Annotated in this window: 84 protein-coding genes and 1 pseudogene (1 of these 85 running past the window's edge); 36 read left to right on the top strand and 49 right to left on the bottom strand. The window is 70.6% G+C overall.

The features are described from left to right. A protein-coding gene (locus ABT006_RS25090) for a DNRLRE domain-containing protein (RefSeq protein WP_350710174.1) crosses the window boundary here: on the bottom strand, window positions 1-1,238 show its start. It extends 5,065 nt beyond the left edge of the window; 1,238 of the gene's 6,303 nt are visible here — the first part of the coding sequence; the start codon lies at window positions 1,236-1,238; its stop codon lies beyond the left edge, outside the window. Between the two features lie 253 nt (window positions 1,239-1,491). On the opposite strand from ABT006_RS25090, the pseudogene ABT006_RS25085 reads away from it, so the two are divergent. From ABT006_RS25085 to ABT006_RS25070, 4 genes and pseudogenes are all read left to right on the top strand, one after another. Further along, a pseudogene (locus ABT006_RS25085) lies at window positions 1,492-1,771 on the top strand (DUF427 domain-containing protein). 233 nt (window positions 1,772-2,004) lie between these two features. Beyond that, window positions 2,005-2,142 (top strand): hypothetical protein, encoded by a 138-nt coding sequence (locus ABT006_RS25080; protein ID WP_350710173.1) that lies wholly within the window; start codon window positions 2,005-2,007, stop codon window positions 2,140-2,142. Between the two features lie 58 nt (window positions 2,143-2,200). Next, entirely contained in the window at window positions 2,201-2,914 is a 714-nt protein-coding gene (locus ABT006_RS25075) for a hypothetical protein (protein ID WP_350710171.1), read from the top strand. A gap of 474 nt (window positions 2,915-3,388) precedes the next feature. Then, entirely contained in the window at window positions 3,389-4,120 is a 732-nt protein-coding gene (locus tag ABT006_RS25070; protein WP_350710169.1) for a transposase, read from the top strand. A gap of 63 nt (window positions 4,121-4,183) precedes the next feature. Here ABT006_RS25070 and ABT006_RS25065 read toward each other — a convergent pair whose 3' ends face one another. Further along, window positions 4,184-4,813 carry a phosphotransferase gene (locus ABT006_RS25065; protein ID WP_350710188.1) on the bottom strand — a complete coding sequence of 210 codons (630 nt, stop codon included), beginning with the start codon at window positions 4,811-4,813 and terminating at the stop codon, window positions 4,184-4,186. Window positions 4,814-5,208: 395 nt separating this feature from the next. On the opposite strand from ABT006_RS25065, the gene ABT006_RS25060 reads away from it, so the two are divergent. Further along, on the top strand, window positions 5,209-6,975 hold the full coding sequence (locus ABT006_RS25060; RefSeq protein ID WP_350710167.1) for a bifunctional metallophosphatase/5'-nucleotidase: 1,767 nt from the start codon (window positions 5,209-5,211) through the stop codon (window positions 6,973-6,975). Between the two features lie 375 nt (window positions 6,976-7,350). Here ABT006_RS25060 and ABT006_RS25055 read toward each other — a convergent pair whose 3' ends face one another. Beyond that, complete coding sequence (locus ABT006_RS25055) at window positions 7,351-7,884, bottom strand: hypothetical protein (RefSeq protein ID WP_350710166.1); 534 nt, start codon at window positions 7,882-7,884, stop codon at window positions 7,351-7,353. Between the two features lie 455 nt (window positions 7,885-8,339). Beyond that, window positions 8,340-8,681 (bottom strand): NADAR domain-containing protein, encoded by a 342-nt coding sequence (locus ABT006_RS25050; protein WP_350710164.1) that lies wholly within the window; start codon window positions 8,679-8,681, stop codon window positions 8,340-8,342. A 242-nt stretch (window positions 8,682-8,923) separates the two neighbouring features. Here ABT006_RS25050 and ABT006_RS25045 point away from each other — a divergent pair, with 242 nt between their 5' ends. Both ABT006_RS25045 and ABT006_RS25040 read left to right on the top strand, forming a co-directional pair. After that, the gene (locus ABT006_RS25045) at window positions 8,924-10,933 is read left to right on the top strand and encodes a DUF8224 domain-containing phage-derived protein (protein ID WP_350710187.1); all 2,010 of its coding nucleotides are present in this window, start codon (window positions 8,924-8,926) and stop codon (window positions 10,931-10,933) included. A 31-nt stretch (window positions 10,934-10,964) separates the two neighbouring features. Next, a complete protein-coding gene (locus tag ABT006_RS25040) occupies window positions 10,965-11,360 on the top strand; it encodes a hypothetical protein (RefSeq protein ID WP_350710162.1) in 396 nt (131 codons plus the stop codon). A 185-nt stretch (window positions 11,361-11,545) separates the two neighbouring features. Here the strand turns inward: ABT006_RS25040 and ABT006_RS25035 are convergent, their stop codons facing one another. The 4 genes from ABT006_RS25035 to ABT006_RS25020 all read right to left on the bottom strand — a co-directional run bounded on the left by ABT006_RS25035 (window position 11,546) and on the right by ABT006_RS25020 (window position 14,500). Beyond that, window positions 11,546-12,079 carry a DUF4240 domain-containing protein gene (locus ABT006_RS25035; protein ID WP_350710161.1) on the bottom strand — a complete coding sequence of 178 codons (534 nt, stop codon included), beginning with the start codon at window positions 12,077-12,079 and terminating at the stop codon, window positions 11,546-11,548. A gap of 129 nt (window positions 12,080-12,208) precedes the next feature. Further along, window positions 12,209-12,832, bottom strand: a complete 624-nt coding sequence (locus tag ABT006_RS25030; RefSeq protein WP_350710159.1) for a DNA topoisomerase IV subunit B family protein — start codon at window positions 12,830-12,832, stop codon at window positions 12,209-12,211. A 391-nt stretch (window positions 12,833-13,223) separates the two neighbouring features. Further along, the gene (locus tag ABT006_RS25025) at window positions 13,224-13,751 is read right to left on the bottom strand and encodes an MMPL family transporter (protein WP_350710157.1); all 528 of its coding nucleotides are present in this window, start codon (window positions 13,749-13,751) and stop codon (window positions 13,224-13,226) included. A gap of 272 nt (window positions 13,752-14,023) precedes the next feature. Further along, window positions 14,024-14,500, bottom strand: coding sequence for a DUF6326 family protein (locus tag ABT006_RS25020; RefSeq protein ID WP_350710155.1), 477 nt, complete (start codon window positions 14,498-14,500; stop codon window positions 14,024-14,026). Between the two features lie 186 nt (window positions 14,501-14,686). Here ABT006_RS25020 and ABT006_RS25015 point away from each other — a divergent pair, with 186 nt between their 5' ends. The 4 genes from ABT006_RS25015 to ABT006_RS25000 all read left to right on the top strand — a co-directional run bounded on the left by ABT006_RS25015 (window position 14,687) and on the right by ABT006_RS25000 (window position 18,534). Next, on the top strand, window positions 14,687-15,820 hold the full coding sequence (locus tag ABT006_RS25015; RefSeq protein ID WP_350710154.1) for a sensor histidine kinase: 1,134 nt from the start codon (window positions 14,687-14,689) through the stop codon (window positions 15,818-15,820). Further along, on the top strand, window positions 15,817-16,473 hold the full coding sequence (locus ABT006_RS25010) for a response regulator (RefSeq protein WP_350710152.1): 657 nt from the start codon (window positions 15,817-15,819) through the stop codon (window positions 16,471-16,473). The genes ABT006_RS25015 and ABT006_RS25010 overlap by 4 nt, the downstream gene beginning before the upstream one ends. Before the next feature lie 517 nt (window positions 16,474-16,990). Continuing rightward, the gene (locus ABT006_RS25005) at window positions 16,991-17,983 is read left to right on the top strand and encodes a hypothetical protein (protein WP_350710151.1); all 993 of its coding nucleotides are present in this window, start codon (window positions 16,991-16,993) and stop codon (window positions 17,981-17,983) included. Between the two features lie 158 nt (window positions 17,984-18,141). After that, complete coding sequence (locus tag ABT006_RS25000) at window positions 18,142-18,534, top strand: hypothetical protein (RefSeq protein WP_350710149.1); 393 nt, start codon at window positions 18,142-18,144, stop codon at window positions 18,532-18,534. Between the two features lie 186 nt (window positions 18,535-18,720). On the opposite strand, the gene ABT006_RS24995 is transcribed toward ABT006_RS25000, so the two are convergent. Beyond that, on the bottom strand, window positions 18,721-19,299 hold the full coding sequence (locus tag ABT006_RS24995) for a DinB family protein (protein WP_350710147.1): 579 nt from the start codon (window positions 19,297-19,299) through the stop codon (window positions 18,721-18,723). Window positions 19,300-19,477: 178 nt separating this feature from the next. Beyond that, complete coding sequence (locus ABT006_RS24990; protein ID WP_350710145.1) at window positions 19,478-20,209, bottom strand: class I SAM-dependent methyltransferase; 732 nt, start codon at window positions 20,207-20,209, stop codon at window positions 19,478-19,480. A gap of 808 nt (window positions 20,210-21,017) precedes the next feature. Here ABT006_RS24990 and ABT006_RS24985 point away from each other — a divergent pair. Both ABT006_RS24985 and ABT006_RS24980 read left to right on the top strand, forming a co-directional pair. Further along, window positions 21,018-21,278, top strand: coding sequence for a hypothetical protein (locus ABT006_RS24985; protein ID WP_350710143.1), 261 nt, complete (start codon window positions 21,018-21,020; stop codon window positions 21,276-21,278). Window positions 21,279-21,502: 224 nt separating this feature from the next. Next, window positions 21,503-21,886: a hypothetical protein gene (locus ABT006_RS24980; RefSeq protein ID WP_350710141.1), complete on the top strand. Its 384-nt coding sequence runs from the start codon at window positions 21,503-21,505 to the stop codon at window positions 21,884-21,886. 151 nt (window positions 21,887-22,037) lie between these two features. Here ABT006_RS24980 and ABT006_RS24975 read toward each other — a convergent pair whose 3' ends face one another. Beyond that, window positions 22,038-22,718: a HEAT repeat domain-containing protein gene (locus ABT006_RS24975; RefSeq protein WP_350710139.1), complete on the bottom strand. Its 681-nt coding sequence runs from the start codon at window positions 22,716-22,718 to the stop codon at window positions 22,038-22,040. Window positions 22,719-22,813: 95 nt separating this feature from the next. After that, window positions 22,814-23,686, bottom strand: a complete 873-nt coding sequence (locus ABT006_RS24970) for a hypothetical protein (RefSeq protein WP_350710137.1) — start codon at window positions 23,684-23,686, stop codon at window positions 22,814-22,816. A gap of 238 nt (window positions 23,687-23,924) precedes the next feature. On the opposite strand from ABT006_RS24970, the gene ABT006_RS24965 reads away from it, so the two are divergent. Next, window positions 23,925-24,494, top strand: coding sequence for a hypothetical protein (locus tag ABT006_RS24965; protein ID WP_350710135.1), 570 nt, complete (start codon window positions 23,925-23,927; stop codon window positions 24,492-24,494). 229 nt (window positions 24,495-24,723) lie between these two features. Here the strand turns inward: ABT006_RS24965 and ABT006_RS24960 are convergent, their stop codons facing one another. The 3 genes from ABT006_RS24960 to ABT006_RS24950 form a co-directional block, all read right to left on the bottom strand. Continuing rightward, the gene (locus tag ABT006_RS24960; protein ID WP_350710133.1) at window positions 24,724-25,131 is read right to left on the bottom strand and encodes a hypothetical protein; all 408 of its coding nucleotides are present in this window, start codon (window positions 25,129-25,131) and stop codon (window positions 24,724-24,726) included. A 596-nt stretch (window positions 25,132-25,727) separates the two neighbouring features. Next, on the bottom strand, window positions 25,728-26,714 hold the full coding sequence (locus tag ABT006_RS24955; RefSeq protein ID WP_350710131.1) for a transcriptional regulator TrmB: 987 nt from the start codon (window positions 26,712-26,714) through the stop codon (window positions 25,728-25,730). 137 nt (window positions 26,715-26,851) lie between these two features. Next, window positions 26,852-30,559, bottom strand: a complete 3,708-nt coding sequence (locus ABT006_RS24950) for a S8 family peptidase (protein WP_350710129.1) — start codon at window positions 30,557-30,559, stop codon at window positions 26,852-26,854. Between the two features lie 313 nt (window positions 30,560-30,872). Here ABT006_RS24950 and ABT006_RS24945 point away from each other — a divergent pair, with 313 nt between their 5' ends. Together ABT006_RS24945 and ABT006_RS24940 are read left to right on the top strand one after the other, a co-directional pair. Next, the gene (locus ABT006_RS24945) at window positions 30,873-31,259 is read left to right on the top strand and encodes a hypothetical protein (protein WP_350710127.1); all 387 of its coding nucleotides are present in this window, start codon (window positions 30,873-30,875) and stop codon (window positions 31,257-31,259) included. 347 nt (window positions 31,260-31,606) lie between these two features. Beyond that, window positions 31,607-33,067, top strand: coding sequence for an SDR family NAD(P)-dependent oxidoreductase (locus ABT006_RS24940; protein WP_350710125.1), 1,461 nt, complete (start codon window positions 31,607-31,609; stop codon window positions 33,065-33,067). Between the two features lie 33 nt (window positions 33,068-33,100). On the opposite strand, the gene ABT006_RS24935 is transcribed toward ABT006_RS24940, so the two are convergent. Then, the gene (locus tag ABT006_RS24935) at window positions 33,101-33,247 is read right to left on the bottom strand and encodes a hypothetical protein (RefSeq protein ID WP_350710123.1); all 147 of its coding nucleotides are present in this window, start codon (window positions 33,245-33,247) and stop codon (window positions 33,101-33,103) included. Between the two features lie 175 nt (window positions 33,248-33,422). Between ABT006_RS24935 and ABT006_RS24930 the strand changes: the two genes are divergently transcribed. Next, window positions 33,423-34,772, top strand: a complete 1,350-nt coding sequence (locus tag ABT006_RS24930; protein ID WP_350710121.1) for a GH25 family lysozyme — start codon at window positions 33,423-33,425, stop codon at window positions 34,770-34,772. A 353-nt stretch (window positions 34,773-35,125) separates the two neighbouring features. Here ABT006_RS24930 and ABT006_RS24925 read toward each other — a convergent pair whose 3' ends face one another. The 5 genes from ABT006_RS24925 to ABT006_RS24905 all read right to left on the bottom strand — a co-directional run bounded on the left by ABT006_RS24925 (window position 35,126) and on the right by ABT006_RS24905 (window position 41,637). Beyond that, entirely contained in the window at window positions 35,126-37,015 is a 1,890-nt protein-coding gene (locus ABT006_RS24925; protein WP_350710119.1) for a glycerophosphodiester phosphodiesterase family protein, read from the bottom strand. 242 nt (window positions 37,016-37,257) lie between these two features. Further along, window positions 37,258-39,423: a 2-oxo acid dehydrogenase subunit E2 gene (locus ABT006_RS24920; protein WP_350710117.1), complete on the bottom strand. Its 2,166-nt coding sequence runs from the start codon at window positions 39,421-39,423 to the stop codon at window positions 37,258-37,260. After that, window positions 39,420-40,325 (bottom strand): thiamine pyrophosphate-dependent dehydrogenase E1 component subunit alpha, encoded by a 906-nt coding sequence (locus ABT006_RS24915; RefSeq protein ID WP_350710115.1) that lies wholly within the window; start codon window positions 40,323-40,325, stop codon window positions 39,420-39,422. Before ABT006_RS24915 ends, ABT006_RS24920 begins: the two co-directional genes overlap by 4 nt. Continuing rightward, entirely contained in the window at window positions 40,322-40,555 is a 234-nt protein-coding gene (locus ABT006_RS24910; RefSeq protein ID WP_350710113.1) for an acyl carrier protein, read from the bottom strand. The genes ABT006_RS24915 and ABT006_RS24910 overlap by 4 nt, the downstream gene beginning before the upstream one ends. A 71-nt stretch (window positions 40,556-40,626) precedes the next feature. Then, entirely contained in the window at window positions 40,627-41,637 is a 1,011-nt protein-coding gene (locus tag ABT006_RS24905; RefSeq protein WP_350710111.1) for a 3-oxoacyl-ACP synthase III family protein, read from the bottom strand. 139 nt (window positions 41,638-41,776) lie between these two features. Between ABT006_RS24905 and ABT006_RS24900 the strand changes: the two genes are divergently transcribed. Further along, complete coding sequence (locus ABT006_RS24900) at window positions 41,777-44,005, top strand: lantibiotic dehydratase (protein ID WP_350710186.1); 2,229 nt, start codon at window positions 41,777-41,779, stop codon at window positions 44,003-44,005. Here ABT006_RS24900 and ABT006_RS24895 read toward each other — a convergent pair. From ABT006_RS24895 to ABT006_RS24835, 13 genes are all read right to left on the bottom strand, one after another. After that, on the bottom strand, window positions 43,967-49,303 hold the full coding sequence (locus tag ABT006_RS24895) for a non-ribosomal peptide synthetase/MFS transporter (protein ID WP_350710109.1): 5,337 nt from the start codon (window positions 49,301-49,303) through the stop codon (window positions 43,967-43,969). The two genes, ABT006_RS24900 and ABT006_RS24895, sit on opposite strands and share 39 nt — an antisense overlap. Before the next feature lie 55 nt (window positions 49,304-49,358). Continuing rightward, a complete protein-coding gene (locus tag ABT006_RS24890; protein WP_350710107.1) occupies window positions 49,359-53,720 on the bottom strand; it encodes a type I polyketide synthase in 4,362 nt (1,453 codons plus the stop codon). Then, entirely contained in the window at window positions 53,717-56,035 is a 2,319-nt protein-coding gene (locus ABT006_RS24885; protein ID WP_350710105.1) for a lantibiotic dehydratase, read from the bottom strand. The genes ABT006_RS24890 and ABT006_RS24885 overlap by 4 nt, the downstream gene beginning before the upstream one ends. Before the next feature lie 6 nt (window positions 56,036-56,041). After that, entirely contained in the window at window positions 56,042-59,536 is a 3,495-nt protein-coding gene (locus ABT006_RS24880) for a non-ribosomal peptide synthetase (protein ID WP_350710103.1), read from the bottom strand. Further along, window positions 59,533-61,206 carry a beta-ketoacyl synthase N-terminal-like domain-containing protein gene (locus ABT006_RS24875; protein ID WP_350710101.1) on the bottom strand — a complete coding sequence of 558 codons (1,674 nt, stop codon included), beginning with the start codon at window positions 61,204-61,206 and terminating at the stop codon, window positions 59,533-59,535. Before ABT006_RS24875 ends, ABT006_RS24880 begins: the two co-directional genes overlap by 4 nt. After that, window positions 61,203-63,578, bottom strand: coding sequence for a non-ribosomal peptide synthetase (locus ABT006_RS24870; protein ID WP_350710099.1), 2,376 nt, complete (start codon window positions 63,576-63,578; stop codon window positions 61,203-61,205). Before ABT006_RS24870 ends, ABT006_RS24875 begins: the two co-directional genes overlap by 4 nt. Continuing rightward, window positions 63,572-64,933 (bottom strand): DUF6002 family protein, encoded by a 1,362-nt coding sequence (locus ABT006_RS24865; protein ID WP_350710097.1) that lies wholly within the window; start codon window positions 64,931-64,933, stop codon window positions 63,572-63,574. Before ABT006_RS24865 ends, ABT006_RS24870 begins: the two co-directional genes overlap by 7 nt. Further along, window positions 64,924-66,093 (bottom strand): potassium transporter TrkA, encoded by a 1,170-nt coding sequence (locus tag ABT006_RS24860; protein WP_350710095.1) that lies wholly within the window; start codon window positions 66,091-66,093, stop codon window positions 64,924-64,926. Before ABT006_RS24860 ends, ABT006_RS24865 begins: the two co-directional genes overlap by 10 nt. Further along, complete coding sequence (locus ABT006_RS24855; protein ID WP_350710093.1) at window positions 66,074-68,707, bottom strand: amino acid adenylation domain-containing protein; 2,634 nt, start codon at window positions 68,705-68,707, stop codon at window positions 66,074-66,076. The genes ABT006_RS24860 and ABT006_RS24855 overlap by 20 nt, the downstream gene beginning before the upstream one ends. Next, window positions 68,704-69,711 (bottom strand): class I SAM-dependent methyltransferase, encoded by a 1,008-nt coding sequence (locus tag ABT006_RS24850; RefSeq protein WP_350710091.1) that lies wholly within the window; start codon window positions 69,709-69,711, stop codon window positions 68,704-68,706. Before ABT006_RS24850 ends, ABT006_RS24855 begins: the two co-directional genes overlap by 4 nt. A gap of 144 nt (window positions 69,712-69,855) precedes the next feature. Further along, window positions 69,856-70,647, bottom strand: a complete 792-nt coding sequence (locus tag ABT006_RS24845; RefSeq protein WP_350710089.1) for a thioesterase II family protein — start codon at window positions 70,645-70,647, stop codon at window positions 69,856-69,858. 627 nt (window positions 70,648-71,274) lie between these two features. Continuing rightward, window positions 71,275-72,411 (bottom strand): hypothetical protein, encoded by a 1,137-nt coding sequence (locus ABT006_RS24840; RefSeq protein WP_350710087.1) that lies wholly within the window; start codon window positions 72,409-72,411, stop codon window positions 71,275-71,277. Between the two features lie 24 nt (window positions 72,412-72,435). Then, window positions 72,436-72,651 (bottom strand): hypothetical protein, encoded by a 216-nt coding sequence (locus ABT006_RS24835; protein ID WP_350710085.1) that lies wholly within the window; start codon window positions 72,649-72,651, stop codon window positions 72,436-72,438. 397 nt (window positions 72,652-73,048) lie between these two features. Here ABT006_RS24835 and ABT006_RS24830 point away from each other — a divergent pair, with 397 nt between their 5' ends. Further along, window positions 73,049-73,543: a DUF6933 domain-containing protein gene (locus ABT006_RS24830; protein ID WP_350710083.1), complete on the top strand. Its 495-nt coding sequence runs from the start codon at window positions 73,049-73,051 to the stop codon at window positions 73,541-73,543. Window positions 73,544-74,077: 534 nt separating this feature from the next. Next, window positions 74,078-74,407: a helix-turn-helix domain-containing protein gene (locus ABT006_RS35160; protein WP_502891020.1), complete on the top strand. Its 330-nt coding sequence runs from the start codon at window positions 74,078-74,080 to the stop codon at window positions 74,405-74,407. Between the two features lie 326 nt (window positions 74,408-74,733). On the opposite strand, the gene ABT006_RS24820 is transcribed toward ABT006_RS35160, so the two are convergent. The 3 genes from ABT006_RS24820 to ABT006_RS24810 all read right to left on the bottom strand — a co-directional run bounded on the left by ABT006_RS24820 (window position 74,734) and on the right by ABT006_RS24810 (window position 77,346). Further along, the gene (locus ABT006_RS24820) at window positions 74,734-75,003 is read right to left on the bottom strand and encodes a hypothetical protein (protein ID WP_350710081.1); all 270 of its coding nucleotides are present in this window, start codon (window positions 75,001-75,003) and stop codon (window positions 74,734-74,736) included. A gap of 319 nt (window positions 75,004-75,322) precedes the next feature. Next, window positions 75,323-77,011 carry a SulP family inorganic anion transporter gene (locus ABT006_RS24815; protein WP_350710079.1) on the bottom strand — a complete coding sequence of 563 codons (1,689 nt, stop codon included), beginning with the start codon at window positions 77,009-77,011 and terminating at the stop codon, window positions 75,323-75,325. Then, window positions 77,008-77,346, bottom strand: coding sequence for an ArsR/SmtB family transcription factor (locus ABT006_RS24810; protein WP_350710077.1), 339 nt, complete (start codon window positions 77,344-77,346; stop codon window positions 77,008-77,010). Before ABT006_RS24810 ends, ABT006_RS24815 begins: the two co-directional genes overlap by 4 nt. Window positions 77,347-77,553: 207 nt before the next feature. Between ABT006_RS24810 and ABT006_RS24805 the strand changes: the two genes are divergently transcribed. The 3 genes from ABT006_RS24805 to ABT006_RS24795 all read left to right on the top strand — a co-directional run bounded on the left by ABT006_RS24805 (window position 77,554) and on the right by ABT006_RS24795 (window position 79,605). Continuing rightward, window positions 77,554-77,736: a hypothetical protein gene (locus tag ABT006_RS24805; RefSeq protein WP_350710075.1), complete on the top strand. Its 183-nt coding sequence runs from the start codon at window positions 77,554-77,556 to the stop codon at window positions 77,734-77,736. A gap of 606 nt (window positions 77,737-78,342) precedes the next feature. Further along, complete coding sequence (locus tag ABT006_RS24800; RefSeq protein ID WP_350710073.1) at window positions 78,343-78,516, top strand: hypothetical protein; 174 nt, start codon at window positions 78,343-78,345, stop codon at window positions 78,514-78,516. 318 nt (window positions 78,517-78,834) lie between these two features. Beyond that, window positions 78,835-79,605 carry a DUF4352 domain-containing protein gene (locus ABT006_RS24795; RefSeq protein ID WP_350710071.1) on the top strand — a complete coding sequence of 257 codons (771 nt, stop codon included), beginning with the start codon at window positions 78,835-78,837 and terminating at the stop codon, window positions 79,603-79,605. A gap of 106 nt (window positions 79,606-79,711) precedes the next feature. Here the strand turns inward: ABT006_RS24795 and ABT006_RS24790 are convergent, their stop codons facing one another. The 7 genes from ABT006_RS24790 to ABT006_RS24760 all read right to left on the bottom strand — a co-directional run bounded on the left by ABT006_RS24790 (window position 79,712) and on the right by ABT006_RS24760 (window position 91,179). Further along, on the bottom strand, window positions 79,712-80,416 hold the full coding sequence (locus ABT006_RS24790) for a DUF6308 family protein (RefSeq protein ID WP_350710069.1): 705 nt from the start codon (window positions 80,414-80,416) through the stop codon (window positions 79,712-79,714). Then, window positions 80,413-82,005 carry a serine/threonine-protein kinase gene (locus tag ABT006_RS24785; protein WP_350710067.1) on the bottom strand — a complete coding sequence of 531 codons (1,593 nt, stop codon included), beginning with the start codon at window positions 82,003-82,005 and terminating at the stop codon, window positions 80,413-80,415. The genes ABT006_RS24790 and ABT006_RS24785 overlap by 4 nt, the downstream gene beginning before the upstream one ends. A gap of 47 nt (window positions 82,006-82,052) precedes the next feature. Then, the gene (locus tag ABT006_RS24780; RefSeq protein ID WP_350710065.1) at window positions 82,053-82,760 is read right to left on the bottom strand and encodes a hypothetical protein; all 708 of its coding nucleotides are present in this window, start codon (window positions 82,758-82,760) and stop codon (window positions 82,053-82,055) included. 109 nt (window positions 82,761-82,869) lie between these two features. Beyond that, window positions 82,870-85,917 (bottom strand): type I restriction endonuclease subunit R, encoded by a 3,048-nt coding sequence (locus tag ABT006_RS24775; RefSeq protein ID WP_350710063.1) that lies wholly within the window; start codon window positions 85,915-85,917, stop codon window positions 82,870-82,872. Continuing rightward, window positions 85,914-87,161, bottom strand: a complete 1,248-nt coding sequence (locus tag ABT006_RS24770; protein ID WP_350710061.1) for a restriction endonuclease subunit S — start codon at window positions 87,159-87,161, stop codon at window positions 85,914-85,916. The genes ABT006_RS24775 and ABT006_RS24770 overlap by 4 nt, the downstream gene beginning before the upstream one ends. Next, window positions 87,158-89,119 carry a type I restriction-modification system subunit M gene (locus ABT006_RS24765; protein WP_350710059.1) on the bottom strand — a complete coding sequence of 654 codons (1,962 nt, stop codon included), beginning with the start codon at window positions 89,117-89,119 and terminating at the stop codon, window positions 87,158-87,160. The genes ABT006_RS24770 and ABT006_RS24765 overlap by 4 nt, the downstream gene beginning before the upstream one ends. Before the next feature lie 116 nt (window positions 89,120-89,235). Beyond that, entirely contained in the window at window positions 89,236-91,179 is a 1,944-nt protein-coding gene (locus tag ABT006_RS24760) for an N-6 DNA methylase (protein WP_350710057.1), read from the bottom strand. Window positions 91,180-91,279: 100 nt separating this feature from the next. Between ABT006_RS24760 and ABT006_RS24755 the strand changes: the two genes are divergently transcribed. The 12 genes from ABT006_RS24755 to ABT006_RS24700 all read left to right on the top strand — a co-directional run bounded on the left by ABT006_RS24755 (window position 91,280) and on the right by ABT006_RS24700 (window position 107,313). After that, window positions 91,280-91,810, top strand: coding sequence for a DUF4352 domain-containing protein (locus ABT006_RS24755; RefSeq protein ID WP_350710055.1), 531 nt, complete (start codon window positions 91,280-91,282; stop codon window positions 91,808-91,810). A gap of 96 nt (window positions 91,811-91,906) precedes the next feature. Then, complete coding sequence (locus ABT006_RS24750; RefSeq protein ID WP_350710053.1) at window positions 91,907-93,667, top strand: DUF6119 family protein; 1,761 nt, start codon at window positions 91,907-91,909, stop codon at window positions 93,665-93,667. 74 nt (window positions 93,668-93,741) lie between these two features. Next, on the top strand, window positions 93,742-94,344 hold the full coding sequence (locus ABT006_RS24745) for a hypothetical protein (protein ID WP_350710051.1): 603 nt from the start codon (window positions 93,742-93,744) through the stop codon (window positions 94,342-94,344). A 9-nt stretch (window positions 94,345-94,353) separates the two neighbouring features. Next, a complete protein-coding gene (locus ABT006_RS24740) occupies window positions 94,354-95,169 on the top strand; it encodes a ribonuclease HI (RefSeq protein ID WP_350710049.1) in 816 nt (271 codons plus the stop codon). Between the two features lie 201 nt (window positions 95,170-95,370). After that, a complete protein-coding gene (locus ABT006_RS24735; protein WP_350710047.1) occupies window positions 95,371-97,854 on the top strand; it encodes an AAA family ATPase in 2,484 nt (827 codons plus the stop codon). Between the two features lie 69 nt (window positions 97,855-97,923). Continuing rightward, window positions 97,924-98,253, top strand: coding sequence for a hypothetical protein (locus ABT006_RS24730; RefSeq protein WP_350710046.1), 330 nt, complete (start codon window positions 97,924-97,926; stop codon window positions 98,251-98,253). Window positions 98,254-98,369: 116 nt separating this feature from the next. After that, window positions 98,370-98,657, top strand: coding sequence for a DUF4190 domain-containing protein (locus ABT006_RS24725; protein WP_350710044.1), 288 nt, complete (start codon window positions 98,370-98,372; stop codon window positions 98,655-98,657). Between the two features lie 17 nt (window positions 98,658-98,674). Beyond that, window positions 98,675-98,962 carry a hypothetical protein gene (locus ABT006_RS24720; protein ID WP_350710043.1) on the top strand — a complete coding sequence of 96 codons (288 nt, stop codon included), beginning with the start codon at window positions 98,675-98,677 and terminating at the stop codon, window positions 98,960-98,962. 107 nt (window positions 98,963-99,069) lie between these two features. After that, complete coding sequence (locus ABT006_RS24715) at window positions 99,070-100,674, top strand: TIGR02677 family protein (protein WP_350710041.1); 1,605 nt, start codon at window positions 99,070-99,072, stop codon at window positions 100,672-100,674. Beyond that, window positions 100,671-101,918, top strand: coding sequence for a TIGR02678 family protein (locus ABT006_RS24710; RefSeq protein ID WP_350710039.1), 1,248 nt, complete (start codon window positions 100,671-100,673; stop codon window positions 101,916-101,918). The genes ABT006_RS24715 and ABT006_RS24710 overlap by 4 nt, the downstream gene beginning before the upstream one ends. Continuing rightward, complete coding sequence (locus ABT006_RS24705; RefSeq protein WP_350710037.1) at window positions 101,915-106,048, top strand: TIGR02680 family protein; 4,134 nt, start codon at window positions 101,915-101,917, stop codon at window positions 106,046-106,048. The genes ABT006_RS24710 and ABT006_RS24705 overlap by 4 nt, the downstream gene beginning before the upstream one ends. After that, a complete protein-coding gene (locus ABT006_RS24700) occupies window positions 106,045-107,313 on the top strand; it encodes a TIGR02679 family protein (RefSeq protein WP_350710035.1) in 1,269 nt (422 codons plus the stop codon). Before ABT006_RS24705 ends, ABT006_RS24700 begins: the two co-directional genes overlap by 4 nt. 446 nt (window positions 107,314-107,759) lie before the next feature. On the opposite strand, the gene ABT006_RS24695 is transcribed toward ABT006_RS24700, so the two are convergent. From ABT006_RS24695 to ABT006_RS24675, 5 genes are all read right to left on the bottom strand, one after another. Continuing rightward, entirely contained in the window at window positions 107,760-108,587 is an 828-nt protein-coding gene (locus ABT006_RS24695; RefSeq protein WP_350710033.1) for an SdrD B-like domain-containing protein, read from the bottom strand. A gap of 274 nt (window positions 108,588-108,861) precedes the next feature. After that, the gene (locus ABT006_RS24690; protein WP_350710031.1) at window positions 108,862-109,626 is read right to left on the bottom strand and encodes a site-specific integrase; all 765 of its coding nucleotides are present in this window, start codon (window positions 109,624-109,626) and stop codon (window positions 108,862-108,864) included. Window positions 109,627-109,943: 317 nt separating this feature from the next. After that, window positions 109,944-110,339, bottom strand: a complete 396-nt coding sequence (locus ABT006_RS24685) for a GIY-YIG nuclease family protein (RefSeq protein WP_350710029.1) — start codon at window positions 110,337-110,339, stop codon at window positions 109,944-109,946. After that, window positions 110,336-112,195: a hypothetical protein gene (locus ABT006_RS24680; RefSeq protein WP_350710027.1), complete on the bottom strand. Its 1,860-nt coding sequence runs from the start codon at window positions 112,193-112,195 to the stop codon at window positions 110,336-110,338. Before ABT006_RS24680 ends, ABT006_RS24685 begins: the two co-directional genes overlap by 4 nt. 567 nt (window positions 112,196-112,762) lie before the next feature. Next, on the bottom strand, window positions 112,763-114,370 hold the full coding sequence (locus ABT006_RS24675) for a hypothetical protein (protein ID WP_350710023.1): 1,608 nt from the start codon (window positions 114,368-114,370) through the stop codon (window positions 112,763-112,765). A 251-nt stretch (window positions 114,371-114,621) separates the two neighbouring features. Between ABT006_RS24675 and ABT006_RS24670 the strand changes: the two genes are divergently transcribed. Continuing rightward, window positions 114,622-115,343 (top strand): IS701 family transposase (locus tag ABT006_RS24670; protein ID WP_350710184.1); only part of this gene is annotated, 722 nt, incomplete at its 3' end.

Here is a 115,343-nt window from a genome sequence, read left to right as displayed (position 1 = left end):
CCGACCTTGGCGTCCCACGTCGGCTGGGCGGTCCAGCGGGTCGCCGTGCTGACCGCGCCGACCCGCCACGCCTCCCAGGACCTGGCAGTGCACGAGTACGAGTGGAACTCCCACAGGCTCAGCGTCGCCGACTGCACCTGCTTGTCCCAGAGCCAGGTGTTGACGCTGTCGAAGCGGAGAAAGGACCGGGCCTTCGTGGTGCCGCCGTCGTACGTGCCGAGCTTCAGCTCGGTCGCAGCGGACTGGTCGGAGGTGAAGCTGGACTGCACGAACGCGTCGAAGTTGGCACCGATGCTCTGGGACGGGTCGATGGTCACCGGGTAGCTGGTGGCCGGGTCGGCGAGGAAGTCCCGGTCCGGCTCCAGCACCAGCCCGGTCCGGTCGCCCTGGCCGTCGAGGCTGAGCCCGACCGGCGCACGCCGGCGGTGCTCTCCGGAGGCGGGGTCGACCGCGGCGTCCCACATCAACGGGGCGCCGACGCTGCCGATGCGCTTGCCCGAGCGGTTGCGGATCTCGAGCCCGCCGGCGCCGTCGGTCCGCGCCGTCGCACCCTCGGTACGCCAGGGCAGCCGGATCCGGCGTACCTGGGCCGCCGCCGCCCGGTCCTTCACGATGAGCAGCTGCTGGTAGCCGGTGCGGGTGGCGGTGACCTCCAGGTCCACCCCGGGACGGACCTCCGGGTAGGTGGCCCGGTTGCCGTCGAGCACGGGCTCGGGCAGCGCGCCGCTCCAGCCGAGCGTGGCGCGGTTCCCGGTCGCACCCAGCGTGACCAGGGCGTGCTCACCGGCTCCGGCGGCGCCCGAGAACGTCAACCCGTACGGGTGGGCAACCGGTGCGACCGATCCGTCCTCGCGCCGGTGCAGCGTCAGGTCCACGTCGGCCCAGCCGCCGGTCCCGTTCCGCATCCGGACCGGGCCGGCCGCGATCTCCGCGGTCACGGCGCCGGACGGCAGCGCCCAGAACTGGGAGGTCTCCGAGGTGAGACCGGTGATCAGTACCCGCTTGCCGGTCATCCGGGCGGTGATCAACGCTGCCGTCTCGTCCGGCCGCTCCAGCACGGTCGGGGTGGCCTGCGTGGCCGACGGGGGTGCCGCGACGGCGGGTCGCCGCGCTCCCCACTCGGCCAGCGTCGCCGCGAGCACGACCGTGAGGAACACGATCAGCGCCTGGCCGTACCGCCCGCGCACCAGATCGCCGATCCGTCGCATGACGACGGACGACTCCGGACCAGCGTGCACCGCTGCCTCCCTGTGTGATCAACAAAAGTGAAGGCAACGTACTGATCGGAGCCGAAGAACGGCACGACATCGTTGATCTTCAAACCGGTCAGACGGATCGGGGTGGCCGATAAGACGATCTACAAATGTATGCAAATCCGGAGGATCACGGGAACTTTTCCCGTTCAGGCGTCGATCAGACGGACGAGTTCCGGTGCCATCAAAGGGCGCCGGGCCGCGCAGCTGACGGGTGGCCGGCCGAGCGCCGACGGGCATGCCGAGAGCCGGCTGGAACGACCTGGTGATCGCCGAGAGCGACGAGACGGTGGTGGTCGAAGGCAACCACTACTTGCCCGCTCCGCGCTGCGCGACGACCTGATCCGGGGACTCTCGACCCACACCGTCTCCCCACGGAGAGGCACCGCGTCCTACCACGCTGGAGCACGCGGGCCGCACCAGCGCCAACGTCGTGGTGCTACACGGAGCCGAAGCCGGAGGCGGAGATGGTCCGCGGTCGGGTCGCCTTCGGGAAGGACGTCACGGTCGTCGACTGAGTCACCTCCGGCCGGGCCGATTGGCCGTCGCCGATCGGGGTGGACCAGGATGCCGGTGTGACGGTCGGAGATGGGGGCAACGACCCGTCCGGGATGGTCTAGGGTGGCCGTCGCGCGCCCCGTCCGGGCCGCCCAGGGACCCGATGATGCGGGTGGCGCTGGCCGTCTGACTGGTCGGCATACTCCTCGGGACGTTCTTCGCCACCGGGGTGCTCGGCGGCGACGAGCCGGTGGTGCCGGCTGCGGCACCCGAGCCCACGCCGGCGGCGAGCGAGGGCGGCCAGCACCCCCGCCGCGCCGTCCCCGACGGCCGCCTGCTCGACGGGTTCCTCGCTCTCACCGGCCTGATCCTCGAACCCGACACAACCTGACCATTCAAGATCTGTAGCATTGCCGCGGTCCGGGACGGCTCTGCTGAAACGAGGCGAAATGCATTGGCTCCGGCGGTTACTGGGTGGCGGGCGGGTCCAGCTCGATACGGGGCGGCAGCAGGCGCTGCTACGGGACCTCCAGTACCGGTACGGCGGCCACGCGCAGATCCGGTTTTCCGAGCAGGTCGAGGCGATCACCGCGATGCTGAACGGCGACGACGGCTTGGTGGTGGCGGCCCGGATCGTAAGCCAGGTCGCCGACGAGGCCCACGCGGACCTACAGGCCCAGGCCCACGAGATACACCGACGGACGGGACGGCGGCTCCTGGTGCACCGCCGGAACTACCGACCGCTGTGGATGGAGGCCGGCCCAGCCCTGCGGTGGCCACTGTTCACGCTGCCGTGCGGCTTCCACCCGTACGCGCAGGTGGCCGCCGCCGTCGCGGTAGTCGGCAGCCAGGCGCCCCGGCTCGACCGGGTGACCGATCCGAACCCGCTCGTGGCCCGCGTGTTCGAGGTGCTCGACCTCACCACCGCCGGCTGGGAGTACGGCCGCGTGCAGATAGACACCGACGCCGCCGCCCTGGCGGACCGACTGATCTCGACCGCCGGGCAGGTTCTCGCAGCCATGGACAACCCGCCCCGGCTGCCACCTCCGGTTCGTGCGCTGATGCGCCGCAACAACACCTTCGACGTGCACGATCCGACCGATCCTCGGACGGTAGGTGCGATCAATTTAGGTGCGAAGATGCGGGAGCGTCTCCTGGTCTGAAAACGCCGCAGCGAGACCCAACGAGTAACGCGCTCGGCCTCGGAACCGAGCTTGACCTGGCGCCCCAGCGTTGGAAGCGGCGAAGCAGTGCGCTGGCACGCTACTGGTGTCTGGTGGTCCCTGAAGACTGAAGGGTGGCGGCGATGAGGCGGAGTTGTTCCAGCGAGAGTTCACCTCCGTAGCGACGGTAGGCATGCGATCCAAGGCTGACGAGGACGTCGTCAACGTCTGCCCATCGGCACGGCGTCCAGTACCGGCTGTGGAGCAATTCCTTCGCTGACCTGACGCACGTCGGACCGGGCGCCGAGAGCGGTCAAGGCTTCCGCGACCATGTCGACGGCCTCCCGCGGACGGTCGCCGTCGGCGCAGGCCGGGACGAGCAGAGGCAGCCGCTCGGCCGAGGTGCGATCCTGATCCGGATGGTGCGCTGAGGCGACGACTTCCGGCCACGCGAACGCCGGCCCTCGGAAGGAGTTGGCGGCCGCCCGCGGCTCCACCCTGACGGAGCTGCACGGCATCGGCCCCTCAGGCGCGGCCCGCCTACTGTCAGACGTCGGAGACATCAGCCGGTTCGCCGACCGCGACCGGTTCGCGTCCTGGAACGGCGCCGCACGCCTGGACGCCTCCTCCGGCGACCAGAAGCGTCACCGGCTCTCCCGCGCCCCTTGGTGTCAGCGGCGCCTCGATCTCGCGCTCGTCTCGGTGGAGTACGCCGAGGCGGCCGCGAGAAGGATCATTCTGGAGGGCCTCTGGTGGAACCAGGCACGACTGCCAGCGGTCCAACCTGACATGCGCGCGGTCGTCTCCCTCAGCTCTGTCCTGTTGGGCCTGTTCCTCGGCGCTTTCATGCTGCGTTCCGGCTGGGAGCTGCCGGTGCGAACCTCCTGCTCAGGCGACACGTGCACGTCGCAGTCGTGGATCGACGTCGACTGGGACCGCGTCAACTGGGAACTGAAGCCGACCAGAATCGCCTGCTTCGAGGCCAACCCGGCCAACCACGACGTCCTGATCGGGCCCGGCGACGAATGCGTACGGTCCCGCGGCGACGTCATCGAACACCAGGCCACCTACGAAGAACTACGTGAAGAAATCCAGCAACGGCGCACCCGAGCACTTGCGTTCGCCGCCGCCGCGATCGCGCTGCCACCGATCCTCGTCCACCTGTGGTGGCGGGTTCCCCGCAGGCCGGCACCGACGGCACACTGACTCCACGCTCCCCCACCCTGATCGCGGCATGTGCGTGCGCGTGCCGGCCGTCGTCTCGCGGCTTTATCGGTGGCCGGTAATGAGGACGGCAGCGGCGTCGAGCCGCTCCCGCTCGCTGCCAGTGAGTGCCGGATCGTTGCGCCGTATCGCTAGGGCGCGGTCCAGCATGGTCAGCGGGCCGCCGACGCAGTCGAGAAAGGCATCCAACAGCGTTGCGGCCGGCAAAGCCAGGGGATGCTCCTCCTCGACAGCCACTTGGGCGAGGATGACCGCGGAGAGCGCGACATCGAGGTCTGCCGGCCCCTCGGTAGCGTTGCGCCAGTCGATGACGACAGGCCCTCGTGACGTCACCATGACGTTCTCCGGGTGCAGGTCAAGGTGCAAGATCCGGGCGTCGTCGCGGAGCCGGGGTGGCAACGCGTGGAGTCGGTGATGCAGATCTGCCAGACAGGTGGCCGCTTCCACGGCATCGAGCTCACCGGCGAGGAGGGCCGACAGCATGGTGCGCCCGTCCAGTCGTTCCATCACGAGATCGGCCCCGCGCGCCTGATACACAGTGGGTGCAGGGAAACCAAGACTAGCAACGTACGCCATGATTGCGGCCTCAGCGGCCACGTCTCCACCTTCGCGGTAGCGGCGAAGGACACGCCGATCGTCGATGGCGAAGACGTCAGCGTCTCGGCCCGATGCCACAGGGGCCGCATCCACCACGCCCCGACAGTAACCGAATCAGCCATCCGTGTAGGGCTTGTCGCCGACGCTTTTGGTCCTTTGCCACATCCCGCGCATCGGCATGAGCGCGCGCAGTGCGGCAGATGCGGACACCGCGGAGGCAGAAGGGTCTGCCCGCGCTGGGAGGAGACGGCTGTGCCCGCCCGCCCTTGGTCTGGGCCGACGGGCACAGCATGAGGGGTCGAGACCAGGGAGGGCGTTACCTCTTCGGCTCCCTGTTACCGCTTCTACCTTGCGGCCGGTCGAGTTTCAGCGTGCCTTCACGTCGTCTTTGAGCGATCGCAATCGGCGGGCCACGCCTGCACAGCAGATTGCCCTGTCGTTGCACTGCTCTCTTCCCGGAAAAGGGTCCTTGCATGTCCAAACGCCTCGCAGGCGTAGTCCTGACCGCCTTCCTCTCAGCGACATTCGTCGCTCCGACCGCTACAGCAGCGGCCAGCGACCCAACTTATGACCCCACGAATCAGGCCAACCCGATCGATGTCCAGGTCCTGGCCATCACCGATCTCCACGGCTACCTCGCGCCGACAACCGGTGCTGATGCAACCTTGCCAACGGCTGACGGGCAGACCCTGACCGTCGGTGGCGGCGCCTTCCTGTCCGCGCACCTTGACCGCGCGGCAAGTGGCCAGGCCAACTCAATCCGAGTGTCGAACGGCGACAACTTCAGTGGATGGCCCTGGCAGGTCATGTTCAGCCGGGACGAGGCGACGATCGAGTACCTCAACCACATTGGCCTCGACGTGAGCTCGGTCGGCAATCATGAGGTCGACGTGTCGCTCGACTTCCTGACTCCGCACATGACCGACGGTGAGTGCCTTGGCGAGCCAGGTGTCGACAGCTGCTTCCCGACGTCGACCGGCGAGCCATTCACGGGAGCTCGGTTCCCCTTCCTGGCGGCGAACCTGCGCACCGCTCCGACCGGGCAGCGGCCGCTGGCGTCCTCATGGGTGGACACCGTCCGCGGGGCCGACGGGTCCGAGGCTCGAGTCGGCTTCATCGGTGTGATGCCGCCGGACACAGAGCGGGTGTTTTCCTCCTATCAGGTCGGAGGGCTCGTCACAACCGATTTGGCGGCCGCGGTCGACAGATCGGCGGCCGAACTGCAGGCGGACGGCGCGGAGGCGATCGTCCTCCTCGCACACGAGGGCGCGACGAACCGCGCGACGTACGAAGCCTGCGACACGGCCGGTGGACCGATCATGAGGCTCGCCGAGCAGGTCACCCCAGCAGTTGACGTCGTCATTGGCGGACACTGGCACTCCGCGGCGACCTGTACCGTGACCGACCCAGCTGGACAGCAGCGCCCGGTGCTCACCCCGGGCCACCACGGCCGAACGTTCGGGGACATCCGGTTCCAGATCGACCCTTCCACGGGTGACGTCCTCCGTTCGTCGCTGAGCGCGCGCAACGTGCCGGTAACGCGGGACATCGCGCCCGATCCCGAGGTGGTTTCAATGGTGCAACACTGGGAAGCGTGGGCGGCCCGACGCTGGGCCGAGCCCATCGGGACGGTAACCGAGGACATCACGCGGGCCCGCGACGAATCGGGCGAGAGCGCCATGGGAAACTTGGTGGCGGACGCCTATAGGGACATCGGGACGTGGTCGTCGCCAGGCGGCGCGGATCTGGCCTTGACCGATCCTTCTCATGTCCGCAACCCGCTGACGTATGCCGCCGGGGCGAACCCCGCAGACAGCAACGGTACCGTCCTGTTCGGCGAGAGTTGGTCGGCGACGGGGCGCGCGGGCTCCATCGTTACCGTGTCGGTCTCCGGGCACGACCTGCGCGAGGCCTTCGAGCAGCAGTGGCAGGGCTCGACCTTTGTGCCGCTGTCGGTCTCCGACAACGTCGAAGTCAGCATCGATCCCTGGCTGCTAGCCGGTGAGAGGGTCGTGCAAGTGACTGTCGACGGCAAACCCATCAAGCCCAACCGCAACTACCGCGTGGCTATGCCCTCCCGGCTCGCCCTCGGACTCGACGGCTTCCCCGCCCTCAAGAGCGAGGTCAACCCGACACGCAGCGACATGGATTACTGGGCGTTCCAGCAGTGGATGGAGCGTCAGGACACACTCAGCGCCCCAGCAACCGATCGAGTGCACACCACCACACCCGTCGGCTGACCCGTCGCGGAGCGGGCCCGACCTGCCGAACTCGGGCTCGCTCCATCGACCGTCCTGCCGAATCAGCGCGCGGCGCACCGCCAAGTAGAGGAGCAAAGGCAGCTGGGAGGAGCGGATCAGCGTCGGCGCTAGGAGTTCGCGTTCGTGGGTGGTCGCGTCGGTGCGGTCGCACCAAAAGACCCATACATCGGTCCTCCCGATCTCACCAACCGTTCCCCGTCAGCCTGACACCGCCGGTGGACAACATCGGTGAGGACATCGGTGAGGACAAGCCGGCTGCCGGCGGCTGCCGGCGATGTCGGATCTCAGGACCTCCGTGACAGATCAGTTTCAGGACGTGGGTGACACGTCAGTCTAAACGATCTAACGGTGGGGTCACCCGACGGTGATGCCGCCGTGGCTGACGGTCTGCCTCAGCCAGTTGAGCCAGGTCACCCACAGGTCGTCCCCCTCCATCTCTGCATGCAGGCTGGGTGATGAAGCATGGTAGAGGATCAGCGCTTGCTCGATCTCCCTCGCACCTACGAGCCAGGGGCCGTTCCTCGTCAGCTTGAACTCCGGGATGCCAACCATTCCAGTGACCGTCTGGGCCGACGCCGCCCGTTCGGCCTCGAAGTAGGCGTTACGCCGGCTCTGATCGGCAGACCGCCAGTCGTCGGTGTCATCGAACGGCCAGTCGGGGAAGGGCTGCGGGGTTGCCTGGTAGGTCATGCCCGTGCGGCGCATACCGTCACGGCAGAAGGCCATGCCGGCGGTGTTCAGCAGATGGAAGTGATAGGCAGCCGCAAGCGAGTGGTACTTGTCCGTGCATCCTTGGCACAGCTCCCCGAGCTCGATGTGCGCTTGGTGGCGCGAGCGAGCGGTCGTAGCAGGTTCGCGCAGATCAGCCCACTCGAAGCTGTAGCCCATGGGACGTCCTTCGTTGTCGGCCACAGCAGCCAAGCGCTCAGCGCGATGACATCTTGCCGGGCAGCGCAGGCGGGCGGAACGTGGGCATCGACGACTTGGCGAGCCCAGGTCAGCATCACCCTCGGTCACGCTCATCTCCACCAGCACTCGGCGGAGCTCACGCAGGTCCTGATACCGATCTGTCATGCAGGTCCCGAGACCGGACAGCCGGCGGCCGGCGATGACGGGTCCCACTTGATCTGTTACACATCGACTTCACTTGAAGGGTGACAGTTGGCCGGCTTTCTCCGGGCTCGGCTGTCACGGTGCGTAACTGGCGTGCCGCCTATCGCTGGGGCATGCGATCCTCGAGACCGGTCGAGACGCGCCATCAGCGGCATGTGCGCGCGTCGCTCAGTCCTGCCGGGTCTAACGAGCGCCGACGTCAGCGGCCGATACGGAAACGCGCTCACCCTCTACGGGAGGAAGCCGGCCCGTTGAGCCACAATCTCTGACCGCACAAGCTCCAGGAGACGACCCAGCCAGTTGCGGCCTTTCGTACCACCGCTCCAGTAGGCCGAGCTGATGTTGTAGTCGATGCGGCCGTCGCCGGTCCCAAGGAGCACGTCTGCGAGTTCTTGGTATTGATTGAACTTGGCGCGCAGGATCGTGTGCATCGCGGTGAGACGAAGGTGGGGCCAGTCCTGCCTAATCGGCGCACCTCCGACGGCGCGCTCGACGCTAAGGGCTGTCGTGGTGCGGCGGATCGCCGCGCGAGCGGTCTCGTCGGTGGTGGCCAGCGCCCAGTAGGCGTGCACGGCGCTGGCCTGTCGGTGCCCGGGAAGGCAACCACAGCGTGAGTCAAGATTTACTCAACGGCGCCACCGGCCAACTGGCGGAAACTGCTGACCGCCGGCCCGGCACCCCACCGCCGTACGCGCTCCGGTCGGCTGACCGCCGGCCACCGGCGCCCGTCTGTGACCGTGCGGACAGCCGGAAACGCGTTTCTCCGATTGGCGTTCGCTGCGTAGGATCTCCGGCGATCAAGGGGGATGAAACGGTGGGCGATTTCCAGCAGTTCGTGACGGATGTGACTTCGCGCCTGTCCACGATGTCCAGGGGTGAGTTGTACGCCGTCGGCGACGGTCTCGACCGGGACTCACTCTGGCTCACCTTTCTCGATTCCTTCCCCGCCGGCACCAATCTGCGGTTCCGTGAGCGATCCGAGTACGACTGCTCGACCTGCCGCGGTTTCATCAAGCATTTCGGCAACGTCGTCGAGATCCACGACGGGCGGGTCCGTACCGTCTGGTCCGGGGTGTCGGCATCCGACCCGGTCTTCTCCGTCGTCGCCGCCGCTCTGGACGAGTTCGTTCTTTCGCTGCCGTTGTCCACCATCTTCCGGTCCAGTCAGGCGCAGTACGGGACGAAGACCACCCGAACGCTGCGCGACGGCCAGGTCGAGGTGTGGCACCACCTGCACGGCCGGGTGGAGAAGCGGCATCGCACCGAGGACGTCGGCGCGGCACAGGGCAACTTTGACGCCGCGGTGCAGGTCTTCCAGCGTGGCCTGGCCGAGCTGACCCGGCACGCTCTGGACACCGTCGTCGACCTCGTCGACGACAACGCCCTCTACCGCGGCGCGGAGCATCGCCGGGCGGTGACCGAGTTCCGCTCGCTGCAGAACCGGTGGACCCAGGCGACCGACCGGCGTGCCTTCGTCTTCGCCAACGCCATGAACCCGGCGGCCCGGTTCCGCAACACGGTGATCGGCACCCTCGTCCAGGATCTCTCCGCGGGCGTCGACCTGGAGCAGGCGGTCCGGTCGTTCGAGGCGAAGGTGGCGCCGCAGAATTACCAGCGCCCCACGGCGTTGATCACCCCGGGCATGGTCAAGGCCGCCATGAGGACCATTGCCGAGCTGGGTATCGAGGAGTCGTTGCAGCGACGGTTCGCCCGGCTGTCCGACGTGTCGGTCACCAACGTGCTGTGGGTCGACAACGACACCCAGGCACGGATGAAGGACGGCATCGAAGGGCTGCTCATGCAGGCGGCCACCACCCGGTCGTCAGGTGCGCTCCTACGCGACGCCAAGCCGGAGGAGATTCCCGTGGTCTCCTTCATGAAGGACATCCTGCCCGGCGCCGCCACCATCGACCTGTGGGTCGCCAACACCTACGAGCCGCACCTCGTCAGCCTCACCACTGGCCGGCGCCCGACTGCTCCGCGGTTGTTCAAGTGGGACAACGATTTCGGCTGGTCGTACGGCGGCAACGTCACCGACTCGATCAGGGAGAAGGTCAAGCGGGCCGGCGGCAACGTCACCGGCAAGCTGCGGGTGAGCCTGTCCTGGTTCAACCACGACGACCTAGACCTGCACGTGTTCGAACCCAACGGCGACCACATCTGGTACCAGGAGAAGCGCAACAAGCTGGACGTCGACATGAACGCGGGCGGGACGCTCTCCCGCGAGCCGGTGGAGAACGTCACCTGGACCGACCGTGTCCCCGACGGTGAGTACCGAATCGAGGTAAACCAGTACCGCAAGCGGGACAGCACCCAGGTCGGCTTCGTGATCGAGACCGAGAGCAACGGGAAGATTGAGCATTACAGCCACGAGCGCGCAGTCGGCCACAAGGAGACCGTCGAGGTGGGCCGGATGACGGTTGCCGGCGGGGTGATCACCGCTTTCCGGCCGGGTAAGGACGTGCAGCGGGGCAGTGCGGGCAAGGAGTTGTGGGGCGTCACCACGGAACAGTTCGTACCGGTGTCCACCATCATGTACTCGCCGAACTACTTCGACGACAACGAGGTCGGCAACCGGCACTACTTCTTCATCCTGAAGGGGTGCGTGAACGACCAGCCGACGCGGGGGATCTACAACGAGTTTCTCCGCAGCGACCTGCAACCTCACCGCAAGGTGTTCGAGGTTCTCGGCGACCGCACCAAGTGCGAGCCGTCTCCGGATCAGCTTTCCGGCCTCGGCTTCAGCTCCACGGTCCGCAGCTCTGTGGTCGCCAAGGTGACCATGACCGGCGGCCGGCGCCGCCTCATCAGCATCCAGTTCTGATTCCCTACCCAGATATTTCAGAGAGGCTACCGTGACCATTTTCGAGAAGGCCACACGGGAGAAGTTCCGCTATCCGTCGGTCAAGGGACTGCTGACCACGGAACAGCTGTGGGAGCTTCCGCTGACCGCCAAGTCCGGCTTCAGCCTCGATGATGTGGCCAAGGCGGTCAACGCCGAGCTCAAGGCCGTGGACACCGAGTCGTTCGTGGCCACCGAGGCCAATCCAGCCAAGGCAACCTTGGAGACCAAGCTGGAGGTCGTCAAGCACGTCATCGCCGTCCGTCTCACGGAGGACCAGGCGGCGAAGGCGGCGGCGGCCAAGAAGCTGGAGAAGGAGAAGCTGCTGGCGGTCCTGGCCCGCAAGCAGGACGCGGCCCTGGAAAACCTGACCGAGGCAGACCTACTGGCCCGTATCAACAACCTGTAGCCCGCCGACAATCAGCGTCTGCCAGCGGACCCGCGCATCGCCGAGAAGTACGGTCGCCATGCAAGACCTGTGCGGCCAGGCCGGCGCTCACGGCCACTTCTCGGCGAACTCACATCGGTACAACAGCGACCGCGACGCCCTCTCATCGGCATGACGGCGCTCCGTGGCAGATCCGCTTGACGCGACTAATCCATGAAGAGCGCGGCGAGCCTCGGCAGACGCCGACGGACCTCGCCGTCGTCCTCGAAGTCCCAGCCCTGGCCGAGCTCCGGGTATCTGCCAGTGACCGCACTGGGCAGCTCCATGCTCCCTGATACGACCGCGTATGCGTCCCATACGACGCCATACATGGATTCGCATTCAAGATCGAACCAGCCGTCGGCGGCAACGCGTTGGACCACCGGCAGGTCGGCGAGCGTATCCGGGTCTGCCACAGCGCGTTCGAACGTCTCACGCCCCTGTGTGAGCAGCCAGCCGCGGAAGTACTCGAAGCCGTCGTCGGAGCAACCGCCGTTGATCAGATAGGCCGCCTGCCACAGGTCCCACCCGTACGACTGCGCACGCAGATCCCACAGCGGCTGCGCCAGTTCCGCGATCCTGTCGGCCGGCAGGGCAGCCAGCAGCCGCAGTGTCTGCTCGGCGACGTCCTCGGCGTCCGAGGGGTCGGCCGCAGACTCCCGTGCCTTCGCCACCACGTTCCAGAACTCGTCAACACTCATGACGCGGGAGTATGGCAGCGGTCTCCGACTTCGCCGCCCACCATTCGCCGTCGTGCCCGTTCCTGACCGCCCGTCTAGCGCTCGGAGCCCTGGAATATGAGCTGGTCGCGGCAGATCCGGATGCCCGAGTCAGGCACACCGGTATTCGTTCGGGTGGCTCCGCTCTCTGCGGTCTCGGATGACGACCTTGCCGGGCCCCGTGGTGTTGGTGCAGTGCGGGCCGTGCACGTCGAGGCTGGCGAGATCGGTTGTGATCGCGGCTGAGCCGAAGTAGGCGGGATCGAGGATGTAGGCCACACGGGTGCCGGCTCCGGCGGGAGCGGAGAACTCCGCAGGTGGCTCGACCGGCCGTAGGCCGACGAGGCTCTGCCGAAAACCGCGCCCATGTCGCCAGACTTCGACGAAGGTCTGCGAACTCACGGCCGCCGCTGCGGCGCTCGACCACCGATCGCAGGTGAGTAGCGAGTCGTAGTAGCCGAACTTCGGCATGCCCCGGCCGGTCAGGATGTCCGCCTGGTCGTCGGTCACCGAGAAGGTGAGATCAGCGGTGATCTCCGCTACGACGTCGGGCGTGTGGCTCGCGGCGACCCTGGTTGCCGGATGAAACGCGTGCCCCACAACCGCGCAAAGCACCCGAGTCGCCAGACGAGGATCTTCCCTGCCTACCCCGAAATACATACCGGGCAGCTTGCGTACGGAGTCGTCGAACTCCAGGAGCGTGATCTTCGCGAGGCTGTAGTCAGGCTCCGTCACGCCACCAACGCTATCCCGGCAAGGCACGCGCGCCCATCGGCATGTCCGAACGTTGTCGCACCGGTACATGCATGGGTCGACGGATACCGGTAGTGACGGACGCGTCAGCGCCGCCGCGCGCTGCTTGCGGCCTGAGCGGATGTTCAGAGGACCAGAAGCGACGGCCGATGTAATTGAACCCTGGCGGGTGCAATCAACTCGGCTCGGGCGAGCGCGCCGTTTTGATCCCGTCTTCTCGTCGTGTGCACTGCGGCCACTGGCGACCGCGCAGGCAAGGCGTACCGCCGGCTCATCCGACGGGCGATCCCACCGGCACCGGCACCGGCACCGGCGGCACCGGCGCCAGCGCGGGGGCCGTTGCCTCCTGCCCCTCCACACGCATCTGCGGGAGCTAGCGGTCGAGCCACCCCGGCAGCCACCAGTTCGCACGGCCGAGCAGCGCCATCGTCGCCGGGACGAGGATCATCCGCACCACGGTTGCGTCGAGCGCGATCGCGACCGCCAGCCCGATCCCGATCATCTTGACGAACGGGTTCGGGTTGACCACGAAGGACAGGAAGACGGCCATCATGATCAGCGCGCCGCAGGTGATGACGTGTCCCGAGGCAGCCAGCCCGCGGGCGACGGACTCGACGTAGTCGCCGGTAGCCGCGTACGCCTCTCGGATGCGCGACAGGAGGAAGCCTCGTAGTCCATCGACAGTCCGAACAGCACGGCGAAGAAGATGGCCGGCAGCGGCGAGGCGATGAGGTAAGTGTCCTGCAGGCCGATCAGCCCGCCGAGCCAGCCCCACTGGACCACCGCGACGACGACGCCGTAGGCCGCGCCTGATGGACAGCAGGTTCCCGACCGTCGACTTGAGCGCCACAGTGACCGAATGGAACACAACCATCAGCAGCAGGAACGAGGCCGCCAACACCGCGCTGAGCAGCAGCGGCAGCGTGTCGGCTAGCTGCGGCAGCCCCGGACGCGCCTACGTTGATCCAGTGCACCGAGGCCCGTTCACGCGCTGGCCGACGCCGTCCTCGCCGCCGTGCTGTTCGTGCTCACGCTGCTGCTCACCGACGGGGCGGGCGACTCCGTGGTGCTGCGCGACGTCGGCGCCATCCCGCTCTGGATCGTGCTGCTGCTCGCGGTCGCTGTTGCCGGAGCCGCTGTCAGCGATCCCGCACACCGGGCCTGCCTCGAGCGTCACACCCGGGCCTGGGCGGGGTCGCGGCCGGCGGTGGCTCGAATGGTCCGGGGCCAGGTCCATGCGGCGCGCAGGATGAAGGCCAGGAGCAGCAGCTCGAGTCCGATGGAGAGGCCGTAGAAGTAGAAGTAGGTCCAGGACTCGCCCTCCGCGTTGTACACCGAGACGGGAATGTAGAGCGTTGCCACGACGAGGTTGGTGGCGCGGTTGACACGGGCGGGGAGTGTCGTGGAGAGCAGGATCATGAGGATCGGGATGGCCACGAGCGTGAGCGCAAGGGCGACAAAGGTTGGGCCGGTGTCGAACTCATGAACGACGCCGGCCAGGATGTCGTTGATGAAGCCGGGCTTGTATAGGGCGAGGTAGTCGACGTAGATGTAGAGGAACATGAAGCTGGCCCAGGCTGCGGCGAGCTTCGCCTGGACCGGGATGTGCGCTTCCTGGAGCGCACCGGCTGGTCTGTCGGTTCTGGTCATCACGTCTCCTGTGTGCTGGCGTCAGCCGGGTCGGCTCACTCGATGTCTTAACCATGACCAGCGTTGACGGGCGCTACATCCGCTTGCGGGCTCGAGCGGTCCTGGCCGCAGGCGCGGGACATGCGCAGTACTTTCGGCTGATCCGCCCGAGCGGCGGCCCCCTTACGTTGTCCGGGAGGGGGAAGCATGCGTGCTGGGATCTTGGCTGAGCCTCGCCCCGCACGCCCGCCGGTGCGGGTCTGGCGGGACTGGGCGCTGTCCTCGGCTCTTGTCGCGATCTCGCTTGTCGAGGTACTGCTGCGCGACGACAGGGCGTGGGCGCCGCTGCTGGTCGGTGTCAGCGTCGTGGTCGCGGCGTGCCTGCTGTGGCGACGCACGCGGCCGCTGGCCGCAGTCACCGTTGCCTTCGGAGCCGTTCTCGCGTTCGACATCGCGAGGATCGCGGTCATTGATGTCACCGGTCTGCTGGGCATCGCAGGGCTGCTTGTGTTGCCCTACGCCCTGCTGCGCTGGGGAGCAGCTCGCGAGGCTGCCCTCGGACTCGGCATCATCCTCATCTGGCTACCCGTCACCCTCGTCGCGGACCCGACCTCACCCGCGGAGAAGGTCGCCGGTTACGGCTTCTTCCTGTTCTCGGCCGCGCTCGGCGCGGCAGTGCGCTACCGCACCAGTAGCCACGACCGTGACATCGAGCAGGTGCGGCTTCACCAGCGCAACGAACTCGCCCGCGAGCTGCACGACACGGTCGGCCACCGCGTCTTGGCCATCGCCGTCCAGGCACAGGCAGGTCGCGCGCTGTCCGCCGCAGATCCGAAGCGCGCGCTGGCTACCCTGGTCACCATTGAGGAAGAGGCGTCCCGGACGCTCAAGGAGATGCGAGCCCTCGTAGGCGTGCTGCGCGACGGAACGGACGCCGATCTCGCCCCCCGGCGAGGGGTGGTGGACGTCGAACGACTCGCTCGTCCCGGCGGCGAGGTGCTGGGCGTCCGCGTGCAGGTCTCCGGTGACGTCGAGGCCGTTGAGCCAGCAGTCAGCACCGCCCTCTACCTGATCGCCGCCGAGGCGGTCACCAACGCGACCCGCCACGCCTCCGGCGCCACCCACGTCACCGTCGACGTCACCGCATCCCGCAGCCAGGTGCACCTGCGAGTGCGCGATGACGGCGAGGCGAGTACGACCAGCTCCTCGCACGCCGGCTACGGGCTGCGCGGCATGGCCGAGCGGGCGAGCCTGCTCGGCGGCACCCTCCGGGCGGGACCTGGCCCGGACGGCGGCTGGAGCGTCGACGCCTCGCTGCCTCGGACAGCGCGCGTGTCATGACCATCCGCGTGCTGGTCGCTGACGACCAGGACATCGTCAGGGCAGGGCTCTGCATGATCTTGGACGCCCAACCGGGCATCGCCGTCGTCGGCGAGGCCGCCGACGGCCGCCGGGCGATCGCCATGGCCCGTTCGCTGCGTCCCGATGTGTGCCTGCTGGACATCCGCATGCCCGAGGTCGACGGGATCGAAGCCACCCGCCAGCTCGCCGGGGCCGACGTCGCCGATCCTCTGGCCGTCGTCGTCATCACCACTTTCGACCTCGACGAGTACGTCTACGGCGCGCTGAAGGCAGGCGCCCGAGGCTTCCTCCTCAAGGACGCCGGCGCCGAGATGCTCGCCCAGGCCATCCATGCCGCCGCCCGCGGCGACGCCCTGATCGCACCGAACATCACCGCGAGGCTCCTGTCCTCCTTCGCGAGCAGCCGCTCGCGCTCGGTGCCAGCTGAGCCTGTCGAGCCGCTGACCGCTCGCGAGGAACAGGTCCTGCTGGCTGCCGCTCGCGGCCGGACCAACAGCGAGATCGGCGATGAGCTGTCTATCAGCCTCAGCACCGTCAAGACCCACATCGCCGCCCTGATGCGCAAGCTCAACGCCCGCAACCGCGTCGAGATCGTCATGTGGGCCTACGAGACACGCCGCGTCGGCACCTGATCGGCGCCCGCATACTCGAATCGCGGAAGCAGGAGCGCCGGGGGGCCGGATAAGGCGAGGAACTCACCTCGGGCGGGTTGAGTGGGCATGCCGCTGGCTTCGGGCGCACCGTCGGACGTCCGGCGGCTGTCCCTTCCTACACAGGTTGCGCCCTGCGGTGTCCCGGTCGTGTGTCACGGTGCTCGGTGCCCCGAAGGATCGACCGCCGTGTCGGCGGCGGCCGACCCGTTACGGCTCCGACATCCCGCAGGCGCGCTAGTCGTACCGATCGCCGTCGTGCACGACGACGGCAGGAACGCGGGCCCGGCGAGCCGATGGCATCGAGCGCGACGTCCGCTTCTCGGCACGTCCGGACGTCGGCGACCGGCACCGACGTCACCTCGGTGACGAGCGCTTCGCGGCAAATCCGGTTAGCGGATCCGGAACTCCGCCAGTTGCAAGTCGCCGTCCTTGCATCCGGGCCTCCCTCTGGACATGATCAAAGCATGGTTGAAAGAACGGACACCACTACCGCCTGATGAGCGGGCCAACTGCACGGCTGCGCATCTGGCGCGCCCTACCCGACCGCTACGCGGACAGGAATGTGGCAGCTTCCACGGTCGACGCCGCCGGACGCGTCATCGCGCTCCTGGTCGCTCCGGATGCGACCTGTACCGAGCGGGGAGCCGCGCTCCAGCCGTACGCCGCGACCGCGGTCGTCATCGACGGCAGCGATATCACCGAGGTCGCCATACCAGAAATCGACCTGCGGTTCCCCAAAATCGACGTCCTCGGTGACGGCTTCGTCCTGGCGGCAGCACGATGCCGGATGCCCACCGGGCCGGCGGCCACCACGGTCGCCGAACTCGAGGCACAGATCCCCCACAACGCGCGCATCGTCAACGCCGACGGCTCGATCCGGACTACCTTCCACGCCGGCGACGGCATCGAGCAACTGATGGTCGACCGGGCAGGCAACATCTGGATCAGTTACTTTGACGAGGCTTCCATCTGCGCGCCGCATCCGGTCAGGCAGAACCGCACGCAACCGCCCCACCGCACGAGTATGTCCATGCCCGGCCTCATTCGCTGGACCGCGACCGGCGACGCCGCCTGGTATGCGCCCCAAGATCGGAACGGCCCAGCAAGCTGGGTCGACTGCTACGCGCTCAACGTCGGCGCCCACCGCACCTGGGCATATCCGTACCCGGGCTTCCCACTTGTGGAGATCGACCAGGACGGGGTGCGCTGCGTACGTCGAACGCCCGTCCGCTCCGCGGGTGGCGTCATCGTTGCCGGCCAGCGTGTGGCGTTCGTGGCCGGCCAGGGACACGGCCCGCAAGCCGCCGGCCGCTACTTGGTCACCTACTCCCGAATCATCGATGGCCCGGTCGAAGCCACCACGACAGCGCCACTCCTCCTTCCCGCCGGCCACCGCCCAACCACCTGGGCACGGCGAACAGTGTGCCGGGACAACCGAATGTGGATGCAGTTCGGCGACGAACGGACCTGGTACGTCCTCACCATGTGAGCGAGTCGCCATCGGCTCGGGTGGTTTACCGAACCCCCCGACACGCACCCTTCTCGGCACGTCCGGACGGCAACCAGGTCAGCTCGGCGTGACGCTGCATAGCGCCCGCTCCGCGGCATGTGCGAATGGTGGCGTGGGCGCCGTGAGACGATCTAGGCGTGACAGAGTCCCTGCTCGACGCGTTGGTCGAGGAGCAGCTTGAATCGGTCGTCTTCGTCAGGGACTACCTGCAGCTCGACTTTGGTGACGCACGATTTACCGCCTACGTCTGGCCAGCTGTGACCGCCGGCAACACCGTCCTCGAGTTTGGTGAGCCAGGCTATCGGGATGCGCTCTGTGCGTTCATCTCGCAGGAAGTCACCGCCGTATCGGAGTCACCAGAATGTGGTCTGGTGATCAGCTTCGCCTCGGGTGAAATTGTCACCAATCCCAAGCCATCCGACCTAGATGGACCGGAGATCGCGCAGTTTGAGGTATATGACTCCATATGCCCGCTGATCGGGGTTTGGCGGCCCGGCGAGGACACCTTCGCTGGCCTCGATTGGTCGTAACTACGACGCGCTGCCCTCGGCACAAGCGGATGCCTAAACGGTCACCAGCCGTGACTCTGCGGAGCGCGGATCGCGGCAGATCCGTGCATGTGACCTTGGCTTCGGGCTGCGCCGGCCGCTGGCAGAATGCAAACGTTTCTCGGATGAATTGGACGGCATCCGCCGGGTTACGCGGGGATCGCGTCCTCAGGCGAACTCGCGTGCGGTGGATTCCAGCCTCTCGCGATAGGCGGCCCACCACGCCTCGTCGCCCTCGGCCACGTTGTCGCCGGGCCGCCGCCAGCCGACCCGGCCGTCGACCAGTTCGCGCACGATGTCGGCGTGCCCGGCGTGCCGGTTCAACTCGGCGAGCACGTGCACGAGGATGAGGTGCAGCGTCACAGGCGTGTGTCGCCACCACCGAACCGAGCCGGGCGCGTCGATCGGGAGCGTCTCGATCGTGGCGTCCGCGTGTGCCCAGACTCGGTGCCACAGGCCGATGATGTCGTCGCGGGACTCGTCGGCCGCGGCCCACATGTCCGTGTTCGGCTCGGCGTCTTCGTCCAGGCCCGCGACGGGTTCGGGAAAGGGGCGGTCGAACACCTCGCCGAAATATCCGGCGGTCACCGAGGCCACGTGCTTGACCAGCCCGAGCAGGTTCGTCCCGGTCGGCACGAGCGGGCGCCGTACGTCGTACTCAGACAGCCCGTCGAGCTTCCCGAGCAGCGCCTCGCGCGCCTCCCGCAGGTACCGATGGAGATTCGCCTTGGCGTCGAGGTCTGTCATGCCGCCCAGGATCTCACCGCCGCGCCCGCCGCGATGCCCTGTACGCCCGCGTTCCGAACCGCAGCTCTGTGGCGGTCACGCGATTGCAATTTCGGATTGCGCCATGCCCGTGTGTCGACGTCCGTCGTATCGCTGGCTGGCGTGCTACCCGCGGCACGTGCGGACGTCGCCGGTGCGGTCAGTGGTCTTCGGCGTAGTGGGAATGCACGGCGGGTTGTCCGGTGTAGTTGGCGCCAGCGCGATCGTCGGCGCCGAGGTAGCTGTACGGGAGGCGGACCTCACGGCGGCCGGTGCGGCTGATCCGGCGGCGACGGGGGTCGTAGGAGAACCCGGCGGCACGGAGTCGGGCGGTGAGGCGCTGCCCAGCGGGCCGCCCGTCAGGAAGCCGGATGCTGGACAGGTCCAGGTCGGCCACGAGCCGGCCGGTGGGAGTTAGCCAGCCGGCCGCCCGGGTCAGGACGGCGAGCTTGTCCCCGACGTAGTGCAGTCCGTGCAGACAGGTGATCAAGTCGAACGTCCGCGTTGGTGCCCAGTTGGCGACGGAGGCGCAGATCAGCTCCAGGTTCAGGGGTGGTGCCGCTACGGGATCGAAGGCGTCGACCAGGTCGACCCCGACGAGGAGTGTCCGCTCGGTCAGCCCTGCCAGACGCAGTTCCCCGGCAGCCTGGATCAGCGCCCGACCAGTGCCACAGCACAAATCCAACCAGCCAGCGGCTGCCGAAGGTTCGGCCCGACCGGCGCCGACAAGGCCGGCGGTGAGAACGTCGAGAGGGTTGAACCCCAGCTCCCGGGTGTAGCTGTTGACCCCGGACAGCTGCCGCTCGCGGTTCATGGTGCAGTTGGCCACCACCGCCGACTGTTCCAAGGCGTCGTTGCCAAGCAGTTCGAGACTGGCGCGCTGGCCGAACACGGCAACATCATCCCAGAGACAGCTCCTCAGACCGAACCCCGACCAGCGGCATGTCCTTCGTCTGATTGTGGTGCGGCTCGACCACGTCAGGTCGAGCCCTGGTATCTGGAGTCGTCCGTACCGTCGGGATCGTAGCCTTCAGCGAGGGCCCGTCGGCCTTCCGCCTGCGGGAGGTGGCGGTGCGGGCGCAGGCCGTAGCGGTGGAGCCGATGCCAGCACCCACTACCGGCGGCAGAACAACGCGCCTGCCGGGGGAGGTTGCAACCACCGCCAGTCTACCGCTGGCGACGACGTGGATCACTCGGTCGTGCGGCCCTGTCGAGCTGGGCGTCCTTCTTCTACGGTGGCATCTCGCCGGTTCTTGACGACCGATCCGGGTGGTCTCGCTGTACGCCAACGACGCCTTCCTCGCTCACTACAACAAACCCGCCCGGGCCCGGCTGCGCGGCCTGGCCCGCAACCCCGCCGTCCCCGCTGGCCTGTTGCGGCGGCTTGTCGACGAGCAATTGAAGGAGACGGAATTCGTCCTAACGTTCCGCGAGGAGTGGACCGACGAGCAGTTCGAGGCGTTGGCGACGCACCCCGACCGCAAGGTGCGCCAACTGCTGGCGCAAGCGGTGCATGTCACGCTGGACCAGCGGGCCCGGCTGGTCGAGGACCCAGAGCCCGGCGTGCTGCGGGCGCTCGCCGAAGGGCCGGACCCATTCCTCGCGTGGACGTGGACGCCGCAGCCGGCGCTGCCCACCTGGGCATACGAGCGGCTACTCGAGCGGAACCCGAGACTGGAGTTGTTCCTGGTCGACTGCCCGTGGCTGCCGCAGGTCTACACGCCTGGCTGCGGCCGACCGGATCGCCATCGACGCCGTCCGACGAGCCGCCGCTGGACCGCTGGGAGGCCGAGGCAAAGGCCCGCGACGACAACGAATGGACGCGCGCTGCCGCTGCCGCCGATCCCAGTCTGCCCACCGACCTCGTCGCCGAGCTGGCGGTGGACCCGTCGCCCGCGGTCCGGCTCGCCGTGTCGATGCGCCCCGAGCTCAGCGAGGAGCAACGTGCGGCGATCAACTAACACGTCGGACGCGACGACCGGATCCGGCCCGCCCGCTGGGCAACCGACACCCGCGATCCAGAAGTCCAGGGTCGCTGCGTTTCTCGGCGCACATCGGTCTGCGCCGCAGCATCGCTTGCAATCCCCACCTGACGCCCGACCTCATCGCCGCGCTCACCACCGATGACGACTTCGCCGTCCGGCTCCTGTTGTGCGAGCGCCATCCGGGTGTCCCCTCCGAGATCGTGCTCAACACGTACCTGGAAGCCACAACGATGACGCGATGCCGGCTGCTCACCCACCCCAGCTTCCCGCGCATCGGGCTGGCCCGGCTAGCGGACTCGCCCGACCCGCAGGCACGAGCCCTGGTGGTACTCGATCCCGAGGCAGCGCCGGAACTCATCGAGCGGCTCAGCAACGACCCGCATCCGGCGGTGCGGGGGTGGACGTCCAAAGATCCACGACTGTCACCACATCGGGTGCTCGAGCTCTTCGAAGATCCGTCAACGGCCGGCGCAGCCGCCGCAAACCCACACCTGCCGGTGTCGGTCATGTACCGCATCCTGGCCGACGCGGTCACCCTCGCCGACGAGGTCCTCGAGGGCAAACCGGCCGTGCACCTGGGCTGATGGTCACCCGACCAACTACCGGACGAGGACTGAGATGGCAGAAGGCTGCATGCATCTGCGATCCGACTGGCCGGCGGCCGGGCCCTCACTCATGCCCGGGCCGCGCACTCGATTTCGGCATGACCGCGCGTCGAGCATCACCGTACGTCCGTCATACGCTGCGAAGCCGGTCGGCGGCCAGATGCGATGCCCGTAGACGCCACCGGCTCGATGCATCGTCGATGCCGTACCACACCATGACGTGCAAGTCCTCGGCGAGTAGATCCCTCGCGAGGCCACGATCCACGAACGCTGCTAACGATCGGCCGATCTCGTCTCCCGCCACATCGACCAAGTCCTCATCGTGTGCGGCGCGCCGCAACGCGTCCAACGCACGCGGGTCGTTCCAATTCGCGAGGTCGACCGCGGCCTGGCACCGGAAATCCGGGTCCTCCGACTGGTCCAGCAGCACCGCGCACAAGCGCTCGGCGCGCCAGTCCCACCGCGGTTGCCCGGCCGCCCGCAAGCCGTCGCGCAGTTCCACGGGCGGCCGGTATCCGTGTTCTTCAACGTAATGCAGGATCATCATCGGCGCAGCGTAGATCTCCCCGCCGGGCAGGTAGTAGCGATACTCGCCATTACCCTCAAAGGCCCCGCAGAAGTCACAGTCATGCCAGCCGAGCGTGACGCTGCCGAGCCGCCGAGAGGCGGCCCTGAGCCGTTCCAACTCGGCACCAGTCATCGGCGCCCCGCCAGCGCCCTGCACCCCGTAACGGCGCCCCAGCCACCCGACAGCCCGCATCGGCAGCGGAAAGCCGAGGTAGTCGTACGGCGACAGGTCAAAGTACTCCACGCCACGATCATCCGGCATGTCTGACGTCTTCGATTGCCTTCGGTGCCGAGCGCTTCGCGGCAGATCCAGATGTGCGATCGGGCAGTCGGTCCTCCTCACACCTCTGGGAGCAACGGGGGTCCCTGGCAGTCAACGATGAGGAGTGCGGTTAGCAATGGCGCGGCCACCCCGTCCCCTTGATCACCGATGAACCGCTCAAGCGAGTCTCGGGATACGACTTCAAGCAGTTCACGAAGCCGGTACATGACATCGGTATCACGATGCACGGCCCACCACCGAGCCGCATCCATCAGGTCGATGACGGCCGACGCGTCATTGTTCAGGCATTCCCGCGCAGCGGCAAGCAATTGCTCCTCAGCCACGAGCGACGCCTGACTCACGACCGACAGATCGCGGTCCTCCCGTGCCACCAAGGCATGCACGAACAGGTCCCACTGTCGGCGGCCGATCGCCTCAGCGAACGACTTCCCGGCGAGAAAGGCCGAGGCGGCCGCCGCAGCCCGCCCGATACGTCCGCCGGACTGCGTCAATCGCCGTAGCATCGGCGGACCGACCCGCAGGAGCGCCTGTTCGAGACACGCTCCCGGGTCGACACCGACCTCGAGCCACACCCACTCTGCCACCGCAATCAGGTCGTATACGACCTCGTCACCTGCTGCGGCGTCCCCGGCAAGGAGTTGTAGCCCGCCGAACGAGCCGGCGTGCATCGACAGCCCGACCAAAGCCCACCGGGCTGTCTCGTCCAACGGATTCCGGTCCACGCATCTGTGGGCGAAGTCCTCAACCTTGTACCAGGTGGTGCGATGGTTGGTGCGGGACCAGAACTCGTCACTCCGGGGCAGCGACTCCAAACGTGACCACATGCTACGCAGTGCCCGATTCACCCGGTCGATGAGCGCGTCGTCCTCGAACACGCCACCCGCCCGCGCCAAGCCACCGCCGAGTGGACCACGATCACCGCTGCTCACTCGACGATTGTCGCAGTAGCCGGATCTCGCCATGTCCGCAAGGGAGCAGCACTGAGGCTGACCAACGCAGCGTGATCGGTACGCCGAGGCCCAGGCCCCAGCACGCACGATCGGCGGCAGATCCGTGCACAGCGAGCAAGCTCAAACGTAGGCGGGGCAACTCGGGAAGCCGATTCCGTCCATTATCATCTTCGCTCCGCTGGCGGCTGGGGCGCGGCAGTTTCACCGGGAGGGGAACGTGGCGACGGACGTTTGGGGCGTTCTGGTGGAGGCGCAGCGGCTCCCGTGGTCGTTCACGCCTTTCGAGCGTGTCGGCCCGTTGGAATTCGGCATGACGCACGACCAGGTTCAGGCTGCGGTGCAGGGTGCCCTCGGAGTCGCCGCCTGGCAGGGCACGTCGGGCGGTGACGGGTGGGCGGATTTCTGGCTTGAGCGGCGCGCTGGTGCGGAGTTCTCTGGGCCGGCGGTTACCGCCTATTACGACGCGTCGATCGGCCTCGCGGGTATCGCGGTCAATGCGCTGCGTGGCCCGCAGGTGACCCTAGAGGGGATGCGGTTGGTGGGGCAGACGCCCTCACGCGTGGAGGATGAGTTCACTGCCTATCTCGTGGCCCACAGCATGGAGTTGCGGTACTCGCAGAGCGTCGATCCGTGCTCGCCACAACTCGGGTTGGTGCTGCGGGCACAGCGAGCTGGCGACGTTGTGCTGAGCCGCCCGGTGATGGTGGCAAAGGCATGGGCTGATCCCTGCTGGGATACCAGCGAAGGCCGCATTCCGCAACGGGAGTGGAAGACCTTCGAGTGGTGACCATGCCCAGCCGCTCGCCGGCGGGCGTCCTCGTCAGCCAACTTGGGCCGTCACCACCACCACTGTTGTCAGCGCGTCGAGCGCACCAAGATCGGGTACCCGCTTCTCGGCTACGTCCGGATGCATGCGCCGCGAGCTGGTTACCTTGCGTGACGCGCGCTTCGCGGCATGAGCGTGCGCATGCCGCTGTGCTCGTTCAGTTATCTGTGGCGCCTGACAAGCGTTGCTGCTAACCGCCCCGGATAGGGGGCACCGCAAAGGGATCCGCGGGAAGGAAGCAGCCATAGTCCTGCAGTGGCTGCGGATCGTCGAGTACCACCTGTTGCAGCCAACCGGCGGGTGACAGACCGTCCGGCCGGTCGCTGACCCGAGTGCCAGGCAGGAGTCCACCGATGCCGACTGCCTCGCCGTCCACGGCGTCGGCGGCGAGGGCTCCGTCCCGATCTAGCAAGGCATATACAGCGTCGTGAACGTCGGCCACCGCCTCGGCTGCCTCGGCGCCGGTCAGACCCGGGTGACGGTCGCGCAGCGCCTGCCGCGCTGCGGCCAAGAACCGGTCCGGGTCCACCACGACGACATCGCTTCGTGTCCGGATGCTGATCGTCATGCCCGCCTTCGGTGCCACGGCGCCCGTCATACCGGGAGGGTAGGCCCAAGGGGCCGGCCGGCGGCCGAAGGCAGTGACACCACCTCGATCGATGCCCGCTCATCGACAGATCCGTGCACCGCCGGGGCAAGCGACCTTCATCAGCGTTCACGCAGAGTGACTTGGCGCTGTGTTGATATCGCGGCCTCAGCCACGGACTGGCCAGCCGTCGCTTGAGAACCGGCGTCGACCGGTCGTTTGCTCGACTGTCACGTAGCGCGCCATGGGCGGTTGAAGCTGCTCTCGCAGCTCGGCGACCTGCCGGGTGAGTTCTTTGGTTGCGGCGGTGCGCCGTTTCAAGGCGGCGGACCAGGCTGGCCTCGGTGGTGCGCTGGTGGGTGGGAACGGCGACCTGGTGGAGCGGTTGTTGATGTGAGCCCAGAGGGCTCCTGACCGTGAATCGCATGGAGCCAGTTCTCGCGGGACACGTAGTCCAGCGGCGCACTGCCCCTGGGCGCCCCGGTCAGCGGCAGAGTCGGAACAACTCGCCCTGCTGCGGATTTGGTCGACCGGCGCCGCTCCCTCGGCGAAGACCACACCCGGATGGTCTCAGAAGGTAACGTGTCCCTCCCGGGGCTGCTGTCCCGTCACGTCCAGTCGTGACGTACGGCGTACCAAGCGAGCTGCATCCGGCTCTGAGCTCCGGCCAGATCCATCAGGTGGCGCAGGCGGCGTTGCAGGGTTCGCAGGGAGAGGTCGAGCTGGGTGGCGACCGCCTGGTCGGTGAGTCCGGCCAACAGCAGAGCCAGGATTCTCCGGTCCAGCGCTGTGGGGAGGTTGGCGCGTTCGCCATGGGCATCCTCAGTGGTCAGATCACCGGATGTGGAGACGCTGAGCGGATAGGCGTGGCACCACACCAACTCGAACAGCGCGTCCATCGCCGTGAGCAGCCCGGCACGATGCAGCAGCACCGCTCCGGGCTCGTCCCCCGGCGAGACGGTCAACGGCACCAGGCCCAGTTCGGCGTCGGCCAGCACGAGCTTGATCGGCAGAGACTCGGCCACCCGCACCTCGACGCCCATACGCACTGACTCGATGGCCTGGGCAACCGCGCCAGGTTCGCCGAGCACCGCCCGGTCGACCACAACCCGGTAGCGCACGCCTTGGGCCACCATTTCCGACTCCGCCGAATTGGCGCCCATCGGTACGGCAACGGAAGGTGTGGTGACGAAGCTGCGGACCTCGGTTCGGGCGGCGTGCTGCACCTGTGCGAACCGGTGCCGGACCGCCTCGATGCCCGTGACCACCTCGATCAGCTCGCTGATGGTGCGGCCCGCGGTCGCCTTGCGATGCTCCTCGGCGAGCTCGACGAGTGCCAGTTCGGCGGTGCGCAGGGCCGCCTGCCGTTCGCTGATCAACGACCCGAGGGCGACCGCGGGTGGCGCCGCAGCGATACCGCCGTCGGGAGTGGTCTTCACCAGACCGCACGCCATCAGGTGCGCCAGCGCCGCCTCGACGGCCGGCACGGGCAGCTGCAGGACGTTACTCAGCTCGGCCGGGTTGGCCTGGGCGCGTCCGGCGAGCACGCCGTAGACCAGCTCGTCCTCGGGGCTCAGACCCAACGCACCCAGCATCGGCGGTCGCCTCCTCTCCACCGTTTGCTGTGGGGAGAGTATGCGCCACGGTGACGGTCCTTCTACCTCCCGCGCTGGCGGGGGGAAAGGGGGGACGGGCCCCGGGACGTCGTCGCCCCGGGGCCCGTAGAACGGTCTCACCGCAGGCCGTACGCCCGGATGATTTCCTGCTTGATGCTGAAGCCGGCGTCGGTCGTGCCGGTGGCCCGCAGCGACACGAAGCCGCCTGGTTGCTTCGCCAGCTTGAGTGCGCCGTTCCACCAGTTGTCGGCATCCTTACTGAGCGTCACCTGCTGCCAGGTGGCGCCGTCGTCGTACGACACCTCCAGGGTGACCGAGGTGACGTTGCCCGTGCTGGGGCCGCCCCCCGCCTGGGGAGTCGGCTTGAGGCGGATCTGCTCGGTGCTGCCCGCCTTCACGTCGCCGTGCAGGTCGGTGTCGAGACGGTACTCCATCTGCAGCAGCGCGAACGGCTCGAATCTGTCCGAGTCGTTAGAGCTGGAGATGAAGTCCCACTCGGTGTGCGTACGCGTCGACAGGCGCCACTGTTCGGCCGGGCGGGACGCGTCCAGCACCAGGCGGTACGGCAGAGCCCCAGCCGGCACCGCCTTCCATTGCAGGTCGGACGAGCGCTTGTTCTCGTACAGCAGCTGGTCACCTTGGTAGAGCTTCATGTTGACCGGCACCGATCCCCAGTCCAGGTATCCGCCGTGTTCCAGCACGTCAGCCGACGGGCTCCAGGTCTGCACGTTGATGGTCATGAAGTCGCGGTAGCGGCTGTTCTGCACCGCGAATGCCCGGTTGAACGCCGGCCGGATCGCCGGGGCGAACCAGTCCAGCCGGGTGGTGCTGCCCTTGGCGTACGCGTAGCGGTTGGCCACGTCCGTCCAGGTGCCCTGAATGTGCGACTCGGCCCAGACCTGGTCCGGGGTGACCCACTCGGTCCGGGTACCAGGGTGCCACTCCCGCTCGGGGAAGCCGAGGGACGGGGTGAAGGTCAGGTCGTACCGGTATCCGCCGCCCTGCTTCGCCTCCGTGACATTGTGGTAGCGCGCGTCGATCCGGGCGAGATCCTGCTGGCTCGGGTGGTACGTGAGCGGCCGGTCCGGCACCTGGCCGGAGTAGTTGCGGATCAGGTCGTAGACGTAGCTCGCGTACGGCACCTGGTTGGTGATCAGCTGCAGCGTGCCGTTCTTGGTCAGACCGATCAGTTGCGCCCCGGCGTCGCGGTGCACGGTGGCGACCGGGATCGGCGACGGGCCCACAGACTCGTTGAGCACGCCGACGTCGTCGTTGACGACCAGCAGCAGCTTCGCCCCGGCGGCCACGGCGGCGGCGGCACGATCCGTGGCGCTGACCGCGTCGCTGCGGGTCACCACCACGGCCTTGCCCTTCACGTCGAGCGTGGCGTACTCGGCTGCCGAACCGGTGCCCGCGTAGACCGTGGGCAGGGTTTCCCTGCCGGCGGTGAGCGTGCTGCCCGGCTGGACCGTGACGTCCATTGGCGGCAGACCAGGGACGTCCAGACTCAGCATCGGCTCGCCCTTGCGCCACCGGGTGACCATCGTGAACGACCCCTGGGTGACCTGGTCGGTCGGCGTGACGTACAGGTCGTCGTACTTGATTGGCACCAGAAAGCCGGAACGGAAGCTGTCGCCGTTGGCGTACGTGACGGTGTAGTCGAGCTTGCGCTGGCGGTCCTGGCTGCGCTGCGGCGTGGTGGTGTCCAGCAGGCGCGCCTTGCTCGCGTCCAGCACCACCTCGGCGTCGGACCCGTCGAGCACGGTCTCCGGGTCCATCAGCAGGGCGAGGCCGAGCGAGTCGGCTCGCTCACCCGGGACGTCGAACTGGGTCGAGACGGTGTAGGTGCCCGGCGGCATCCGCAGCACCAACTCACCGGTGACGGTGTACACCCAGGGGTAGACCTCGCCAGCCTTCTTGACTACGACCGTGGACCTGGCGGGCTTGCCGTCCCGGCCGATCAGCTTGACCTTCAGGTCGTAGCGCGCGTCCTCCTTGAGTAGGCCGAGCGAGGTACGCGTGACCGCGGCGCCCGTGGCGGCGTCGGTGCCGACGAGGTAGCCGGTGAATTCGCCGGTTCCGGGCTTGGTCGGGTCGCCGGTGACCGGGACGGCCACGCTGCCGCCTGCGGGCACCGTCACCGAGGAGGCACCCAGCGAGAAGGGACCCGAACCGGCGATGGCGAGGTTCAGGGTCACGCCGGTGCTGCCCACGTTGGTGAACGTCACCGACTTGGTCACCGGGGCGTCGGTGGGCTCGTGCGGCCAGTCGAAGTTGCCGAAGAAGACCGACCCGGTCGCCCGGACGCCCGTGCGTACGGCGGCGGCGACGTCAACCCGGCCGGCGCCCACCTGGTACGGGTTGTACTCCGCGGCCAGGCCCTTCGCGCTGCTCATCAGCGCCTCCTTGAGCTGCGTGCCGGACCAGTCGGGGCGGCGCTGGGCCAGGATCGCTGCGGCGCCCGACACGTGCGGGGTGGCCATCGAGGTGCCGCTGATCGTCCGGTAGGGGCCGGTGCCCGTCGTCATCTGCTGCGAGCGGGCGGCGGTGATGCTGACCCCGGGGGCGGTGATGTCCGGCTTGAGAGCGCCGCTGCGCACCAGCGGACCGGTGCTGGAGAAGGACGCCAGGCGGTCTTGCTTGTCGACCGCGCCGACCGTCAGGGCGCTGGGCGCCGAGCTGGGTGTGCCGATGCTCTGCGGCCCGTTGTTGCCGGCAGCGATGACGAAGAGTGTGCCGTACTGCGCGGACAGCGTGTCGACCGCGACCGCCATCGGGTCGGTGCCGTCGGAGAGCGTCGGGTCGCTCAGGCTCATACTGACGATGTCCGCCCCGGACTCGGCCGCCCATTGCATGCCGGCGAGCACCCAGGAGTCCAGGCCGGAACCGGCGTTGTTGAGCACCTTGCCGACGATGAGATCCGCGCCGGGTGCGACACCCTGGTACGAGCCGCCGGAGGCCGCACCGGTGCCCACGATCGTCGAGGCGACGTGGGTGCCGTGGCCGTTGACGTCGGAGGTGTCCTCGTCCGGCACGAAGCTGACCTTGTCGTCGATCTGGTTGACGAGGTCGGGGTGGCTGGCGTCCACTCCGGTGTCCAGCACCGCGACCTTGACCCCGCGGCCGTCGTACCCGGCGGCCCACGCCTCGGGAGCGCCGATCTGCGGCACGCTCTCCTTGAGGTTGGCGGTGACCCGGCCGTCCAGCCAGAGCTTCGCCATCCCAGCCCCGAGCGCAGGGTTGGACCCGGAGGCTGCCGGTGCGACGGCGGTCCAGAAGGAGCGGGTCTGCTTTTTGTTCACCGCCAGCGCTGCGGCACCGACGCGCCGCATGTCGCGAACCAGCTTCGCGCCCTGCGGCGCGATGAGCTTCGCCGTACGCGTCTTGGCCGGCGCGTAGGTGCTGATCACCGGCATGTTCGCGGTCTTCGCGTCGTCGTAGCCCATCTCGATGAGATCGGTGACGTTGAACAGCCGGCGGTCCAGTTTGTTGCTGGTCAGCAGGGGCAGCGCTTCGTCAGGTAGGACGTACAGGTCATCGCCGCTCTCCTGGAGATGGACGCCGCCGGTGGCACTGTCGGGCCGGTCGACATCGACCGTTTCCTTCCCGTCAGCGGAGGTGGTCACCGTGACGACGTCGCCGGTGATCAGGGTAACGGTGTGCGTGGACCTCGTCGCGGCTGCGGGGGCCGTGCCGGGGCTTGCCGCGGTCACGGGCGCCGGGATCGCGGCGATCCCGCCAGCGATCAGTCCGGCCGCCGCAGCAGCGGCGACCAACCGGCGTCGCGCCCGGCCAGGCTCAGAGAACTGCAAGGGGAATGACATGCGAAACGTTCTACCGCCGCCAATAGAGCCAGGTGAATAGCTGGCGCTGGCGGAGTCGCGCCAGGGCACTATTCCGCCACGAGCAGACGCCGGTGCGGGGGTTGCTGGCGACTTCTGGTCCCATCGGGCGTCAGGTCGGGCGCTGACCGCCGAACTCGGCTTCGAAGCGGCCGCCAGCGCGGGCCGGCAACCGGAGCCCCATCCGGTACCGGACCGCCTTCACCTGACAGGCCTATCGGTCGGGCTCTGCGGTGAGACGGGCGGCCGGCGTCGGAGTGTTGGGCTGGCTCGTCTCGCATGGGACACTCGCGCGGTGAGCTCAGGTGTTCCGCGTACGGTCAAGGCGGTCGGCACGTCGGAGTTGATCCGGCTCGACGCGGAGGCGATCGATTGCGGGCTGAACCGCAATCACGGTGCCGGATGGCTGGTGGAGTTCGCCGATCCCGAAGCGGTGCACTATCTGCGGCCGGTGCTGGTGCACCGGGCCGGGCACCGGCCTCGGTTTTCGCCGCACTGGCGGTGCATGCTGTTGTTGGCGCTGCGAGACGGCCAGCAGGTCTTTTCCCTGCTGGATGTCCTGCCCGCCTCTTTCGAGGCCCTGCCCGAGACGCTGGACGCGGCGACGAAGACCGAGATCACCCACCGGCTTGAGCATGGGGGCTTGTTGACGCAGGCGCAGTGGGCCGACCTCAATTCCTGACCCGGGTACCGGTTCGCGGTGACGTGCCGAATCGGCCGATACTCAAGGGGCGATCCATGCGGCAGCGGGCGACTCGGCACTGGAGGGCGACGACGTCGAGCCCGTCGACCTTGGCTGTCATCCGGGAATCGACTCCGGTGGTGGCGGCGCGGCTGGCCTGCCCATGGTCGCCCCGACCTCGGCATGGCTGGATTCGGTAGGCCTGGGGCGAGGTTGGCCTCGACGGTCTTTGGGCTGATGAGCAGACGCGGGATGCGTCGGAGGCCGGGCGGTGCGTACAGTTTCGGGTCGGACTTGGGGTGGGCCGGGTAGATCCGGCGCGGGGAACGGGATGAGACAGCGACGGCATGACGGCGGACAAAATTACGGAAACCGGTCAATACGGCATTGACCGCGACCGGCTGGAGACCTGCCTCAGCGTCTTCGAGGCGCTGGAGGACCTGCCTGCCGACCACCCCGACGTGGTGCGGGTGCAACGGGCTACCGCGAGGCTCTACAAGGTGATCAAGCAGCGGCGACGCCAGGAACGGCGGGATGCCATCGTGGCGGCCGACCGCGCGGTGACGGCGGCCACCGCCACCGGTGCCCCGGGCCGGATCGACGACGAGACCCAGGGCATCCCGCTCACCTCCGCCACCGTAGGTGCCACGGCCGGCATCCTGCACAATCCGCGCGGCTGCTACGTCTGCAAGCAGCGCTACCGCGAGGTGGACGCCTTCTACCACCAGCTCTGCCCGCCCTGTGCTGCACTCAACCGGGAGCGCCGCAACGCCCGCACCGACCTGACCGGCCGGCGCGCGCTGCTCACCGGCGGCCGGGCGAAGATCGGCATGTACATCGCGTTGCGGCTGCTGCGCGACGGCGCGCACACCACGGTGACCACGCGGTTTCCCCACGACGCGGTCCGCCGATTCGCCGCGATGCCCGACAGCGGGGACTGGCTGCACCGCCTGCGGATCGTCGGGATCGACCTGCGCGACCCCGCCCAGGTGATCGCCCTCGCTGACTCGGTCAGCAGCCAGGGACCACTCGACATCCTGATCAACAACGCGGCGCAGACCGTCCGCCGCACGCCCGGGGCGTACGCGCAACTCGTCGCCGCGGAGGCGGCGGCCCTGCCGGACGGCCCGCTGCCGGAGATGATCACGTTCGCCAAACCGGCCGGCCGGGGCGACCCGGCGAGCAGCCTGACCGCCCCACCGCAGTCGGCCGCGATCCCCCCACAGGCGCTGACCGCACTGGCGCTGGCCAGCGGCTCCGCCTCGCCGGAACGGATCGCGGCCGCCACCGCCATCGACGCCGGCGGTCTGGTGCCGGACCTCGACCCGGTCAACAGCTGGGTGCAGCGGGTGCACGAGGTGGACCCGATCGAGCTGCTCGAAGTGCAGCTGTGCAACGTGACCGCGCCGTTCGTTCTGGTCAGCCGGCTGCGACCGGCGATGGCCGCAGCGACCGCCCGCCGCAAGTACGTGGTGAACGTGTCGGCGATGGAGGGCCAGTTCAGCCGCGGCTACAAGGGGCCGGGGCACCCGCACACCAACATGGCCAAGGCCGCGCTGAACATGCTGACCCGGACCAGCGCCCAGGAGATGCTGGCCGACGGTATCCTCATGACCAGCGTCGACACCGGCTGGATCACCGACGAGCGGCCCCACCCGACGAAGATGCGGCTGGCGGACGCCGGCTTCCACGCCCCGCTGGACTTGGTCGACGGCGCGGCCCGGGTCTACGACCCGATCGTCCGCGGCGAACAGGGCGAAGACCTGTACGGCTGCTTCCTGAAGGACTACGCGCCCTGCGCCTGGTGATCAGCGCGCCCACCCCGCCGTCAGCCCCCAGGCTCAGGCCGACCCGGTCAGCACCGTCGCCCCCGTCCACCACAGGTCCAAGCTGTGGTGGCTGGCGCGGTGGAGTCGCATGGCCAACACGAGGCGCTTGACCGCCTCCATGTCCCGGTAGGCGCCGATGCCGGCCATGGCGGCCGACACCAGCAGAGCCTCGCCGTCGCAGCCGGCGGCTCACGTCGGATCGTCCGATCGAGGTCGGCGCGAAAGGGTTCGATTCGACACCGTGGCGTCTCCGGTCGGGCTTAGCCTGGAAGCAGAGCCGGTCGACGCGATGTCCGACCGGCGTTTTCTTGACGTACGCCCGAAGGAGCGGGGAATGAAGGTTTACCCGGATGTGACCATCGGTCCGGTCGGACGGAAGATTCTGGCGGTCGCGGAAAAGTACCCAAAAGCCAATGAGTTGTACGTGACAAGCGGTTTTCGCGATGAGCCCGGTTCTCACCACAGCGGGCTGTCCTGGGACGGGTCGCCGACGGCGGCGCTCGACTTCGGCGCGTACGACGATCCGGAGCCGAACTCGAAGGACCAAGCCGACATGCGAGACTTCGCGAAGTGGCTCTTCGACAAGTTCCAGGGCGACCTCGCCGAACTGATCCACACCACGCCATTCACGGACGACAACGGCTTTTACATTCAGAACGGCGTGTGGCACAACTTCGACCAGGCCACCATGGCCGCGCACCTGAACCACGTACACGTGGCGATGTCGGAGGCGAGCGCTGATCGCATCCTGGCCAAGCTCGGGGTTTCCGGCCCGCCGGCCCCCGTGGTCGCCGCCGGCGCCGCGGGCCCGCCGGCCCAGCCGGTCGCCCCCGCGGCCGCCGTCGGCACCGAGGTGTGGGGCTGGGACGCCAGCAACCACGACTGGGGCCGCGGCCCGATGGACCTGCAGGCGGCCCGGGCGGCCGGAATCAGCTTCTTCACGCACAAGGCGTCAGAGGGAGTGGACTTCAAGGACAGCCACTTCAAGGAGGCCATGGATCGCGCCCGGACAGCCCGGATCCCGGTCCTTGGCGCCTATCACGTCCTGTACCCCGGCGACCCCGAGCGCGAGGCGAAAGTCTTCTTCGACTATGTGAAGGCGAATGCGCCGTGGCACGATCAGGTGCCTTTCATGTGGCAGTGCGACGCGGAGAAGTTCGAAAACATGGACCGGGCGCCCAACAGGACCGAGATAATCGCCTTCCTGGATGAGTTGAAACGTCTTGCCGGCGGCAAGGGGTATTTCATCGCGTATGCGCCGCGCTGGCTGTACGACGATTCCCTCAAGCCGTTCCCATACGACCTGTGGGCGAGCGACTACACCGGCAGCGGCGCCCCACGCCCGTTCAAGGAGCAGTACCAAGGCGTGCCGGAGAAGTCCTGGCAGGCATACAGCGGCAGGAAGCCCACCATCCTCCAGTTCGCCAGCGACGCGGTGACGGGCATCCAGCCGACGACGGACGCGAACAGGTTCGCCGGTACGCTCGCCGACCTGATCAACCTGACCGGGAGCCGGGAGGCGTCGCAGCCGGCACAGCCGATGCCGGTCGTGGCGCCGGCGATGGGCGTCGTACCCGGTGAAGACGGGTTGGCCGGCGCGCTGCGCGGGCTCAGTGAGCTACGGAGCTCCGGTGCACTCACCGCCGAAGAGTTCGCCATGGCGAAGCAGAAGATCCTCCATTAGTAGCGCCCGGCCCCGCTCGTCGCGCTCGTGCGCCAGCTCCGCCAAGTAGGCGTCGAACTCCGCCTCCAACGCCGCGGCCAGCGTCCGCGAGCCCCTCACGAACAAAATCATCCAGCAGCGAGACGCCCTCAGGTCGCTGCCCGTCCTCGGCGGCTACAGCCAGCTCGTCCACGTGGGCGGCGACGGTGCCGCCTGGGTGAGGTCGCCGTGGGCGGCGAGGAGTTCGCCGGCCAGTTCGCGGTGCCGCTCGCCGAGGGCGGGATCCTTCACGACCGCAGCGGGTTCGGCGTGGGCGAGCGCCCGCTCGCGGCGGCGAGCGGGGAACATTCCCGCCCGCCGCCGTCGTCGTACGGTCAGTCTGCGGCGAGGGCCCGCGCGTCGGCCGCGACGACACGCGCCAGCTCCACCGGGAGCCGCTGGCCGGCCTGCTGGTCGGCGTAGCGGGCCAGCTCGGCGTAGCGGCCCTGGACGAGCAGCGTGCTCAGCGCGGTGCGGGCGCCGTGCTCGACGTCGGAGGTCAGGATCACGTACGCGAGCCCGGCCGGGGTGGCCGCGACGGTGAAGGTGCTGGTCGCCGTCGCCCGGCCGGCCGGTCCGACGGCCTCGGCGCGCAGCGTGTGCCGGCCGGCGGGCAGGGTGGTCAGGTCCAGCGCCACGCCGGGCTCGACCCGCTCGCCGTCGAGGGTGACCGTGACCGTCTCGGCGTGCGTGGTGGTGACGGTGACGGTCGGCGCCTGCGCCCGGTCCAGGGTGGCGCCGTCGGCCGGCGCGCCGATCGCGACGGTCGGCGTGGCGGGCGGACGCTGCGAGTACGCGGCGTTCCAGCCGGCCAGCTCGGCCGGGCGGTTGGTGATGATCCCGTCGACGTCGGCCTGCTCCAGAGCCTGCCACTGGTTCGCCGAGTCGATGGTCCATACCAGGACGGCCACGCCCGCGTCGTGCAGCTCGCGTACCACGCCCGGTCGGGTCAGCAGCGCCGTCCCGCTCGGGTTGTACGCGGTCAGGCCCAGCTCACGGGCGACCGCCACCGGGTCGGCGTCGAGGCTGCTGCGCAGCAGTCCGAGGGGCAGCTCCGGGGCCAGCTCGCGGGTGTGGCGCAGCGCGTCGGTCTCGAAGCTCTGGACGAACACCCGGCCGGTCATCCGCTCCGCGCGGATCACCTCGACGATCCGGGCGACCTCGTCGCGGGTGTGCGCCCCCTTGATTTCCAGCAGCAGGTTGCCGCCCCGGACGCGCAGGTCGGCGAGCTGCTCGGCGAGCGTGGGCAGCCTCTCCCCCGCGTACGACGGCGCGAACCAGGAGCCGGCGTCGAGCGCCTTGAGCTGGGCGGCGGTGAGGTCGCGGATCCGGCCGGCGCCGTCGGTGGTCCGGTCCACCGTGGTGTCGTGCAGCACGAACGGCACGCCGTCGCGGGACGGCTGCACGTCGTTCTCGATCCAGTCGGCGTTGGCCCGCCGCGCGGTTTCCTGGGCGGCCAGGGTGTTCTCCGGGGCGGCCGACGAGGCGCCGCGGTGGGCGATCACGGTGAGCGGGCTGCCGTCCGGGCGGAGGTAGCCGTTGGGGGCCAGCTCGGTGATTCGCACGTCGTCGAAGGAGACGGTGGCGCCGTTGACCAGGAGTGCCTGCCCGCCGTCGGCGGAGCGTTGCAGGCTGCTGGTCTTCAGCGCCTCCCGCCCGTCGACGAACCAGCGCGCCTGGCTGCCGTGCACCTCCACGGCGACCCGCACGTCCCGGCCGGTGCCGGCGGCGTACGGGCCGGCGCCGGTGTTGGTGACATTCCAGGTGTCGGCGGTGGTGCGCTGGGCGAACTCGAGCCCGTTGCTCGCGGTGGTGCCGCTGCGCATCGTGGCGATCCACCACGGGTTCGCGCCGTCGGCGGGCACGTCGAGGCCCAGCGCCGTCCAGCGGGTGGCGGACGCGACGGACTCGAACCGGACGGTCGCCTCGAACCGGAAGTCGTTCAGGTGCCGCCCGAAGGTGATCTTGTTGTTCTGGCTGGAACTGGCGGACGTGCCGTACAGCCGGCCGTTTTCCACCTTCCAGGTGCCGTCTACGGCCCGCCAGCCGGTGGGCAGCCGGCCGGCGGAGAAGTCCTCCGCGACGACCACCGCGCCGGGTTCGGCGGCGGCCGGCGGCGACGGTGGCAGCACGGCGAGCACGCCGGTCGACAGCGTCAGAACGGCGAGCGCGGCGACCGTGCGGCTCGGGTTCCCGGGTGGGAGGTGGGCAGGGCGAGGTGTCATGACCCGGACCGTAGGAACGCCACCGGAACGTCCGACCAACCCGGCGTGGCGGCAGCGCCAACGTCACCTCTCCAACGTGCGACGTATGACGGGCTCCTCCTTGACCTGGTCGACCTCTGATTCGAACGGCGGGGACTTGCACGTCGCGTCGGGCGAGATCGCCGGCGCATGGCGCGCACCTGCGGGAGCCCGTCGCCGGACAGCCGCGTATCCGGTGATGATGCTCGTGTGGGGCTCCACGGTCACCGTTGCAGGGCGACGCTCAGCGCGGCCAGGTACGCCCCGGCCTGCGCCCCGTTGACCAGCCGGTGGTCGTAGGCCAGCCCGAGGTCCGCCATCATCCGCTCGCGCACCTCACCTCCGACGTCCAGCACGACCTCGCGGTGCACGTCGGGCACCGACAGGGCACAGGTGACACCGGGCGGGATGATCGGCTGGGCGTAGATCACGCCGGGGGTGTTGTTGAGCGCGACGAGGAAGTTCATCCCGGCCATGTCGTCCTCGCGTAGCCGGTTGCGCAGCGCCTTCATCCGCAGCTCGACCACGGCGTCGGCGAGGTCGCCCAGGTCCAGCTTCGCCGCGTCGCGGATCACCGGCAGGAACAGCCCGGTGCCGACGTCCACGGTGAGCCCGACCGCCGGCTGTGCCGCGTCGATGACCCGGCCGTTCCCCGTGAGCTGGGCGTAGAGGGCAGGGAACTGCTCGTGCAACCTGGCCACGGCAGCGATGACGATCTCGGTCAGGCTGACATCGGCGCCGGTCTCGTCGGCGGCCCGGCGCGCGTACGCGAGGGCGGCGGTCACGTCGACCCGCACGGCGGTGAAGGCGACCGGGATCTCCCGGTGTGAGGTCGCCACCACGTCGGCGATGCGGCGTTGCGGCGGTGGCAGCGGCCGCCCCGGCAGCGCCGGTTGCGTCACCACGGACGGCTCGGCGACCGGGGGCGTCGCAGCAGGGACGGCACCGCCGGACAGGAGGTAGCCGATGGTCGAGCCCGGGACGCAGTCGGCCCCGGCGGCGAGGTCCTGGCGCAGCACGCCCGGGTGCGTCGCTGCCAGCTCCTCGACCGCCTTGGAGGTTTCGACCGCGGCGATCGACTGTCCGGTCTCGACGGTGGCGCCGGCCGGGACCAGCCACTCCAGCAGCACATAGCTGTCGTCGTTGTTGTTGAGCTTGGGTACGCTCACCGCGACGCCCTGCTCCGCCGCCCGCGCCTGGCGCAGCCTGGTCAGCGGCGAACCGCTGCGGGGAGCCGGAGCTGCACCAGCGCGTGGCGGCTCCGCGGCCGCCTCGTCAGCGAGCACGACAGCCGGCGCCACCTGCGCCACCACCGTGCCGGGCGTTTCCCAGGGCGGCGCAGCCCGATCGCGACTCGCCGCTCCCGACGCGGCAGACTCGCCAGTGGAGTGGTGCATGATCCGTTCCAGGATCGTGTCCGCGCTGAGCAGGACCGCCCGTTCCAGGTGCGGTGCCGACGGGATGATGCTGGCGGCCGAGCTGACAAGCTCGATCGGCCGACGCAGCAGCGGCCACGCGGCGGCGTAGAGCCGGGTGGCGACCTCGCTCCCCCAGGTGCCGCCAGCCGTGCTCTCCTCGGCGATGATCACGCCGTCCGCGCCGTCGAGCCGGCCGAGCACGCCGTCGACATCGAAGGGGTAGAGCCGGGCTGGGACCAGCACCTCGACGTTGCGCCCCTGCTCCCACGCCTTCCGGGCGGCGGCGATCGCCCGGTTGGCGACCCCGCCGGGCGCGATGACCAGCGTCGGCGCGGCGGCGGCAGCCGGGTCGTAGACGCGGGCCCAGTTGCGGTCCGCGCCCAGCAGCTCGAAGGCGAGGCGGTCGTCGACGCGGTTGTCCACGTACCTCGGCTGGGTGTAAAGGATCTTGTCCTCGAACAGCATGGACGGTTCGCCGCGGCGCAGCGCGGCGGCGAGCACGTCGGCCGCGTCGTGCAGCGGCGACAGCTCGAAGAGCGCGAGGTGTGGGATGCCGATGAAGTGCTTCTGCACGCTCTGGCTGTGCGTCGGGCCGTAGCCCCGCCCACCGCCGACGGGGCAGCGGATCACGACCCGCATCGGGGTGTGCTCGCCGTACATGGCGACGGATTTCGTGAGGAAGTTGATGATCTGGTCGAAGGCGAGGCCGACGAAGTCGCCGAACATGATCTCGACGATGACCGTGTCACCGCAGAGCGCCAGGCCACCCGCCACACCGGTGATGCCGTTCTCGCTCAGCGGTGTCGACAGCACCCGGTCCGGGTAGGCCGTCGACAGGCCCTGGGTGACCTTGAAGGCGCCGCCGTATGGGTCGACGACATCCTCGCCCAGCAGCCAGGCCCGCTCGTCGGCGGCGAACAGCTCGTGCAGGGCACGGTTGAGGTTCTGGCTCATTCGTTCGGCGCGCGTCACCCCACGCCTCCGCCCACCAGGGGCCGGGCCAGCGCCGCGGCCGAGATCTCCGCGACCCGCTGCCGGGCCTGCGCGTCGGCGGCCGAAAACTGCGGCGGGTACGCGGCCGCGTACCGCTTCAGCCAGTCGAGGTGGCGCAGCCGGCGAATCTCGTCGGCCGGGCGGGAGTCGTCGCCCTTGCTGTGCGGGCCGAGCCGGACCGTGTGCTGCACCAGCACGTGCGGCTGCCGGGTGGCGCGGACCCGCTCGATGTGCGGCGCGGCGGCGGCACGTACCTCGTTGAGGTCCAGCGAATCCGACTCGCTGAAGGTGATCCCGAACCCGGCGACCCGGCCGCCGATGGTCCCGGCCAGCTGCTCGGTGGTCGGGGTGGACTGGGCGATCCGGTTGTGCTCGACCACGACCAGCAGCGGCACCCGCCACAGCTGCGCCATGTTGAGCGCCTCGTAGACCGCGCCTTCGCCCCAGGTGCCGTCACCGATGTAGGTCACCACGATCGCGTCCTGCCCGGTGCGGTTGAGGTGCAGCCCCACGCCGACGGCGGCGGGCAGGCCCTCCCCCTGCACGCCGGTGGACAGGAACCGTTCCCGGCGTAGGTGCTGGCTGCCACCGCGTCCATGGCACACCCCGCCCTCCCGGCCGAGCAGTTCCGCCAGCAGGCCGTCCGGGTCAGCGCAGTGGGCCAGGTAGTGCCCGTGCCCCCGGTGGTTGCTGAACACGAAGTCCCGGGTCAGCAGCGGGGCCAGCGCGACCGGGATGTATTCCTGGCCGAGGCAGGTGTGCGTGGTGCCGCTGAGGTGGCCGTCCGCGTACAGGCGGAGCAGTTCCTCCTCGAAGTGACGGATGAACAGCCCGGTGCCGAGGTCGGCGTCGCTGAGCGGAGACGGCGCGGCGGACGTCATTCGTCGACGCCCCGCTGCGCGAGCAGTTCGCGCAGGTCCGCCACCGACCGAACGGCCCGGATCTCCCGTGGCGTGATGGCGATCCCGTACGCGTCCTCGACCGCTGCGACGATTTGGAGGTGGCGCAGGCTCACCCAGGCCGCTGTGGTCGCGGGACCGGTCTGCGCGTCGACCTGCTCGACCGGCAACGCCAGCACGTCGGCGACGACCCGCACCAGGCGACTGGACATCCCGTGTCCCTCCAGAGTGGATACCAGGCGGCAGCGGTGGCGCGCTGTCAGACCGATCGGGCGATCGATGCTTATACCTCGACGATGGTACAGGCCCAGTGCATGCCCCGGCCCAGTGAAGTCAGCGCGACCCGGTCGCCCTCGCGGAGTTCGCCGGCGGCGAGCAGGCGGCTCAGCCCGAACAACTGGTCCGCCGCACCGAGATGCCCGTGCTCGGCCGCCAGTTCCCGGTTGGTACGCGCCAGCGGGACCCCGTGCGCCTGCGCCAGAGACGCCATGGACCGCTCGTTGTCGCTGACGAGGATCAGGCGCGCCAGGTCGGCGACCTTGACGTCCGCCCGCTCGCAGGCCCGCTCGGTGACCCGCACGGCCCGCTCGTCGAGGTCCCGGGCGAACTGCTCGAACTGCTCGGCGTCGTAGTCGAAGAACTCCATCACGTTCCACACGTCGCGTACGGCGGGCGGCTCGGCACCAGGGCCGAAGGGTGCCGCCGCGCCGCCCACGTCGAGCCGGTGGAACGCGGCGTAGCGGCCGTCGGTGGCGGCCTCCGTGGCGAGCCAGCGCAGCCGGGAATGCCCGCGCCGGGCCACCGTGGCGACGGCCCCGTCGGAGAAGACCATCGGCTGCGTGTCCATCCGGTTCCAGTACGCCTCACAGGTCCGGTTCGCGGCCACCACCAGGGCGTTGGCGTACTGCGGGTGGGTGGCGAACTTGCCCGCGACGGCGTCGAAGCTGAGCACTCCCGTCGTGCACGCCTGAGTGAGCAGTACCGCTTCGGCGTTGACCGCGCCGAGCCGGTGCGCCAGGTCGGCGGCGGCGTCCCAGTAGAGGTATTCGGTGAGGTCGGTGATGGCCAGCACCAGCAGGTCCACCTCCGCGGCGGGAAGCGTGGCGGCGTCGAGGGCCTGGCGGGCGGCCTGCTCGGCGAGGTCGGTCAGGCCAACCTCCGGCGCGCTGCGGTGCACCTGGCGGTAGCCGTACCCGAGGACCCGGTTCACGTCGTCGGTGTACTGCCCCACCACGTCCGCCACCGGTACCGCATCGCCGAGCGCCTCACCGAACGACACCAGCCCGAAGCTCACGATTCACCCGTCCCACCGCAGGTCCATGGATGCATACCATTGCCGGATGCCCCAGGAGCATCTCACGCCCCTCGCCGGAACCCCATGGCACGTATGGCGTTCAGCGCTGCTACGGTCGGCCGGATTCCCCGTGGCCGGGATGCAGCGGTTCGCCGCGCCCGCGCTCGCGGCGGCCGCCGACAGCTATCTCACCGGCACCTCCGACGTGGCCGCCTTCGAGGCCGCGTTCGACGCCGCCGCGACGGATCTCGGCCGGGCCGTCCACGACATCGCCTGCGACGATACGTTCCGCACCGCGTTGGTCTGGCAGAATCCGGCCGTCCTGCTCGCGGTCGACGCGATCCGGCGCGACGGCCCGCACGCCCCGCGCAATCTGCGCCGACGGCACCGCGAGGAGGTCATCGCGAAATACTGGCAGCGTTACTGCCTCAAGAACGACACCGTCGGTTTCTTCGGGCCCATTTGCTGGACAGAACTGGGCGGCCCCGGTCCCGTCGCCACGGTGCGCCCGGGTGCGGCTTTGACGCGTACCCGCCGGGTCTTTCTGGAGCGGTGGGCGCTGGACGCGCTCGGCGAGGCCTTCGCCCGCGCGGAGGACGTGCGGGACTGGCTGCCGGTGCGGCTGGCACCCCAGCTGACGCTGCGGGACGGGGTGCTGCTGCATCCGCACCGCGCGCCGCAGGCGCTGACGGCGGCGACGGCTGCGCTGCTCGCTCTGGCGCAGCGGCGATCGCGCGTCGCGGACCTCGCCGCCGCGCTGGTCGCGGACCCGGCGAGCGGGTTCCGCCGCGCCGCCGACGTGTACGCGCAGCTCGACGAACTCGCCGAGCGCGGCGTGCTACGGATCGGGTTCGACCTGCCGATCGACCTCACCGCGGAGGATGTGCTGCGCGAACAGCTCGCCGCGATCGGCGACGACCTGGTCCGCGAACGGCTGCTCGGTGAGCTGGCCACCGTCAGCGCGCTGCGCGACGCGGTGGCCGCCGCCGACGGCGCGGACGCCCTGGCCGCAGCCATGTCCGCACTGGAGCGTAAGTTCGTCGAGCTGACCGGTCAGGCCGCGCAGCAACGCCCCGGCGAGGTGTACGCCGGGCGCACTCTGTGCCACCTGGAAACCGTGCGCGACCTGGACATCAGCTTCGGTGACACGCTGCTGGAACGGCTTGCTCCGCTGGAGCCGCTGCTGCTGTCGGCCCGGTGGCTGACGGCGGCGATCGGCGCCGCGTACGCCGAGGCGTTGGCCGCCCTCTACCGCGATCTGTCGGCCGATTCGGCCAGTGCGGACGTCCCGCTGCCCGACCTGTGGTTCCTGGCTCAGGCGGTCGTGTTCGGGGAAAACCCGCCCAGCGCCGCCGTCACCGCCGATTTCCTGGCCCGGTGGGCGAAGGTGCTCGGCCTGGCCGATGCCGATGCCGACGTCCGGGAGCTGCGGTTCGGCGCCGCCGAGCTGACCGAGCGGGTCGCCGCGGCGTTCGAAGCCACCGCGCCCGGCTGGGCCGCCGCCCGGATTCACAGCCCCGACCTGCATCTGTGCGCCCCGGACGAGGCGGCCCTGCTGCGGGGAGACTTCACCGTCGTGCTCGGCGAACTGCACGTGGCCCTGGCCGCGTTCGACACGCACTTTTTCGCGTACGGGCACCCGGAGCCGCAGCGGTTGCGGGACGGCATGCGGGCCGACCTGCCCGAGGGCCGGGTGCGGCTGCTGGCCCCGGTGGACTGGCCCCGGCACACGGCCCGCATCGCGGAATGGCTGCACGGGCCCGCCGACGTGCAGCTCGGCTTCGTCAGCGCCCCCGGCGCCGGCCCGGACCGCGTCGTGCCGATCACCGGCCTCACCGTGCGACCCGAAGCCGACGGCAGCCTGCGGGTGCACGCGGGCGACGGACGGCAGTGGCCGCTGCTGGAGGTGTTCGCGCAGCTCTTCGACTACCAGGTGTTCGACACGTGGAAGCTGGCCGGCAACGTCGGGCACACCCCGCGTATCACCGTCGACGACCTCGTGCTGGTCCGCGAGACCTGGCGCACCACGGTCGGCGACACCGGGCTGCACAAGGTGAAGGGCGAGCGGGAACGCTACCTCGCGGTGCGGCGCTGGAGGCTCGCCCTCGGCCTGCCCGAGCAGATCTTCGTCCGGGTCGACACTGAGCTCAAACCGAGCTTCGTCGACCTGACCAGCGGCGTCTACACCCGGTTGCTGTGCACCCTGCTGCGCGGCGCGCACTCCAAGGGCGGCGACGGGGTCGGGCTGACCATCACCGAGTTGCTGCCCGGCCCGGGCGACGCCTGGCTGACCGACGCGGACGGCCAGGCGTACGCCTCGGAACTGCGGCTACAGATCGTCGACCCGGCGGCGGCGCTGATGCGGTAGCCACTCGGTCGCGTCCGCCGGAGCGTCGGGGGTCTCGGTGTCGAACAGGCGCAACCGGCGCTGGCCGTAGGCGACCAGCGACACCGCGGCCAGGGCCAGCCCGGACACGACGAACGCGAACCCGAGCCCTCGGCCAGGGCCGGTCCCGATCAGGGCACCGACGCTGTCGGCCAGGGCGCCGCCCGGGGCGAACATCGGCTCCAGCACCGACCCGCTCAGCGGCACCAGTACGGCGAAGCCCAGCGGCAGCGTCGCCCAGGTCAGTGTCTGGATGATCGCCAGCACCCGGCCGTGGAAGCGCTGCGGCACCTTCACCTGGATGATCGACAGGTAGATGCCGTTGTGCAGGCCCAGGCCCAGTCCCACGCCGAAGCTGCCGAGCGCGACCAGCACCAGGTTCGGGCGTACGCCGCTGAGCACCAGGCTGATCGCGACCCCGAACGCGATCGCGATCAGGGCGGGCATCCGGCGCCTGGTCGGGCCGCCCCATGCCGCGATCACGAGTCCGCCCAGGACAGCGCCCAGCGCCTCGGCGAACGCGACCGTGCCGACCTGGCCCATCGTGCCGAACGCGAGCACCATCGGCGGCACCAGCATCAGGCTGGCCAGGCAGAGGTTGTAGAGCGAGAAGAAGCCCAGCATGGCCCGGAACCCCGGCTCCGCCCACGTCATCCGTGCCCCGCCGATCAGCTCGGCCAGGAACGGCTCCTTGCGGCGGCGGCCGAGCAGCTTGGGAAACTTCACCACCGCGAGGACGCTCATCGCGACCGCGTAGCTCACGATGTCGATCAGCAGGATGCCGGTCAGGTCGATCGCCGCGAGCAGGCCCGCCGCCAGCAGCGGTACCGCCAGCGAGCTGAGCCCCACGGCCAGTTGGGCGATGCCGTTGGCGTGCCCCAGGTAGCGCTTCGGCATGACCTGCGGGATCGCGGCCAGGTAGGTGATGCGTTGGAACACCGACGCGGCGCCGAGCACACAGACCAGGGTGTAGACGGCGGCCAGCCCCAGCTGATCGGTCCACAGCAGCGTGGCCAGCAGCGCCGCCGCCGTCACCGCGGTCGCGCACGCGGCGAGTAGCACCTTGCGCCGGTCGAAGCGGTCCGCGACGGCACCCGCGACCGGCAGCGCCAGCAGTGCGGGGAGGTAGGCGATCACCCCGGACAGGCCGAACCACAGCATCGACCCGGTGGTCAGGTAGACCCAGACGGGTACGGCCCACTGGGTCAGCGCCGAGCCGGTGGCCGAGATCAGTTGGCTGGCGGTGAGCGCCAGGAACCGGCCGACGCCGGGCTGCACGCCGGCGCCGGCGGTGACGGGGTCGGCGCTGGTGGCGGCTAGTTCCCAGGCGTCACCGGCGAGCCGGTCCGCGGTGGCCTGCGCGGCGGAGGGCTCGGCGAGCCGGAGATGGGTCTGGGTGACCACCTCGGCGAGCGCCTTGGCCCGCTGCTTGACGAAGTAGTGTCCGGCCTGGTCGAGGACCACCAGCGCGGTGGTTTCGCCGAGGAAGCTCCACTCGCGGTAGCGCTCCTCGTAGTACTCGGTGAGCATGTCGTGGGTGCCCACGACGGAGATCACCGGCGCGGCCACCTGGACCGGCTCGGCCTCCAGCCACTCGGTGAACTTCTCCTGCGCCTCGGCGGCCTCCCGCCGCACGTGGTAGACGAACCGGTCGACCTGCGCCTGGTCCAGGTCGGCCAGTTCAGCGCCGATCGAGCGGAGGAACGTCTCGTAACGCCGGTCCGCGCCACGGGAGTCGACCCAGTCGACCAGGCGGCCGAGCATGTTGTCCGGCCGGGCCGTCGGGAACACGCCGCCCGCGTAGATCGCTTCGATCGGGCGGCCCTGCTCGTGCAGGCGCCGGGCGATACCGGTCAGCAGGGCGCCGCCGACGCAGTGGCCGTACAGGACCAGCGGGCCGTCCACCCGGTCCTGGATCTCGGCCACGCACCGGTCGACCAGCTCGTCGAAGGGCAGCTCCGTGTCGCTGACCCCGACGTCATGTCCCGGGACCGCCACTGAGAACAGCGTGTGTCCGGGCGGCAACTCGTCCGCGAGCGGCTGGTAGATGCTGGCCAGTCCGCCGCCGTAGGGTACGCACACGTAGGACCGCACCCGCTGTCCCGCCGGGACCGGCTTGGTCAGCTCGTAGAGCAGCGGTCGCCGGCGTTCCTGGTCCGCGGGGCCGTCGATCAGCGCGGCCAGCCCCTGCACGGTGGAGTGCTGGAACACGTCCATCACGCCGACGTCGATGTGCCCGTACGCGTCGCGCAGCGTGGCCAGCATCCGGATCGCCAGCAGCGAATGCCCGCCCAGTTCGAAGAAGTCGTCGTCGAGCCCGACGTCGGTGACCCCCAGCACGTCCTGCCAGGCGGCGGCGATGGCCTGCTCGACCGGGGTGACCGGTGGCCGGCGCCCGGCGGCGGGGCTGCCGTCGTGCGCGGGCGCGGGCAGCGCGGCGGTGTCCAGCTTTCCGTTGGGAGACAGGGGCAGCGCGTCCAGCGGCACGAACGCCGACGGCACCATGTATTCCGGCAGCCGCCGCTTCAGCGCCTCCCGCAGCGCCGCCTGGTCCAGGGCCTCGGTTCCCGCTGCCAGCGTCACGTACGCCACCAGGCGTTGTTCGGCGGGCGTGGCACCGCGTACGGTGACGGCGGCGGAGCTGATGCCCGGCTGCTCGCGCAGCACGGCGGCGATCTCCCCCAGCTCGATCCGCAGGCCACGCAGTTTCACCTGGTCGTCGATGCGGCCGAGGAACTCCAGCGTGCCGTCGGTCCGCCAGCGGGCCAGGTCACCCGTGGCGTAGAGCCGCCCGCCGGTGTCGTCGAACGGGTCGGGGACGAACGTGCGGGCGGTGAGTGCGGGGCGGTGCAGGTAGCCCCGGGCCACCTGCACCCCGCCGAGGTGGAGTTGCCCGGCGATGCCGACCGATACCGGCTGCAGAGCCTGGTCGAGCACATAGGTGCGGACGTTGCGGATGGGCCCGCCGATCGGCACCCGGGTGACCCCGGCCAGCGCGACGGGCGTCACCGCCCAGGCGGTGACGTCGATCGCGGCCTCGGTGGGCCCGTAGAGGTTGTGCAGCGCGGCGGCGGGGAGGGCGGCCACGGTCCGGCGGGCGAGTTCGAGCGGCAGTTCCTCGCCGCTGCACACGATCCGCCGCAGCGACCCGCACCGGGTGAGGTCGGCGGGACCGGCCGTGGCCAGGAAGGCGTCCAGCATCGACGGGACGAAGTGGACGGTGGTGATCCGCTCCCGCTCGATCAGATCCCGCAGGTACGTCGGGTCGCGGTGTCCGCCCGGCTGGGCCAGCACCAGCCGGGCGCCCACGATGAGCGGCCAGAACACCTCCCACACCGACACGTCGAAACCGATCGGCGTCTTGTGCAGCACGGCGTCGTCCGGTCCGAGCCCGAAGGTGTCCTGCATCCAGTCGAGCCGGTTGACGATGCCGGCGTGCTCGTTGATCACGCCCTTCGGTCGCCCGGTGGATCCCGACGTGTAGATGAGGTACGCCGCGTTGCCCGGCCCGGCGGCGGTGCCCGCGGCGGTCTCGGGCTGGTCCGGGCCGGTCAGCGGCAGCACCACGCCCGGTACCGCGAGCCCCTCCGGCACCTCGTCGGCCAGCAGCACCTCGGCGCCGGCGTCTGCGAGCATGTAGGCCAGCCGCTGCGCCGGATAGTCCGGGTCCAACGGCAGGTACGCCGCACCGGCCCGGTGAATGCCGAGCAGCCCGACGACCAGGCGGCTGGAGCGGGGCTCGTGGATGGCGACGATCGACTCGGGCCCCACGCCGTACGCGGTCAGCCGCCGCGCCACCTGCTCGGCGGCGGCGGACAACTCGGCGTACGTCAGCCGGGTGCCGCCGTCGACCAGCGCGACCGCGTCCGGCGTACGCCGGGCCTGGGCGTCGAACAGCTCCGCCAGGGTGGTCTGGCGCACCGGGGCGTCGGTGGCGTTCCAGCCGGTCACGACCTGGGCGCGCTCGGCGTCCGACATGATCGGCAGCGCGCCCACCCTGGTCCGCGGCGCTGCGGCAGCGGTCGCGAGCAGCAGCAGGTAGCGGTCCGCGAACGCCTCCATGGTGGAGGTGGTGAACAGTGCGGTGTTGTATTCCAGCCGCAGTTCGTCGCCGGCGATCTCCAGCGACAGGTCGTCCATGGCGCCGCCGAACGCCTCACCGCGGCCGGTCGGCAGGTGGTGGAACGTGACCTGGTACAGCGGCGGTACGCCGGGGTCGCGCCGCACCGCCAGGTCCTCGACGAGCTTCTGGAACGGCATGTCCTGGTGGTCCCACGCGTCGAGCACGACGCGGCGCACCCGGCGGAGCAGGGTCAGGAACGGCGGATCACCGGAGACGTCGACCCGCAGCACCAGCATGTTCATGAACATGCCCAGCAGCGGCTCCAACTCGGTGCGGTCGCGGCCCACCACCGGCATGCCGACCACGATGTCGTCGCTGCCGGACAGCCGGTGCAGCAGCGCGACGTAGGCCGCCAGCTGCACCATGAACGGGGTCGCGGCGGCCTGCTGGGACAACCCGGGTAGCGCCTGCGCCACACTGTCGGGCAGGGTGCGGCGTACGTCGCTGCCGCTGAACGTGCGAGTCGACGGGCGCGGATGGTCGGTGGTCAGCGCGTGCACGGCGGGCAGGCCGGTCAGCGTCTCCCGCCAGAAGTCGCGCAGCTGACCCCACCGGGGGCCGTCGAGGCGATCGCGTTCCCAGGCGGCGTAGTCGGCGTATTGGATGGGCAGGTCGGGCAGGTCCGGCGCCCGACCCGCGACGGCGGCGGCGCACAGCTCGGTCAGCTCGGCGCGCAGGTTGAGCAGTGAGGTGCCGTCAAGGATGACGTGGTGCCCGGCGAACAGCAGCCACCAGGTGTCCGTGCCGAGCCGCAGCAGCCGTGCCCGCCACAGCGGTGCGCTGTCCATCGGCAGGTCGAGGCGGGCGTACTCGGCGACGATCTCCGCGCGGGCGCGTTCCCGGTCCGGCTCGGTCAGCCCGGCCAGGTCGGTCACCGGCAGCTCGATCGGCACGGTGGGGTGGATGTCCTGGTGGAGCTCGCCGTCGGTCAGGCGCAGGGTGGTGCGCATGGCCTCGTGGCGTTCGGTGACGGCCCGCAGCGCGGCGAGCGCCTGCTCCGGCCCCGCGCCCGGTGGCAGGGTGACCGCATCGGTCATCGTGAACAGCGGCTGCCCGGGGCTGAGCTGGGCGGTGAACCAGACCCGTTCCTGGGCGTAGGAGGCGGGGACGGTGTAGACGTCGCCCACCGCCGTGAGGTCCTGCCGCGACTCGGTCATGCCGGGCCCTCCTCGGCATGCCCTCCTGGCCCTTGCTGCGCTGCGGTGCGGTCGGTCATGCCGGTTGTCCCGGTCTGCGGAGGCGCGGGATGGGTGCCTCCGCGTGGGCGGCCGGTGGGGCGCCGCGCAGCGACTCGATCCGGGCGGCCATCGCGGCGACGGTCGGCGCGTCGAACAGCACCCGCATGGACAGCCGGGCGCCGACGGCCTGGCGGATGCGCAGCACCAGCTGCGCCGCCACCAGCGATGTGCCGCCCAGCCGGAAGAAGTTGTCGTGCGGGCTGACCTCGGCGACACCGAGGACGTCGCCCCAGATCCGGGCGATGGTGGCGGTCAGGTCGCCGTCGGCGGCGGCCACGGTGGAGGTAACCGTGGCGGCGGCCGAGCCGAGTCGCCGCTCGTGGCCGGCGACCGCGGCCACCGTGTAGGCGCCGATCGCCACCGTGCCGGTGCGGCCCTCGGCGAGGACCCGCTGCCCCGCGGCGACCGCCGCCGCGGGGGGCAGGCCGTCGTGTTCGGGCACGCCCTCCTCCTGCCACGCGCCCCAGGCCAGCGACACGAGGCGGGCCGGCCAGCCGTGCGGGCTGCGCGCGTACGCGTCGAGGAATGCGTTGGCGGCCGTGTCGTCGGCGCGGCCCAGGCCACCTGCGAGCGCGGTCACCGACGAGGTCAGCGCCACGAAGTCGAGCGGCAGGTCACCGAAGACCTCGCGCAGCACCAGCGTACCGGTGACCTTCGGCCGCAGTTCCGCCGCCGCCTCGGTCAGCCGCGACCCGGCGGACAGGCCGGTGTCGGGCAGCTTCGCGGCGTGGATGATGCCGTCGAGGCCGCCGAGGTCACGCAGGACTTCGGCGCGTACCGCCCGCATGGCGTCCGCGTCGGCCACGTCGGCGGTGAGGTGACGCACCCGGGCGCCCGCCTGCTCCAGGGCCTCGATCGTGGCCGGCGGCGGCTGCGCGGTGCGGCTCACGAGCACCAGCTGCGCGCCGCGCCGGGCCAGTTCGGCGGCGAACGCGCCGCCGACACGGCCCAGGCCGCCCGTGATCAGGTAACGGCCGCCGTCGCGGATGCCCCACCCGGAGGAGGTACGCCCACCCGGTCGGACCGGAACGAACTCGCGGGTCCAGCGGCGCCCGCCCAGCCGCAGCGCGACCGTCTCGGCCCGCTCGGTGCCGAGCAGTTCGTCCACCACCGCGTCCACGCCGAGGTCGCCCGGGTCGGCGTCGATCCAGTGGCAGCGCACCTGCGGGCGTTCCAGCGGCAGCGAGCGCACCACCCCGGCCGCCGTGGCGTGCTCCGGGCGTACCAGGTCGGCCCCGGTCACGTCGGCCACTCCGGCGGTGACCACATCCAGCTCCACGTCGGCGGCCAGCAGCGCGTCCAGCAGCGTCAGCAGCGCGTAGTACCCGTGTTCCTGGGCCGCCGCCACGGCATCCACGTCGTTGCCGGCCGGGTCGCCGTCCAGCGCCCACGCGTGCACGATCCGGGCGGCCCGACCGTCGTCGGCGCACTCGTCGAGCAGCCGCTGGTAGTCGGCGGCGTTGGTAGCGCGCAGCTGGTAGCCGCCCGGGCGGACGGCGAAGGCAGCCCCGGGGCGGACCACGGTGACGTCGGTGCCGCGCTCACGCAGGCGGGCCGCGAGGGCCGTGCCACGCTCACCGGCCGCGAAGAGCAGCAGCTGACCGGGCGCCTCGGCGGGTGCCGTGGCGGGCAGTTGGTGCCAGACCGGTACCTCGACGACCCCGTCGTCGTAGCGGCGGTCGGCGGCCGGTTCGGCAGGTGCGGCCACCGGCGCCGGGTCGATCCAGTGCCTGGTCCGCTGGTACGGGTAACCGGGCAGGGGCACCAGGCGTGGCTTGTCGGGCGTGGGCAGGCGTACGGGGACCCCGGCCGTCCACAACCGGCCCGCCGCCTCGTAGGCGGTCTGCCGGTCGGTCAGCTTCTCCCCGGGCGCGGGCAGCGTACGCAGCGGCGCCCTGGCTCCCTGCGGCAGGCTGAGCCGGGCGAGCCCGGCGAGCTGGCGGCCGGGACCACACTCCAGCAGCAGCCACTCGTCGGCGGCACCGGTCGCGGCGAGCCCTGCCACCGTGGTCCCGAACCGCACCGGCCGGCACAGCTGTTCCCCCCAGTACGCCGGGTCGGTGACCTGCTCGTCGGTGAACGGTGCGGCGGTCGCGGCCGACCACACCGGCAGGTTCGGCGCCCGGCGCGGCACCGCCGCCACCAGCGCCGCGAACTCGTCGCGCACCGGGTCCAGCAGCGGCACGTGCATCGCGTACGGCGTCCGCAGCAGCGTGCAGTTGACGCCGCGTTCGCGCAGGGTGTCGGCGAAGGCGGTGACCGGCTCTGGTGCGCCGGCCAGCACGCAGGTGTTGGGCGCGTTGCTGATCGCCACGGCGACGCCGGCGGGCAGCAGGGGCGAGATCTCGTCGGCGCCGCGCTGCACGGCGAGCATGCGGCCCTGCGGCGCGGCCTGGACCAGGCGGCCCCGGGCGGCCGCGAGCCGCAGCGCGTCGGGCAGGTCGAAGACCCCGGCCACGGTCGCCGCCACCAGTTCACCGATGGAGTGGCCGATCATCGCGGCGGGCGTGACGCCCCAGTGCCGCCACAGCGTCGCGGTGGCGTATTCGACGGTGAACAGGGCGGGTTGCAGCACCGCGGGTTCGGCCAGCCGCTCGTCAGCGCCGGGCTGCGTGCTGAAGAGCAGCTCGTGGGGGTCCCAGCCGAGGATCCGGGCGCATTCGTCGACGGTGGCCGCGAACAGCGGCTCCGTCGCGGCGAGGTGCGCGCCCATGCCGGGGTGCTGCGAGCCCTGGCCGGAGAAGAGCAGGCCCACGCGGGGCACCGTCGCGGCGTCCCCGCTGGCCCGGCGCTTCGGGTCGGCCAGCGCTGCGGCCGCCTGGGTCCGGTCCACCGCGACGACGGCGGCCCGGTGCTGATAGACCGGTCGTCCCTCCCGCAACGTGTACGCCACATCGTGCAGCTCCAGCTCGGGCCGGTCGGTGAGCCGGGTGGCCACCTGGGCGCACGCCGCCGCCAGCGCGGCCGGGGTCGCGGCGGACACCTGGATCAGCTCGCCACCGCCGTGACCCGGCGCCGCAGCGGGTGCGGGAGGCGGTGCTTCCTGGAGCAGCAGGTGCGCGTTGGTGCCGCCGAGGCCGAGGGAGCTCACCCCGGCCCGCAGCGGCCGCTGCTCCTCGGGCTCCCACTTGGTCAGCGTCGACACCACGTAGAACGGGCTCGCCTCGAAGTCGATCTCCGGATGCGGCCGGTCGTAGTTGATGCTGGGCGGGATGAGCCGGTGCTGCATCGACAGGACGGTCTTGATCAGGCCGATCACGCCACCGGCCGCACTGAGGTGGCCGATGTTGGCTTTGGTCGAGCCGACCCCACACCAGCCCCGCTCGGTGGCGCGCCGCCCGTAGGCCGCCGTCAGCGCCGCGATCTCGATCGAGTCGCCGAGGACCGTGCCGGTGCCGTGGGCCTCCACGTAGCTGACCGAGCGGGGGGCGACGCCGGCGACCGCGAGGGCCTGCACGACGACCTCCAGTTGCCCGCTGACGCTGGGCGCGGTGAAGCTCGCCTTGGTCGTGCCGTCGTTGTTGACCGCGTTTCCGATGATCAGCGCCCGGATGTCGTCTCCGTCGGCCAGCGCGTCGGCGAGCCGTTTGAGCACGACGACCCCGACGCCGCTGCCGTAGACGGTGCCGTTGGCCTGCGCGTCGAACGGCCGGCAGTGCCCGTCGACGGATGTGTAGCCGTCGTCGGCGACGTACCCGACGGCGTGCGGCAGCTCCACGCACACCCCGCCCGCGAGCGCCGTGTCGCACTCGCCGTTGCGCAGCGCCTCGCTGGCCAGGTGTACCGCAACCAGCGACGACGAGCAGGCGGTCTGCACGGTCATCGCGGGGCCGCGCAGGTTGAGCCGGAACGACACGGTGCTGGCCAGGTAGTCGGGCTTGTTGCCCAGCGACACCCGCAGCTCGCCCGCGCCCGCCAGCGCCTGCGGGTTGCGCCGGACGTTGAGCCACTGGTAGAGGTCGGCGTTGCTGCCCGCGTAGACGCCGATCTCGCCGTCGTAGCGGGTCGGGTCGCAGCCCGCGTCGATCAGGGCGGCGTGCGCGTGCTCCAGGAACAGCCGCTGCTGCGGGTCGGCCAGCTCCGCGTCGCGCGGGCTCATTCCGAACAGGCCCGCGTCGAAGTGGTCGAACTGGTCGAGCACGGCGGCCACCGGCACGTACGCCGGATCGTCGAGTTCGTCCTCGCTGACGCCGCGCGCCAGCAGCTCGGCCCGGCTGAACCGGGTGAACGACTCGGTGCCGTCGACCAGGTTGCGCCAGAACTCCTCCGCCGACGACGCCCCCGGTACGCGCAGGCTGAGCCCGACGATGGCGATCGGCTCCACTGTCTCGTTCATGACGGCGTCCCCTTCGGCTCGGCCGAGTCGCTGATGTGCAGGCGCAGCTCGCTGACGTAGTGGCGGCCCTGGCCGTCGGGCAGCCACGCCTGCGGCGACCCGGGCAGCAGCTCCGACACCGTCACCGGCACGTCGTCGCCGCCCGCCCGGTGGGCCGCCCGCAGCAGCAGGCAGAGCCGGTTGGCGTAGAGCGGGCTGGTCAGGTCGGCGTACGTGGGTTTGAGTTCGGTGGCCACCCGGATGAAGACCCGCTCCGGCAGGCCCAGCGCGGCCCGCCACCGGCGTACGGCGAGGTAGCGCTGTGCCTGGTCGATGACGCTGGTCAGGCCGGTCTGCCCGACCGTGGTGCGCCATGTCTCCCGGGCCAGCACCAGTGTGTCCACGGTGACCCGGGGGCTGTGCGGGCGCTCGGTCATCAGCTTGAACGCGTCGGCGGCGTGCACCGCGATCAGGTCGGAGAACACGTCGACCAGCGGCCAGCGGGTGCCGTCGGGCACGGTCGCCACCATGGTGCCGTCCGCTTCGGACACCAGGGCGGCGTTGGCCGGCACGAGCCGGTCCCGCCGGGCGCCCGGCGCGTCGGCGAACGCGAGCTGGTAGTCGTCCGGCCCGGACAGCGACGCCGACAACCGGCCGCCGACCCGGGGGAAGTCGACCGGGTAGATCGGGCGCAGCCGTCCCGAGCCCAGGTCCGCCGCGTACGCGCGCCGCAGCCGGTTCAGGTCGGGATGGCAGTGCGTGAACAGCTCGGCGTTGAACGTCGCGTAGGCCGCGTGCAGCTCACCGAGCACGGCTGCGAACTTGCCGTCGGCCAGCGCCTGCGGCGATTCCGCGAAGATTTGCAGGTCCGGGCTGTGCACCCGGCCCGCGCTCCAGCCGGGACGGGTCGCCGGGAACTGCGCGGCCACCCGGGGCGCCAGCTCGGCCGAGCTGACCTGCAGCCGTGCGGCGTCGGCGGGCAGGTCGGCGAGGCCGAGCACCCGTTCCCAGCGGGAGGCGAATTCGTGTGCGACCCGGTCGACGGGCCGGTCGCCGGGCCCGAACAGCGGGCCCTGGGCGAGGAACCACAGGTCGCCGAGCCGGACCGGTCCGTCGCCGCTCAACTCGGCGTACAGGTCGCGCAGTGCGTCGCCGTACGCCGTGGCCAGTTCGGCGGTAAGCCAGCGCGCCGCCTGCAACGCACACGCCAGTGCCGGGGCCAGGGCGTCGAGCAGGCCGGTGCCGACCGTGAACTCCACGTCGCGGGCGGTCTCCTCGTGGCACAGCGCCCGCCCGGCGTAGTTCTGCCCGGCCCGGCGGCGCGGCGGCAACCCCGTCAGCTCGGTGAACTTGGCGTCCAGCGCGGACAGTGCGTCGGCCAGTGCGGTGGGGTCGCCGGCGGCGTCGGCGACCCGGGTCCGGGCTTCGGCGAGCCGGTTCAGCCCGGCCAGGGTGTTCTCCCGCAGCGCCGGGTCGCCGATGGCGGCGATTCGCTCGCGCAGGCGTGCCTCCGCGGTGAAGCCCTGCGGCAGGTCGAAGTCCCAGCGCAGCAGGCCCCGTTCGGCCAGGTGCGCCAGCAGCAGGAACCCTTCCTCGGCCCGGCGTACGCCGGTCTGCTCGTCGCGGACCAGGTCGTCGACGATCTGCCGCGCGGGGCGGCTGCCGTCGCACCATGCCAGCGCGATCGACTCGGTCAGCGACACCGGCGTCGGGCGCTGGGCGGGCCGGTGCACGACCCGCCCGTCCAGGTGGGCGTGCGGCGCCAGGGTCGGGGCCAGCCAGGCCCGCACCAGCGGGTCTGCCGCCAGTGTGTCCGCGTACGCGGACAGGGCCCAGTATTCGAGGTGGACGGTGCGCTGGCGGAGCAGGCCGGGGCCGGGCTTGGTGGTGATGGTGGCCGGGCCGGGTTCGACGGTGCCCCAGCACACCGGCCCGAAGAAGCCGATGGTTTCGCACTTGGCGACGTAGCGTTGCCAGTACCCGGCGACGACGTTCTCCCGGCCCCGGCGGCGGACGTTGCGTGGCCCGTCGGGGCCGTCCTTGACCAGCCCGTCGAGCGCCACCAGGATGTCCGGGTTCTGCCAGGTCACGGCCTCACGGAACAGCGGGTCGGCGGCGAGCTCGCACACCGCCGCCGAGGACGCCCGGGTGGCGTCGGCGTACGCGGCCGTGAACGCCGGCGCGTCGAGGTCATCGGCGAGGTGACGGTCGGCGGCGTCGGCGCAGTCCGGTGCGGCGAAGCGGTCCAGGCCGTTGGCGGGGAACCCGGCGCTGCGCAGCAGCGCGTCACGCCAGACCGACCAGCCGGTGTCGCCGAGTGGGACCAGGTGCGTCACGTCGGATCACCCCTCCACGGCGGGCTCGCCGGCCGGACGGTGCCGGGTGCGCTGGAGGCGGAGGGCACCGCGGCGCGCGGCCCGTTCCACCGCCGCGTCCTCCGCGTTCTCACCGGGCGATTGCGTGGACGCGCGGATGTCGTCCAGGTGCGTGGCGAGCGTGCGGACGGTCGGATGGCGGAACAGGTCCACCAGCCGCAGGTTCGTGCCGAGCAGCCGGTTGAGCTGCCGCTGCACGACGGCGACGGCCAGTGAGCCACCGCCGACGTCGAAGAAGCTGTCCGTCGCCGCCACCTCTGGTACGCCGAGCACGTTGCACCAGACCGACGCGATCTGGCGTTCGGTGGCGGTGGCCGGACGCTCGGTGATCGCGCCCGACCGGCCCACGGTCCGCTTGACCCGGGCGGCCCGGGTCACGTCGCCCGGCGTCCCGGCCGGGATGGCCGTCCAGCCGGGCAGCTGTGACACGGGGTTCTTCGGATCGGCGGCTCCGGCGCGCAGCATCTGCTCGACCTCGCCGAGCACGGCCGCCATCAGGCCGGCGCCGTAGACGTCCGGGTTGAAGACGATCTCGACTCGCAGGTGCCCGTCGCGGGTCACGCCGTAGAGGGTGAGGTCGAACGGCGACCCGGGCGCGGCCACCGGCACCGGCGCGCTGTCGAGCCCGGCCAGGTCCAGCGTCGGCTCGTCGAAGGTGTACATGTTGAACAGCACCTGCACCAGCGGGCTGCGGTCCAGCTGGCCGCCGAGGCCGAGCCCGCCGACGATGCGTTCCACCGGTGCTTCCGGGTGCGCGAGCGCGGCGAGGAGTTCCTCCCACGCGGCGCGCACATGCTCAGCGAAGCCCGTGTCGGGGGTCTGACGCAGCCGCAGTGGTGCGATCTCGATGAAGAACCCGATCATCTGCTCGAATTCTGCGGCTCGCCGGTCCACGGTGGGTGTGCCGATGACCAGGTCGGGGTGGCCGGTGCGTCGGGCCAGTACCAGCGCGAACGCGGCCAGCACGGCGGCGGCCGGGGTCGCGCCGAGTCCGGCGGCGAGGTCGGTGAGGGCGGCCGTCGTGGCCCGGTCCAGCCGGGTGGTCACGGTCGCGCTGGTGAAGGTCTGTTCGGTGGGCCGGTCTCGTCCCCCGGGCAGCTCGAGCACGACGGGTACGCCGGTGAGGTGCTCCAGCCACCAGTTCAGGTCCTGCTCGGCGCGTCGCTGGGCGCGGTCGGCGCGCCACGCGACATAGTCGCCGTAGGTGGCGGGCAGTGGCGGCAGGGGCGTCCCGTCGCCGAGCGCGGCGCGGTAGGCGGTGGCGAGGTCGGCGTAGAACAGTGACTGGGACCAGCCGTCGAAGACGGCGTGGTGGGCGTAGACGGCCAGCACGTGCTCGTCGGTGCCGGTTCGGATCAGTTCGGCCCGCCACAGCGTGTCGGTGGCGAGCGTGAACGGTGCCGCCGCAGCCGCCGCGAGGTGGGTGGCGAGGTCCGTGCCCGGGGCCAGTTCGCGCACGGGCAACGGCACCGGCGCGGGCGGGTCGGCGACGGCGTACGGGACGCCGTCGGTGTCCGGGATGCGCCAGCGCAGGATCTGCTGGCGGTCGGCGACGGCGGTGAGCGCCGTGGCCAGGGCCGCGATGTCGAGGGGGCCGGTGAGCCGTTCGGCGAAGGCGACGTTGTAGGCCGACGCGGCGGCGAGGAAGTAGCGGTCGAGGAACCACAGCCGCTGCTGCGCCGGGGACAGGGCCGGTGTTCGGCCCCGGGTGGCGGTGGCGGGGCTGGCCTCGGCGGCGGCGTCGGCGCGGGCGGCGATGCCGCGCAGCGTTCGCCCGAGCAGCACGTCCTCGATCGCGATGTCGCGGCCCAGCCGTTCCCGCAGGTCGGCGACCAGCCGCATCGCGGTGATCGAGTGTCCGCCGTGGTTGTAGAAGTCGGCGTCGCGGCCGACGGCCGGCTCGTCCAGCAGCGCCGCCCAGGCCTGCGCGATCAGGCGCTCGGTGTCGGTGGCCGGTGCCTCTCCCTGGGGTGCCGGGGCGGGTTCGGCGGCGGTGAGTGCGGCCAGCCGCTCGGTGTCGATCTTGCCGTTGATGGTGATGGGCAGCGCGGCCATGGTGAACATCCGCGCCGGGACGGCCGCGGGCGGCAGCAGCCGCGCGCAGTAGGCGCGCAGGTCCGCCACGGCCAGGCCGGTCGCCACGTACGCGACGAGTTCTTGGCCGCCGGGGCCGCCGCGCGCCTGGACGCTGGCGTTGCCGACCTCGGGGTGGCGGCGCAGCACCGCCTCCAGCTCGCCGAGCTCGATCCGCTGTCCCCGGATCTTGACCTGCCGGTCGGCTCGGCCGAGGAATTCCAGGCTTCCGTCCGGCAGCCAGCGGGCCAGGTCACCGGTGCGGTAGAGCCGCTGCCCGGGCTGCTCGGTGAACGGATCCGGGATGAACCGCTCCGCCGTGAGCGCGGGGTCGAACAGGTACCCGCGGCCGAGCCCTGGCCCGCCGGCGAGCACCTCGCCGATCTCACCGGGACCGACCTCGCGCAGCCTGTCGTCGACGAGGTGGATGCGGTGGTTGGCGGCGGGCTTGCCGATCGGGATGGGGCGGGTCCAGATGCCGCTGCCCTCGAACCAGGTCACCAGCACGGTCGCCTCGGTCGGGCCGTAGACGCTGATGAACCGGCGGCCCCCGTCGGTCCACCGGCCGACCTGTTCCGGGCCGGTGGCTTCCCCGCCGGTCATCACCAGTCGTACGCCGGGCAGCCGGGCCGGGTCCAGCAGCGGCAGGATCGGCGGCGGCAGCACCACGACGTCGACGCCCTGCTCGGCGCACACCTGGTAGAGCCGGGTCGGGTCGGCCCGCTCGGTGTCGCTGGCCAGCACGACCGTGCCTCCGGCGGCGAGCGGGGCGAGCAGGTCGGCCACCGACGCGTCGAACCCGATCGAGGCGAAGGCCAGGCACCGGGTCGCCTCGCCGTAGTCAGCGAAGTCCGCGATGTTGACGACCTTCTCGGTCAGCGCCCGGTGCTCGATCACCGCGCCCTTGGGCTGCCCGGTCGACCCGGACGTGAACATCGCGTACGCCGTGGTGGAGAGCGTCGCCGGCGTCGGCTGCCAGGGCGCCGTTTCGGCTGGTACGCCCAGCACGGTCAGGTCGCCGAAGGCTTCGGGTGCGGCGGTGGGCGCACCCACGATGACGTGGAGGCGGGCCTCGGCGGACAGTTCGCGCAACCGCTGCGGCGGCAGCGCCGGGTCGAGCGGGACGTACCCCGCGCCCGCCGCCTGCACGCCGAGCAGGGCGACCACCAGGTCCGGACGACGGTCCACGCAGACACCGACGAGGTCGTCCGGGGCGATGCCGTGAGCGCGCAGCGACGCGGCGAGGGCGCTGGCCCGGCCGACGAGGTCGCCGTAGCTCAGTGTCAGGTCACCCTGCACGACGGCGGGCGCGTGGGGACGCCGCTGGGCGTGCCCGGCGACCAGGTCGGGCAGGCACAGCTCGGGATAGGGCAGGTGGGGGCCGGTCATCGGGTCGCCTCGATCCAGTGTCTGGTCCGCTGGAACGGATAGCCGGGCAGCGGAACCCGTCGGCCCGGCGCCACGGGCAGGTCGTCACCGTCGAGCCAGGAGCGCGCGGCGTCGTCGGCCACCGGTGCGCCCTGCGCGAGCGCGGTCAGCTGCCCAACGGCCTCTTCGGCGTTGGCACACGCGACCGCACCCCGGTGTGCCAGCCGTCGCCGTCCGACCGCCAGCGTGTGCGCCACGTCCGCCACGGCGAGGTCACCGACGGCCAGCCGCTCGGCCAGCCGCCGGGCCAGCTCGCGCAGCGCCGCCGGGCTCCCCGCCGACAGCACCAGCACCACCCGGCCATGACCTTGTCCGAGCTCGCCGCCGGAGCTGTCCGGCTCGTCATGGTCGGTCGCATCGGGTGCCTGCTCCACCAGCACGTGCGCGTTGGTGCCGCCGAGGCCGAACGAGCTGACCCCGGCCCGCCGCTGCCCGGCCCACGGCCGGGTCTGCGCGCTGACCTCGACACCCGCCGCGGTCAGGTCGACGTCGCGGTGCGCGCCGGTGAAGTGCGCCGTCCCCGGCACCTGTCCGGTGTGGACGGCGTACACGGCCTTGATCAGGGAGATCACGCCGGCGGCGGCGTCCAGGTTGCCGAGGTTGCCCTTCACCGAGCCGAGCAGCAGCGGGCTGCGGCTGCCCCGGCGTACCCGGGTCAGGGCGTCGACCTCGATCGCGTCCCCCACCGAGGTGCCGGTGCCGTGACCCTCCAGAAAGCCCACGTCGGCCGGGTCCCAGCCCACCGACGCCAGCGCCTCCGCCAGCACCGCCGCCTGCCCCGCCACGCCCGGTACGGTGAAGCCGGGCCGGTCGGCGCCGTCGTTGTTCACGGCCCAGCCGGGGAGGACGGCGTAGACGTTGTCGCCGTCGGCACGCGCGTCGGCGAGGCGCTTGAGCACCACCGCACCGGCACCGTTGCCGTACACCTGCCCGGTCGCGGCCGCGTCGTAGGGGCGGCACACCCCGTCCGTGGCCAGCAGGCCGCCCGGCCGCAGGCGGTAACCGGCCTGCCGGGTCGAGACCACCGCCGAGCCACCCGCGATCGCCACGTCGCATCGGTAGTCCAGCAGGCTCTGCGCCGCCTGGCACACCGCGACCAGCGATGTCGAGCAGGCGGTCTGGATCGCCACGGCCGGTCCCGCCAGCCCCAGCGCGTACGCGGTGCGCGTCGGCAGGTAGTCGCAGCCCGAGCCGGTCAGCGCGTCGTCCCAGTCCTCCGCCAGGCCACCGAAGCCGGGCTTCAGAGCGGGGTTGCCCAGCAGGTGATGGTGCAGGTAGCGGTTGGGGCCGCACCCGGCGAACACGCCGACCTGGGCCGGGTCGCGGTCGGGATCGATTCCGGCGTCCTCCAGGGCGCGCCAGGCGACCTCGAGGAACAGCCGGTGCTGTGGATCGAGCAGCGCCGCCAGCTCGGCGGGATATCCGAACAGGTCTGCGTCGAACCCGTCGAGGTCGTCGAGCCGCCCGAACGCCGGCACCCAGTCGGGGTCGGTGGGCGCACCCTCGGCAGCGGTCAACCGACGCACCGAGTCGACCCCGGACAGCAGGTTGCGCCACATGGCGGGTGCGTCGTCCGCGCCGGGCACCCGGCAGGACAGGCCCACCACCGCGATCTGGTCGTCCTCGCTCACGTCCCACCCTCCCCGCTGCCACCGCGCCGCGCGGCTCTGCGCCGCGCCATCCGGTGCCCGACTGCCGCCAAACGACCATCGGCCGGTACGCCGTCAGCGCCCGCCGCCGCCCCCAGGTGTGCCGCCAGCGCCGCCACCGTCGGGAACTCCACCAGCCGGGCCAGCGGCACCCGCCGGTCGAGGCGTTCCTCCAGGTGCCGCTGCAGCAGGGCGAGCTGGAGCGAATGCCCGCCCAACTCGAAGAAGCTCACCTGACGGTCCACGGCGGGCAGTCCCAGCACCGCGCACCAGCCCGCCGCGATCAGCTCCTCGACCGGCCCCGACGGCGGCCCGCCAGCCCCCGCGACGGTTCGTACGGCCTCGGCATCCGGATCGGGCAGGGCGGCCTGGTCGAGCTTGCCGGTCGGGCCCATCGGCAGCTGCGCCACCGCCACCACGGCCCGGGGCACCATGAAGTCCGGCAGCACCGCCGCCACCTGCTCCCGCAGCCGTCCCGGCTCGATGCTCGCCCCCACGGCCGGGACCGCGTACGCGATGATCTCGTGCTCGCCGGTGCCGGAGGCGGCCGCGCTGCGCCGGGCCACCACGGCCGCCTGGCCCACCCCGGGCAACCCGGCCAGGTGGGCTTCGATCTCGCCCAGCTCCACCCGATAGCCGCGGATCTTCACCATCCGGTCGCTGCGACTCAGGTAGACCAGCATCCCGTCGGGCAGCCGCCGCGCGATGTCCCCGGTCCGGTACGCCCGCACCCCGCCGTGCTCGATGAACCGGGCCGCCGTGAGTTCCGGCAGGCCCAGGTACCCCAGCGCGACGTGCGGGGTACGCACGATCACCTCGCCGGTCAGGCAGGTCGGGCGCCCGGCCGGGTCGGCCAGCACCACCTCGATGCCCGGCAGCGGGTGCCCGATCGGCACCACGGCCTGCTCCAGCTCCGCGCCGGGCGGCAGGTGGTGCTGCGCGGCGAAGCTGATCTCGGTGGTGCCGTACCCGTTGACGAACACCACGCCGGGCGCGAACGACCGCCGGGCCAGCGCCACGTCGTGCCTGGTCACCTCCTCGCCGCCGAGCACGACGGCGCGGATCGACGGCAGCCGCCCGCCCTCGCCCAGGCTCGCCACCAGGTATCGGTAGACGGTCGGGGTGGAGTGGTAGATCGTGACGTCCCGGTCGGCGAGGGCGCTGGTCAGGTGGCCGAGGCCGTGTGCGCGAACGTCGACGGGGACGGCGGCGGCGCCGGACAGCAGGGCGCTGAACGTGTCGGTGACGGCCATGTCGTAGCCGAACGAGGTGAGCACGCTGGTGCGGTCGTGCGGCCGGATGGCGAAGTTACGCACGTGGCTGCGTACGCCGAACAGCACGTTGCGGTGGCTCTGCACCACGCCCTTCGGCGTTCCGGTCGACCCCGAGGTGTAGAGCACGTACGCCGGGTCGTCCGGCCGTGCGGGTCCCCGCAGCACCGACAGGTCGGCGCGGGATGTGCCCGGCTGGAGGTGCACGATCGGCAGCTCCGGCAGCCCGGCGTCGGCGGCCAGCGTGGCGGCGAGCCGCGCGTGCTCGGGGTCCGTGACGATGGCCCGCACCCCGGCGTCGCGCAGCATCCCGGCCAGCCGGACCGCCGGGAACACGGTGTCCAGCGGCACGTACGCGGACCCCGACGCCAGCACCGCCAGGATGCCGGTGACCGTGGCGACGCCGTGACGGCACAGCACCCCGACCGGCGCGGGCGGCGCTGCGACGTCGCTCGGATCGGCCAGGGCCACGGCGGTCGCGGCTACGACGGCACCGAGCTCGCGATAGGTCACGGTCGCGTCGTCGGCCAGCACCGCCACCCGCTGCGGGTACGTGGCGACGACCGATGCGAACGCGGCCGGGATCGTGTCACCGCGTACGCCGTCGGCTTCGGTGCCGTCGCCACCGTGCAGCCGGGCCAGTTGTGGTGCCGGGCGCTGCTCGTAGCGGGCCGACGGCAACACGTCGGCCGACGACGCGGCCGGGTCCAGAGCGGACAGGAACTCGGCCAGGTCGGCGCACAGGTCGTCGGCGTAGTCGCCGGGCAGCCCCGACACGACGCCATCGCCCAGGTCAGGGCCCAACTGGACGCTGGCGTCGGGGGCGGCACCCGGCGGTGCCGGGCGCACCGACCGCCACAGCTCGCGGATCGGGGCGTCGGCGGTCAGGTCCAGCGCCACCAGGTCGTCGCCGTGCCGCAGCGTCACGACCTGGGCGCCGGTGTACCGGCGTACCAGCAGGGCGGTCGCGGTGAGGACCACCGCCGCCGGGGTGACCCCGGCGGCGTGGGCCTGCGCGGCAAGCCAGGCAGCCCGCTCGGGTGACAGGCCGAGCGGGCGGTCGGAGGACGCCAGGCTCACCATGGATACAGGACGGCGGCCGCGACGTCGGCGACCGTGGACACCTGGACGTCCGCGTCGGCGACAGCGAAGTCGTTGGAGTAGCTCCCGGTGCCGTGCACCACGATGTCGTGCCCGGCCGGCACCAGGCCGCGGTCGATGGCGTTGCAGACACCGGTCAGCGCCATCACGATCGACCACTCCCGCAGCTGCTCGGGGTCGGCGGGCAGCGTGAGCCCGGCGTTGGCCAGCCAGTCCCGGGCCACCGGGTAACGCTGGGCGCATTCGCGCCGCGACACGACGATGCCGTCGCCGCCGTGCCGCTCAATCAACGCGTTCATCGCCGGGGAGGTCACCGGGCGGTGGGTGTAGAAGGTGGGGTCGAGCACCTCGGCCGGGTCATCGGTGACGGCCGGGAAGTGCGCGTCCTTGTCCTGCGTCCACGCGCCCACGCCCTCGTCCAGGGTGTAGGCCGGGCAGTTGTTCCGGTCGAACGAACCGTGGCGCAGGCTGAGCACCATGTCGGGCGTACCGAGGTGCTGCACGAGCAGGAAGCCGGGGCGGTCGGCGGGGCTGGCCTTGCCCGCCGCTTCGAGCACGTCGCGGCCGAGGTTGTAGCCGAGCAGGCCGAAAGCGCTGGAGACGGCATGCGCGTGCCAGCGCGGGCGGGCAACGCCGGAAGGGGCCACGTCAGCCTCGAAGGCGGCCCGGGCGGCGTCCGCGACCAGGTAGTTCTTCAGGTCCAGGCTGTACCACAGCGTGACGCCGTGCGTGTCGTACATCGTGGCGGCGTACTCGTCGACGAACGCGCGGCCGAGCGCCTTCACACCCTCCGGGTCGCTGCCGGTGTACCGCAGCAGCGGGTTGGCCTGGCGCGACTGCGGGTCGGCGGCCAGCGCGTCGTGGCGGAACTTGTGCCGGGTCGACTGCGGTGCCAGCACCACGATCGACAGCTGCTCCGGCGTCACCAGCCCGGCCGCGTAGGCGCGGGCCACCGCGTCGCGCAGCGCCACACCCTTGTTGCCGGAGGTCGGCGTGAAGATACACAGCCGGGTCCCGGTGCGCCGGACGTGTTCCACCGCGCGGGCGACGATCACCATCGACGCGAACGTCTTGGTGGTCTGGGTGCCCGGGTTCGCTGTCAGGTCGAGCAGCTGGAGGTCGTGCCCGCCGTATTCGCCCAGCCGGGACCAGCTCGCGGTGGCGGCGGCGTAGAACTCGCGCACCGCCGGGGTCAGCTCGGGCAGGTCGAAGCCGGGCGCGAAGCCGGGCGTCCCGGCAGGGCCGCCGGGGACGGCGCCGCACTGATCCACCGCCGAGGCGATGACGTCGTAGTAGTCGGTGATCAGGTTGCGTGTGGTCGGGGCGGTCACGGGCATCGGGATTCCTCCAACACACGGGGCGCCGGCGCCGGTGGCACCGTTCGCAGATGGTCGCGCAGGGCGATGAACCGGGCGAAGACCTCAGGCAGGTCGGTCACGCGCCAGCCTTCGGCCAGTTCCGGCTGGTACGCCGACAGCGCCGCCCGGGCACGCTCCGGATAGCGCACGTGGCCGTCGCTGACCTCGACGCCGTCACGGTGCCCGGCGGCGGTGTTCCAGGCGACGGCCTGCGCCGCGCTGACCTCGGGCGGCAGCCGCAGCTCGGCCCGGCCACCGTTGAGCCGGACCGGATAGCCGCCCGGCAGGCCCAGCGGCCCGGGCAGGCTCGCCACGACCTCACCCGCGTCGGCGGCGAGCCCCGCCACCAGGGCGGCGGCGGCATGCCCGGCCAGCGCGTTCAGCTCCGGCCGGGGCAGGGCACGGTAGTCGGCCAGCAGCCCGGTGACGTCCGGGACGGGCAGGCCGTCGAGCCAGGCGCGTACCTCGGCGGTGTCGTTCCCGGTGTTGTCCGGGCCGGGCGCGGCGAGGTGGGCATGGTGGCCGAGCACAGCCAGCCGCCCCGGCCCGGGACGGCCCAGCGCGGCGTCCAGACACGCGGCCAGGGTCGCCACGTTGCCGATGCCGCACAGCACGGGCAGATTCAGCGCTGCCAGCAGCGGGTTGACCGCGTCCGGGAAACAGCCGTTGACCAGCACCGCGTCCGGTGCGCCGCCGGCCAGCGCGGCGGCCAGCCGGGACACCAGCTCGGCCTGCAACGCCAGCGTCACCCCGAAGCCGGCCGTGGCGACCAGCTCCGTCCAGGCCGACGGTGTGTGCACCCGCTCGTACGGCGACTGGGGCGACGCGGCGCAGACCAGCACGTCGGGGCGTAGCCGGGCCATCGACGCGGCGTCGGCGGCGTACCCGTCGCCGGGGTCGGTGGACGGTTCGGCGGTGAACGGCTGGGCGGTGAAGTCGACCCGGGTCCCGGCGACGGTGGCGCGCACCTGCGCGCCCCGGGCCACGCGGACTGCGGCGGTCAGGTCGCGGGCCAGCACGGTCACGCGTACCCGCTGGGGGGTGTGCGTCGAGGCCAGGGAGTCGCACAGCGAGCGGGCGAGCTGGCCGCTGCCCACCACGACGACGTGCTGCGGCGCGTTACCGAGAGGGGCTGACATCGCGTCCCACGTCCGTGACCCGGGCCAACCAGTCGGCGAAGGACCCGGCGCGCAGGCAGCTCGCCGGGGACACCTCCAGGTCGGCCATCTCGCGCACCCGGTGCGCCACCCGCAGCGCGGTCAGCGAGTGCCCGCCAAGGGCGAGGAAGTTGTCGTCGTCCTGGACGGCATCGACGCCGAGCGTGACCCGCCACGCCTCGCGCAGCCGGTCGGCGAGGGCGCCGCCCTGCTCCGGGGCCGCTTCCGTGTGTCGCCTGGGTGGTGGCGGCAGTTCCAGCCGGGCCACCTTGCCGTTGGGCAGGCGGGGCAGGCTGTCGACGAAGACGAGCTGGTCCGGGTGCATCGCGGGCGGCAGCACCGACGCCAGGTATCCCTGGAGCAGCCCGGTCGTCAGCAGCTGGTCGGCGTGCTCGTCCCAGGGCGAGGCCGCCTGCGGCTGATCGTGCGGCCGCATCGCGTAGATGTAGCTGACGTCGGCGTCCGCGCCGACGTTCCAGTCACCGATCTCGTGCACCTCGAACCCGGCCGCCGACAGCAGCTCGCGCACCTGCGGCGCGGTCACGCTGCTGCGCTCGACCTCCAGGCACACCTGGCCGATGCGGGGCCAGTGCTCCGGGCGCAGGCCGCGCAGCACACTCAGCTCGGCGCCCTCGGTGTTGACCTTCAGCAGGTCGACCCGGTCCAGCCCGAACCGGTCCAGCAGCGTGGACAGGGTCACCGTCGGCACCACGTGCGCCACCGGGGTCAGGCGCCGGTGCGCGTCGGCCAGCAGCGCGGCCTGCTCGGCCTCGTCGGCGTCGCCGCCACCCTGCCGGTAATGCGAGCGGACCAGGTCCGACGCGGCTTCGGCCCGGTCGACGCCCAGGCCGGACAGATAGCTCAGCTCGGGAAACGAGATCAGCGTGGCCGTGCCCGCCGTATCGGTCACCGCGGCCTCGACGATGGATGCGGACTCGGCGTAGAGGCTGAGGTTGGCCCGAAGGTACGGCAGCGTGTCCGGGTTAGGCTCGACCGCGATCAGGTGCACGTCGCGCGCCTGCCGGGTCGCCCACAGGGAGAACAGGCCGATGTTGGCGCCGACATCGACAACGACCGCACCGTCACCGAGGCGTACGCCGAACCGCGAATACTCCGCGTGGTCGAAGATCTGCCGGTAGAGGAAGACCGCCTCGTCCGGCGACGCCGCCGTCACCGCCATGCCGTTGGGCAGCCGGAACCGGGTCAGCCCGCCGATTGCCGGGGCCCGCCGTGGCTGCGGCACCACGTACCCGACCAGGCGCGTCCCGGAATCCTCGTCCGGGACGGCCACGACCACCGCGTCGTGCACGGCGGGATGCTTGCGCAGCACCGCGGCGACCTCGCCCGGCTCCACCCGGATGCCCCGGATCTTGACCTGGTCGTCGACCCGGCCCTGGAACTCCAGGAAACCCTGCGGCGCGACCCGTACCAGGTCACCGGTGCGGTAGAGCCGGGCACCCGGCTGTGCCGGATCGGGCCGGAAACGTTGCGCTGTCCGCTCGTCGTCGCGCAGGTAGCCCAGGCCGACCGCGACCCCGCCGATCCACAGCTCACCGGTCTCGCCGTCGGCGACCGGCCGGAACTCCTCGTCCAGCACCCGCGCCGACACCCCGCCGATGATCCGGCCGACCGGGGCGATGCTGCCCGCGTACGCCTCCGAGCAGTCCCAGTAGGACACGTTGATCGAGGTTTCGCTCGGGCCGTACCCGTTGAACAGCCCGCACGGCAGCGCCGCACGAAACCGCCGGACCAGCTGCATGTCCAGCGCCTCACCGCCGCACAGCACCCGCCGCAACGTGACGCATCCGCCGAGTTCCGGCTCGTCGAGCACGTGCCGCAGCATGGTCGGCACGAAATGCGCGGTGGTGACGGCTTCCCGCTGGATCAGCCGGACCAGGCCGAGACTGTCGAATTGCAGGCCCGGCCCCGCGATGACCACGGTGCCACCCGCGATGAGCGGGGAGAAGATCTCGTGCACCGACGCGTCGAACCCGATCGACGCCTTGTGCAGCACCCGGTCGGCGGCGGCGAAACCGAACCAGTCGTGGCCCCAGGCCAGCCGGTTGACCAGCCCGGCGTGGTGCAGCACGACACCCTTCGGCTGGCCGGTGGAACCCGAGGTGAACAACACCAGCGCGGCCTGCTCCCCCGGCGGCAGCCAGCCCGCGCGATCCGGCAGGTCGGTCCCCGCCACCACCCTGGCGGTACGCACATCGCGCCAGCCCGTGCCCGCCGGCGCGGCGACGGTGGCGGGCCGGTCCGCGTACAGGACGAGCCGGGGTGCGGCCATGGCGAGCATCTGCTCGGCCCGGCCGGAGGGTAGCTCGGGATCGACCGGCACCGCGACCGCGCCCACCGTGAGCGTCGCCAGCAGCGACGTCACGTAGTCGGCGGACCGGTGCAGGTAGAGGCCGACCAGGTCACCGGGCCTGATCCCGGCCCGGCGCAGCAGTTCGGCCGTCGCGCCGATCCGCTCCCACAGCTGTGCGTAGCTCAGCTCCCCGTCGGGGGCGACGATCGCGGGCCGGTCGGCGTCGGCGCCCGAGGGCCGGTGTACCAGATCGAGCAGGTAGCGCGGGCTGGACATGGGGGTCATGCCGTCCTTGTCGCGACCGCGACGATCGCCATCCGGGGCACCTCGGCGACGAACTGCCCGTCGGCCGGGTAGACGACCGGCCGCGCCGGGATGGTGTCACGGCCACCGAGCGCGGCCAGGTAGCCGGTGTGGTCGAAGTGGTGCGTCAGCAACCGCCACACCTCGTCATCGCTCAGCGTCGCGAAGAACTCCCGTACCCCGTACATGTCGCCGACATAGTCGCGAATCCGCGCGTACGCGGACTGTGCGGTGTCGGCGCGCACGATCAGCGGGTCATAGAGGTCGACGATGCGCACCGGCAGATCGGCCTGGGCGAACAGGCTGGCCAGTTCCGCCCGGCTGAAATGCTGGTAGTCGTGGCCACCGGAGGCGTGCGAATGCACCACTTCACCGAAGAAGCCGGCCATCGGGCTCGACTCGTCGAAGTCGTGCAGCACGATCCGGCCACCGGGGCGGACCACCCGGGCCGCCTCCGCCACCGCCAGCGGCCGCTGGTGTGCCGGGATGTGGTGCGTTCCGTAGGCGAGCAGCACCGCGTCCAGGCTGGCGTCGCGCAGAAACAGGAAGTGCGCGGCCTGGCGTACGGCGGGCAGGCCCTGCGCGAGCGCCTTGTCGATCATGTGGCCGGACAGGTCGCCGGTGATGAACTCCAGCTTGGACTCGAAACAGGCGGACTGGCTGCTCGCCGCGCGCGCCACGGTGCCGTCGCCGCCGAGCACGTCCAGGATGAGGGTGACCGGCTCGGATCCGGCCGGAGTGGCGAGCTCCAGCAGTTGCCGCATTCCGGTCCAGCGCACCAGGGTGTCGCGCTGGGCCCGGCGATAAGAGTCGCCCCGGCCGGTGGAGTCGGTGTCGAACTCGCTCACGGTGGCGGCCAGCTCCGCCAGCGCCGCAGCCGCACCCGGGCGCTCGAAATCAAGCACATCGCGCAGTTGGGGGTGGACGGTCGCCACCGTGTGCAGGTACTCCCGCAAAATCAAAGACGGCAAGTACGACGAGCTCATGAGCACCTCGGCGCACGCAACGGTTTTGCCGCCTCGTCAGCGACGTCCCTTCGATGAACGGATGGCGAACTGTAACACCGCGTCTCGCCGGCCCGCCAGGTCGAACACCCGACACAATGGAAGCCCTGGTATGGGCAGAAGTCCTTACCGATCCTTTGTCGATGATTGCGCCACAGCGGTGTGATCGGCGACAATGCGGCGCATAATGTCCAAGATTTCCGACTGGTGGTCAGTCAGGAAGAAATGCCCACCGGCGAACACATGTCGCTGTGGCGGGGCCGCGCATTCCAGCGCCCAGCCGGCCGCCCGGTCCAGGTCCACGTGCTCGTCCCCGTCGCCGAGCAGCACGTGCACCGGCAGCTCCAGCGGCGGCTCGGCACGGTAGGCGTACCGCTCGGACAGGGCGAAGTCCGCCCGGATACCCGGCAGGATGAGCTCCATCATCTCCCGGTCCGCCAGCAATCCGGCCGGGGTGGCCCCGAAGTCGCGCAACGCCTCGATCAGGCCGGTGTCGTCGAGTTCGTGATAGCGCTGCCTGATCAGCCGGGTCTGCGGCGCCTCGGCCCCGCTGACCAGCAACGCCAGCGGATCGGGCGCGCCCCGGCGGCGCAGCTCCCGGGTCACCTCGAACGCCACCAGCGCACCCAGGCTGTGCCCGAACAGCAGGAACGGCCCCGACGCCCGCTCGATGACCGCCGTCGTCAGCTGATCCACCAGCTCCGTAACGTCGTCGATCGGCGGCTCGTGCATCCGGATTCCCCTGGCCGGCATCAGCGCGACCTGCAACGACAGCTCCGGCTCAGCCATCGCCTGCCACTCCATGAACGACGCGGCGATGCCACCGGCGTACGGGAAGACGAAGACCTGCGCAGCGCCGGTGGACCGCGCCACTGACCCGAACCAGCGGCTCCCGCCGCCCGCACTCACCAGGGACATGACCGCGAGCATAGGTCAACCAAGGAGCGGAGCCGCCCAGGCCGAGCCCCCTGGGCGGCTTCGCAATGGACGACATTCAGACGGCCAGCCAGCTTCCCGAGTCGGTCAGTGGTACGCGCCCCCGGACAGCCGCAGGCAGTGCCACAGGCTGGCCTGATTGGAGCTGATCACGGGCAGCCTGGGATCCCTTGCACCGCGGTTGCCCCCTCCATCGGCGCAGTCGCCTGGATGGCGCCGAACCCGCTGCCGGCCACGATCACACCGTCGATGCCGGGTGGCACGTGCCGGCGTACCTGCCGGTAAACGATCATCGGGGCGGATCTGGAACTGGCCACCCGCGTCCCGCGCCTCCCAAGGGTTGCAGGTCCCGCAGACCGGGCCGGGCATTCTCATCGTGATCATGAGGGTCGCGGCGGCGCCCGGAGATCGGGGATGGCGAGGCTCTCGGGGCCTCGGACCACCTTGGTCAGCTGCTTGAGCAGACCGTCCGGGCCCGTCAACGCTCCTTGGCCGCGTCGACGAACACGTCGGCGTGCTCGCTGCCACGTGGCGCAAACGATCCGCTCCTACACCCAACTCGGCTTCACCATGGCCGAAAGCAGCGGCGGTTAATGGAAACTGCGCCAGTCAGCCGAGCCCGGCCCGGTCGAGGCGGTCCAGCAGGCTTGGCTTACGGGCATGCCGCTCCCGCAGCTGCCGCACGCGCCGGTGAAACGCCTCGGTGCCGCCGTCCCGTTCGGCCAGCGCCTTCAGGTCGGATAGCAGCGCGACGGCAGCGTCGTACTCCTTCGGCTTCTTTGTCTCGATCATCGCGGCTACCCGCTGCCACGCCTGCTCCTGCCGCCCGGCGAGTACGTTCAGGTGTTGCTCGCGAGCGACAGCAGCAGCCCGCTCTCGACGCTCCCGCTCGGCCGCCTCGCGTTCGCGGGCGAGCCGTTGCCGTCGCAACCTGCGCTCCCCCGCGGCAGCCAACAGATCCGTGACGGTGCGGCGACCGCCGGTGCTCTCCTTCGGAATCGGGCCGTGGAAGCGAGCCAGCAGTTCCGACCGCAGGTGAGCGTCGTCACCGCGAAGCAGTCGTAGGACAACGTCGTCCTTCTCCGACTCGGGCAGCGCCTTCACCCAGCGGGACAGCACCGCCGTCGACGGCGTCGCCTCCTTTTGCGGCATGCTCGTCTCGGCTGCCACGGCGAGCAGATCCGGGTCCAGCCGCAGGAAGTCGACCAGGGCACGCAGCGGCCCGGACAGGTCCCCCAGACCCGGCGGCACGGGCGGCTCCGGCTCGTCGTCGTCCAGCTCGCGGCTCTGCACGCACAGCAGCCACGCCAGGTACAGCAACCGCCGATCGCCAGCGGCCAACCCGGCCCGCGCGGGAAGGATCGCGGCGAGGTAACCGCCGCCCTCGTACACCTCGTCGCCGTCCTCGTCCTCACTCTGCAGATCAAGGATCACGTGTGTACGGGTCGCCCACGAGCAGGCCGACTCCCCTACGCAGTATTCCGCGGCCGTGCCCGGGTCCAGCGCCGCGATCGGTAGCCGCAGCGCGATCCGGTGCGTCCCCCAGTTCGCCAGGTACAGGAACGCGTCGAAGTACCGCTGCATCCACTCCCGCGGGTCACCCTTCAGGTCACCCCACTGGTAGTCGTTGACGAAACTCGACGACGTGATCCGTGCCCGCGTCGACAACGCCCGCAGCTCCCGCTGCTGCGTCACCGTCAACGGCCGGTCGACCGCCACGAACTCGTAGTACTGGTACTCGCTCACCGCCGAAACCCTCCGCCATGATGATCATCCGCCAGCCCAGTGCCGGTACGCCTCGATCCACTCCGCGCCGGGCGGCGACGGCTCCGGCAATGGAGGATCCAGAATCCCGATCACCTGACGAAATCGACCGCGATGGCAGATCGCGACCACTGCGCCGTGGCGCAGGTCAACCCGCCGCACCGTCACCTCGACACCCAGAACCTGCGTGGTGAACGGCACCGCCAGGTTGCCCTCGATCATCGTGTAGAGGCCGGTCAGCTGCTCATCATCGTCGTAAAGCGTCGACCGTCGCCGCCGACCAACGCGCCCAACTCGGCCCGGCTGAGTGAACCCACCGCAGCACCCTATGACAGCCCCGCACATCGTTCCGAGCCACCATGTCCACTGAGCTGATCGCTACCCCGTCTCGCTGTCGAGCAGGCGCGGGGTGAGCGCAAGCGGCCGGTCGAAGGGCTGCTCCCCCGACATGCTGCTTGTCAGCACAGGCCGTCCGGCCAACACCACGCTGGCGCGGATCGCCGCCCGCAGTCCCCAACCTGCATGTTCAGATCGAAGATGCCTGGTACCGACTCACGCTGACACTGCTGCAGACAGGCGCGGCACCGGGAAGCGTACGCTCAGGCGGCAGGATGGACGCATGTTCCTCCTGCGCGCGACCGCGAAGCTGCGCCAACGCATCGGCCCGTCCGCCCCGCATGGCGGCGAGCGGTCCACGACGTTGCTCGGCGACTGGTACGCCACCCTGCTTCCATGGCGACCGCAGGTCGCGCTGCTTGTCAACGAGCGCACATTGCTGCCCGCGCTCATGCCCCTCGCGCCGGCCACCACCATGCCGGCCCGGGTCGCCGACCAGGTCGGCGAGGTGCTCGCCGCCCACAGCGTGCCCGACCCGGTGATCCGAGTCGAAATCGACCAGATGCGCCAGTGGCGGATCGCGCCAACGGCCAGCCGCAGCATCGTCGGCACCATGAACGAGTTCGCCTTCCTCGCCGACACCTGGCGCAACACCGCCAAGCCGAACCTCGTCGACCTCGCTATGCGGCTGGCCGCAACACCGTGTAGCCCGCTCTACCAGCGCCATGTCAGTCCCGATCGGGAGCTCGCGGCCACCGTGCAGCAGATCAGCTCATGAGAGCATCATGGGCATGCCAGTGACTGTCACGAACTACCGCAACCTGTTCGCAACGTGACGCGACGCCCGCATATGTACCTGATCCGAGACGACTTCTCCACCGTGATCGCTTATCGACGGAACTCGATCTGACCAGGTGATCCTGAAACTCGGCGTGCCGGAATTCAAAGACCGGACTGACAGCGCGCAGCAGCCCGAGCCGATGGGCGTTACCCAGGAAGACAATCGGGTCGTGCGGCAGCTGTCCTCGTGCGGCGTGCCATCGTGTGGTCAGGTAGTTGATCCACCAAATCCGCGAGGAGCCCGATTCAATTCGGCCATAGAGCGTGATGGCAACACCTAACCCGAGCATGCCCAGCCAGAGCAGAAAGGCCCAGAAGGTCCGGGTTGGGGTACCGGCTCGGCGGTCCGATTACGGCGAGCGATGGTCGTGCTCGCTTCAGCCGGTGGGAACACAGTGCCGTCGATCGCCCGGCTGGTGCAGGCGGATGAGGACACGGTCCGGCAGGTCATCCACGGTTCAACGAGATGGGCATGGCCAGCCTGGACCCTCAGCGGGCGGGTGGCCGTCCCCGCCTGATCACTGACGATGACGAGGTGTTCATCGTCGAGATGGCCAACGCCCGTCCCGAAGCACTGGGGCGGCCGTTCACCCGGTGGAGCGTGCGTAAGCTCGCCGACTACCTCACGACCCATGCCGCCCGCCGAGTTCGGATCGGGCGGGAGCGGCTACGGCAGATCCTGCACCAGCACAAGATCACCTTTCAGCGGACGAAGACGTGGAAGGAGTCCACCGACCCCGACCGGGATGCCAAGCTGGCCCGCATCGAGTACGTCATCGCGCACCGGCCTGCGGACGGATGACCAGTGGCCCGAACTCGTCGAAGGCGAACACCCGCTGCGGGAAATGTCGGGTGGGCGCCGTCCGGGCATCCGCAGCGGCTGCCAGCGAACTACCACAAGCTGCACGGCGTCCGGCAATTCCACGGCTGCTACAGCGTCGACTCCGGGGCGTCGTCAGGCGTCGCAAGAGCGCGGCGAACACCCTGGCCGCGCAGGCCTACCTGCGCTGGCGAAACGCCAACGCACGGCACCCTGATGTCCTGGCCGCCCAACGCCGCGAGCGCGCCCGCATTCGCAGCGAACGCCAACGGGGCTGGCGGCAGCCGACCCCACGCGTTGCCTGACCGTCACGCGTCGCCGGTTGGCCGCCCCACCTCGCCAAGCGCATCCAGTAGCCGGTTCCTCGCCTCCTGCAGCCGGACGGGGTAGTCCGGCCTGAACACCTCCGCCAGCGAGGTCTCCAGCGTTCCGGAGATGCGATACAGCGGGGACCACACTGCGCGGTCACGATCGACCAACTCGTCGAAATCGGCAGTGCCCATCATCCGGTGAAGCCAGTCTGAGAGCACCAACGCTTCGTCCCGGCTCAGCCTGATCATGAAGTCGTCCTCCGTCACCGCGCCGAGGCTACCGTCCGCTCGACACCGTGAACGTTCGTGGGTCCAAGGCATTAGAAGGCGTCCGGTTCGCCAGTAACGCCTATTTCGCCTCTCGTCTCGGAGGCCGGGCCGCAGCCAGCTTGCGCGGGGAGCCCTTCGGTGAGGTGGTGCCGACCGCGCGGGACGTGTCGCAGTTGCGTACAGCTCGGTGGTCAGCGTCGCCGGTCCGGTCACTGAACCAGCGGGCACCTCGGCGTCGCCACGAATCAGCAAAGGGCACCAGCCGGGATTTCCGATTACCGCCACCACGAGCGCGGTGAGGCGTGCGCCGTCAGCCCTACCCCGCTGCGGCGGGCTGGTCCGCTGTGGCTCCGGGCAGGACGACGGTGCGGGCGTGCCGGATGGCGGCCGGGGTGTCGGGAAAGACCAGTCCGTCGCGGCGCAGCTGGCCGGCGATGCCGAGAGTGGCCAGCACCTGGTCGTGGCCGGGGGCGATGCCGGAGAGCAGCACGGTGATGCCGCGCTCCTGGAGCCGGAGGATGGCGTCGCCGAGCACCTGCGCGCCGGTGGCGTCGAGGGTGGTCACCCGGGACATCCGCAGGATGACCACGCGCACGTCGGCGACGTCGGAGAGCTGGAGCAGAAAGCTGTGCGCGGCGGCGAAGAAGAGCGGGCCGTCCAGCCGGTAGGCCACGATGTGGTCGGCGAGCAGGGCGTGTTCCTCGGCGCTGTGCTCGCCGGAATCGAGGGGAACCTGTTCCACGCGCGCCGTGCGAGCCACCGCGCGCAGGGCGATCACGATCGCCACGCCCACCCCGACCGCCACGGCGGTGACGAGGTCCAGCGCCACCGTGGCCGCGAATGTAAGCAGCAGCACGAGGGCGTCGCCCCGGGTGGCGCGGGCCAGCGCCCAGAGCGACCCGGCCTCGACCATCCGGACGGTGGTGGCCAGCAGGACGCCGGCCAGCGCGGTGAGCGGAATCCGGCCGACCAGCGGCGCGGCGGCCAACACGATCCCGGCGAGGGCGACGGCGTGGGTGAGCGCGGCCAGCTTCGAGCTCGCGCCGGCGCGCACGTTCACCGCTGTACGGGCGATGGCGGCGGTGGCCGGGATCCCGCCGAACGCCGGGGCTGCGAGGTTGGCCAGCCCCTGGCCAAACAGCTCACGGTCGGGGTCGTGGCGCTGACCGACGGTCATCCCGTCGGCCACGGTGGCGGAGAGCAGGCTCTCCAGCGCAGCCAGCGCCGCGACCGCAAGTGCGGAGGGCAGCAGGACCCCGACGGCGTCGAGATCGAGGAAGCCCAGCGAGGGCGCCGGCAGGCCGGCGGGCAGAGCGCCGATGCGGGCCAGCTCGACCGGAGCGGCCTCGGCCAGGACAGTCGCGGCGGCCACGCCGAGCAGGGAGAACGGCCAGCCGGGACGCCACCGGGCGCCGAGCAGCATCACCGCGGCGACGCCGAGAGCCACCGCGACCGGGACCGGCCGCGGGTCCGCGACGAACCGGGTAACCGCGTCGGCGGCCACGGCCCAGACGCGGTCGCCGTGCGCGTCGGCGACCCCGAGCGCGGCTGGTACCTGTTGCAGGGCGATGACCACCGCGATGCCGGCGGTGAATCCCTCGATCACCGGAACGGGCAGGTAGTGGACGTACCGGCCGAGGCGGGCGAGGGCCAGCGCGATCAGCACCAGCCCGGCCAGCGCCCCGACCATCAGCACCCCGGCGGCACCGAACTGCTGGACCACCGGCACCAGCACCACGGTCATCGCGCCGGTCGGCCCGGAGACCTGGAGGTGGGAGCCGCCGAAGACGGCGGCGACCGCGCCAGCCACCACCGCCGTCACCAGGCCGGCCTGGGCGCCGAGCCCGGAGGTGACGCCGAAGGCCAGGGCCAGCGGCAGCGCCACCACCGCCACGGTCAGCCCGGCGAGCAGGTCGCGTCGGGGCGAGCGGCGCACCGCCAGCCAGTCAGCCCGCTGCGGCAGCAGCCCGACGAACCGGTCGCGCGGCGACAGCGTCCGGCTCACCGGTCCCGCCTGTCGGCCCGTAGCTCCCCTAGCAGCGCGTCGCGGTCGGTGAGGACGGTGCCGAGGATGCGGCGGCCGGCGGCCAGCAGATCGGCCACATCCGGGGTGCTGAGCGCGTAGACCACCAGGGCGCCGTCGCGGCTGGAGGTGACCATGCCGGCCCGGCGCAGCACCGCGAGCTGCTGGGAGAGGTTGGACGCCTCGACGTCGATCACCGCCAGCAGGTCGCGGACGGGCTTCGGCCCGTCCTGGAGCAGCTCCAGCACCCGGATCCGCACCGGGTGACCGAGGGTGCGGAACAGCTCCGCCTTCGCCTGGTAGAGCGGTACCGACACGTCAGCCTCCGTCACGCGACGCCACATTCGGTTGCCGACTTTAGCACTTGCGAAAGTCTTCAACTACAAACGCGGCGTGTGGCCCTGTCTCTTAGGTCGTGCAGAGGCAGGGCCCGCCGTCAGTTTGGCGACGATGTCGTTGACGCAGCGCAGCACGGGCCGGGCGGTCAGCGCCGCCAGGTCCAGTGGCACGTCCGCGCGGACTTCATGTCGTGGCCGCTCGCGGAGCTCTGCACCCGCCTGGCGGTCCGCCCGGTCGAACTCGGTGCGCTGCGGCGGGAGTTCGCCCAGGTCGTACGACTCGAACTGCCGAGGCACCGGAGCGAGTCGATCGCGGCCCTGCTCCGCAGCCAGGCGTCACTTACCCAGGTGCCGCCATCCGGCTCCTGACGTCAACGGTGGCCGCCGAAGGAGATGCCGCCGTGGACGTCGCGCGCCTGCACCACGGACCCGCTGACGTCGCCAGACACGGCATTCGTCACGTTGCCCGCGTTGTCGGTGACAATCGCCTCCGCCCGCGCGAAGCGTGCGCGGAACTCGGCGCCGAAGGCGGGATTGCGAGCGCTTCCTGTTCGAGGAGCGCGGCGAGGCGATGCACCGTGTCCGGGGTGGGTTGGCGGAGCGTGAGCTCGACGGTCTCCTGGGCTGCCGCCTCCTGACGGAACCGCTGTCGGAGGAACCCGGTCAGTCCTGTCACGGCTGACCGGGCACCGCTGTGAGTTCGGTGGTCGCCCAGGCGACGGGTGTTGTCGCCGCCGCGAGCATGAGTGGATCGTCCACCCCTCACCCCTCAGGATCGCCGGCCACAAGGCTCAGAGCCAGAACAGGAGCGACTATAATTCAACACGCTCGATGTTACTATCCGTGCTCGCGCCTGCATGCTCCGGGGGAGGTCGACATGGGTGCACAGCGCTGGGAGGCGGACCCGTCCGCCCAGCTCAGCCGCCGTTGGGGCAAGTCGTCGCACGAACTGGGCAACACCTCCGGCGACGGCAGTTGCCCGACGTCTGGGAGTTGAGCAACGGCGATGTGGCGGTGATCGGGCAGGATCCCACCGACACCTACCGGGACCGGCTCCCCGAAGGAGTCTCCGTCGACCCCGGCGAGCGGCTTATCATCATTCCCCGGTTGACCATGATCGCGGCGAAGGCGAACATCCCTGATGCGTGAACTCCTCGGCGGGGCGTGTCGACCTCGCCAAGGAGCGACAGGGATGATTCGGCGGCAGTCCACGGAGGTTCGAGCCTCGCCACTTCGGCGGTAGCGCGACGCTTAGCGACGTGCCGCCGTCCTCCACTCGGATTGTGACTTCACCAATCAGGTAACCGCCCATCCACCGAGATTGGCCACCAGTAGGGCCGGTCAGCCACATTGACCTACGGACAATGTCGCCAACCTGACAGTGACCCAATTCGTCACCGCCGCCTCAGTACCGTTCCCAGGACTCGCGCGGCGGGTGCCGTGCGGACTACCTGTGGGGACAGAAGCATGACCACTCCTGGCCACCCGAGCCAGAATCAGCCGTATCCAGGCCCGCCCGACAACGGGCCCCCGCCCTACGGCCCGCCGCCGACTGCGGCGTACCCGACCGTGCCCGTTCAGCGGAAGCGACCGGCCTGGCTGATTCCCACGCTGATCGGTCTCGGTGCCATGGTTGCGCTGTGCTGCGGCGTCGGCATGGTCGGCGCGATCCTCGGCGACCCCGAACCGGCAAGCGTGTCGTCAAGTGCGGGGCCGACCACCGCAGCGGCGGATGACTCCCCGGCCAGCTCGGCGCCCGCACCGTCGGCCGCTACGACCCCGCCGGCCGCAGCCCCGGCGAAGCCGAGCCCGTCGAAGCCAGCTGGCCCGAAGGTGTATCGCATTGGTGACAAGGTTCGTGGCGGCGACTTCGAGTTCACCGTCAACAGCGTCAAGTGTGGCATCTCGCAGGTAGGCGACTCGTTCCTCAACCGCAAGGCGCAAGGCACATTTTGCCGTGTGAACATCTCCGTCAAGAACGTCACCAAGTCGGCTCACCTGTTCCACGCCGACGGCACCGTCACGGTCCAGGATGCCGCCGGCCGCGAGTACGACGCTGACGGCGCAGCCGGAATGTACGGCAACGACGATGCCCGCGGCTTCCTCGACGAGATCAACCCTGGCAACTCCGTACGCGCCAACGTCTTCTTCGACGTGCCAAAGGGCACGAAGTTGAAGACGATCACGTTCGACGCGGGGCTCTTCACGCTAGCCGAAGACGCAGTCGTGAGCCTCTGACAGAACGGTCAGGCCTGGCGGTTCGCCGGCCTGACCGTTCTACGGATAGTTCCGAAGCGGGCGTGGCGCACGGATCAACACGTGGTGGGGATGCAGCACCGCCAACTCACCGCAGTCCCGGGCACCGGTAGCCGCGGTGCCCGTCGCGATGGCGCATCCACACGACGACGTCCAGGACTCGCAAGGGAGTCACTTCGCTCGGAACTCCCGCTCGCACGCCAAGGTCTACAAGCTGCTGCTCCAAGGCGTGATCCTCCTCCCGAAGGCGCTCGTGCAGCCAGCACCAGAACCCCTTACCGGTCCTGAATGCGCACGACACGACCTCGTCGTAGACGGGGACGAGCCGGGGGCGCTTACGAGCCAGAACCTTGCCCGCGACGACCCAGCCGATCCCGTCGGCCTTCCTCAGCAGCCGCCAGGCACAGTCGGCGTGCCCGCCCTTGTCCATGAGCGGGACAGCATCCGCGCTACCCAGACGGACGCTTGTCGGGATCTGCGCCAGCTCCGCAGAGACGTCCTCACCAAGCCGTCCCTGGAGAAGCTCCAGCGCGGTAGATGGTGGCACGCGAACGCTGAGCAGCTCCACCGCTATCAGATCTTCAGCGGTAACCACATCCCGGCATTCAGGGCGGTCGCCTCCACCGCCGAGACGCTCAAACTGCCCGCCCGTGAAGGCGGATGGTCCGGCAGCGTGGAAGTATCTTTGCAAGTCGACAGCCGATCGCGAATCGTCGAGCAGCGCCCGAATCTCTGAGCGGCTCATCGAGCGTTCCGACTGGGGTTTGCACCTCCACTGGGCGGCGTCAGTCATCCGCTGCTCCTCCTATCCTGCCCCGCGCCCAATCGGTCGAGGTGGGCCAGCAGCGCCCGAATCTCGTCGACGGTGGACGCATCCGTTCCGTGCATCGCCTGCGCGTCGATCACCAGGTCCTCAAGTTGACGGCGGGCACCCGTCACATCGCCCACCCCGGCGACGAGCATGGCGATCTGCTGACGCAGTGCCAAGAGTTCCGGCGAATCGGGCGGCATCGCCCGTGCCTCGTCGGCAAGCAGGGAACGCAGCGCGACGAGCGCGGTCGCCGCTTCGCCGAGTTCCGCCTGACACATGGCGGCCTGCTGCCGGCAGTGCCAGATCAGCTCCTGGTCCGGCACGGGACGCTCCGCCAGATCGGCGGCGAGACGGGTGAACTCTGGGAGTGCCTGCCGATAGGCTCCGGCGAGGACATGCAGGTTGGCCAGGTTCAGCCGCAGCTCCAAGATCCGCGGTTGCTTGGCGCCGTGTCCCTGTAGTACCGGACGAAGCGCCGTGGCCAGCAGGTCGGCCGCCTGTGTGAAACGCTCCTCCTCGGCCAGCTCCCAGGCACGCTCCTCGGCCGCGGCCAACTCCTCGAACGACGGCGGATCGACAAACTCGGGCGCGGCGCGAGGACGGACGATGTCCACCCGAGTCGGCGGCGTCGGCGTTTGCGGCGGCAACGGACCAAAGGGGCACCGGTAGGGCATTGTCGGATCGACCGCCTGGCTGCCCGACGATGCGATGGCCAGATCGCCGGCCACGTCGCCATCGATCGCGCCCAGCGGAGCCAGGATCCCGTACACCTCGACGGCCGAGCCCGGACGGTCCTGCTGGTCCTTGGAGAGCAGCCGGGTGACGAGTTGCACCAGGCCGTCAGGCACGCCGGCCCGGTGCTCGGTGACCGACGGAATCGGGTCGTTCATGTGCCGGTGCAGCAGGCCGAGCGCAGTGTCCGCGCGGTACGGCGGGTTGCCCGTCAGCAGTTCGAAAAGGACGCAGCCGAGCGCGTATAGGTCGGCCCGTGGCCCGACCGAACTGTTGAGCGCCTGCTCGGGAGCCATGTAGGTCGGGGTGCCGAGGGTGTGGCTGGTGGCCGTGAGCCGGGGCACGTCCGGGCCGAGCAACGCGGCCACCCCGAAATCGAGGACCTTCACCGACCCGGCGGGGGTGACCATCAGGTTCTGTGGCTTGAGGTCGCGGTGCACGAGCGAGGCGGCGTGCGCGGCGGCCAGCACCGAGCAGATTTGCGCCCCGATCGCCGCCGCCCACGGGACAGAGAGCCACCCCTGTTCGGCGATCAGGTCAGCCAGCACCACGCCGGGCACGAGCTGCATGACGATGTAGATGTCGTCGCCGTGGTATCCGACGTCGTGGACGCTGGGCACGCCGGGATGGTCGAGTCGGGCGGTGACCCGGGCCTCCCGCATAAAGCGCTCGACCGCGGTGCCCCGTTCGTTCTCGGGGATGGTGAGCTGGCGCAGGAACTTGATGGCGACCGGTCGATCCAGCTTCTCGTCGAAGCCGGCCCACACCTCTCCCATGCCGCCGTGCCCGATCGGATACGTCAGCTCGTATCGATCGGCCACCCGCTCCTGCGCCTGCATACGCCTCTCCTGTTTCCTCAGCGGCAGATTCCGCTGGCGCGGACCAGCTAGTACCGCTCTCCGTACACGGCAGCCAGCTCGTTGTACGCCTCGCGAACTGCGCCGACGGCGTCCGGGTCATGGGCTGCGTTCTCGGCGGCGACGGCTGCGAGCTCGACAGCGGTCTGGATCCGGGCCAGTTCCGCCTTGTTCTGTTCCGACAGTGACCGCACCTTCGCTCGCTGTTCCTCGAGCGACCGGGCGGCGTGACTGCCCGGCGCGGCGGTCGGCGCCGGTTGATGCCGCTGCCCGGCGACCTGGTGGCGAAGCCGCTGCCGACGGCTGAGGACATCGGCCGCCTCCCACAGCACCTGCGCGAGCAACTCGCCTCCCTCAGCCGGATCAATCGCTTCCGCTACGGCAGGCAACGCACGGCCAGCTTGCTCAGCCATCGCCATCAGGTCGAGGAACTCCTCACGCTCCTCCCGCCTGTCGAGCGTGCGGTGCAGCTCCGGAAACGCCGCCTCGTCGGGGGCGACCACCTGGGGAGGCGGCGTCTTGGACAGGATTGCCATCAGTCCGACTCCGAGGAAAAGCGTCGCCAGGATGAGAATGACCAGTACCGGCGCAGCGCTGAGGCAGAGCAGCAAGGTGGCGATCAGCACCACGGTGCAGAGCACGACGACGGAGACGACTGTGGGCGGGCCTTTGGACGCCGGCATTGCCCGCAGGTGCGTGAGGCTTCCCCACTCGTGCTTCAGTGCGGTTCTCGACATCCTCAGCGGCGCAAGCGCCACCACTGTCCGGGAGTCGTCCGTAGCGACCCAGAGGTGGAAGGGGGGTTCGGACGGGGACAACCGTCCTCCTCTCGGCGAGAGTGGAAGGTCAGGCGATGCCCTTGCGGCGACGGATCATCTGGTACGCCTGCCGGCGCGCGAACTGGTTGAGCTGCGACCGCAGGCTCTCGTCGTCGAGGTAGCGCTGCATGAGCTTGCCGTTGTCGTCGTGCCGGGACAGGATCACGTCCTCGATCCGCTTGTCGCAGACGACGCCGAAGTTGCTCTCGTCGTTGACCATTGCGGCGGCTTCGAGTGCGCCGTCCTCGGCGAGGGCGACGATCTGCTGCTCGACCCAGACCTTGTCCGACTCGCCCAGCCCGATGCCGAACTTGTCGTTGAACGCGTCGATCAGCTCGGACAGGGCGACCTTCTCCGGGTCGTGCTGCCGGCCCGTCGCGCCGCCCACGAAGCCGGGCAGCATCTGCTCGCCCTCGGGCGTCAGCGAGGCGTCGTGCTCGCCGGTCTTGCTGACCCGCAGGTGGGTCAGCTGCACCTCGCCGATGTCGACGGACGGGTCCTGCCTCCGGGGCAGCCGGTTGAGCAGCGCCCGCCCGTAGAGGTAGAGGCGTTCCAGGTCCTCGTCGTGGTAGGGCACGACCTGGCTGAGGAACGCGTACATCCGCGTGTAGTCGCGCAGCGCGGACCGGAAGCCGTCCGCAGCCTCGGGGTCGTCGGCAGCAAGGGCCTTGTAGCGGTCGACGGCCGGCTCGGTGAAGCGGTAGAGCGCGGCGTGTGCCCGCTGCAGGCCGGTGTCGCTGGTCGCCTTGCGCTCGGCGGCGAGCAGCGCCTCGGCGTACGCCTGCATCTCCGAGTCAACCAGCACCGGATACCCGGTGACCGCGTTCTGCGCGGTGTAGAGAAGATTCGGGTCGGTGGGGGTGGTCGCCGCGGTCTCGAAGTACGGCTTGAACTGCTCGGCGATGTCGCCGGCCTCGTTGACGAAGTCGAGGACGAAGATGTCGCCCTGGGCCTTGAGCGGGTGGGTGCGGTTGAGCCGGGACAGGGTCTGTACGGCGGCGACGCTCTTGAGCAGCTTGTCGACGTACATGGTGGTGAGCAGCGGCTGGTCGAAGCCGGTCTGGTACTTCTCGGCGACGACCAGGATCCGGTACTCGGTGTCCTGCTTGGCCCTCGGGGTGCCGGCGTGCTTGTCGTCGGCGGCGGTGTAGGCGAACTTCTCGGGCAGCTCGCCCTCGCTGATCCCGTTGACCCGCGCCTCGGTGTGCTCGACGCCGTCGACCTCTAGCTCACCGGAGAACGCGACCAGGGAGTCGCAGCCGACGTAGCCCTGCATGTCGACGTACTTGCGGATGGCGGTGTGCAGGCGGACGGCGGCCTCGCGGGAGCCGGTGACCACCATGGCCTTGGCGCGACCGCCGAGGCGTGGCGCGGTGTGCTTGCGGAAGTGCTCGACGATGATTTCCGCCTTCTGCGCCTGCATTGTGGGGTGCAGGCTGGCGAAGCGGGCGAGTTGCGCGCCGGCCTTCTTCGGGTCGACGTCCGGGTCGTCGGGGTTGGCGTTGGCGAGCTTCCAGTACGACTTGTAGGTCACGTAGTTGCGCAGCACGTCGAGGATAAAGCCCTCCTCGATGGCCTGGCGCATCGAGTACGTGTGGAACGGCTGCGGGTTGCCGGTGACCGGGTGCGGGGTGCCGAACAGTTCGAGGGTCTTCGGCTTCGGCGTGGCGGTGAACGCGAAGTACGACAGCGTCTCGTGCCGGCCCCGGGCCAGCGCAGAGGCGGTGAGCAGGTCGCCCGACTCGTCCACGTCGTCGCTGCCCAGCTTGAGCAGCACCTTCTTGAGCGCGGCGGCCGAGTCACCGGATTGCGACGAGTGCGCCTCGTCGACGATGACCGCGAACCGCTTGCCCTTGAGCCCCTGCACCTTGTCGAGGATGTAGGGGAACTTCTGCATGGTGGTGATGACGACCTTGGCGGTCTCACCCTGGAGGGCGGCGGCGAGCTGGGCGGAGTCCTTGTCGATCCGCTGCACCACGCCGGGCACGTGCTCGAACTGGAAGACCGTGTCCTGCAACTGCCGATCCAGCACCACCCGGTCGGTGATGATGATGACCTTGTCGAAGACCGGCTCGTTGGGGCGCAGCCGTTCATTGTCGACCACAGGCGCGGTGTGCAGGCTGGACAGCCGGTGCGCCAGCCAGGCGATGGTGTTCGACTTGCCCGACCCGGCCGAATGCATGACCAGGTAGTTGTGCCCGGAGCCGTGGCGGGCCGCGTGGTCGGTGAGCTGGGTGACCGCGTGCCACTGGTGGTAGCGCGGGAAGATCAGGCTCCGCGACTCCTTGTCGGTGTGCAGGAACCGCCGCACGAGGTCCATCCAGGTGTCCGGGTGCCAGATCTGCTCCCAGAGATAGGAGCTGCGGTAACCCTTATCGCCCGCCGGCGGGTTGCCGGCGCCGCCGGAGACACCCGGCCCGTCGGAGCCGGTGTTGAAGGGCAGGAACCGGGTCTTCTCTCCCGCCAGCTTCGTCGTCACGAAGACCAGGTCGGAATCCACGGCGAAGTGCACGAGGGTACGCCGAGCGAAGAGCAGCTCCTTCGGGTCCCGGGTCTTGCGGTACTGCTCCTTGGCGTCCTCGACGGTCTGGCCGGTCAGCGGGTTCTTCAGCTCGGCAGTGGCGAGGGGGATGCCGTTGACGAAGAGGACCAGGTCGAGGGTCTTGTTGCTGCTCGTCGAGTAGGCAAGTTGGCGGGTGACGGTGAGGCGGTTGGCGCGGTAGAGCTTGAGGGCGTCGTCGGTGATGGCGTGGGCGGGCTTGAAGTAGGCGAGGCGGATCAGGACGCCCTTGTCCTTGAAACCCCGGCGGAGGACGTCGAGGGGGCCGCGCTCGTCGATTTGCCTGGCGAGGTATTGCGCGAAGTGCCGCTGCGCCTCGTTGGGGTTGGCGCCGTGGTAGTCCAGCAGCTTCTCCCACTCGTTCGGCTGCGTTGCCCCGATAAAGGCGAAGAGCTCGGCCGAGTCGATCCCGAACCGACGGTCATAGTTGCCAGCCACGCCACTCAGCCATCCAGAGCTGAGCAGAGACTCTTGGATGGCGGCCTCGAAGGACTGCTCCTGGTGGGCAGGGCTCATATGTCGACCCCCCGCGCCGTCGTAACGTCAATCTGTCCGGTGACCGCCGCAGTGACTAGTGCTTGCCGTCGCTCGAGAATCAACTGCTGTTGCCGCTCGACAACTTCGACAAAAGCCTGCACCTGATTTGCTTCAACTTGCATACGGCGAACGAACTCGATCTGGACCGTGCTGCTCACATTCGGGATTGGCCAAGTCCTAATGTCCTCACCGCGCAGCTTAACCATTGACTGAGACGAGCCACGGGCGGTCGCCTCAATGAGGCCGCGGACGCGCCGACCAAGTAGCACCTCGGCCGCAAAATCAGCCCGGACCATGTCCGAGAGGCGCAGTCGATATATCAAATCGGGCAGCAACTTCTTTACGACATCACCGCAGGCAACTGCGACGTCGCCCACTAACCCGGGCGTGTTCGCCCGGGTTACCAGGAGATCGCCTTCACGTACCTCATACCTCGCGAAAGCATCGCCTCCAGTTAACCTCTTATTTTCGTGGGGGTAGAACTTCCCTCGCTTGACGCTGCTGAGTTTGAGGACACCCCACTCGCCAAGTGCGGCAGGCGTTGAATCGCAAAGCGGGCTAACCCCTTGTTCGATCCCTCGAATGACGCGCCGAAGCGTGACCTCACCATGTCTTGCGCAAAGTTCATCAAGGCCTAGATTCCGAACGGCGTCTAGGCGCTCCCGCAGGAGGTCCTGAAGGGAGCCTTTAGAGGCAGCAGCACGGTCCAGCAACTGAATCTCGACATCGAGGAAGTCGGCGATGCGCCGTTGATCCTCATTGGGAACGAGAGGAATTGGAGATCTGGACAGAGGCTCCAGGTTTAGAGCCTTGAATGTCGCTCCACCAACCGCAGCTTCCCAATGTTGCCGCGCGGGCTGAGATTGAAGCGCCCAGTACAGGAACCGGGGCTCAACACCTTCAGCTGCCGCCACTCTCGCAGTACCTTGGGTTAGATTGGCTCCGGCAAGTTCGGGTGGCACCATCATGACTTTGCCGAACGAGGGCCCGATCGAGACAACAAGATCCCTCTCCTCTACCGTCGACCTACGATAGGCGAGGGCGATCGCGGGGTCCGTTCGCAGCAGTCGAGATGGTTCTACGATGCCGCCACTATCTGACATGTCAACCGGTCGGATGTATGGAACTCCCCCCGGATAGTCCGGACCCGCCTGCACGATTCCATATGTTATTGGTCGCCGAGAACTAACGAACCGCTTCAGCGGAAGCATCGCATACGTCACGCAGTCACCTCCACGAGCAGGGCCTGGATCTCTGCCTCGAGTGCCTTGATCTCCGCATCGATCTCGGCAAGCTGCCGCGGTGGCTTGTAGACGTAGAAGTAGCGTGTAAGAGGGATCTCGTACCCGATCTTGGTCTTGGTCTCATCGATCCAAGCGTCAGAAACGTGAGGAAGCACCTCGCCCTTGAGGTAGTCGTGGATGTCCTCGTCGAGCGGCACGTTCTCGTTGTCGCGCAGGTCGGGGTCCGGCAGCGGGTTGCCCTTGCGGTCGGTCTGCACCTCTCCTTCCGGGTCGCTGACCGAGAACGCCTCCCACACCGCCTTCTCCACCGGTGCCGGCAGCTTGCCGAGGCCGTTCAGCATCATCGCGAACTCAGCCCGAGTCGCGGACTGTGCACCAATAAGCGACTTCGCCGCCGCAAGTAGTGACTCCCGCTCTGCGTACTTGAGGACAGCCTTCGCCTCCGCGAGCAGCGCGACCGTCTCCTCAGTGACCTCGAAGCGCAGCCGCAGCGGGCGCTCGACGGTGATCCGCTGGTAGCCGAAGTCGGTGGTCTTGAAGACCTTCACCTTGGCGTGCTGCGGGTGCTCCCGGTCGTCCGTGATGGACAGCGCCTCCACGTAAGCGCAAGTCAGTTCGGCGATGTGCTCGTCGGTGAGCATCTTGCGCTTGTCGCCGAGGCTCTTGCGCATCTTGGTCCAGTAGTCGCGGCCGTCGAGCAGCACGACCTTACGCTCTCGCGACGGGTCCTTGCGGTTGGTGAGGATCCAGAAGTACGTGGAGATGCCGGTGTTGTAGAAGAGCTGGTCGGGCAGCGCGACGATGCCTTCTAGCAGGTCGTTCTCCAGGATCCAGCGGCGGATCTCCGACTCGCCCGATCCGGCGGCGCCGGTGAAGAGCGGCGAGCCGTTGAAGACGATCGCCAGGCGGCTGCCACCGTCCTCGGGGCGCTTCATCTTCGAGATCATGTGCTGCAGGAACAGCAGCGAGCCGTCGTTGATCCGGGGCAGGCCAGCACCGAAGCGGCCGGCGTGGCCGCGCGCGGCCTCCGCCTTGATGTAGTTCTCGACCTTCTTCCACTCCACGCCGAACGGCGGGTTGGCGAGCATGTAGTCGAAGCGCTCGCCCTCGTGGCCGTCCTGGCTGAACGAGTTGCCGAAAGCGATCTTCGTCGGGTCGCCGCCCTTGAGCATCATGTCGGAGCGGCAGATCGCGTACGTCTCGCCGTTGAGTTCCTGCCCGTACACCTCGACGGTGGCGTGCGGGTTGTGGGCCTGGATGTGGTCCTGCGCCTCGCTGAGCATGCCGCCGGTGCCGCAGGCCGGGTCGTATATCTTGCGGACGATGCCGGGCGTGACCAGGTCGTCCTCGTCGGGGGCGAGCAGCAGGTTGACCATCAGCTTGATGACCTCGCGCGGGGTGAAGTGTTCACCGGCGGTCTCGTTGCTGATTTCGGAGAAGCGTCGGATCAGGTCCTCGAAGACGTAACCCATCTGGTGGTTGGAGACCACGCCCGGGCGCAGGTCGACGTCAACGAACTTGGCGACCACCTGGTAGAGCAGACCGGCCTCGGCGAGGCGGCTGATCTGGGCGTCGAAGCCGTACTTCTCCAGCACGTCGACCGCGCCGGGCGAGAAGCCACCGATGTAGGCGCGCAGGTTGAGCGCGACGTGGTCCTGGTCGCCGAGGAGCTTACGGAAGGACATCTCGCTGGTGTTGTAGAACGACAGGCCGGCAGTTTTGCGCAGCACCGGATCCATGTTCTGCACGCCGAGTTGCTTGAGCTGGGCGTGCTTGGCGAGCACCGCGTCCTTGGTCGGCTCCAGCACCCAGTCCAACCGGCGCAGCACGGTCAGCGGGAGGATCACGCGGCCATACTCGGAGCGCTTGTAGTCGCCGCGGAGCAGGTCGGCCACGTTCCAGATCAAGTCCGTGAGCTCTTGGTGCTTGGTACTCACCAGGTTCCTTTCGATTGCCTTAAGTGAAGGAGTATGGCCGGTGCGCTGAGGCGGTGCAGTCCGCCACCCGGTCGGACGAGGAGCCCGTTTCGTCAGCAGGGACGCCGATTGGTCCCTTACTTGCTCGGTCGCTTACGGCTCGACCGCTGCTCAGCCTGGAGTGATCCACGCGCGAGGCCGTCCGCGGTGAGCTGGACCAACTCGGCCCCCAGCGACGCCGCCTGTCGGATTGCCGACTCGAAGGCGTCGAGGCGCCGGAACGCCTCCCCGTGTGCCCGCTGCTCGTCGAGCGGCAGGCGCCGCACCTGGGCCCGCCGGATGTCGAAGCGGAGCGTGCCCGACAGGCTCGACGCCTGCTTCTCGTTGGCCGAGGTGCGCAGTTGCCCGGCGAGGAACCAAGGGTCGAGCGCGGCCGGGTTGGGCCGCAGCAGGTAGAGGTTGCGGCCGAGCAGCGTCCCCCCGGCGGTGATCACCCGAGCGGTGAGCGTGCGGGCGATCATCGGCACCACGACATCGCCCACCGCCAGGGGGATCTCCTGGCCAAGCCGGTTGTCGGCCTGGCCGGAAGCGTCGACGCCGGCCAGCACGTCCTGCACGGTGAGCACCGGCGACCCGCCGGTCGATCCGCCGCCGTCTGAGGACGAGTTGGCCCGGATGGGGCCGATCAGCTGCAATGCGCCGCTGCGGGCCAGCTCGGCGACCGTGACGACGAGCGGTGCTACCCCGTCGGGCACGGGCGTGACCTGCGGCATCAGCGCCGGCAGGTCGCCGACGATGGCGGCCAGCCGCTCTCTGGTGCGTACCAGATGCTCGCCACTCTGCTCGCCCCCGACGGCGGGTTGCCGGCGGGCGGGAGTGAGGTCGACCTCCTCGTCGAGCAGCTCGATGACCGGCACCGCGCGGGCGAACCCGATTTCCTCGATCTCGGCGTCGGGTGCGGCGGTGAAGGCCCGCCAGATGGCCAGGACCCGCGCCGAGAGTTCGGGAAGGTCGCCCTCCGCGGCGTCGACCAGCAGCGCCCGCGCCGGTGCGGGCGCGTCGGCTGTCGGCCGTCGCAGCACCCACAGATGCAGCGGTACGCCGTGCGGCGCGGCCACGCCGCTCGGGAGTGCGATAACGGCCCGCAGTGCGCCGCGGCGCAGCAGCTCGGCTCGGATCCGCCGGCCCGCGCGCCGCCCGGCAGCCGCCGGCGGCATCAGGATCACGGCGTGCCCGCCGGGGCGGAGGTGGGCCAGGGCGTGCTGCACCCAGGCCAGCTCCGGCTCGGTGCGTGGCGGGATGCCGTACTCCCAGCGGGGGTCGTAGCCGAGTTCCTCGTTGCCCCAGTTCGTGACGCCGAACGGTGGGTGGCAGATGACGGCGTCGACGGTGCGGCTGGCGAAGGCGTCGACGCGCAGTGAGTCGCCGGGGCACACCTCGCCGGGCACCTCGCGCAGGGCGAGCCAGAGCCCGGCCAGTCGGGCGAGGTCGTCGTCGAGCTCTTGTCCGTAGGCCGCGACGCAGCCGGCCCGGACGGCGGCCCGGAGCGTGGCGCCGGACCCGGCGGCCGGATCGAGGATGGAACCGCCGCCGACGCCAGCAAGCTCGACCATCAGGTCGGCCAGCTCATCCGGGGTAGCCCAGGGACGGCCCGGGGCGGGTGCGGAGAAGCGCTGCCACAGTTCGTCGAAGGCGGTCTGTGGCCCCAACTCGTCGGCGAGCGCGTCGATTTCGGGTCGCAGGTCGGCGACGACGGGCGTGTCGGCGTGCCCTCGGCGTGGCCGTCCGCCGCGCTGCCGGGCGAGCAGCAGGGCGCCGACGGCGGCCAGCCCGGTCGCCGGGGTTTCCCCAGCGGCGGCCAGATGGCGCCAGAGCCGGTCGGCCCGGGAGAGCTCGGGGAGTTTGCCCTGCTGACGAAGCCACCGCTCGACCTCGGCGAGGTCGAACTCGGGGCTGGCCGTGGTGCCACCCACCGGGGCCGGGAAGTCGGGATGGCGTTTCCGCCAGTTGCTGACCGCGGCGCGACCCACCCCGGCGAGCCGGGCGATCTCCGCCGCCGTAATGGTCGGGTTCACCTGCACCTCCGAAGTGTGTCACACCCGTCAAGCATCATGTCTGTTGACAGCGTTCACAGATGATGTTCTCATTGACGCCGCCACGGTTCGCACCAGGAGGATTTCGATGCGCAAGACCACCACTCTCGCCCTCATCGCCACCGCCGTCGTAGCGCTGGGCTGCAGCTCCGGAGCCACCGACAGCTCCAGCGGCTCCGGCAGCGACGGCGGCGCCAAGGGCGAGGACAAGGCGGCGAAGACCGCAAAGATCGGCCAGCCGGCCCGGGACGGGAAGTTCGAGTTCACGGTGAAGTCGTCCAAGTGCGGCGTCGCCAAGGTCGGCGACAGCGTGCTCGGCGAGAAGGCGCAGGGCCAGTTCTGCCTGGTCACGATCAACGTCAAGAACATCGGCAAGGAAGCGCAGATGTTCGACGGCAGCAGCCAGAAGGCGTACGCGGCCGACGGCACCGAGTACTCCTCCGACACCGGCGCGGCCATCTACGCCAACAAGAACGCGGAGACGTTCCTCAACGACATCAACCCCGGCAACCAGGTCACCGGTGTCGTGGTCTTCGACATCCCGAAGAACGTCAAGCTCACCAAGCTCGAGCTGCACGACTCGCCGTTCTCCGGCGGCGTCACCGTCGCCCTGAGCTGACTCCTCGCGCCAGGGGCGGGCCCCGCGAAGCCCGCCCTCGGCGCACCACTCATCCCCGCCAACTGCCAGCACAGGTCTCTACGCGAGGAGATTGAGATGCGCAGTGCGACGGGCCGGATCTCGTCCGGCTCCATCACCCGCCCCAAAGGCCGGAAGGACCCCCGCCGGCCCGTCCCTGAGCAGCCCACCCTGTTCGACGCCCCCGCCCCACCCGGCCCGCCCGGCACCTACCCCACCACCATCTATCGCCTTCGAATTCCCGCCACCCCCGAGGGCCTGCAGGAGGCACTCAACCTTCGCTACCTGACCGAGAACGGCTTCGAGCCGTCGCCGCGACAGGTCGCCGGCGCACCCGCGCTGCTGGTGCACGGCACGGTGCCCCGCCTGCGCGCCGAGTGGTGCGACATCCTCGCCGGGCTGACCGGCGGGGAGGTCGAACTGGGCTACAGCAGCGGTGGCGGGGCGCTGCTGCTGGCCGTCGACGACCGTGCGTACGCGCTGACCTACGGGACCGTCGGTCGCCACATGGTCGAGCAGGAGGTGATCGACCGGACGTTCGGCGTGTCCTTCGCCGTACGAGCGCTGGTGCCGAGCGACATCCGGCAGGTCCGCCGACGGGTCGTAGGTGCCAGCGGGCGGGTGGACCGAAGCTTCGTCCCCGCCGGCCAGCCCATCTGGAAGTACGGCATCGACAAGTGGGGCGAGATCGTCGGCCAGGTTTGCGGCTACACGAACAATCCGCGGCTGACCGTCTGCCGGCGCAGCGGCAAGCCCGCCCGGATCGACGGTGGCGACGCCCTGCACATCCACGTCTGTGTCGAGCCCGCCGGGCTCCTCGCGGACCTGCGGGAGATCGAGCGAGTCTGCCAGGAGGAGTCGCCCCTGGCCGACCTGGAGTTCATCACCCAGATCCGACCGGTGCCGCCATCGGACTCGCGCATGCCGGACCTCATGGGCGCCCTGGACGAGCGGTTGGCGCTCGTCGATCCGCCTGCCCTCGGCGTGGCGGTACCCGGCAACCTGATCGGCGACATCGAACACGCCGCGTCGTACGTGATCCAGGTTCCGAAGTCCGGTCTGGCCCCGACCTTGACCGACGAGCTGGACCTGCCTGCCATCCTCGCCCACACCAACGGCGCGCTGGACGGCGACCGGTGGAGCGGACTGCGCAACGGAAGCGTCACGCTCTACGCCGACGGTCGCGGTACCGAGGCGATGGTGAGGACCCGGGCCTCCCACTGGATCACGGCAGAGGTGGCTGTCGGCACCAGTCACCTGCTGCTTCGCGAGGGCGACTGGTATGAGATCGGCGACCGGCACCGAGACTTCCTGCGCCGGGAGATCGCCGAGATCCTGGCCCGGCCCTCTGACGTCGCGTTGCCGCCCTGGACCAGGGACCTCAAGGACGAGGACGCCTACAACCGGGCCGCAGCCCGCCGTGACCCGAGGCTGGTGCTGCTGGACAAGAAACTGCTCCGGACGGCCCAACACCGGCGCGGCATCGAGGCGTGCGACCTGCTCGGTCCATCCGGCGAGCTGATTCACGTCAAGCGTGCGAAGAGCAGCGCCCCGCTGAGTCACCTCTTCGCTCAGGGCATCGTCTCCTACGAGGCGCTGCGCTATCAGGAAGACGCGCGCGCCAGGTTCCTCGATGTCGTGCGGCGACAGCCGCACGGGCGTGATCTGAGCCCGGACTTCCGCCCCACCAAGGTCGTCTACGCCATCGCGCTCGACGCCGGCCGTGCGGTCACCGTCGGCTCGCTCTTCACCTTCGCCCAGGTCGCGCTCTATCAGGCGATGAAGACGCTGCGGAACGAGGGTGTCGAGGTCGAGGTCGTCGGCATCCCATCCGCCTGATCCGTCTACGACATCAGCTCCACAGCGTCCCGCTGACGCAGCCGCCCCACCACCGCCTCGACGAGGAGAGAACCATGACCGCACCCCAGGCCCAGCCGGAACCGCAGCCCGTGCCCCAGACCCACCTTGAGACGGCGGACACCGCCGGCACGCAAACGACCCAGCGGAAGAAGCCCCAGGTCCGATGGATCATCGCCGGCGTCGCCGTGCTGGTCCTGCTGCTCTGCTTCGGTGGCTGCGGCGCGCTGCTGGCCACGACCAGCGGTGACGAGCCGGTCGCCGACAAGACCGCCACCTCCGCCGCACCGCAGGCGCACCCCGCCACGTCCGCCCCGGCCCCGACCGCGCCCGCCACGACCGCGCCGCCCGCACCCGCCTACGGCACGCCGACAAAGAGCGACTTCAAGCTCAAGGTCAAGATTCTGAAGAAGCAGTGCTTCGGCAGCGCCGGCTGCAACATCACCTACCGCATCGACGTGACGTACACCGGCGACGTCGACCTGGACCCGTCCAAGACCTACGAGGTGACGTACCAGGTTAAGGGCGCCGAGGACCCGATCATCAACACCTTCGAGGTGTCGGGCGACTCCGCGTCGGTGCAGCAGGAGGAGATGGCCGGCACGAAGCGTTCCGGCGACAAGCTGACCGCCGTCGTCACCGACGTCTCCGAGCTCTAGGGAGGCGACGTGCGTCCCGATGAGTTCCTGCGCGCCCTGGACCTGCTGCCCGACCCCCTGCGCGACCGCGCCGTCGCGTTGCGCGCCTACGCCCGCGTCACCCGCTGCGAGGACTGCCAGCGGATCGGTGACGCCGTGCGGCTGGCCCTCACCGCCGCCCACTACGACGAACTCGGCTCGGCCCGACAACTGCTAGACACGGCGGAGCAGCAGGCCGCCCGGCACGAGGTCCACCGCCCGCAGCCGAGCTTCGAGCGTGGTCGCGGCCGGGTCGGCCGCTGGGCGGAGACGTCCGCGGCCGTGGTCGCCGCGACCGACGCGAGCTGGAAGGGACGTGCCGGCGGCATCGGGTACGTCGTCAGCGACGGTCACTACGGCCTGCGCGGTCGGGGCACCGGCCGGCTGGACCCGACGGGCGCCTCGCGCGTCCTGATCAACGAGCTGCGGGCGGTCGACTTCCTGCTGTCCGCGTACGACGAGGCGCCGGCCGGCATGACCGTGCTGCTGGACAGCCTGGCCGCCCTGCGCTATCTGCACCGTTGGCAGGGCGGCGAGACCGGCGCCATGCCGGCCGGCTACAGCCTCCGGCCGCGCCGCTGGGCCGACCAGCCGACGCTGGTGCGCCTCGCCGAGCATGTGGCTCGGCGGCCGGATCTGTCCTTCGCCCACGTGAAGGGGCACAGCGGCCACGCCCTCAACGAGGCCGCCGACGGCCTGTCCCACATGGCGCGACGGCGGCTCGGCGAGTCCTTCGACGTACGCCCCCGGGCGCACGCCCTCGTCGACGCCTTCCTGTGCGACTGGCACACGAGCGTCGCGCGCTGACCGCACAAGCAGCCTGCTCCCCCCGGGAGACGGTCATGGCTCGCGCCGATCACGGCACCACCACCTCGTCCGCCGCCGTCAGGGTCCGCCCCTGGGCAGGTCCGGGCCTGGACCTCTGACCGACAACCTTCCCCCACCGCTCACCTCGTGCGGGCCAGCGCCTCGTGCCGGTCCGCGGAGACCACGCGCCCGGAGACGACAATGCCGATCCCCCGTCAGCACTCCCCCGCGACGCCGGCCCTGCCCACCCGCCGCACCGAACCGCTGGCCGAGCTGATCTTCGATCGGCTGGCCGCCGATGATGTGCCGGACGGCACCGCCGAGGTCGTGCTCGCCGCGCTCAGCGGCGAGGCCGACCTGGCCGCCGCCCTCGCTGGCGAGCGGACCGTCCTCGGCCTGCCCGCCCCGGCCGGCGACGGCGCGCCGGGGCCGATCTGGCTCTCGTCGATCACCGTCGCCGGGTTCCGCGGCGTCGGCCCGGAACGCACCCTCCAGATCGAACCCGGGCCCGGGCTCACCCTGGTGGTCGGCCGCAACGGCTCCGGCAAGTCGAGCTTCGCCGAGGCCGTCGAGCTGGCGCTGACCGGCGACAGCGCCCGGTGGGCCGACCGCAACAGCGTCTGGCGTACGGGGTGGCGCAACCTGCACTCCCCCGACCCGTGCTGGATCGTGACGCAGCTGCGCGTCAACGGCGTGGCGAAACCGGTGACGGTGACCCGGTCGTGGCCGCTCGGCGCGGCGCTGGCCGACGCGGAGGTCACCGTCACCAGCGACCGTGGGCGGCACACCGACCTGGCGGAGCTGGGGTTGGCCCGCCCGCTGGAGCTGTACCGGCCGTTCCTCACCGCCGCCGAGCTGGGGCGGCTCACCGCCGGCACGCAGAGCCAGCTCTTCGACGCGATCTCCGCGATCCTCGGCCTGGAGGCGATCACCGACGCCGACCAGCGGCTGATGGCCGCCGCCCGGCCCGTCGACGCGTCCGTCAAGGACGTACGCGCCCGACGCGCCGCGCTCGCCGAGGGCCTGACCGGCGTCGCCGACGACCGGGCCCGGCGGGCCGCCGCGCTGCTGAAGGGGCGCAGTCCCGTCGACCTGGCGGCGCTGACCGCGATCCTCGACGAACCGGACGAGGCCGTTGCCGACGGGCCGGTGCGGTGGTGCCAACGCCTGGTCGAGCTGACCGTGCCACCGACGCAGGAGGTGACGCGGCTGACGGAACAGTTGCGTGAGGCTGCCGTCGAGGCACTTCGGCACGACGGCGGCCGGTCCCGGGCGGCGCTGCGCACTGCGGAACTGCTTCGCCTCGCCATCGAGCACCACGACGACACCGGCGACGGCCCATGCCCGGTCTGCGCTGACGGCGCTCTCGACGGAGACTGGCGCACCGCCGCCGCGGCGTCGCTGGCCCGGCTGCGGGACCGCAGTCTCGCCGCCCAGTCGGCGTCGGCGCGGCTGACCGCGCTGCTGCGGCAGGCGCACCACCTGATCGAGGATCTGGCCGTGCCGGAGGGCGACGCCGGCGAGGTGCCGCTGGACGCGCTGCGCGAGGCCGTGGCGGCGCTGCGGCGCGTACCCGGGGAGCCGGCGCAACTGGCGGCGCACCTCGCCGGACGGTACCCGGCCGTCGTGGCGGCGGCGGACGCGGCCCGCGCGTACGCCGAGGAGATCCTGCGGCAGCGCGACACCGGCTGGCGGCGGGCGGCGGCCGACCTGCGCGCCTGGGTCGACGCCGCGGCCGGCCTGCCCGAGCGGGAGGCGACGCTGGCCCGGCTGAAGGCGGCGCGGGCCTGGCTGAAGGCCACCGCGGTGCAGCTGCGCAACGAGCGGGTGGCGCCGTTCGCGCAGCACTCGCAGCGGATCTGGGCGCAGCTGCGGCAGGAAAGCAACGTCGAGCTGGGCGCGATGACCCTTGAAGGGGTGAACACGCGGCGGCGGGTGGTGTTCCCGGTCAGCGTGGACGGCGCCGACAACGGCACCGCACTCGGGGTGATGAGCCAGGGCGAGATGCACGCCCTGGGATTGGCGACGTTCCTGCCGCGCGGTTGCGCGCCGGAGAGCCCGTTCCGGTTCATCGTCGTCGACGACCCGGTGCAGAGCATGGACCCGGCCAAGGTCGACGGGCTGGCCCGGGTGCTCGCCGAGCTGGCCGAGCAGCGGCAGGTGGTGGTCTTCACCCACGACACCCGCCTGCCCGACGCGGTGCGCCGGCTCGACCTGGGCAAGGCCCGCATCGTCGAGGTGACCCGCGCGGAACGGTCGGTGGTGACGCTGCGGCCGGCCTCCGACCCGGTGACCCGCTACGTGGACGACGCGTACGCGCTGGCGCGCAACGAGGAGATCACCGCCGAGGTGCGTGGCCCGGTGGTGGCGGAGCTGTGCCGCTCGGCGGTGGAGGCGGCCTGCCATCGGGTCGTGTGGCGGCAGCGGGTGGCGCGCGGGGTGCGGCACGACGACATCGAGGCGGCCATCGTGGACGCGTCCCGGCGGCTGGCCACCACGGTCGCGTTGGCGCTGTTCGACGACGCCGACCGGGGCGGCGACGTGCTCGGGTATCTGAGCCGCCGGCACGGGCCGCGGGCGGTAGCCGCGTACAAGGCGTGCAAGGAGGGCGTGCACGGGGCGTACCTGGCGGACCTGCCAGGCTTGGTCGCGGACGCCCGCCTGCTGACGGAGGCGCTGCGGTGACCGCGCCGACGCCGCAGCGCTGCCTGGCGGCGGCCGAGGAGTTGCTGCGCGGCGCGGGCGCGCTCGGCGGTGCCGCGGTCACCGCCGGCTGGTGGCCGCGCGCGCGCCTGCCTGATCCGGCTCGCCCTCGAAGGCGGCATCGACGCCTACTGGCAGCGGACCAGGCCGGCGGTGGCGCAGTGCCGGCAGGGCCGGGCGAAGCAGCTGATGCTGCGCGGCCGGCGCGGGCCCGGCGTCGGCGTCGCCCGCCGCGTCGCCTTCGCCTGGGCGACCCTGTCGGCCGCCGCCCACCACCACTGCTACGAGATGGCGCCCACAGCCGCTGAGCTGCGTCGCCTGCACACCGAGGTGAGCGCCCTGCTCGCCCGACTCGACGGAGAAACGGAACCCGAACGATGACGTATCCGCAGCCCGGCCACGACCCCACCCGCCCGCATCCGCCGGTACTCGGCGTCCCGGGACCGTACCCACCGGTGTCCGGCGTGCCCTATCAGCCCGCGGCTATCCCCAGGGCCGTGCGGCCGCCGCTCACGTCGGGTATGGCGACCGCGTCGATGGTGCTGGGAATCCTCGGCGTGCTCGGCGGCTGGTGCCTGTTCGGGCTGCCGTGCCTGCTCGCCGTCATTCTCGGCCACGTCGGCCTGCACGAGACCCGCAACAACGCGAAGTCGGGACGAGGCATGGCCGTCGCGGGCCTGGTCCTCGGCTACGTCTTCGTCGCCCCGATGATCCTGCTCACGGTCATGGTCTTCTTCGGCGGGCTGATCGGCGCGGCCACCCCCTCGACCACCCCCACCCCCTGAGCAAAGGACGGACCGCCATGCCGACCGACCAGAACCGCCACCCGGAGCCGGACGACGACGTAATGCTCGGCGTGAACGCGTTCCAGATCATGGCGCGCCGGTACGTGGAAGAGCGGATCGCCGAACTTTCCCCCCGGCCCGAGGACGCCGACGCCCGCCTGCGCGGGCTGCTCGCCATCTATGAGGACCTCACGGGCAAGGGCCACCTCGATCCGCTGACGTTGCTCGCGAGCGTGCTGGGCATTCCCGTGGACGCGCTGGTCGTTCATCTGCGTGCGGCCGGCCGAGACCTGCGGCCGTCGTAGGTCAGGCGGCTCGCTGGCAGGCTCCGCCGCCTACTTCTTGTTCGGTGGGCGTGAGGAGGCACGCACGGTGAGTCCCAGCGCCGAAGGTCACGTCCGACGATGCGAGGATGAACGCCATGCCCCTCGGGACCGGTTCACCGACGCAACCGTTCGCCCACCTTCAGGCGCAGAACTCGGCGCTGTATCGGCAGATCCTGGACGCATTCGTTTCGGCGAAGCAGCGCTTCACCGTGCACCTGCGGCCCGAGGACGTCCTGATCGACATCGGGGCGGGGCCGTCGCTGGAAACCGTTCGCGCCGCCCTGGATCAGCTCGCCGAGTGGGGAAATCTGCGCGCCGACCCCGACACCGGCCGGGTGACAACGGTTGAGGACTTCCACCGGGCCCGCTACCTCTACCAGCTCACCCGAGAGGGGCACGCGGCGGAAGAGGCGATCGCCAAGTACGAGGAGGCGATCGGGCGGCGGGGCGCCCTGCAGTCGGTGGCCCTGTCCGACATCGCGGAACAGCTGCGCGGGCTGCTGGCCGTCGCCGAAGCGGCGGCAGCTGGCGAGCCGCCGGACGCGGCGAAGACGCACCTGCTGTTGCTGAGCCTCGTCGACCGGTTCACCGGCCTGGCCGACAACGCGCAGGCCTTCATGGCGTCGCTGCGCCGGACGATCGACTTCTCCGACGCCGACGTCGCGGCGTTCCTGGCGTACAAGGAGCAGTTGATCGCCTACCTGGAGCGGTTCATCGCCGACCTGGCCAACCGGGGCGCCGAGATCGCGGCGCTCACCCGCCAGATCGAGGCGGTCGGCGTGACGCCGCTGCTGGAGGTGGCGGCGCGCCGCGAGGCCGCCGATACCGCTCCCACCGAGGAGCACGGCGGCGCGGACGCGCGGGACGGCCTGGACCGGGACGCCTGGGGCGGGCACGACGCCGCCATGCGGCAGGCCCTGGACACCTGGCGGCTGCGCTGGGCGGGGCTGCGTGACTGGTTCGTCAGCGGCGACAGCAGTCGCCCTGCCCAGGCGCGGCTGCTGCGTACGGCGGCGATCGGCGGAATCCGGCAGTTGCTGAGCACGGTCGCCGCGATCAACGAGCGGCGGGCCGGGCGGTCGGACCGCTCGGCGGACTTCCGTCGGCTCGCCCTCTGGTTCGCCGAGGCGCCGGACGACGAGGCGGCGCACCGGCTCTGGCACACCGCGTTCGGGCTCTCCCCCGCGCGGCACCTCACCACCACCGCCGAGACCCTCGCCGCCGTCGAGGAGCGGCCCGTGCCGGCGGCCACGCCGTGGGCGCAGGCGCCCCGCCTGGAGATCAGCCCTCGGTTGCGCCGTACCGGCTCCTACGAGCGGCGGGGCGCGCCGAACCGGGTGATCGACCGGTCGGAGCAGCGTCGCGTGCTCGCCGAGCGGGTGCGCCGGGAGGCGGAACAGACCGCCCGTGCCCGTGCCGCGCTGGCCACCCCGGGCCCGATCCGCCTCTCCGAGCTGGTGGAGCTGGACTCCGCCGAGTTCCGGCTGTTCCTCCAGCTGCTCGGTGACGCCCTGGCCACCCGCCGGCCGGACCAGTCGGAGGTGACCACCACGACGTCGGACGGCACGATGGTGGTCCGGCTGCGACGTGTCGACGCGGCCCCACTGGTGCGGGTCGTCACCGAGGATGGGGTGCTGACGGGGCCGGAGCATCTCATCGAGATCATCGACCTTGTCGGGGCGGCCCGGTGAGGGGGCGCGCCGTCGCCGACGACGTGCCGGAGGCGCGGCGGCGCAGGGCCGCGCGGCTGCTGCTGGCCCGCCCGCTGCTGGTGGCCGGGCTCACCGACGCGGAGACCTACCGGCTGGTCCGGGCGTACGCGGCGGAGCTGCGGGAGTGGTTCGACCGGGAGACCGGCTGGCAGGTGGTGGCCGACGCCCACACGGTACGGCTGGTGAAGCTGACCGCCGACCCGCACGACGGCACGCATCCGGCGCGGGATCCGCGGTCGCGGACCCCGTTCTCCCGGCAGCGGTACGTGCTGACCTGCCTGGCGCTGGCGGCCTTGGAGCGCGCCGACGGGCAGATCACGCTGGGCCGGCTGGCCGAGGAGGTGGTGACGGGGGCCGCCGAGCCGGCGCTGGCGGCGGCCGGGTTCTCGTTCGCGCTGGACCGGCGGGAGCGGCGGGCCGACATGGTGGCCGTGGTCCGGTTGCTGCTGCACTGGGGGGTGCTGCGCCGGGTGGCCGGGGACGAGGAGGCGTACCTGGGTGCCGGCGGAGACGTCCTGTACGACGTGGACCGGCATGTGATCGCCGGCCTGCTGACCGCGTCCCGGGGGCCGTCGATGATCGACGAGTCGACCGGGCCGGGCCGGCTCGCGGCGTTGACGCTGCAGGTCGTACCGGATGTGGACGACGCCCGGAACCGGGCGCTGCGGCACCGGCTGACCCGGCTGCTGCTGGAGCAGCCGGTGGTCTATTACGACGAGCTCTCCGAGGCCGAGCGTGCCTACCTGACCAGCCAGCGGCACGCGCTGCTGACCCGGATCACCCAGTTCACCGGTTTGGTCGCCGAGGTGCGCGCGGAGGGGATCGCGATGGTCGATCCCGAGGACGAGCTCACCGACGTGCGGATGCCGGCCGAGGGGATGCAGAGCCACCTGACCCTGCTGTTGGCGGAGCACATCGCCGCCGGTGACGGCGGGGTACGGGTCAGCGAGCTGCACCGGCGCACCCGGGAGCTCGCCGTCGAGCACCGGTCGTACTGGCGTAAGCACGCCACCGACCCGGGTGCCGAGGTGGACCTCGTCGCCACGGCGTTGGAGGCGCTGCGCGCGCTGAAGCTGATCCGGGTCGAGCCGGGCGCAGACCCGCTTGTGCTGCCCCGGCCGGCGATCGCCCGGTACGCCCTGGCCGCGCCGACGATTCGCGAGCCGGCCGCCCGACGGGTGGGCACCGACAAGTCCGAACGATCGAGGGATGCTGCGCGATGACCGTACCGCTGGCCGACCAGCTGCCGCTGCCGGCGAAGGAGCGCTGGCAGCCGTTGCGCGCCGGGCTGGTCGACATCTTCTACTACGACCAGGAGGAGTTCCACTTCCACGGCGGGAGCCTGCTGCTGCGGGGCAACAACGGCACCGGCAAGTCGAAGGTGCTGGCGTTGATGCTGCCGTTCCTGCTCGACGGGGACCTGGCGCCGTACCGGGTGGAGCCCGACGGTGACCCGCACAAGCGGATGGAGTGGAACCTGCTGCTCGGCGGCAGGTACCCGCACCAGGAGCGGCTCGGCTACACCTGGTTGGAGTTCGGCCGCCGCGACCGCGACGGGTACCGCTTTCTCACCATCGGTTGCGGGCTGAAGGCGGTCGCCGGGCGGGGCATCGCCCGGCACTGGTTCTTCGTCACCAGCCAGCGGGTCGGCGTCGACCTGACGCTGGTGGGTGCGACCGGCACGACGTTGACCCGGGAGCGGCTGCGCGACGCGGTCGGGCCCGCCGGAATGGTCTACGACCGGGCGGCGGACTACCGGCGGGCCGTGGACGAGGCGCTGTTCGGGCTCGGCAGCCGATACGACGCGTTGGTCTCTCTGCTGATCCGGCTGCGCCAGCCGCAGCTGTCGAAGCGGCCGGACGAGAAGAGCCTGTCCCGGGCGCTCACCGACGCGCTGCCACCGCTGGACGAGAACCTGATCACCCAGGTCGCGGAAGCTTTCCGCAGCCTGGACGACGAGCGGATGACGCTGCGGGAGCTGGCCGAGACGAAGCGGGCCGCCGACGACTTTCTCACCCGCTACCGGCAGTACGCGCGGGTCGCGACGCGCCGCCGGGCCGGGCTGCTGCGCCAGCAGCACAGCCGCTACGAACAGCTCGGCAGGGAACTGGCCGAGGCGCAGCGGGCCTACGAGCAGGCCGACGCCGACCTGACGCGGGCGTTGGCGCGCATCGGCGGGCTGACGGAGCGGTCCGGGGAGCTGACCACGCGGCTGCAGGCGCTGCGGGACAGCCCGGAGGCACGTACCGCCGAGCATCTGCGCCGGCTTCAGGGCATCGCCGACGAACGCCACCAGTTCGCCGCCCGGCAGGAGGGGCGGCTGCGCGACCTGGAGGCCGATGTGGCCCGCGCCGGCCGGTCCGCGGAGGACGCGGCCCGGGATCTGCGGCAGGCGCAGGACGCCGAGGACGCGGCGCGCGGGCAGGTCGAGCGGGACGCTGCGGCGGCGCGACTGGCCGACCGGCACGCGGCGCGGGTGGTCACCGCGCTGCCGGTCGGGCTGGCCGAGGCGACCCGCGCCGCGGACGAACTGGTCGCCTCGCGGTCGAGTTCGCTGCGGACGCTGGACCGGCTCCGCGACGCCGCCGACGCGGCCCGGGGTCGGGCGGACCGGGCCCGCGAGGAGGTGGACCGGCTCGACGTCGAGATGGCCGCCGCGGACCTGCGGATTGCGGAGGCCGAGTCGGCCGCGACCGAGGCGGGTGAGCTGCTGGTCCGGCGGATCCGGGAGCACCTCGGCGGCGTGGTTGAACTGCCGGTCGGTGACCTCGACGGCGTCCTCGCGGAACTGGAGCAGTGGGTCGGCACGCTGGCGGGAGAAAACCCGGCGGCGCGGGAGACGACGCGCGCCGCCACGGCCGCGACGGAGGCCCTCGCCCGCGCCGACGCCGCGTTGGAGGCCGAGGAACGCGAGGTCCGCGACGGTCTGCAACGGGCTGAGGCGGAGCTGCGCCGGCTGGAGGCGGGAACGCATCAGCCGCCGCCCGCACCGCACACGCGCGCCGACGAGGCACGCCGGGACCGGCCTGGCGCGCCGCTGTGGCGGGTGGTGGACTTCGCCCCGCAGGTGCCGGCGTCGCAGCGGGCCGGCATCGAGGCGGCCCTGGAGGCGGCTGGCATTCTCGACGCGTGGCTCGACCCCGACGGGGCGCTGCGCGACCCGGTCAGCGGGGACACCGTGCTGTGGCCCGGCGGGGCGGTGACGGCGAACCTGGCGCAGCTGCTCCGCCCGGCGGTCGACCGGGCGGACCCGGCCTGCGCGGCGCTGTCGGACGAAGCCGTCGCGGGTGTGCTCGCCGCGATCGGCCTAGGCGCCGGCTCGGCGGTGACCTGGGTCGACGCGACCGGCGCGTTCGGCAACGGGGTCCTTGCCGGACGGTGGGCCAAGCCGGCGGCGGAGCACATCGGCGACAGCGCCCGGGAGGCGTCCCGCCGGGCGCGGATCACCCAGCTGCGGCAGGAAGCCGAGGAGCTGTCGGCGCGGCTCGTGGGCGTCGCGGGCCAGCGCGGCGAGCTGCGCCAGCGGCGGGAGCGGGTCGTCGCTGAGGCGCGGGCGCTGCCGTCGGACCAGCCGCTGCGGGAGGCCCACACCCGGGTACGCGGCGCGTACGAGACGCGCCGCGGCATCGTCGGCCGGCGGGACGAGGCGGGTGCGGTGCTGAGCCGGCGGCTCGCCGAGGCGGCGACCGCGTTGGCTGAGGCGACCGAGTTCGCCGACGACGTCGACCTGCCGTACGACGTCGAGGAGCTGGCCGGGGTGCGGGACGGGCTGCAGTCGTACCGGGTGGCCCTGGCCGCCTGGTGGCCGACCGTGAGGGGCGTGCGTGCGGCGCACGCCCGCCGGGATGAGGCGGCCCAGCTACACGAGGAACGGCTGGAGCGGCTGGCGCCGGCGGCGGTCGAGGCGGCCGAGGCGCGGGACGCGGCGCGGGCGGCCCGGGTGGAGTTTGAGACGCTGAACGCCACCGCCGGCGCGTCCGTGGCGGACCTGCAGCGCCGCATCGCCGAGGCGACCGGGCAGTTGGAGGGCTGCGAGCGCGACCGTGAGGAGGCCCGGGGGCAGGAGGCGGCGGCCCGGGACGCCCGGGGTGACGCCGGCGGGCGACGCAGCCGGCTGCAGCAGGAGCTGCACGCAGCGACCGGGGACCGGGACGCCGCCGTCGAGGGGCTGCGCGCCTTCGCCGGCACCGGCCTGGTCGACCTGGCCTGCCCCGACCTCGAGGTGCCGGACGTGGCGCAGCCGTGGGCGGCGACCCCAGCGGTGGCGCTGGCCCGGGCCGTCGAGCGTGACCTGGCCGACACCGACGACGACCGCCGTTGGGATCGGCTGCAGCAGCAGGTCAGCATGGATGTGAAGGCGCTGACCGACGGCCTCTTGCGGCAGGGTCACCAGGTAGTGACGACCATCCGTGAGGAGACGATGGTCGTCGAGGTCAGCTTCCAGGGGCGTAGCCGCACCGTCGCCGACCTGGCCGCCGCGCTGGTTGACGAGATCGACGAGCGGCAGCGGATGCTCTCCGCGCACGAGCGGGAGGTGCTGGAGACGCACCTGGTCAACGAGGTGGCCGGGGCGCTCCAGGAACTGATCGTCGGTGCCGAGCGTCAGGTCGCGGGGATGAACGAGGAGCTGGAGGTGCGGCCCACCTCGACCGGCATGCGGCTGCGGCTGCTGTGGCGGCCGACCCGCGACGCCCCGGGCGGGCTGGCCGAGCTGCGCGCCAAGCAGTTGCGGCAGAGCACGGACGTCTGGAACGACGAGGACCGTCGCGCCGTGGGCGCCTTCCTGCAGGAGCAGATCAACCGGGAACGGCTGCGCGACGACGCGGCGACCTGGTCGGAGCAGCTCACCCGCGCGCTGGACTACCGGGCGTGGCACGAGTTCACGATCCAGCGGCACCAGGACGGGCAGTGGCGCCCGGCGACCGGGCCCGCGTCCGGCGGTGAGCGGGTACTCGCGGCGAGCGTTCCGCTGTTCGCCGCCGCGTCGTCCTACTACGGCTCGACCGGCAACCCGTACGCGCCGCGGCTGATCGCGCTGGACGAGGCCTTCGCGGGGGTGGACGACGACTCCCGCGCGAAGTGCCTCGGCCTGCTGGCCACTTTCGACCTCGACGTGGTGATGACCAGCGAGCGGGAGTGGGGCTGTTATCCGCAGGTGCCCGGCCTCGGGATCGCCCACCTTGCCCGGCACGACGGCATCGACGCGGTGTTGGTCACCCCGTGGCGCTGGGACGGCCGCGAACGGCACCTGTTGTCCACGCCGGAGCAGCCGGCGCCACGGCAGCGGAACCCACAGCCGGACGAGCATCATCCCGAGCCGGGGACGACCCCGGGCCTGTGGGATGCGCCGTGACCGACCTGGAACGGCTGCGCCGGCAGCTCGGCGGGGCGGAAACCGAACGGCTGTTCCAGCGGTTACGCCGCCGCATCGCCCGGGGACAGCCGCTGACCGGCACCCTGAGCCTGGACGGACCCAGCCCGGACGAGCGGCGGGCGGTGGAACGGGTCCTGGGCCGCCCGCCCGGTCGCGGCAGCACCCTGACCATCAACCTCGACGAGCTGGATCGGATCATCCGACGCAGCGGAATGCACCCCGACGGCTTGGCCGGGGCGGTCGAGGCGCTGACCGGAGGCGTCGCGGTGCTCGCCGAGGTGCGGGCCGCCGAGGCCGCCGCCTGGCAGGCCTCCCTGGCACCGCTCGCCGCGCTCGGCGACGTGCGCGCCGAACTGGCCGAATGGTGCGCCGCCTCGGGCACGGCCGCGCTGCTGCGGCGGCTGGCCGGTACACCGCCGGCGGCGGCGCGGCTCGTGGCCGACCTGGTTGCCGTCCTCGCCGCGCTGCCGGCGGACGGGGAACCGCTGGCCCGGATCGCGGCCCGCACCACCGGCGACGCGCACGCGCTCGACGCCGGCCGGGCACTGGAGACAGTGGCCCGTTCTGCCGTCCGGGCCACCTGGTGGGGGAACGCGCCACTGCCCGAGTCGGCCGCCGAACAACGCCGGATGCTCTGGTACGCCGCCGGGGTGTTCCTCGACGATCTCTCCTCGACCGTGCTCGCCGTCAACCTGCCCACGATCCCCGGATGCCGGCTGCACGACCTCGTCGCCCCCGCCGCCGCTCTCGGGGAGCCGGTCGTCGTGACCCTGCGCCAGCTCGCTCGCGGAGAGCCCCGGTTCGCCGCGCGGACCGTGTACGTCTGCGAGAACCCCACTGTGCTGGCGGCTGCGGCCGACCAGCTCGGTGCGGCGTGCCCGCCGCTGGCCTGCGTCGGCGGCCAGCCCAGCACCGCGGCGCTGCGGCTGCTGGCCAACCTGGTCCAGTCGGGCGCCCGCCTGCGGTATCACGGCGACTTCGACTGGGGTGGCCTGCGGATCGCCAACCTGCTACACGGCAGGGTGCCCTGGCAGCCGTGGCGCTACGGGACCGGCGACTACCTGGCCGGAGTCGCGGACCGCACCGACCGGCCGAGTACCGGAGGGTCGCTGAGTGGCACGCCGACCGACGCGGCCTGGGATCCGGGACTCGCAGCGGCGATGCTCGCGGCCGGAGTCCGGGTCGAGGAGGAACTGGTGCTCGACAAGCTGATCGCCGACTTGTCGGCGGCGACGGGACATTGAGATCGCCGCTGTCGGTCTGCGGGGCTTCTCGCCGCTGGCTACTCCAAGGCGCCAGCCAGCGCGGGTTTGAGCCCCAGGCGCAATGGCGGGCGGTGCCGGCTCGGCGGCCGACTCCTGCCCGACGGTGAGGCTGACCCAGGTCGTGGGGTCGGCCGACCCCGGCCGCTGCGACGTTCGTAATTCCCGGCGCGGCCGGGTGGCACCTGATCACCGAGCCGGGCAGGGGCTACCGCCCGTGATCCGGGTCTTGGTCGGCTCGTCGCGGTCGCGACTTTCGGGTGACGTCGGGTGCTCTTGGCAGCTGCCGCCGAAGGCCCTCCCTGTGACCGTCAAGTAGGCCGGTCGGCCGCGGACCGATCTGCATCGGGGTTCCTCCGGCCCCGCTGCGGATCGGTCTGCGGCCTCGGACGGTGGGCCGCCTCGACACGGACGGCCCACGGCTCGGCTCAGCCGACGGTCACCAGGCCGATGTCGAGGGTCGCCTCATCGCCCTCCGCGAGGTTCACCGGATCGCTCTGCGCCGTCACGTAGTCCCAGGAGTCGTAGGTGACATGTACGTCGGAGTCGGTGGCGTCGTCGCCGACGTTCGGGGTGGTGAACTGGTACGAGCCCGGCGCGAAACCGGCCTCGAGCAGGTACTGGCCGGCGTGCACCGGAATCCGGTAAGTGCCGTCCGCGTTCACCGACACGCTGACGGAGGCACTGCCGTCCGCCGGCACGAGGGAGACGCTGAGCTGGTCCAGTACGGGCGTACCCTCCCCGGCGTCCCGCTGGCCGTCTCGATCGACGTCGAGCCAGACCCGCCCGCTGACGTATGCCGGAGTTCCGTATTCGAAGCCACCCTCGTGCACGCTGCCGGCCGGGTCCTCTCCGGGGGTGCTGGTCGAGAGCGTCACGGTCACCGGCAGCCGGTCGCCTGGCTGACCGCCCGTAGGTACCGGCCCGCTTAAGGAAAGCGTCGGCGTCACCGCGCCGACCGCGAGGGGACCGTTGACGCAGTCCCATTCCTGATCGACCACGATGGTGGTGCACTGCCAGGACGGGTCGGACTGGTTGCCCACGCCCCAGAACAGGCCCGGCGCGGCGACGACGTGGGCCCGCACGTCGGCGGCGGCGACGTTGCCGGCGTTGCCGAACCGCATCGGGTACTTGACCCAGTCGCCCTCGATCACCTGGTAACTCGGGATCGGTACGGCGCTCTCGACGTGCAGGTCGGGGTAGACGATGCTCGCGTCATAGGTGACCGACTGACTGTCGACGCGACGCCCCGACACCGCCAACAAGGCCGAGGTCTACCGGCAACTCGGGCTCCGGCTTACCTACAAGCCGAAAACGCAAACGGTGCGCGCCGCAGTTTGATCTCAGCGCGCACCGTGAGGTAATGATTTGTGTCCGAGGGGGAGGTTGACCACGAGTCCATGATCGTCGTTCATGGCGAACTGCAACTCACGCTCACGTAACCGCAACAGTCTATTGCCGGCGCCTCGGCCAGGGCTCGTGTTCGAGGGGGAGATGAACCCCCACGCGTAGCACCCACACAAAATATGCTCATGCGACAAAGGATAGCTCGATACAGAGCGCAAACACTACAGGCGCAAGCCGGCCACGGACACCCGTGCCGCAACCAACGCAATAGATTTCATCCGCCTCTCCAACGCCCAGCGCGTTTGTCAAGTTGGTCAGGAGAATGACGATTCCGGCGGGCAAAACCTGCGCGAGGTACGCCCCTCGGCGCAAGGTGATGCGGTGAAGCGCCACCAACGGATCCACGGAGGGATGCGCTCTGGTGTTGTTGTCGCCCAACCAGGAATCTTCACCTGCCATGCCGCTCTGCGGCGCGATGGGAGGCCGACTTCCCCACCGCGCCGCCCAGGAACGAGTCAGATTGGCCGGTCCGGGCAAGATCCCTGTCGCCGAACCGTGGGAGGTCTCGCGCGCCGTGACGAGTGGGTGCGGCTGTCCGATCATCGCCGACAACGCGTCAGCGACGGCGTGGAGGTCGGCCTTGATGTAGATGGTCGTGGACGATCCTGGACTGTCGGTGTGGCCGGCGTAGGCGCGGGCCACACCGTAGCCGAAGTGGCGTCCCACCCAGGTAAGGGTGGTGTGCCGCAGCCAGTGCGTGGAAAGACCTTGCGCAGCGACCCAGGGCAGACGCTCGCCGATGCGTTTCCACAGATGGTCGTAGCGGCGGCTGCTGATCGGTCGGCCGTTGCGATAGCGCAACAGCCGGGTGGGCAGAACGGCGCCGCGGACACGGGCGTGGTCGTGCAGGTGCGCGCGGTGAATACCGCGGGTTTGGAATACCAGCACGTCATCAGCAGCGGTGCGTCACCACTAAGGCGATCATCGTCGGGGTCATCGGCGCCCGCGGCCGCCGGCTGCGGTACGTCGCCCCGAGCGCGGCTCGCGCTGAGCCAGCGCCAAGAGGGCGTTCGGATGCTCACCGCCGCCGGCGACACCCACCCGTGGCCACAGCCACTGCCCGCGGCCTGGATTGGGCAGCTCAATCGGCCTGATCCCCATCCCTACCTGCAGGTCTCGCCGGCTCCGGCCGCGGACTGATCGGCCGTCCGGTCGACCAGATCCCGGCACCCCGATAGGGTGCCGGGCTCTGCCGTCGTTACCAATCAGGGCCTGCTGGTCAGGGCCGGCAGGCGGTGGTTGTCCATCGGACGCAAGACCCGGCCGATAACCCCCTCGATCCGGCGGACCCGGTCCACGCTGAGGTCCGCGCGCAGCGGCACGAGCATCAGCCGGGTCCACCCGTCGGCCCGGCCGCAGCGCATGTGCTCGCCGATCCGGTCGCCGACCGAGTCCGAGCCGGAGCGGATGGCGCTGCCGACATACCGGATCCAGTTGTCCCGGTCGGCGGCCAGGTACACCCCGGCGGTGTAGTTGTCCCAGACCCCGACGGTCAGGACGCGCAGGACGGTCTCCCCGGCGGGAAGCCGGCGCAGCAAGCCGGCCCCGGCAAGGTCACAGGCGAGCTGGTAGGAGGCCGCGTCGAGGCGATGGCGGATCATCGGTCACCGTCCTCGGTCATCCGCTGGCGGCGGCGGGCGGCCTTGCGGGCAGCGGCTCGCCAGTCGGCGATCATCTCGGTGACGTCGCCGAACAGCTCCATCGCCTGGGTCTGGTCGTAACCGCGGGTCTCGGCGAGCGGCTCGCCGTCAGTGCCCTTGACCTCGGCGACCGCGACCGCGGCGGTGTGCAGCCGGTCCAAGGCCGACTCGAATCCGGTGAGCGCCATCGCGTACTGCTCCTCGGGCGTCAGGACCGCGACGCCGGGGGTCGGCTGGTCGGCGAGGTCGCGCAGGATCTGCGGGGTCAGCGAATCTGCGCCCCCGATCGGCTTGTCGACCGGGTCGGTGCGCTCCGGCAGGCGCTGCGGCGCCCGGCCGGCCCGGCCGTCCAGGACAATCTGGCACAGCTGCCGCAGGCCAAGGTCGGTGCGCCCGAGCGCGGCGATAATCTTCGTCGGCTCGGTCGCGCCTTCGGTCGCGCCGTGCTCGGAGCGCTCCAGCAGCTGGTTCTGGCCGGCGACCATGTGGTACGACGCGAGGGTGGCCAGCTCAGCCCGCGCGGCGCTGCGCTTGTCGGTCCGCTGGACCAGGTCGACCAGCGCCGTCGCGAGCAGCTGCAGCGGATCGGTGCGGGTGAGGGTGACGGTGCGCAGGTCCGCCAGGCGCCACGCCCGCTCGAGCGCGGACCGGCGGCGGGTCAGGCGCGGGTCGTTCGGCAGGCCGCGCAGGGCGACCTCGGCCGCGATCATGGACCGGTCCTCCAGCCGCGGCGCGACGCCGGTCAGGTCGGTGATCGCCTCGTTGACCGCGCGGGCCTGGCGGGTGTTCTGGTGCGGGTTGAGGGCGGAGCAGGCCAGGACGGCGGTCTCGTCGGGCAGCAGGTCGTGAGCACGCCAGGTGCCGTCGAGGATGTCGCGGACCTGCTCGGGGCTCAGGCCGGCGACGCTCGGCAGCAGGTCCTTGGCGTGCAGCTTGTCGACGGCGGCGTTCGCCTTGGCGTTCAGGTTCGTCGCCAGGGAGAACGGCATGGGCGGCGCCATGTGCAGGTGGGCGACGAAGTGCCGCCGCGCGAGGTGGAACGGCTCGCTGTTGCAGGCGATGATGATCCGCGCGTTCGGCATGATGGCGCAGCGGACCTTCTCAGCCTCGACGTCGCTGACATCGTCGGAGATGGCCCATTTCGCGATCTGATGGTGCAGGGCGGTGGCCTGCCGCGACTTGGGCAGCAGGTTGAACGCGATGTCCTTGAACATCAGCCGCAGGCCGCGGTGGGAGCCGACGCTGCGGCCGTACCCGTCGGTCGTCTCGAACCGGGTGACGTCGCCGAGCTCGGTGGTCAGCCGCAGGAAGCTGAGCCACCCGGGCGTCTCGATCCCCCGGTCCTTGATCGACTGGATGTGCGGGTTGTGCTCGGCCATGTCGGCGATCTGCGGACCCATCGCCTCAATCAGCGCGGTCGAGTTCATCTCGAACGTCAGCAGCGCCTGGCCGTTGACGGACCCGAACCGGGGCATGTTGATGTCGCCGTGCGCGTGCTCACCCTCGAACCGGATGTTGTCCGGGCTCGACATCACGTGCCACATGAGGATGTCGGTCTCGATGTAGGTGAACACCTCGGTGCCGAAGCGCTGGGTCTTCTTCTCCCGCAGCGCACGGCGCAACTGCTGCACGTCCGGAGAGGCGTACGCGAGCAGCGTCGCGGTCTCGCTGGTCAGGCCGGCCTCGATGCCCGCGGTGATGGCCTTGTCGTACACGGCCTGCGACGCGGGCGGACGGATCCGCTCACCGATGACGCGGTGAGAAACGGTGGAGGGAGAGTCTCCGAAGTCGTCGGGGTTCGTCAGGTTGACGGACACGCTGAGCTCCTTTTCCGGGCTCCTTCGGTGCACCCGACACCGCCGTGGCGTCAGGCTCGGTAAGGGCCGGGCTCGGTCCGTCCCCACCTGCCCAACCGGCCGTCTGTGGCCGTCCTGGGTGTGTGGCCCGCGATCATCGCGTGAAGATCCTTCAGGACACTCGCCGAGCTGGGACGAGTGGAGCCTTGGTCCGGCCGGGTCCCTTGCGGGCAGCGGTCGAACTGGATCAACAGGAGACGATGCGTTTGTTGCGAGAGCGAGGGTACCAGACATGTCGATGCCGCAATGGACGTGATCTCACGGGCGTCGTCGGTGACGGGCACCTCGACATCAGGCCCGGACCTCGTTGTTGAACCACCGGCATCCATCTGACCGAACGTAACGGAGGGAGCTGGTCGCATAATCAACCAGACCGCGCCGGGCGATGGGGGCGATGATGCTGGCCTCTCGCGGCTGCTCCGCCACCCCGCCCTGACGGACGCAGACCGCACTGCTGGTCAACGAACTGGCCTTGCTGCTGGTTCTAACGATCTTTGATCGCTAGGTTCTTCACACTTGTGTCAAATTTTACGCGGCCTGGGGAAGGCGGGCGTGGGTTGCGTAGTCGTTGACGTGGCGTGTGATGGAGGCCAGCGCGGCTCGCAGGTCTGGTGGGGCTTGGGGCTGGTCGGCGGCCGTGAGCGGGACCAGGAGTCGGTTGTAGATCTTGGTGTAGAAGATGGCGATGCGGATGCCGTCGTCGGTGAGCATGTAGCGGTTGGAGCGGGGCAGCCGGCGGATGAGCCCGTTGAGGCGTAGTCGGCGTAGGTCGTAGGTCATCTGGTTGGGGCGGTAGTCGCTGCCGAGCAGCCCGGCGATCAAGACACGAAGGTTCTTGTTGGTGAAGCCGGTTGCGGCGAGCAGCGTGTGGCAGAGGGCGCCGGTCAGGGCCATGACTCGAGGATCACCGAACCGTAGGGCTGGGGTCCTGCCACCCGCCGGATCAACGGTGGGGTGCGCGATCCGCTCGAAGGCTGGACTCGCGAGGACGCAGCCCTGACCGACACGTTCAGCATCCAGGATCCGCCGGTTGCAGGCACGGGCCTTGGTCTGCAGGTCGTCGAGGTTGTGCAACCGGGCTTGGCAGCCCAGGTCGCGGGGAGTGTTGATGACGGTTTCGATGCGCATCGCGCGGCCGTCCTTGAGGTACTGCTTGATGCGGGAGTGCCGGTAGAAGACGTTGAGGAGTACGCCGCCGTTGTCGCGGCGGTCGATGGCGGTGCGGAAGGTGCCGAGGGTGTCGCGGCGTACCCGCCGGCCAAAGATGATTTCGACGTTGTGGGGTCGGCCGAGGTCGAGGTTGTCGGCGATGAGGGCTTCGAAGAAGCCGCGGGCGTGGCGGGGCGCGTCGAACACGATGGTGCGGGAGACCTCGACCTGACGCATGGAGGTCTCCCACCAGTAGCCGGCGTCTCGGTCGGCTTCGCCGATCGGCAGCGGCAGCCGGGCCAGCCATCGCTGCACGAAGACGTTGATGGTGCCAGGGCCGAGCCGGTCGCAGATGTCCTGCAACGCTTGGGGTTGGTCGCAGGCGGCGAACCCGTTGGACAGTTCGGTGAACCTGAGGCCGGCCTTGCTGGCCTGCCGTTTGGCCCGCTCGTGCCCGTTGATCCAGATCTTGCCCGGGTAGGGGAAGTTGGCGCACACCTTGACGAACGCGGGTCCGAAATCGTCGTCCCACAGGTAGAAGTAGTAGCAGGTCACTCTGCGGTCGGCCTTGTAGAACGACCACCGCGGGGTGCCGGTGGAGGTTGTGCCCTCCGTGGCGGCCCACACTCGTTGGAATTCCTGTGCCACCCCGATCCCGGCGACCCCGGACCGGCCGGTGGCGGCCTGCCGGGCAAGGTGGGGACGCATCACCGCGAGCTTGTCGTCGTCCTTGCCGAACTTGATCCACGGGATGTCGTTGGCCTCGGCGTAGGTGGCCACCGCCCGGCGGAACCGCTGCCCGATCCGGTTGAACAGCGCCGGGCTTGGGAACGGGAACCCGAGGTGCCCGGACAGGAACGCCACCACCTGCGAACTGGTCTGCAACTTCGGCACGTACGCGTTGAGGTAGATACGGTCCAGGCACTGGATATCCAACGCCACATGACCGTCGAGCACCTCGTTGACCGTCACCACATGCGCAGCCATGACCGCCTCCACAATTGCGGCTATGAATGCGATGATGCGACGCCAGCAACCGAAAACACCAGCTCAACCACCCGCCTAGGCGGTCCGAGGCGGAGCCTCACTGGTACTCCAACGTCACTTGGCTTCGGCGTTGGGCGTGGCGCAGGCATGAAGACGGCCACCGCGTTGATCATCGATGGTTTGTGAGGACAACCGAAGATCGTGCGGTGGCCGCGTGCCACAGCGTAGACCTTGATCGGTGGCGGGTCACTCTGGACGAGGCAGCGACGCGTGTCGCTGGCCGATTCGTGCGGGCAGAGCCGCGCCGGACCGCCGGGCAGTTCGTGGAAGGGCTGCTGTCGGACGTGGAACGCAAGACCTGCTGGTCGTTGGCGGAGCGGGCGGGTCACGCTGATCCGCAGGCGATGCAGCGGTTGCTGCGCACGGCGGTGTGGGACGCCGACTCCGTCCGCGATGACGTGCGAGAGTGGCTGGTCGAGCAGCTCGAGCACCCTGACGCCGTGCTGGCCACCGACGAGACCGGATTCCTGAAGAAGGGCGTGTGCTCAGTCGGGGTGCAGCGGCAGTACACCGGCACCGCCGGCCGGATCGAGAACAGTCAGGTCGGGGTCTTCCTGGCCTACGTCTCGCCCCTGGGGCGGGCGCTGATCGACCGCCGGCTCTACCTGCCCGAGGCGACGTGGTGCGAGTGGCCTGAGCGTCTCGCCGCCGCCGGCGTTCCAGACGAGGTCGAGTTCGCGACGAAGCCTGCGCTGGCCCGGCAGATGATCGCTGCCGCGTTGGACGCCGGTGTCCCGGCGGGGTGGGTGACCGGCGACGAGGTCTACGGCGCCGACCCCGGCCTGCGCGGCGACCTCGAGCAGCGTCAGATCGGCTACGTCCTGGCCGTCGGCTGCGACCGACGCGTGCACATCAACGACGGCCGCACCCTCGTGCGTGTCGACGACCTCGCCGAGCGGATCCCCACCCGCGC

It is taken from the genome of Micromonospora sp. NPDC002717, assembly GCF_040295705.1.
Lineage (GTDB): Bacteria > Actinomycetota > Actinomycetes > Mycobacteriales > Micromonosporaceae > Micromonospora.
Note: the sequence above shows the minus strand (reverse complement) of the source record. Positions and strands in the feature narration are given on the sequence as shown.

Excerpts from the sequence above, each read along its gene's own strand:
- ABT006_RS25075 (WP_350710171.1), top strand. The coding sequence starts at position 2,201 with ATGCATTGGCTCCGGCGGTTACTGGGTGGCGGGCGGGTCCAGCTCGAT.
- ABT006_RS25060 (WP_350710167.1), top strand. The coding sequence starts at position 5,209 with ATGTCCAAACGCCTCGCAGGCGTAGTCCTGACCGCCTTCCTCTCAGCG.
- ABT006_RS25055 (WP_350710166.1), bottom strand. The coding sequence starts at position 7,884 with ATGGGCTACAGCTTCGAGTGGGCTGATCTGCGCGAACCTGCTACGACC.
- ABT006_RS25035 (WP_350710161.1), bottom strand. The coding sequence starts at position 12,079 with ATGAGTGTTGACGAGTTCTGGAACGTGGTGGCGAAGGCACGGGAGTCT.
- ABT006_RS25020 (WP_350710155.1), bottom strand. The coding sequence starts at position 14,500 with ATGACCAGAACCGACAGACCAGCCGGTGCGCTCCAGGAAGCGCACATC.
- ABT006_RS25015 (WP_350710154.1), top strand. The coding sequence starts at position 14,687 with ATGCGTGCTGGGATCTTGGCTGAGCCTCGCCCCGCACGCCCGCCGGTG.
- ABT006_RS25010 (WP_350710152.1), top strand. The coding sequence starts at position 15,817 with ATGACCATCCGCGTGCTGGTCGCTGACGACCAGGACATCGTCAGGGCA.
- ABT006_RS25005 (WP_350710151.1), top strand. The coding sequence starts at position 16,991 with ATGAGCGGGCCAACTGCACGGCTGCGCATCTGGCGCGCCCTACCCGAC.
- ABT006_RS24995 (WP_350710147.1), bottom strand. The coding sequence starts at position 19,299 with ATGACAGACCTCGACGCCAAGGCGAATCTCCATCGGTACCTGCGGGAG.
- ABT006_RS24960 (WP_350710133.1), bottom strand. The coding sequence starts at position 25,131 with ATGACGGGCGCCGTGGCACCGAAGGCGGGCATGACGATCAGCATCCGG.
- ABT006_RS24955 (WP_350710131.1), bottom strand. The coding sequence starts at position 26,714 with ATGCTGGGTGCGTTGGGTCTGAGCCCCGAGGACGAGCTGGTCTACGGC.
- ABT006_RS24950 (WP_350710129.1), bottom strand. The coding sequence starts at position 30,559 with ATGTCATTCCCCTTGCAGTTCTCTGAGCCTGGCCGGGCGCGACGCCGG.
- ABT006_RS24940 (WP_350710125.1), top strand. The coding sequence starts at position 31,607 with ATGACGGCGGACAAAATTACGGAAACCGGTCAATACGGCATTGACCGC.
- ABT006_RS24930 (WP_350710121.1), top strand. The coding sequence starts at position 33,423 with ATGAAGGTTTACCCGGATGTGACCATCGGTCCGGTCGGACGGAAGATT.
- ABT006_RS24925 (WP_350710119.1), bottom strand. The coding sequence starts at position 37,015 with ATGACACCTCGCCCTGCCCACCTCCCACCCGGGAACCCGAGCCGCACG.
- ABT006_RS24915 (WP_350710115.1), bottom strand. The coding sequence starts at position 40,325 with ATGACGTCCGCCGCGCCGTCTCCGCTCAGCGACGCCGACCTCGGCACC.
- ABT006_RS24910 (WP_350710113.1), bottom strand. The coding sequence starts at position 40,555 with ATGTCCAGTCGCCTGGTGCGGGTCGTCGCCGACGTGCTGGCGTTGCCG.
- ABT006_RS24900 (WP_350710186.1), top strand. The coding sequence starts at position 41,777 with ATGCAGCGGTTCGCCGCGCCCGCGCTCGCGGCGGCCGCCGACAGCTAT.
- ABT006_RS24895 (WP_350710109.1), bottom strand. The coding sequence starts at position 49,303 with ATGACCGAGTCGCGGCAGGACCTCACGGCGGTGGGCGACGTCTACACC.
- ABT006_RS24890 (WP_350710107.1), bottom strand. The coding sequence starts at position 53,720 with ATGAACGAGACAGTGGAGCCGATCGCCATCGTCGGGCTCAGCCTGCGC.
- ABT006_RS24880 (WP_350710103.1), bottom strand. The coding sequence starts at position 59,536 with ATGACCGGCCCCCACCTGCCCTATCCCGAGCTGTGCCTGCCCGACCTG.
- ABT006_RS24870 (WP_350710099.1), bottom strand. The coding sequence starts at position 63,578 with ATGGTGAGCCTGGCGTCCTCCGACCGCCCGCTCGGCCTGTCACCCGAG.
- ABT006_RS24865 (WP_350710097.1), bottom strand. The coding sequence starts at position 64,933 with ATGCCCGTGACCGCCCCGACCACACGCAACCTGATCACCGACTACTAC.
- ABT006_RS24860 (WP_350710095.1), bottom strand. The coding sequence starts at position 66,093 with ATGTCAGCCCCTCTCGGTAACGCGCCGCAGCACGTCGTCGTGGTGGGC.
- ABT006_RS24855 (WP_350710093.1), bottom strand. The coding sequence starts at position 68,707 with ATGACCCCCATGTCCAGCCCGCGCTACCTGCTCGATCTGGTACACCGG.
- ABT006_RS24850 (WP_350710091.1), bottom strand. The coding sequence starts at position 69,711 with ATGAGCTCGTCGTACTTGCCGTCTTTGATTTTGCGGGAGTACCTGCAC.
- ABT006_RS24845 (WP_350710089.1), bottom strand. The coding sequence starts at position 70,647 with ATGTCCCTGGTGAGTGCGGGCGGCGGGAGCCGCTGGTTCGGGTCAGTG.
- ABT006_RS24835 (WP_350710085.1), bottom strand. The coding sequence starts at position 72,651 with ATGATCGAGGGCAACCTGGCGGTGCCGTTCACCACGCAGGTTCTGGGT.
- ABT006_RS24830 (WP_350710083.1), top strand. The coding sequence starts at position 73,049 with ATGTTCCTCCTGCGCGCGACCGCGAAGCTGCGCCAACGCATCGGCCCG.
- ABT006_RS35160 (WP_502891020.1), top strand. The coding sequence starts at position 74,078 with ATGGCCAGCCTGGACCCTCAGCGGGCGGGTGGCCGTCCCCGCCTGATC.
- ABT006_RS24805 (WP_350710075.1), top strand. The coding sequence starts at position 77,554 with ATGTCGTGGCCGCTCGCGGAGCTCTGCACCCGCCTGGCGGTCCGCCCG.
- ABT006_RS24795 (WP_350710071.1), top strand. The coding sequence starts at position 78,835 with ATGACCACTCCTGGCCACCCGAGCCAGAATCAGCCGTATCCAGGCCCG.
- ABT006_RS24790 (WP_350710069.1), bottom strand. The coding sequence starts at position 80,416 with ATGACTGACGCCGCCCAGTGGAGGTGCAAACCCCAGTCGGAACGCTCG.
- ABT006_RS24785 (WP_350710067.1), bottom strand. The coding sequence starts at position 82,005 with ATGCAGGCGCAGGAGCGGGTGGCCGATCGATACGAGCTGACGTATCCG.
- ABT006_RS24780 (WP_350710065.1), bottom strand. The coding sequence starts at position 82,760 with ATGTCGAGAACCGCACTGAAGCACGAGTGGGGAAGCCTCACGCACCTG.
- ABT006_RS24775 (WP_350710063.1), bottom strand. The coding sequence starts at position 85,917 with ATGAGCCCTGCCCACCAGGAGCAGTCCTTCGAGGCCGCCATCCAAGAG.
- ABT006_RS24755 (WP_350710055.1), top strand. The coding sequence starts at position 91,280 with ATGCGCAAGACCACCACTCTCGCCCTCATCGCCACCGCCGTCGTAGCG.
- ABT006_RS24750 (WP_350710053.1), top strand. The coding sequence starts at position 91,907 with ATGCGCAGTGCGACGGGCCGGATCTCGTCCGGCTCCATCACCCGCCCC.
- ABT006_RS24745 (WP_350710051.1), top strand. The coding sequence starts at position 93,742 with ATGACCGCACCCCAGGCCCAGCCGGAACCGCAGCCCGTGCCCCAGACC.
- ABT006_RS24735 (WP_350710047.1), top strand. The coding sequence starts at position 95,371 with ATGCCGATCCCCCGTCAGCACTCCCCCGCGACGCCGGCCCTGCCCACC.
- ABT006_RS24720 (WP_350710043.1), top strand. The coding sequence starts at position 98,675 with ATGCCGACCGACCAGAACCGCCACCCGGAGCCGGACGACGACGTAATG.
- ABT006_RS24715 (WP_350710041.1), top strand. The coding sequence starts at position 99,070 with ATGAACGCCATGCCCCTCGGGACCGGTTCACCGACGCAACCGTTCGCC.
- ABT006_RS24705 (WP_350710037.1), top strand. The coding sequence starts at position 101,915 with ATGACCGTACCGCTGGCCGACCAGCTGCCGCTGCCGGCGAAGGAGCGC.
- ABT006_RS24685 (WP_350710029.1), bottom strand. The coding sequence starts at position 110,339 with ATGATCCGCCATCGCCTCGACGCGGCCTCCTACCAGCTCGCCTGTGAC.
- ABT006_RS24675 (WP_350710023.1), bottom strand. The coding sequence starts at position 114,370 with ATGGCTGCGCATGTGGTGACGGTCAACGAGGTGCTCGACGGTCATGTG.